Source organism: Mesorhizobium sp. B2-6-2, from assembly GCF_006440615.1.
Taxonomy (GTDB): domain Bacteria; phylum Pseudomonadota; class Alphaproteobacteria; order Rhizobiales; family Rhizobiaceae; genus Mesorhizobium.
On the sequence record NZ_VFUG01000011.1, the window covers coordinates 1 to 110,912 of the forward strand.

A 110,912-nucleotide genomic window follows, 5' to 3' on the forward strand; every position below is an offset into this window, starting at 1 on the left:
GTCCCCAACGAACGGGTTTTAGGAGCCGGCCCCTGTCCCCGGGGCCGGCTCCGCCATTTCGGTCGCCGCCCGCCGGCTGAACCAATCGGCGCTCAGCTGCCGAAGCGCCATGGTCGGCACGCCCTTCCCCGCCGAGGCGGATGGGAGCAGTATGGCTTGTTCGTTGCGGATGAAGGCGATGCTGGAAGTCCCTGAGGATCGCGGCGCCAGACACCGCCTTTTCAAGGCTATCGACGACGCCTTCAAGGCGGGTGACTTCGAAGGCCTTGGAAAGGCGCTCGGCGGCTCAGCGCGCTGGTTCGACGAGCGGATGCCGTTCGAGCTCGGCCTTGGCCATCCGCTGGAATATGCGATCTATTGGAGCCCGGCCGCGTTCATCACCGCCTTGCTCGATGCCGGTACAAACCCGAACTACGAGGACCCGGCCGGGTTTCCATCGATCATTGCCGCGCTGTCGACGGAACGGCCTGACCGGCTGGACGTCATCCATATCCTGCTCGCGCATGGCGCCGACCCGGATATGCGCGGCGTGAACGACTGGACTCCCCTGCACTATGCAGTGTCCCGGCGCGACGCCGAGGCGATCCGTCTGCTGCTCCTGTCAGGCGCGAACCCGTCGCTGCGGACCCGCATCGACGACTACGAAACGGCGCTGGGAGGCGCGGAGGAGGCCGGTTTCGAAGCCGGCGCCCTTCTGTTGCGTGAAGCGATGAACAGCCGCCGCTGATGAAGACAGGCGGAGTTGCTGCCCGCCGCCGTCACACTGTCTTGAGCTTGGCCTTGAAGCGTTTGGCATTGGCCACATAGTGGGCCGCCGAGACGCGCAGCCGCTCGATCGCCGCTTCGTCCAGCGTCCTTATCACCTTGGCGGGCGAGCCGACGATCAGCGAATTGTCCGGAAAAACCTTGTTTTCCGTCACCAGGGCGCCGGCGCCGACCAGCGAGTTGTTGCCGATCCTGGCGCCGTTCAGCACGATGGCGCCCATGCCGATCAGGCTGTTGTCGCCGATCGTGCAGCCATGCAGCAAAGCGCGGTGGCCGATCGTGCAGCCTTCGCCGATGGTCAGCGGAAAGCCCGGATCGGTGTGCATGATCGTGTGTTCCTGCACATTGGTATCGGCGCCGATGATGATCGGTTCGCCGTCACCGCGGATGGCGACGCCGAACCAGAAGCCGGCATTGCGGCCGATCCGGATATTGCCGATCAGCGTGGCGTCGGGCGCGATCCAGTTCGTATCGGCGTCCTCGAACTCGGGCGCTTTCCCATCGATCGCATAGATCGGCATTGTTCGTCTCCGAATCGTCTCAACCAGAGAATTCGAAGGACCCTAAATTCTCGGTCGCCCAGGATGCAATGGCGATGAGCACGACGCCGAGCGCCAGCGCCCAGGCGATGGCCGTGCACCCGCAGGACAACAGCGCCATCGTGCCGATGCGACCCTCGCGCCGGGCGGCCAAGGTCTCGTTGGTGAGCATGAACGGCCCGGCACAGGCCGTTGCCGCGAGCGAACGCAGGATATGGACGGGCGAAACATAGGGTTCAGCAAAGGCCAGGCGCCGGCCGGCCAGCAATTCCATGGCCGATCCGGCCAGCCCGCAAGCCGTTAGACCAACCGCGAAAGCGTAAAGAACAAGCACAACAGGATCCATGTTTACTAACCGTTTACCATGAAAACGCACAGTCGTGCCAACGCGCTGCAAGAGCCATGCCGCGCAGGCTGTGCCGCCGAAAGACAGGTGGGCGGATCGGGGAAGAGCAAATGAGAGAGGCAAATGTTGCCGAGATCGCTGACTTCGAGGTCGTCAACTCGACCTTGATGAAGCGGGTCTTTTATATCTTCGCGGCGCTGGCGCTGCTTTCGATTGCCATCAGCGTCGGCGGCAAATGGCTTGGACGATCGATCGCCATGGCCGGCTATACGGATGACAAGACGGTGCGCCAGATCGTCATGGGCAACAACCTCATCAGCGTGCCGGCAAACTTCATCCGCTTCGACCAGGCCAGGCGCGACGGCATCGCCTCGCGGCTCGACCTCTATCTGCGCTATCCCGAAATGGACGGCTACAGCACGGCCGCGCGCGACGACTTCAACCATGCGACGACCAGGAAGATCATCTTCCTGTCGTTCGAGCCGCGCATGATGTCGCGCGACATGAGCGGCCGTTTCGCGCCCATCTACAGCGCTCTGATCGAAAAGCCGGGGACGCCCGGCCCGGGCGGCACGACGGTTTACGCCTTCAGCGAAAAATCAGGTTATCTCAACGAGGTGTTGGCTGTTGCGGAGCGTCCCGGTAAAGATCCGTTCGTCGCCCGCTGCCTGAGCGGCCCGAGTGCCGGGGAATCGCTGGCGCCCTGCGAGCGCGACATCCAGGTCGGCGACGATCTCAGCCTCACCTATCGCTTTCCGCGCGAGCTGCTCGCGAACTGGCCGGCGCTCGACGCGGCGATTGCAGCCAAAGTGGCGGGTATCTTGAAGACGGGCCACTGACGCGACGCTCGATCATTTAGCCGGCTATCAAACTGGAGCGATGTCGCCGTCGAAACGTTATTGCCGGCCTTGAGCGACCCGGCCTTAGACAGCTCGCAATGCCTACGCCGCTCGTCTGGCTCAACGCCTGGACTTCACAGGCCAAAATACGGTCTGGCATCGCGTCGACAAGGCGCGCTAATGGTCTGGGATGACCGATTTGATATCTGCCTATCTGGAGTTTGATCCAAAAAGCCGCCGCCTGCGTCTCGACCCGCACGAACCAGCCTTCGTGCAGAACCCTTATGAGGCCTACGCCTTTCTGCACGGTGCCGCGAACACCTTCTTCTGGGAAGATTATGGGTTCTGGTGCTTTGGCGGCTTCGATGACGTCAACCGCTTGCTGCGCGACCGCCGTTTCGGCCGGCAGAATCCGGCGGGGATTCCCGACAGCCGGGGCGTCGGCGACGACCGCTCGCACCTCGTCGCCTTCGACGCAATCGAGGCCAATTCCATGCTGGAGCTCGAGCCACCAGTGCATACGCGGCTCAGAACGCTGGTCAATCGCGCCTTCGTCTCACGCCAGGTCGAGCGCCTCAGGCCGCGCATCGAGGTGCTGGCCAACGAGCTGGTCGACCGCTTCGAGCCAAACGGCGTCGACTTTCTGCCCGCCTACGCCTCGCCCTTGCCGATCACCATCATCGCCGAAATGCTCGGCGTTCCGGTCGAGATGGGGCCGCAACTGCTCGACTGGTCGCACCAGATGGTCGCCATGTACATGCATGGCCGCACGCGCGAGACCGAGGAGACGGCGAACCGCGCCGCACGCGATTTTTCCGACTTCCTGCGCGGCTATATTGCGGAGCGGCGCAAGAAACCCGGCGACGATCTGCTGTCGCTCTTGATCTCAGCCCAGGAGAACGGCCAAAAGCTCTCGGAAGACGAGCTGGTTTCCTCGGCGATCCTTCTACTCAATGCCGGCCATGAGGCAACCGTGCACCAGACCGGCAATGCGGTGCGCTCGATCCTGGCGCAAGGCGGGGATCCACGGCGTTTCTTCGAAACGCCGGAGAAAAACGTCGCGACGGTCGAGGAATGCCTGCGCTACGACGCGCCGCTGCACATGTTTTTGCGCTACGCTTATGAAGAGATGGAAGTTTCGCCGGGCATTCTGGTCAAACCCGGAGAGATGGTCGCGCTGCTGCTCGGTATGGCCAACCACGATCCGCTTGCCTTTGCCGAGCCCGACACCTTCAGTCCGGCCCGCATGGATCAGAAGAACGTCTCCTTCGGCGCCGGCATCCATTTCTGCATCGGCGCGCCGCTGGCCAGGCTGGAGCTGCAGGTGTCATTGAAGAGGCTGTTCGATCGGCTTCCGGAGTTGCATTTGGCCGAGGAACCGCGTTTCCGCGACAGCTATCATTTTCATGGGCTGGAGCGGGTGACTGTCAGTTTTTGAGCGAGGCGTAGCCGACTTCGTCATCCTCGGGCGTAGCGACGCAAAGCGGAGCGCAGACCCGGGGATCCATGCCGTTACTTTGACCGAAGGATGCGGCGGTGCAGAAGTCTGCACCGTGATGGCCGTCTTAACGTCGCGGCATGGATTCCATGGTCTGCGCGCGTCGCTTCGCTCCTTGCTTCGCCATGGAATGACGAGGCGATAGGCCTTCGCCAACCGGAAACCCACTCAAAGCCGGATCACATATTCCTTGCGCGTCGTCTCGAGCACTTCCCAGGTGCCCTTGAACCCTGGCCTCAGCACGAAACTATCGCCGGCCCGCACGGTGCGCGCCTCGCCGCCGTCCTCGGCGATCACCGACACGCCGGACAGGATGTGGCAGAACTCCCATTCGTCATAGACGATGCGCCATTTGCCTGGCGTCGCTTCCCAGATGCCGGCATAGAGGCCGCCGTCGCGCTCCTCGACATTCCAGGTGCGGAATTTGGGATCGCCCGAAATCACACGGTCCGGCAGCGGCGCGCCGGCCTCAGGATCGACGGTCTCGGTGTTGAGCGCAAGAAAGGCCGACATATCAGACCTTGCCGAGCGCCTGCTCGAGATCGGCAACGATATCGTTGACGTCCTCGATGCCGACCGAAAGGCGGACGGTGTCAGGTCCGGCGCCGGCCTTGACCTTCTGCTCGTCGGAAAGCTGGCGATGCGTGGTCGAGGCCGGATGGATGACCAGCGATTTGGTGTCGCCGACATTGGCGAGGTGCGAGAACAGTTCGAGCGCCTCGACGAATTTGATGCCGGCCTCGTAGCCGCCCTTGAGGCCGAAGGTGAACACCGCGCCAGCACCCTGCGGCGAATATTTCTTCTGCAGCGCGTTGTTCTTGTCGCTTGGCAGGCCGGGATAGTTCACCCAGGCAACCTTGGGATGGTTCGACAGCCAGCCGGCCACGCTCGCGGCATTGTCGCAATGACGCTGCATGCGCAGCGGCAGCGTCTCCAGGCCGGTCAGGATCAGGAAGGCGTTGAAGGGCGAGATCGCCGGGCCGATGTCGCGCAGGCCGAGCACGCGGGCGGCAATCGCGAAGGCGAAGTTGCCGAAAGTTTCGTGCAGGACGAGGCCGCCATATTCAGGGCGCGGCTCCGACAGCATCGGGTATTTGCCGGACTTCGACCAGTCGAAAGTGCCGCCGTCAACGATGGCGCCGCCGATAGAATTGCCGTGGCCGCCGATGAATTTGGTCAACGAGTGCACGACGATGTCGGCGCCGTGCTCGATCGGCCGCACCAGATAGGGCGAAGCCAACGTGTTGTCGACGATCAACGGCAGGCCGTGCTTGCGGGCGATGTCGCCGATCTTCTCGATGTCGACGAAGATGCCGCCAGGGTTGGCAAGGCTCTCGATGAATATCGCCTTGGTCCTTTCGTCGATCTGGCTCTCGAAAGTCGCCGGATCGTTTGCTTCTGCCCAGCGAACTTCCCAGCCGAAGTTCTTGAAGGCATGGCCGAACTGGTTGATCGAGCCGCCATAAAGCTTGTTGGCGGCGACGAAGTTGTCGCCCGGCTGCATCAGATTGTGGAAGACGATGACCTGCGCGGCGTGGCCCGAGGCGACGGCAAGTGCCGCGGTGCCGCCTTCGAGCGCCGCGACGCGTTCCTCGAGAACCGCCTGGGTCGGATTCATGATGCGCGTGTAGATGTTGCCGAAGGCCTTCAGCCCGAACAGCGAGGCGGCGTGATCGGCATCGTCGAAGACGAAGGAGGTGGTCTGGTAGATCGGCGTGGCGCGAGCGCCGGTCGCCGGATCGGGCTTTGCGCCCGCATGAACGGCCAAAGTGTTGAAACCAGGCGCACGAGTCATCGAAATCCCTCTCCTAACGTTCGAAAATCGCCGGGCATTCTTGGCGAAGCGCGGCCGGGAATGCAAAGAAGAAAATACCGTTCGGGGCGCGATCTACGACGAACGCCTGGGAAAATCCATTTCGTCCCGGAATAATTTTGCGCGAACTACCGCATGCTTATTTCTGTCTTACGCCGAAGCTCTGAAATCCCTGGCGCATCAGGGGTTTTTTCGACGACAGAACGCCGGAGTTGACGCCGGTCCAGCCGATCTCGCCGGACAGCTTGCCGTATTCGATCTTCGGGCAGCGGTTCATCACCACCTTGATGCCGACAGCTTCGGCGCGGGCAGCCGCCTCATCGTTGCGCACGCCAAGCTGCATCCAGACGACCTTGGGCAGCGGTTCGAGCTGCAGCACCTGGTCGACGATACCGGGCACCGCCGAGGAAGCGCGAAAGATGTCGACCATGTCGACCGGCTGCGGCAGGTCGGCGAGGCTCGCATAGACCGTCTGTCCGAGGATCTGCTTGCCGGCATGACCGGGATTGATCGGGAACACCGAAAAGCCCTTGGCTAAAAGATATTTCAGCACGAAGTAGCTTGGCCGCACATCGTTGGGCGAAGCGCCGACCATGGCGATCGTCTTCACTGAATTCAGGATGCCGGCGATGTAGCTGTTGTCGTAGGTATCGTGATTCATGGTTCGTCCTCATACAGCGCTTCGGCGAGAAAGGCAGCCGGATCGCTGCAGAAGTCGCGCATCATGCGAAAATGATCGGTGTCTTGAAAATCGAGCGGGTCGAGGCCGAAGCGGCCGATGCGGAAGAGCCGTGCGTTCGGGCAAGCCATCAGCAGCGGCGAGTGCGTGGCCATGATCACCTGCGCGGTGCCGGAGTGTTCCATGCGTTGAAGCAGTTTCAGCAGTTCGATCTGGCGCGTCGGCGACAGCGCGCTTTCGGGTTCGTCGAGGATGTAGATGCCCTGCCTGCGGCAACGCTCCTCGAAGAAGCGGATAAAGCCCTCGCCATGCGACCATGACAGGAAATCGGGCGGCGGCGGCCTGAACGGATCTTCGAGCGCGGCCCGGTCGAGATAGCGTGCGACGGAGTAGAACGATTCAGCCCGGAAGAACCAGCCGGCGGTGACCTTCGGCAGCCAATGGCCGCGCAGCGTGCCGGCGAGGGACGCACCGCTTTTGTCGACAGCACGCGAATGGTCGACCGGCATGTAACCTTTTCCACCGCCGGCCTCGTCATAGCCGGCCAGCGCGCCGATCGCTTCGAGCAGCGTCGATTTGCCGGTGCCGTTCTCGCCGACGATGACGGTGATGGCGCTCGTGAATTCGAACTCGAATTCGCGGGTGTGGAAGATCGGCAGGTTCCACGGATATTGGTCCCAATCCGCGACGCGCGACGGCTCAAGCAGGATGCGCTTGAGATAGGGGGCCTTCAGCCGCGTCAGTTGCTTGCGGGCAGCCACGTCGAACCTTCAGCGATGGAATGGCGCGGTTCCATTCAAGCCGGCTACTCGTCGGTCCATTCGGGCTTGCGCTTGCCGATAAACGCACCGATGCCTTCCTCGGCGTCGCGCGCCAGCATGTTTTCCACCATCACGCGGCCGGTATGGGCGTAAGCATCGGCCAGCCCCATTTCGGCCTGAGCATAGAAAGCCTCCTTGCCAGTCTTGATCACCAAAGACGATTTGGATGCAATGGTTTGCGCGTATTTGTTGACAACCTGATTCAGATATTCGCGCGGCACGATGCGGTTGATCAGGCCGAACTCCCTGGCGGTCGCCGCATCGATCGTCTCGCCGGTGAGTAGCATTTCCATCGCCTGCTTGCGCGAGACGTTGCGCGACAGCGCCACCATCGGCGTCGAGCAGAACAGGCCGATGTTGACGCCAGGCGTGCAGAAACGCGCCTCGTGCGAAGCGATGGCAAGGTCGCAGCTGGCGACCAGTTGCAGGCCGGCGGCGGTGGCGAGGCCGTCGACCTCTGCGATCACCGGCTTCGGGTGGCGCACGATCGTCTGCATCAGGTTCGCACAAGCCGCGAAGGTCCTTTCGAAGAAGGCCTTGCCCCGATCCGGCTCGGCGCGGTGCGCCGTCATTTCCTTGAGGTCATGGCCGGCACAGAACACTTTTCCCGACGCCGCCAGGATGATGACGCGCACGGATCTGTCAGCCTTCACGCGATCGAGCTCGGCCTGCAACGCCGCCATGGTCGCCAGCGAGAGCGCATTGGCCGGCGGGCTGGCGAGCGTGAAGCGCAGGATGCCCTCGTCCTGGCTGACAAGAACGGGGCCGTCGGCGACGGCGGGCTTGATGGCAACGACTTCGGCCACTTTCAAAAACCTCGTGCTTATGGAGCAACAGAACTAGCACGCTGCCGATTGAAGAACAGCCGCGAGACGTGTTTTCTCCGTCGCACCGTTTGGTCCAGGCGCACCGCCCGGAACTGCTCATTCATATATAGGACGCGCCATGCCAGCCCAAAGCGATCTGAAGCCAATGCTCAACGCGGCGGAAGTCAATGCGCTGATGGCAAGCGTCTATCCGCAGCTCAACGACAATTTTACATCCTATGAAGCGATCGATGTGTTTCCGGGTGGCTGCACGGTGCGGCTGAACGCCGACGAGCGGCATCTGCGCCCCGGCGGCACGGTATCCGGTCCGGCGCTGTTCACGCTGGCCGACATCGGCGGCTATGTCTGCGTGCTTAGCCATGCCGGCCCGGACGCGCTTTCGGTGACGGTCAACCTCGACATCAATTTCATGCGCAAGGCCGAAGCCGGTCCGATCGACGGCCATTGCCGCATCCTGAAGCTCGGCAAGAGCCTGATGGTGTTCGACATCGACATCGTCGCCGGCTCGGACGGACACACCGTCGCGCATGCCACTGGGACCTATTCGATCCCTCGTAAATCCTCTCAAAGTTGATACTGCGGCGAGATGTGTATATATATGCGCATAGGTGATATTTGATCGAGCGTGACAGTCGCCGCATCATAAAGCGGCTGAGGGATGACGGCTTCGAATTGGTCTCAGTTCGGGGCTCACATCACAAATTCCGAAAAGGTGCCATTGTGCTTGTCGTTCCGCACCCGGAAAAAGATCTGCCAGTCGGCACCGCTCGCGCGATCGCCAAGCAGGCAGGCTGGATTCGCTAGACCTGAATTCGTGCGCAACCAGGAGACTACAAATGAAGAACTACTTCGCGCTGGTTGAGAAGGATGTCGACAGCGCGTTTGGTATTCGCTTCCCCGATATTCCTGGCTGTTTTTCGGCGGCCGACGTACCGGAGGATATTATGCCGAATGCGGTGGAGGCCTTGCAACTTTGGGCCGAGGATATGTCCGTGCCTGAGCCCTCCAGCCACGAGGCGATCGTGTCGCTTCCCGAAATCCGTGCTGCGCTGTCGGAAGGAGCTTACTTGGTCTCGGTTCCGCTGATCGACAATGACAGCGCCGTGGTCAGGGCGAACGTGACATTCGAACGTGGCGTCCTGCGCGCGATAGACGCTGCAGCGCGCGAGCGCGGTATTACCAGATCGGCCTTTCTCTCGAGCGCTGCCCGCAAGGAAATCGAAGCCAAACACTGACACAGAGGCGGCCACTGCCGATCAAGTTTGCGGTAAAATAATACCGCTCTACCAAGCTATTGTTTTTGCTTTATTTTATCCGTGCAGCTCATTTTCGATTGGCTTGACGCACCAAATGCCCTCGCCTATAAGCCGACCCGAAGCAGCGGCCGCAAAGGCCGCCGTTTTGTTATTGGCGGAGCGGCTCCGGTCATCCCGTCAATCCAAGCAACAAGAAGCGCCTTCTCTTGTCCGTCCTGGACGGGAAAGGTCAAACCTGAGAGCAAAACATGGCTACCTTTTCGCAGAAGCCTGCGGATGTGGTGAAGAAGTGGGTGCTGATCGACGCCGAAGGTCTCGTCGTCGGTCGTCTGGCCACTGTCATCGCCAACCATCTGCGCGGCAAGCACAAGCCCACCTTCACCCCGCATGTCGATGATGGCGACAATGTCATCGTCATCAATGCCGACAAGGTGGTGTTCACCGGCAAGAAATACACCGACAAGGTCTATTACTGGCACACCGGCCACCCCGGCGGCATCAAGGAGCGCACCGCGCGCCAGCTGATCGAGGGCCGTTTCCCCGAGCGTGTCGTCGAGAAGGCCGTCGAGCGCATGATCCCGCGCGGCCCGCTCGGCCGCCGCCAGATGAAGAATCTCCGCGTCTATTCAGGCGCCGAGCATCCGCACACCGCCCAGCAGCCCGTCACGCTCGACGTGGCCAAGCTGAACTCCAAGAACAAGAGGGCTTCGTAATGGCTGAGCTTTCCTCGCTCGCAGAACTCGGCACCATCGCCGCGCAGCCGGCCGCGCCCGTGCATGTCCAGAAGCTCGACAAGTCGGGCCGCGCCTATGCCACCGGCAAGCGCAAGAACGCCATCGCGCGCGTCTGGGTGAAGCCGGGCTCCGGCAAGATCATCGTCAACGACAAGGAATTCGCGAGCTATTTCGCGCGTCCGGTGCTGCAGATGATCCTCAACCAGCCGATCGTCGCGGCCAACCGCGCCGGCCAGTACGACATCGTCGCCACCGTCATCGGCGGCGGCCTCTCCGGCCAGGCGGGTGCGGTGCGTCACGGCATCTCCAAGGCGCTGACCTACTACGAGCCGGGCCTGCGCCCGGTGCTCAAGAAGGGCGGCTTCCTGACCCGCGACAGCCGCGTCGTCGAGCGCAAGAAGTACGGCAAGGCGAAGGCCCGCCGCAGCTTCCAGTTCTCGAAGCGCTAAGCGATACGATATCCCAAGCTTACGAAAGGGCCGCCTCCGGGCGGCCTTTTTGTTTTTCTTACCAGTGCCCGGCCGGCGTCCTGATGTAGTCGATGAAGGCGCGCAGCGGCGCCGGCACCAAGCGGCGCCCGGGATAGTAGAGAAACGGCCCGGAGAATTCCTGCCACCACGGTTCCAGCACAGGTTCCAGCGCGCCGCTCTCGAAATGCGGGCGTACCCAGTCCTCGAAGAGCCAGAGAATGCCGACGCCGGCGACCGCCGCATCGATGGCGAGATCGACGCCTCCACCAATGCTGACGAGCAATGGTCCCGTGGTATCGACCCGCACCACTTCACCATCCCGTTCGAACTCCCAGGGCGTCATGACCCCGCTCGGGAAGCGGCCGCGCACGCACGCGTGCCCAAGCAGGTCACGCGGGTGTTGCGGCCGGCCGTGCCGATCGAGATAGGCTGGCGCGGCCGAGGTGGTGAAACGCTGCGTGCGTGGCCCGATCGGCACAGCGATCATGTCCTGCTCCAGCCGTTCGTCATAGCGGATGCCCGCATCGCAGCTGGCCGCCAGCAGATCGACAAAGTTCTCCTCCGCGATCACCTCCAGGCGGATGGCCGGATATGCAGCGAGAAATCCCGGAACGATCTTCGGCAGCACCAGCCGCGACGCACTTATCGGCACGTTGAGGCGCAAGGTGCCGGCAGGTCGGTCACGAAAGCCGTTCACGACGTCGAGCGCGGCCTCCACCTCGCCTAGCGCGGGGCCAAGACGCGCCAGCAGGCTGGCGCCTGCCTCGGTCAGGGCAACACTGCGCGTGGTACGATTGAAGAGCCGCACACCAAGTTGGGTTTCCAGACGGCGGACAGCTTCGCTGAGCACTGACGCGCTGCCCGCAGTCACGCGGGCCGCTTCGCGAAAGCCGCCGGCGCGAGCGACGGCCATGAATGCCTGGAGGTCGTTGAGATCAGCCGCCATTGTTCTTATTTCCGCACAGGTCGTGCTGGTTATACCCGGTTATCAGGACAGCAGCTATCCCTTATCTCCCTCGCCGACAGCGAAGGAGAGCAACAATGTCCAGTGTAGACAAATCCGGTACTTATAAACTCGGCGACCGCTCGGTGCATCGCCTCGGCTATGGCGCCATGCAGCTGGCGGGCAAAGGCGTGTACGGTCCGCCGAAGGACCATAACGCGGCGATCTCCGTGCTGCGCGAAGCGATAGCGCAAGGCGTGAACCATATCGACACCAGCGATTATTACGGGCCTTATGTCACCAACAAGCTGATCCGCAAGGCGTTGGCGCCTTACCCCGACGACCTCACCATCGTCACCAAGATCGGCGCCCGTCGTGGGGAAGACGCCTCCTGGCTGCCGGCTTTTACAGCTGATGAGCTCGAACAGGCCGTGCACGATAATCTTCGCAACCTTGGCCTCGAGGTGATGGACGTCGTTAATCTGCGCATCATGTTCGGGGTGCACGGTCCAGCGGAGGGCTCCATCGAGGCGCAGGTCACCAAGCTTGCCGAGCTTCAGCGCAAAGGCCTAGTACGCCATATCGGCCTGAGCAACGTCACCCGCGCGCAGATCGCGGAAGGCCGCCGCATCTGCGAGATCGTCTGCGTGCAGAACCAGTATAATCTCGCGCACAGGGACGACGACGCGCTGATCGATGATCTCGCGCGCGACGGCATCGCCTATGTGCCGTTCTTTCCGCTCGGCGGGTTCAGTCCACTGCAATCGTCGACGCTGTCCGGCGTCGCGGATCGGCTTGGAGCGAGGCCGATGCAGGTTGCGCTGGCCTGGCTGCTGCAGCGTTCGCCCAACATCCTGCTTATCCCGGGCACGTCGTCGGTCGAGCATCTGCGCGAGAATCTGGCGGCGGCGGAGCTCGAGCTGTCGGGGGATGTGCTCGGCGAGTTGGAGGGCGTGGCGAAGGCGGCGTGATGGACGATTAGATGATCTCCCCCCTTGTGGGGGAGATGGCCGGCAGGCCAGAGGGGGCGCGAAGGAACGCCGTCCCTAACGAGCTTGCGATCGATAATGACTTGGGAATACGGGCGCGATTGACCTAGACACTGGATAGGCCGGCGGGACAGCGCCCCCCTCTGCCCTGCCGGGCATCTCCCCCTCAAGGGGGGAGATTATTCGCTCCAGCGCCGCGCTCTAATTGATACTCGCCGTATGCGCCGGCGCAGCCTGCTTGATGTCCGTCGTGTAAGGCACGCGATAACCATTGGCAGCCAGCCATTCGATCGCCGCTTTCGGCTCGTCGGTCTGGATGATGGTGGCGCCGCGGTCGACCCAGAAACCCCAGGCTTCGCGCGGCAGGCTGGCGGCGACGGCAAGCTCGTCGCCGCGACCGCCGGCGAGGAAGCCGCCCGGCTTGTTGACGACGGCGTAGGTGTCGGCCCAGAGGTGCCAGTCGCCCCGCGCCGCTTCCGCCCGCATGCGGGTGCTGAACAGCGGTCCGCCGGTCGACGTCAGCGTCTCGGCGCCGTTGCGCCAAGTGATCAATTCGACGGCGCGCGGCGCGAAGGCCTTGTCGACCTCGCTGGCGAAAACTGCATCATGCACGGCATCGTCGGCAAGGATCGGCATGAACTGGAAGCCGCCGCCGGCCTGGGTAAGTGCCGCGCTCGCGGCATCGATGCGCTGCCGGTTCCAGAGGTTCTCCTTGACGATCACCTGATCGGCCATGCCGAGATCCCGCGCCTCCGCGACCATGCCAGGCAGGTCGGTCACCTCCAGCTTGTTGTCGAGGTTGATCAAGATCCTGTCCTTGGTCGTCAGCAGCATCTCGCGCAGGGTCGACACGGTCTCGTTGGTGACGGTACCCGTGCCCTCGACGACCAGCCGGCATTTCTTCAACTCGGCCAGCGTGTATTTCACCACCTCGCCCTTGCACGTGGTCGTGCGGTCGAGCCAGCTGTCATGCATGATAACGAACTCGCCGTCTTTCGCGCGCCGGACGTCGACCTCGACGATCTCGGCGCCGATCGCGATCGAGCCCTCGACCGCGGCCAGCGAATTCTCGGCGTAAAGCGTCTTGCCGGCCTGCATGCTGCCGGCGCGATGCGCGGCGATCATCACATGGTCACGCCACTGGTTGGCATGCTCGAAACGGTCGAGGATCTGACTGGCCCGGCTTTCACCGGCTAAGCTTTGCCCCGCAACGGTGGCCAGGGCGGCGGAAAAGGCAAGGCTCAGCCAGAATGTTCGCATCGGGGAATCGCTCCGTTCCGGGTTGGGACCCGGTTAGGCGATGCCCATGACAGCGCAGTGAACGAAGCCGGCTAGTTTTTGGATCAAATCCGCTTGGAAAGGCGGCGGAACCAGGCCAATGCCGGCATTTCGACGAAGCGCCATGTGAACCATGACGCGGCAATGACGGCGATCAACATCGCGGCCAAAGCCGCGAAGCCGATCCAGGGCGAGCCGGTGCCGAAGCCGGTCGCATGGTCGCCGCGCAGCATCAGGTCGCCGACCATGCCGAGCCCGAGCTTGCGTTCGATCAGGCCGCCGACATTGATCATGCGGGCCTGGACGAAGATGTGGACCATGTAGATCGAATAGGAGAGTGAGCCGAGCAGCAGCATCGGTCGGCTGCGCAAGGCCAAGCTGACCCACCCGCCCTCATGGGCAAAGAGATAAAGCGCCAGCGCGAAGACGACCGGCGCGGCAATGCCGGCGTCATTCGTTCCCGCCACCGAAACGAACAGCGCGATCACGACGATCATCGCCAGCTCGGCCAGCGTCCAGGCGAGGCGCCCTGCCCCGCCGCTCAGCGCCTGTCGCGCCTCTGCAATGGAATCGTGCTGAAACCACGCAAGCAGCGCGCCGAGCGAGAAGCCGCAAAGACAGCGGATGAAGCCGAAATCGAAGGACACGTCCATATGACGCGTCGAGACCGCGAGCAGGAAAAGCGGCGCCGTCACGGCTGCGGCGACGAGCCATATCCAGGCGCGCTGGCCGGCGGTGAAGACGACGGCGGCGAAAAGCAGGTAGGTGAAGAACTCGGCCGAGATGCTCCAGCTCGGCGCGTTCCAGCTCAGATGACCTTCAACACCCATGCCCTGCAGAAGGAAAAGGTTGGCGACCAGGCTCGTCAGGTCGAAGCCTGCGGTGAAGGGCGCCGGGCCCGTTCCGTGCAGCGCCGGCAGCACGAGCCGCAGCGCCTCGAAGCCGGCGAAGGCGGCGAGCATCAGGAAATGCAACGGATAGATGCGGCCGAAACGCACGAGCGCGAACCGTTCAAGGTCGTCCCGCCCGGCGAGCCGCCCGCCATAGGCGCTGGCGATGACGAAACCGGAGAGCACGAAGAAGAAATCGACGAACAGATAGGAGCCGCCGACAAAGGCGCTCTGCGACACTATCGAGGTGGTCGGGAAGTGGAACAGCGCCACCAGCAGCGCGCAGATGCCGCGCCAGGAATCCAGCACCAGGAAACGCTCTCCGGCCGTCGTGCCGACACGGGTCGCGGCGGGCGCGGATGCAAGATTGAGCAAGGCAGTCTCAGCCATAATGATACAGGTCCTGTGTTGCCGTGGCACTCGCCGAGCGCCGCTTCGTTTCCGCAAGCTGTGACTGGCATGTTGCGTGCCGGTTCTGTAGTTGTGGCTGCCCCGACGAAACCGAGGATTCCTAATGGCGAACAATGAGATCGACCACGCCTTCACCGCCCGCTCCAAGACGGGCGCGTCGTTCGAGCCGACCTATGCCGGCGCGCTGTCGTTCATGCGGCGCAAATATACGAAGGACGTGAAGGGCGCGGACGCGGTCGTGTGGGGCATTCCCTTCGACGCCGCCGTCACCAACCGGCCCGGCGCCCGCTTCGGACCGCAGGCGATCCGCCGCGCCTCGGCGATCCTCGACAACGATCCGCAATATCCATTCTCGCGCGACCTCTTCGAGCATCTTTCAGTGGTGGACTATGGCGATTGCCTGCTCGACAGCGGCAATCACCAGAAAACCCCCGGCACGATCGAGCGCGAGGCGGCCAAGATCCTGAAATCAGGCGCGTTCCTTTTGACGCTGGGCGGCGACCATTTCGTCACCTGGCCGCTGCTCAAGGCCCATGCCGCGATCCACGGGCCGCTGGCGCTGGTGCAGTTCGACGCGCATCAGGACACCTGGCCCGACGACGGCAAGCGCATCGATCACGGCTCCTTCGTCGCTCGCGCGGTGAGGGAGGGCATCATCGACCCCGATCGCTCGATCCAGATCGGCATCCGCACGCATGCGCCCGACTCGTTCGGTATCAAGATCCTCTACGGCCATGAGGTCGAGGAGATGCGGGCGTCGGACATCGCCTATGCGATCGTCGAGCGCACCGGTGGCAAGAAGACCTATCTCACCTTCGACATCGACTGTCTCGACCCGGCCTTCGCGCCGGGCACCGGCACGCCGGTGGCAGGCGGCCCCTCCTCGGCCAAGATGCTGTCGACACTGCGCCAACTCGGCCAGATCGACATCGTCGGCGCCGACATCGTGGAGGTTGCGCCGGCCTATGATCATGCCGATATAACGGCAATCGCCGGATCGATCATCGCCATGCATTATCTCGGTCTGCTGGCGGAGCGAAAGGCGCGGCTCGACGAGCTGAGCAACGGCAATCATGCCGCGGCAAATCACGCCTACGGCATATGACATTGGAATCGCGAGGAATTTGGCAAGCGATGAAACCGAAAATCTTCATTGACGGCGAACATGGCACGACAGGCCTGCAGATCAGGGCGCTGCTGGCCGACCGTGGCGACCTGGAGATCATCTCCATCCCGACGGAGCGCCGCAAGGAGACTGCCGCCCGCGCCGAGTTCCTTAACGCGGCCGACGTCGCGATCCTTTGCCTGCCGGATGCGGCGGCCAAGGAAAGCGTGTCGCTGATCACGAACGATACGACCAAGGTGATCGACGCCTCGACCGCGCATCGCGTGGCCGAGGGGTGGGAGTATGGCTTCGCCGAAATGGACAAGGACCAAGCGAAGAGGATCGGCAGCGCGAAACGCATCGCCAATCCGGGCTGCTGGCCGCAGGGGCCGATCGCGACGCTGCGGCCACTGGTTGCGGCCGGCCTGCTGCCTGCCGACTTCCCGGTCACCGTCAACGGCATTTCCGGCTATTCCGGCGGCGGCCGGCCGATGATCGAGGACTATGTCGGCAAGGGCGAGGACGCGCCCGAGTTCCTGCCCTACGGGCTGACGCTGGAGCACAAGCATGTGCCGGAGCTCCGCACCTATGCAAAGCTGTCGCACGACCCGATCATGCAGCCGGCGGTGGGCAATTTCGCGCAGGGCATGATCACCGTGGTGCCGCTGCAGCTCGGCGGTCTCGACCGGGTGCCGACCGGCGCCGAGCTTCACGCGGCGATTGCCGACCACTATGCGTCGATCGATGGCGGCGTGGTCGAGGTCGCGCCCTACACCCATATGGAGCGCATGCCGGAGATCGATCCGGAGATCTATAACGGCACCAACCGGATGAAGGTCTATGTGTTCGCCAATGACGAGAGGGCGCAGGCGCTGCTGATGGCCGTCTACGACAATCTCGGCAAGGGCGCGTCGGGCGCCGCGGTGCAGAACCTCGACCTGATGCTCGGCATCAAGCACTGAGCGGTCGTAAACCTGGAGCTTGCTGCCGCCGAGGCGATCCGCAAGGTTCGCCTCAGCCTCTGACGCGTATATCGGTCGGCAGCGGATAGGCGCCCTTGGTGCCGCGCCAATGCGCGGCAGCGAAGCCAAGCAACACAAGCGCGATCGTCTGATGCGTCAACGCCATGTGCAGCGGCACCTGCATCAATAGCGTGCCGATGCCAATCGAAGCCTGGACGACCACCAGCGCGAACAGAAGCGTGGCCCGGCGGGCATGGGTGGTGCCAGGCTGGCGCCGCCACGTCGCGATCATATGCCAGAGCGCCACGACAAATATCACATAGGCGCCCAGCCGATGGACGAACTGCACCGTCTTCGGGTTTTCAAAGAAGTTCTGCCAGGCGGGCTTCAGAAGAAGCAGATCGGAGGGGATCACCTTTCCATCCATCAGCGGCCATGTGTTGTAGGAAAGGCCCGCGTGCAAACCGGCGACCAGCCCGCCGAGATAGATCTGGATCAGCGCCAAGAGCACGATGACGCCCGCGAGCCGCTGCGTCGACCGGTCGGCGGCGGGCTCGGAATGCGGCGCCAAGCCTCGCGCCACCACCATTGTCGCCGTGAAGATCAGCGCGGCAAGCGTCAGATGCGTCGCCAGCCGGTATTGGCTGACCGAGACGCGATCGACCAGGCCCGAAGCCACCATCCACCAGCCGATGGCGCCTTGCAGTCCGCCGAGCAGAAGGATGCCGACGAGCTTCGGCCCAAGGCCGCGTTCGATGCGGCGCGTCGCCCAGAAGAACAGCAGCGGCAAGGCAAAGACCACCCCGACGCTGCGCGCCAGGATGCGGTGCGCCCACTCCCACCAGAAGATCGATTTGAAATCCTCGACGCTCATGCCCTTGTTGATCTCGGCATATTGCGGGATCTGCTGGTAGCGCTGGAACTCTTCCTGCCATTCGGCGTCGTTGAGCGGCGGGATGACGCCGTGAATCGGCTGCCACTCGGTGATCGACAGCCCCGAGCCGGTGAGACGAGTGGAACCGCCGACCAGCACCAGCGCGACCAGCACGAGCAGCACGACGTAAAGCCAACCGCGCACCAAAGCGCGGTTGTGCAGGTCGCGGTCGCGTGCGGCATAGGGAGCCGTGGCGGTGATGGCAGCCATTTCGCATTCCCGGCGGTTGAAACGCGCAATTGGTGGACCAAGGCCGCTCAACTGGCAAGACTGGACAGCGCGGCACGCCGTCGCGCCGAGCCGCGACGGTTGCGCGCTCTTGTCATTCGGCCTAAGCGGGGCGGGTCAACGGAACCGCGACATGCCCATTCGCCTGAAAAAGCTGATCGGAACCATATTGCTGGTGGCGCTGGTCGTCTTCTACGCGCTGATCGCCTCCGCCGTCGCGGTTACCAGGCTCGCCGAATACGGTCCCACGGCGCATCTCCTGTTCTTCCTGCTCAGCGGCTTTCTCTGGGTGCTGCCGGCCATGGCCATCATCAAATGGCTGATCATCGAGCCGCGCCCGAAGGGCTGATCCTCGCCGGCGTCGGGCAAGCGCGAGGCAGGCCTAGACCGTAACGACCATCTTGCCCGCATTGGCCAGCGGCGTCGTGATGCCGGACAGCATCGTGCGGATATGCGCTAGGCTCTGATAGCGGCCATTGACGGAAATGCGCGGCAGCGCGTGCAGGAAGCCGGCATGCTCGGCGCGCAGCACGCCATGCCGCGTGGTCACCGCCGAGGCATAGCCTGCGTCGCGGGCAAAGCCCACCTCGCGGCAGCCGACCGCGCTGGCATAGCCATAGGGGTAAGCCAGATGACGCGGCTCCTCGCCGAGCTTTTCCTTGAGGACGCGGCGGACGTCGCCGATCTCATGGCGCGCATCGATCTCGGACAGCCGCTTCAAGTTCCGATGGTTGATGGTGTGCGCACCGATGGTCACCAACGGGTGCGCGACCATGGTGCGAAGCTCATCCCAGTTCATCAAGGTGCCCTGGCGGCCCGAGCCGATTTTGAACCCAATCGAACGGGCGAGCTCGCGCAGCGCAGCGCCCTGCTCTTCCTCGGGGACTTCCAAGGTCAGCCAGGCGTTCAGCCGCGCGACGGCCTGGATCTTTCGGCCCTGTGTCGAGCAATCGATCGTCGTCGACTTGCCGCCCATCGTCAGCGTCAGGCGCGAGCTGGTGTCGACGATGTCCTCGATCACGTCCCACCAGAGATCGACGGCGCCGTCGATCAGGCCGGGGGCGACGTAGATGGCGATCGGCGCGCCGTGTTTTTCCAGGATCGGAAGCGCCTCGGTCATGTTGTCGCGATAGGCGTCGTCGGCGGTGATTGTGGCGAACTGGCCGCCTTTCCCGCCCATCTTGATGCGTTCGATCGCTTCATCAAGGGAAACAAAGGTATAACCCTGCCCCTTCATGTCCAAGATCAGCCTGTCGAGGAAAGTGGGAGCGATGTTCAGATGCCGATTGACGCTGTTCGGCTTCTCCGGTGTCGCGGTGACGCGGTGCAGCATCAAGATAGCGCCGATGCCGCCGACAAACGGCCGCGCCAGAGGCGCAAGGCCGGAGTAGCGGGCAAGGTTCAGCGCCAGTTTCCGGATTGCATCGCCCCCGTCGATCATTCCTTCACCTTTTGCGCCTAGGCTTATTCAAGCACGACATTCGCCTATGCGAACCCCAGGTTGCAACCAATACGTCTTAAGGATTGAGGGATGGTTGACGCCACCGCGTCATTTGACGGCAATCGGGTCGCGGCCAATGAGGCTTCCGCGCGCCCGGTGCGAGCCGACCAGGACCGGTGGACTGCGACCGCAAGCGACGGCACCGGCGTTGCCGACTACGTGCAATTCTGCGCCTCGGCGCTGTTCGCGCCGGCGCAAAGCGCATCCTGGGTGAGCAACTGGGCGGCCGCGACCGGCGCCGACATGGTTGTCGCGACGCTCTCCTGCGATGGCCGCCCGGCGTTGTCTTTGGCGCTGGAAGCTGTGCGACGGGGGCCATTCAAGGTTGCCCGTTTCGCCGGCGGTCGGCATGCAAACGGCAATTTCGCCGCCGCTGACCCGCATTTCCTGCCTGCTATCGACGGCCGGGCAATCCGCTCGATGTTCAAGGCAATCGCGCGGGCGCGGCCGGATATCGACCTGATCTCGCTGGAAAGGCTGCTGCCAGACCTCGACGGCGTCGCCAACCCGCTGGCCGCGCTGCCCGGCTTTCCAAGTCCGAACCTTGCGCTTGCGGTCGATCTCGACGGCGGGTTCGACGCGCTGCTGTCGCGCGCGAGCGGCAAGCGCAAACGCAAGAAGCACCGCTCGCAGACGCGCAAGTTCGAGGCTGTCGGCACCTTCCGCCGCATCGAGGCGCGCACACCCGAGGAGGTCGACAGGCTGCTCGATGCCTTCCTCGAGATGAAGGAGGTGCGTTTCGCCAAGATGGGCATCGCCAATGTCTTCGGCGACAGACAAATACGCGACTTCTTCCGGGCGCTGTTCGCCGTTGCGCTGGCCGAGGAAAAGCCGCCCTTCCTGCTGCACGGCCTGGACGTGGCGGGCAAGCCGCGCGCGGTGACCGGCTCCAGCCGGTCCGGCAAGCGGCTGATCTGCGAGTTCGGCGCCATCGCCGAGGACGATCTCTCCTTCACCAGCCCGGGCGACTTCCTGTTCTTCGACAACATCCAGGAAGCCTGCGAGCTTGGCTTCGATGTGTATGACTTCTCGGTCGGCGACGAGCCTTACAAGCGGCTCTGGTGCGACATCGAGGTCCAGCATTTCGAGGTGCTTGCGCCGCTGACGCTTAAAGGCCGCGCATTGGCGACGACGATGCGGCAAGGCGCGCGCGCGAAGGCCTTCATCAAGAACAACCCGACGGTCTGGAAACTGACCAAGATGCTGCGCCGCAAGGCTGCCGGACAGGCGGCGCCCGCCCCGGTCGAGGACGACAGCTAGAGCAATTCCAGGAAAAGTGTGAGCGGTTTTCCCTCCGGAATTGCGTAAAAACAAAGAGATAGAGCGGTTCGCCGTTTCCGTGAAACGGTGAAACGCTCTAGGCTGGCAAGAGTCGCACAATCGCCGTCGCGTTCCCAGGCGATGCGGGCAAACGGGCTGAGACCCAGAGGACCCGACGGAACCTATCGAGTGCCGAGAGGTTTTCGCACTCGGAAGGAGACATGGCTATGGCTAAGTGCGACCAGTGCGGCAACGACTATGACAAGGCATTCCTGGTGAGCTTGGGCGGGCAAACCTACACGTTTGACAGCTTCGAGTGCGCTGTCCAGAAGCTTGCGCCGACCTGCCCGCATTGCAGGGTACGGATCATGGGGCATGGCGTCGAGCAGGGCGATGTCATCTATTGCTGCGCGCATTGCGCCGGGCAGGAAGGGGCCAACGCGTTGACCGATCGCGCGCCTTGATATGCGCGGTCTCTTTGATCCTTCGCCGAAGGGCCGTGCGGGAAGCCTTTTCCAGAGGGCAACGGAATCGTCGTGCTCAACGGCAAGATTCTTGGCAGCGCACTTAACTGCGACCCTGACTACGCCGCCTGAACGATCTCGACCAGTTCAACGTCGAACACCAGATCCTTTCCGGCCAACGGATGATTGCCGTCGAGCTTGACGCTGGCGTCGTCCACGCCGATGACCGTCACTTGCATGGGACGGCCCTCGCGGCTGCGGGCCTGCAATCGGGCGCCAACATCGACGTTGATGTTTGCCGGCACGCTGGCGCGGTCGATGGTTACCACCGCTTCGGGGCGATGGGGGCCATAGGCAGCGTTGGCGGGAACGGTGACGGTGCTTTTCGTGCCGACTTCCATGCCCTCCACATGCGTTTCGAGACCAGGAATTCCCTGTCCTTCACCCAGTGTAAACTGCAGCGGTTCACCGCCGGAAGAATCGAATTGGGTGCCGTCGACCAGACGCCCGGTGTAGTTGATGCGTACAGTGTCGCCGTTCTTGGCCTGTGTCATAACAGCCATCCTTGGGAGTTTGGGGGACCGGCCTAGGGTTCACGGTCCCGCTGTCGATCATCCACGCATGAAGGTGCGTAGCGCGAAACATCAGAACTAGGTGCTTTGCCGCCGATGTAAAGTGCGGGAGCCGCCGAGAATGCCCGGGCCGGTCCTGTAGCCCGAGGATTGTCATGCCCCGCGTCCACTGAACCGTGCTCGATACGTCGCGGTCCCGGCCTCTGCTCCCAGTATCTCGGGGCGTTCGTAAGCGTGCAGAACAGCCCTGTTGGCCCGCAGCCTTATGCAGCCGATCGGCGTCCGGGCAATGGATCTCCCGGCTCATGGCCGACCGGCGTGACCAGCGTGACGTCCGGGTAGCCGTTCTCGATCAGCTTGACCGCGGCCTGCGTCACCTGGTCGTCGGCTTCCAGCATAGACAGGAAGACTTCGGTGCCGCCGCCGACCAGGCGGCCGATGCCTTGCGCGTCGGCCGGGCCGCATTCGACCACGACGAGATCGTAGGCCGTGGTCAGCGACTGCATGATGATGGGCAGCCGGTCGGCGGCGCGCATGGCGCGGACAGGGTCGGCGGTGCCGACCGGAATGACATGCGCATCCGAATAGAGATCGGGGTGAATGACGTCGCTGAACTGCGCTTCGGACGCAAGCAGATTGGTGATGCCGGGGAAAAGGCTCGAGTCCAGCATCGGCCGCGATGCGGCGCCCGATGTCGTGAGGTCAAGCAGCAGCACGCGCAGGCCGGCGTCGGATACTTCACGCGCTACGAGCACGGCGGAGGCGGCCGCTTCATCGCCTTCCGGCGACACGAAGATCGCGCGCGCGGCACCGGAACCGATCAGCTTCTCGGCAGCCTTGTCGACATCGATCTCGCCGAGCCTGGACGGACCCGGTTTGGGTTCCGGCTCGGGCATTGGTTCCTCTGCTGCAACGGTGGCGGCTTCAAATGTCTCATTCTGCGCGATCGGCTGCCTCTCCGGCCGTCGCTCGCTGGCCATGGCCGCCTCATGGGGCGCGAAAGGACCGTGGTCGTCCTCGATTTCGGCTACAACCGGCTCGGTGCGCGCCACGGGCATCGCCACCTGCTCGATATCGGTAAAGCGGGCGCCGGCGGCAGGACGCATGGCGCGGCCCGAGAACAGCTCGCCAAGCAGCGTGCCGATCGCCATCAGCAGCAGCGACGCGGCGGCGGCAGCTCCGGTGATCGGCCCGATCTTCGGGAAATAAGGTTGCGACGGCACCTGGGCCTGCGCGATCAGGCTCGCCGCCACAGGCGAGTATCTGCGATCCTTGCGCGAGGCTACCGCATTGTAACTTGCCATATAGGATTCAAGCTGTTGGCGCTGAACGTTCGCGTCGCGCTGCAAGGCATCCAGCTGCACCTGCTGCTCGCCGGCGCGCGCGGACGCGGCCTTCAAGGTGTTGACGTCCGCGATCAGCTGATCCTCGCGGGCCTTCGCCGTCTGAGCCTGAGCCGACAGCCCCCGGATGATCTTTTGCGCCTCATTGCGAATCTGGCCGTCGAGGTCGGCAAGCTGCGACTTCAGCGCCCGGATGCGCGGATGATTGTCCAGCAGGGTTGTGGAAAGATCGGCGATATTGGCCCTCAGCTCGACCTGGCGCTCGCGCAGGCGCTGGATCAACTCGGAAGACAGGACCTCCGGCACGCTGTCCAGCGAACCGCCATTCTGCAGCGCCCGGCGCACGCTCTCGGCGCTCGCCTCGGCGGCGGCGCGGCTGGCGCGCACGCGCGACAATTCGCTCGACAGCTCAGAGAGCTGCTGGGTCGGAAGCACCGAATTGTTGCCGCCCATCAGCAGGTCGGACTGGGCGCGGAACGCGGCGACCTTGGCCTCGGCATCCCTCACGCGATTCTGCAGATCGGCGATTTCGGGCGCCAGAAAGTTGGTCGCGGCGGCGTTCGATTCGAGCTTGGCGTCGCCCTTCGAGGCGATATAGGCCTCGGCAATGCCATTCGCGACCGCTGCAGCAAGCTTGGGATCCTTCGAGGCGAACTCGATCGCGATCGCGCGCGTCTTTTCAACGGCGTAGACATTGAGCTTGTCGTGCATGGCGTTCAGCACACGCTCGTCCGGCGGGATATCGAAGGGATCGCTTTTCAAGCCTACGAGCACAAGCACGCGCCCGAGCGACGACATTTTCAGCGTTTCGTCGAACTCCGGCAACTTGTCCAGGTTGAGCTTGGCCGCCACCTGCTTGAGGATGTCGGGCGAGGAAATGATCTGGACCTGGGTGGCCACGCCCTGCTCGTCGAGAATCGGCTTGTCGTCATCGTTGGTGCCCGGCGGCCGGGTGTATTCCGATTCGCGCGAGCCGATCTCCAGCTTGGCTGTCGCCTTATAATAGGGCGTCGCGAGCCAGGCGAAGGCGAAGGCCAGCCCGGTGACCAAAAGCGTCACAAAAACAATGCGCAGCCAGTTCCTCGCTAGGCTGGCGAAAAGCTGTCTCAGATCGACATCGACGTCTGCGGCCGCTGACTGAACGGACATGCATCCTGCTCCGAACTTTGAGTCGAGGCTGGACCGTAAAGAACTATGGTAACTCACCCGTTAAGATCAGAATGAATGCTTATTAGAGGGCACTCAAAGAAGACTGCGCGAAAGCAATAGAACAATTGGGCTTTTTACCGATCTCCGGTCTCCCGGACCGCGCTCCTTTACCGCCCATTAACCCTAACAGGATGATAACGGTCGCACTTTCCTGGGGTTGTGCCGCGGCTTGCGGCAAGAGCGATGAAGGTTCCTGGCCGGTCATGAAAAGCACTGCTTCCCTCTTTCGCGCTTTGCTTGCCCTGTCGCTGCTCACCGGCTGCTCGAGCTACCGCCCGACACCTGCCGCCTTTCATGAAGTACTCGATCAGCCCTATCGACTCGGCGCCGGCGATCGCGTCCGTGTCACGGTGTTCGAGCAGGACGGGTTGACCAACACCTACAGCGTCGACCAGTCCGGCTATCTGTCCTTTCCGCTGGTCGGCGCGGTGCCGGCGCGCGGCCACACCGCGCAGCAGTTGGAAAAGGCGATCGCCGACAAGCTGCGCCAAGGCTATCTGCGCGATCCCGACGTTTCGGTCGAAATCGACCGCTACCGGCCGATCTTCGTCATGGGCGAAGTGGGCGCTGCCGGGCAGTATTCCTACGTGCCGGGACTCACCGTGCAAAAGGCGGTCGCCATTGCCGGCGGCTTCACGCCGCGCGCCAATCAGGGGAGCGTCGACATCACCCGCGACATCAACGGCAAGGTGATGACCGGACGGGTGCTGACATCCGATCCGCTCCTGCCCGGCGACACCGTCTACGTCCGCGAACGGCTGTTCTGAAAAACCCGTCGTGGCGGTGAACCTCAGGATCGTGCACTGCTTTCGCTCACCTGTCGGAGGAATCTTCCGGCACGTGCGCGACCTGACCGAGGCGCAAGTCGCCGCCGGCCATGCGGTGGGAATCGTCTGCGACTCGACCACCGGCGGCGACTATGAGGAGCGCTTGTTCGAGGCGATGAAGGACAGCCTCGCGCTCGGCATCCATCGCACGCCGATGCAGCGTCATGTCGGGCCGGGCGACCTCGCCTCGGCCTGGCGCACCTATCAAATCATCCAGGAATTGCGGCCGGACGTGCTGCACGGGCACGGCGCCAAGGGTGGCGCCTATGCCCGGCTGTTCGGCTCACTGTTGCGGGTATCAAGGTTTCGCGTTGCCCGCCTTTATTCGCCGCATGGCGGCTCCCTCCACTATGACGAAACGACGGCGATGGGAAAGCTGTTCTTCGGCCTGGAGCGCTTCATGGCGCGCTTCACCGATTGCCTGCTGTTCGTTTCCGACTACGAGCGCAACACCTATCGCCGCAAGGTCGGCGAGCCGCCCATACCCAACACGCTTGTCTATAACGGCCTGCGCGCCGCCGAATTCGAACCGGTGACGTCGGCGGCGAATGCCGCCGATTTCCTGTACATCGGCATGATGCGCGACCTGAAGGGCCCGGATATCTTTATCGATGCGCTGGCCCTGGCCGGCGACGAGCTCGGACGCCCCTTACGCGCCGTGATGGTCGGCGATGGCGACGACCTGCCGCGCTACCACGCACAGGTCGAGCGGCTCAGCCTCAAGAACCAGGTCCGCTTCCTGCCGCCGATGCCGGCGAGACAGGCTTTCGCTCTGGCCGAGTTGATTGTGGTGCCGTCCCGCGCGGAGGCGATGCCCTATATCGTGCTCGAGGCTTTGGCCGCCGGCATGCCGATGATCGCGACGGCGGTCGGCGGCATTCCGGAAATCTTCGGCGAAGGCTCCCCTGCCCTGATCCGCCCCGACGTATCCCAACTCGCCGCCAAAATGGGCTCGGCGCTCAGCGACTTCGGCAGTTATCGAAAACTGATGCCGCAAGCCGATAAGCTGAAGGCCCGATTCGGCGCGGACGTCATGGCCGCCGATATCGAGAAGGCCTATTTCGCGGCACTGAACAAATAGGCCGCGAGCCGCAACAACTCCAAAACCACCGGTTGTTTCAAGGCTTTCTTAGCTCTCTTTTGCTATGCAGTCGCGCGAAGCTCGCGGACAGTTCCCATGAATGAGATCGACCCCGCACACCGCTTTTCCATGGATGCGGTGCGCAACTACGATGCTCCCGCCGACGGCGAAAAGCCTGGCGGCATCAACGATGTGGCGCGCCAGGTCGCCTCGCAGTACCGGCGCGATACCATGTCGCCGATCATGGTCAGCGGCGTGCTGCGCATGGTCGAGTTCGCGATGCTGTTCCTGTCTGGGCTCAGCGTCTATTTCTACTATGTCGGCTTCTTCAGCTATCTGGCCTGGCAGTATCCGCTGGCGATCGCGGCGACGTCGTTCCTGGCCGTGGTGCTGCTCGACGTGACCGATTGCTACCAGGTCGCGGCGCTGATGCGCCCCCTCGCGAATTTCGGCCGGGTGCTGCTGGTCTGGGCCGGCAGCTTCGCGCTGATGGCGCTCACCGCCTTCGCCATCAAGGCGTCGGAAGACTATTCGCGCCTGTTGTTCGGCACCTGGTTCGTGGCCGGTTTCGCGCTGATCTTCGGCCTGAGACTGGTGATGTCGAGCCTCATCCGGCGCTGGGCGCGCGACGGCCGCATGGAGCGCCGCGCGCTCATCGTCGGCGGCGGCAAGGCGGCCGAGCAGCTGATCCGCTCGGTCGAGAAGCAGCCCTACAACGACATCCGCATCTGCGGCATCTTCGACGACCGCAACGACAAGCGCTCGCCGCCGATCGTCGCCGGCTACCCCAAGCTCGGCACCATCTCCGAGCTCATCGAATTCGCCCGCATCGCGCGCATCGACATGCTGATCGTGTCGCTGCCGCTGACCGCCGAATCGCGCGTCTTGCAGCTTCTCAAGAAACTCTGGGTGCTGCCGGTCGATATCCGGCTTTCGGCACATTCCAACGCGCTGCAGTTCCGGCCGCGCGCCTATTCCTATATCGGCTCGGTGCCGATGCTCGACATCTTCGACAAGCCGATCAACGACTGGGATTCGGTCGCCAAGCGCGCCTTCGATATCGTCTTTTCCCTCATCGGGATCATCGTCTTCTCGCCGGTGATGCTCGCCACCGCGATCGCCATCAAGCTCGACAGCAAGGGTCCGGTGCTGTTCAAGCAGAAGCGGCACGGCTTCAACAATGAGATCATCGAAGTCTACAAGTTCCGCTCGATGTTCACCGACCGGTCCGATCCGACCGCCAAGCAGACGGTGACTAAGAACGACCCGCGCGTCACGCGCGTCGGCCGCTTCATCCGCAAGACCTCGATCGACGAGCTGCCGCAGTTCTTCAACTCGCTGCTCGGCTCGCTTTCGCTGGTCGGGCCGCGCCCGCATGCCATCGCCGCGCAGTCGCACAACCTTCTCTACAACGAGGTGGTCGACGGCTACTTCGCCCGCCACAAGGTCAAGCCTGGCGTCACCGGCTGGGCGCAGATCAACGGCTGGCGCGGCGAGATGGACACCAACGAAAAGATCCGCATGCGCACCGAATACGACCTCTACTACATCGAGAACTGGTCGATGCTGTTCGACCTGCGCATCCTGTTCCTGACGCCGATCCGCCTGCTCAACACGGAAAACGCCTATTGAGCGCCGTCGCCCATGAGTTGCAGCCGCAGGCGGTCAACCAGTTGCAGCCACAGGCTGTCAACCAGTTGCCGCCGGGGGCGGTCAACGCCAAGCTGATCTCGCTGATCGCATCGGCTGCGATCGGCGTCGGCATCCTGCTTTCCGGCTTCGTCATCAGCGAGCCGGCGCCCTATGAAATCTACATGGCCGGGCTGATCGCTGTCTGGGCGCTGTTCGGGCTTCGGATCTCGCGCGCGATCGTGCCCCTGCTGGTGCTTCTGGTGGCGATGAACATCGGCGGCATGATCGCCATGACGCAGATGGCCGACCTCGCCAACACGCCGCTCTATCTCGCCGTCTCGCTGTTTCTGGCCTTCAGCGCGGTGTTCTTCGCCTCGGTGACCTCGGTCCAGCCGAGCCTCTACCGGCTGATCTTCATCGCCCATGTCGTGTCGGCGGTGGCAACGTCGCTGCTCGGCATCGCCGGTTACTTTCATGCGTTTCCGGGCGCGGAAATGTTCACCAAATATGACCGCGCCGCCGGTGTCTTCCAGGATCCGAACGTGTTCGGGCCCTTCCTGGTGCTGCCCGGCACCTACCTGCTCTACCTGCTCTTGACCGGCCCGGTGTCGCGCATGCCGCTTCTGGCGGTGCCGCTGCTCATCATCACCGCCGGCATCTTCTTCTCGTTCTCGCGCGGCGCCTGGGGCATGTTCGCCGTGTCGGCGGTGCTGCTCACCGCGTGCCTCTTCCTGCAGAGCGCCAGCGGCAAGTTCCGGCTGCGCGTGGTGGTGATGACGATCGCTGCCGCGGCGCTGCTGGTCATCGCCCTCATCGTCATCCTGCAGTTGCCCGGCGTGTCGGACATGTTCACGCAGCGCGCGCAGCTCGAGCAGAGCTACGATTCGGCGCGACTCGGCCGCTTCGCCCGCTATTCGATCGGCTTTCAACTGGCGATGGAGCACCCGGCCGGCATCGGCCCGCTGGTCTTCGGCACGATTTATGGCGAGGACACGCATGACATCTGGCTGAAGGCGCTGATGGATTATGGCTGGCTCGGCTTCGTCTCATTCCTGACGCTGACGCTATGGACGATCGGCGCGGGCTTCCGCATCCTTCTGCGCGACCGGCCGTGGCAGCCCTATCTGCTTTGCGCCTATGTCGCCTATCTCGGCAATATCGGGCTCGGCACCTTCATCGACATCGACCACTGGCGCCATCTCTACCTGCTGCTCGGCCTGGTCTGGGGCGCGATCGCGCTGGAGTACCGGCACCAGCGGGAATTGCGGCTGGCGAGGTCTGCATCCCTGCCTGCAATTTCACCTTCGCGATAGGCACCGAATTCGGTTGACCCGCACCGCCTTATCACGATACATCGCCACCCGGTCCGGAGTGTAGCGCAGCCCGGTAGCGCACTTGACTGGGGGTCAAGGGGTCGTCGGTTCGAATCCGGCCACTCCGACCATTTGAAAGAGAACTTCCCCCAAGTTCTTAGGTTGAGCCGAAGGCTTCCGCTCTTCACGCAGCCGTTTGGTTCAAGAACAGCTTCTCGTTGATTTTAGAGCATGCGGTGCGCTTCTTCATCGGCGATCAGAATCGTCGACGCAGTCAGGTGCATGACGCCGAGCAGCGCCTCGGTTCCCCATGGCTCCGAGCGCTGACACCGGCGTGGAGCGTTAACGGGTTTGTTAATGCGGCTCGGCGTATAGGATTCCAAGCAATATCGACAGTTCTGAGCACCGCTTCGCGCTCACAGCCACGGCATTCTGTATGAAACCGAAGCCTTCTTCAGGCGGATCGAACCTGGCGCAGCTGACCAGCTTGCGATTTTTCGCCGCTCTCTATGTGCTTGCCTATCATTCGGCAAACATCGACGGAGCGCCACACCTCGTCGCTAGTTTCGTGCAGAATGGCTATCTCGGCGTCTCGTTCTTCTTCCTGCTGTCCGGCTTCATCCTCACCCATTCCTACGTCGACAAGATGTCCGATTGGGACGACGTCCGACGGTTTGCCGTAGCGAGATTTGCCAGAATTTATCCGGCTTATGTCCTTGCTCTTGTCGTGGCTTTGCCGCTGTCAAGCCTGCCTTTGGATTACCCGCTTGCATCCCTGGCGACACTTGGCCTTGTTCAGGCCTGGGGCGCACCAACGACAATGCTCGGATTCTTCTGGAACCCTCCGGGTTGGACACTCTCGATCGAGTTCTTTTTCTATCTCATGTTCCCGTTGCTGCTTCCCGTGCTTTCGAGGCTTACAACTGGAGCCCTGTGGATCAGCCTGGTAGCTTTGGTGCTGATTTTCATGGTTATGTGTCTGCCGAGTCTCGGACCGACCGGCTACCTTGCGTTCGACTGGATGAAGCTGGTGCCTCTTCCGCTGCTGAGGCTGCCCGAATTTGTGACCGGCATCATCTGCGCCCTGCTATTCGGCGCCGGTGCTTTCAATCGCTTCCGCAGCGACCTGGCCGCGTTTGTGGCCATGGGGTTCACGGTAACCACGCTTGTCTCGACATACACGGTGACAGGAGGGTTCGCGGTGATCGGCTTTGTTGCCCTGATTGCGACCTGCGCCGTGAATGACGGCAAGACCCGACGCGCACTGTCGTACAAGCCGCTCGTGCTGCTGGGCAATGCAAGCTATGCCCTCTACATCCTGCAAATTCCGGTGCGAAAGTGGATTCCGGTGCTGTTCACTGGAGAATGGGATTGGGTCGGGAGTCTTTTGTACCAGCCTTTGCTGGTCATTATCTCGGTCGTCGTCTTCATTCTGGTGGAGGAACCTGCCCGCAGGCTGCTCCGAGGCTCAATTCCGGAGCGGGCGAGCCCTTCCATCGCATAATTCAAGCGCCATGCGCCGCGAGCATGCGGCGCGCGCTTTCCTCGTCGGTGATCAGGATGGTCGGCGCGATCAGGTTCATGGCGCCGAGCAGCGCCTCGGTCTTTTCCGCGCCGCCGGAGGTGAGAATGCGGATCGGCGCCTTGCGCAGGCGGTCGACATCCACCGACATCACATGGCTGTTGACGGGATGGTCGACCAGATCGCCATTGCGGTCATAGAAATGGAACAGGAGATCGCCGACGGCGCCGCGCGCAAGCAGCGCCTCGCGGTCCGCTTCCTTGAGGAAGCCGCCGCGCGAGAAGGTGGTGGCCGAAGCGATGCCGCCGACGCTGAGCAGCACGGCATCGAGCGCATCGGCCATTTCGAAAATCTCCTGCAGACCGCAGCGCTCGACCAGCGCGATTTTTGTCTCGATGCTGTCGACGACGGCAGGCGTCGGCATCAGATAGCCATCGCCCTGGAAGATCTGGGCGAAGCGCCAGGCGAACTCGGCCGGGTTGGCCCGGCGCGCGACGCCGACGCCGCCAAGCAGCGAAATCACGCTGAAATCCGTTAACGATTTGGCGCTGATGAAGGGCAAGGTGTTGAACAGCGTCACGCCCCAGCCGACGCCGACCCGCATCCCGGATTTCATCGCATCCGACAGGAACATGCCGGTCTTGGCGGCGATCGCCGGGATCGGATCGGCATGAGGATCGGTGAGCGGCGCGACCAGCGCCTGCTGTAGGCCGAACGCCCGTTCGAGCGCGCGCTCCAGCCGCACGATCTCCAAAAGCTCGCTCTCGATGGAGATCTTCACCTCGTTGCGCGCCCTTGCCTCCGCCAGCATGCGCACGATGGTGACGCGGCCGACGCCGAGCACGTCGGCGATCTCGTTTTGCGTCATCTGCTCGACGAAATACATCCAGGCGGCGCGGATTCTGAGGCGGTCGGTCCGGCTTTCGCTGACGACCTGCTCGGATGCCTCGGCCGCCGCCCTGCCGTTTTCTGGTTCGCCCTGCCGTCGCCTGCCCAATTTCCCCTCCAACCCCGGCGGTGACACCGCCCCGCCGATTCTGCATGCTGGTTAAATATCGTCTATTGATCTACCAAGCGAGACGAACAATCTAGAGAGGGCGACTGGCGCCCAAGCCGTGACCGGCTCAGCATTTCGAGGCAATTGGCAATGCTGCGACAAATTTCCGAGGATGTCCGCGCCAACCTGAAGGACCGGCTTCGGGAACTGCGCGACGCTATCCGCCAGAACCGCCACGACAGCACCGGCGACCCCTCGCACGATATCGCCGGCAATTTGCCTCCCTTCCCTGGCCGCAGCCTGCTTGGCCACGCCGCGAGCGCCGTCGACGAGGCGCTGACGATCGCGGAATCCTTCGTGCCGCATTCCCGGCCGCTCATGGTCGACGGCACGACCGTCAAAAGCCTGCGGGCCTATTTCCCGCATGGCGATGAAGACCGGCAGATCGGCGGCGAGCGTCAGTTCAGGCGCGACATGTATTATCTGACCCGCGCGGTCCTTGCCGGCTACGGCATCGATAATCCGCGCGTCCACGAAGCGAGCTTTTCCGCCGTGCATGTCGCGATGCGCAAGCGCTACGCGGATCTCCTGGCTGGCGCGACGGCGGACGCGGCATCGACGGACCAGGTCGCGGCGGCCTGCGCGGCTCTGCTCGTCGAGTGCCTCAACCACCGTCCTGTCCAGCCTGGCGAGATCGGCACAGGCCCGGCGATAGCCGGCGACCGGTCTCTCGACATCAGGTGCCTTGCGCCCGTGGCGCTTGCCTGCGGACTGGCGACCAAGGCGGACGGAACGCCCGAGCCCGACATTCTCGAGATCGCGGTGCTGGCTGCCGAAGTGCGGGAGGACCGCATCCGGCAGGCCTGCGCCCAGCCCAATGCCGTCCAGGAACTGACACCGGTTCTCGCCATCCTGCTCGCGCATCTAGCGTAACCGCCGCGAATTATCCGCTACCGTTCGGCCGCCATGGCCGCGATCGTCTTCTTGGCGCGCTGGATCGAGGCCGGGCTCATGCTGAGCTCGGTCAGGCCCATCCCGATAAAGGTCGGGATCAGGTCCGGACGGCCGGCGGCCTCGCCACACATGCCCACCATGATGCCGGCGGCGACACCCGCCTTCGCCGTCAGCTCGATCGCCGACATCACCGCCGGATTGGTGACGTCGTTGAGCTTGGCGACCGTCGGATTGAGACGGTCGGCGGCCATGATGTACTGGGTCAGGTCGTTGGTGCCGATCGAAAAGAACGCCACTTCCTTTGCCAGTGCCGGCGCGATCAGCACGGCGGCGGGCGTCTCGATCATCACGCCGAGGTCGAAATCGGCATGCGGCACGTCTTCGGCCTTGAGTTCGTCGGCGCATTCCTCCACCAGCGCGCGCGCGCGCGTCACCTCGGCAATCTCCGAGACCATCGGCAACATGACCTTGATGTTGCCGTGGACGGCGGCCCTCAGCAGCGCCCGCAGCTGCTTCTTGAAGATGTCGGGGCGGTCCAGGCACATGCGGATGCCGCGCCAGCCGAGGAAGGGATTTTCCTCGTCGGGGAATTCGATGCCGGCGATCGGCTTGTCGCCGCCGATGTCGAGCGTGCGCACGATGACCGGATGCGGCGCGAACGCCTTGGCCAGGGCGCTGTAGGTTTCGGCCTGCATGTCCTCCGACGGCAGATGCATGTGGCGCATGAAGAGCAGCTCGGTGCGGAACAGGCCGACGCCCATGGCGCCTGCTTCCTGCGCCGCCTCGATCTCCTCCAGCGAGCCGATATTGGCCGCGACCTCGATCACCGTGCCGTCCGCGCGGGTAGGCGTCATGCCCTTGAACGCTGTCAGCCCGGCGCGCTCCTGCGCGGCAGCCTCGACGCGCCGGGTGAAGTCAGCCCGCGCAGCCTCGTCCGGATCGACGACCACATGCCCGGCATTGCCGTCGATCGCCACCTCTTTGGCGGTGCGCAACTCGTTGATCTTGTCGCCGAGACCGAGCACCGCCGGGATGCCGTGCGAGCGGGCGATGATGGCAATGTGCGAGGTGGCGCCGCCATGGCCGCAGACCACGCCGCCGATACGCTTCAGCGGCGCGCGCGCCAGATCCCAGGCGCCGATGTCGTCGGCAATGAGGATCGCGCCCTGCGGGATGGTTTCCAGGCTGACTTCGTCCTGGCCGAGCAGCGCCAGGCAGATCTGCCGGCCGACGGAATGGACGTCGTCGGCCCGGGCGTTGAGATAGTGGTCGTCGACCGCGCCGAAATCGGCGGCGATGGTGGCGGCCGCACCGATGGCGGCGGACACGGCGTCATCGCCTTCCTTGATCAGCTTCTCGGCCTCGCCGGTCAGGCTGTCGTCGGCGGCGATGTCGCGCAACGCGGCGACGATGCCGCGGTCACCGGCGGAGAGATTGTTCTCGGCAAGCGTGCGGTCCATGCGGGACTGGACGCTGGCGACGGCGCCGCGAAAGCGCTCGAGCTCGCCTTCGATCTCGTCGGCCTGCAGGCGCCTGCCCGGTCCCGCTATCTCCGGCGGGAAATGGGCGAAGGCCGGCCCGATCGCCACGCCCTCGCTTGCGGCGACGCCTTGAAGTTTCGGGGTTCCATCCACCGCCGCGGCAGCAGGCTGCGTGGCCTCACGAGCGGGCGCCGCGGCTGCGGCTTGCGAGCCCTCTTCACCTGCCTCGCCCCCGTCGTCGAGGCCGGCGCGCGGGTTCTCCAGATAACCGATCAGCGCCTCGATCGCCTCGATCGCGTCGGCGCCGTTGGCGCGCACGGTGACTTCCTGGTTCTCCTTGACCGCCAGCAGCATCAGCTTGACCGAGCTCTTGGCGCTCACCGCCTTGCCGTTCTTGACCAGCTCTACGTCGGATTCGAAACCTTTCGCGAGCTTCACGAACCGCGTGGCGGGACGGGCGTGCAAACCTTCGTGCACTCTGACGATGGTCGAGCGTTCCATTGCAATTACTCTAGGTTTAGGCGCCGTCGACAGACAGCGCGGATATTATCAGGCGGCGATGGTGATGACAGCGCCCGGTGTCAGGGCGGCCACGAGCGCTCCGGTGTCGACCTCGGATGCGCAAACTTCGCCCGGCCTTTCGGCCTCGGATGCTCCGTTGAAGGAGATCACGACATGGCCCATCTCGCGCACCTTGCTCCAGGCCGTGGAGCCCACCGCCGTTATCGTCGCCGAAACCGGTCCGAGCGTGATCGACGCGCCCTTTTGCGGCGCGTCGTCACTGGGCCCCTGCTCTGCCAAGTGCAGCACCGAGACTTCGGCGAGTTCAGGAGGCGAGCCATCCGCGAACAGGATGACCACGCCGCCCTCGGCGAGGTCCGCCACTTCGGGTCCGATAGCTGTGACCCGTGTCTTGAGAAGAACCGACATATGGCGAACCTCGATATTGTTGCTGACTTAGAACACGATCAGGGAGACGACCCATGCGATCAGCACGGAGACCGGGCCCATGATCTGGCGGCTGATGAGCACCGCCGGGACGCCGATCTCGATCGTCTTCGGCTTGGCCTCACCGAGCGCCAGACCGACGGGAACGAAGTCGCAGCCCACTTGGGTGTTGTAGGCAAACAACGCCGGCAAAGCCATCGCGGGCGAGATGGTGCCGTTGGCGATCTGCGGCCCGATGATGGCAACGCCGATGACCTGGGCGATGACCGCGCCTGGGCCAAGGATGGGCGACAGGAACGGCAGGCCGCAGATGGCCGAGATGACCAGCAGGCCGACGATGTTGTTGGCCAAGGGTCCCATCGGCTGTGCCAGCACGTCGCCTATGCCAGTGTAGAGGATCAGGCCGATCAGCATGGTCACGAAGGCCATGAAGGGCAGCACGTTGCGGATAACCTGATCGATGGTGCGGCGGCCGGAGTTGAAGAAGATGCCGACGACACGGCCCATGACGCGGCCGATCGAGCTGATCAGGCCGATAAGTCCGCCCTCGTTCGGCAGCGGTTCGGCCGCCCTGGCAGTGGTGTTGTTGCTTGTACTCATCGATGCTGCTCCCCCCGCAGTGGTGACCGCTTCGGATCCGTCCGCCATTGTGACGTTGGCCGGCTTCACGCCCGAAACGTAGATGTCTTCCGTGATGAACTGGGCGAGCGGACCCGCCTGGCCGACCGGTGTCAGATTGACGGTCGGGATTCGCTTGCGCGGATAGACGCCGCAGCGCGCCGTGCCACCGCAGTCGACGACGACGACCGCCATCTCGCTTTCGATCGGCGGCGCCTTGAAGCCGTCGACCGCTTCGGCGCCGGTCATGTCGGCGATAAGCTGCGCCACCGGATGAATGCCGCCACCGGTTACCGACACGACCTTGCTGCGCTGCTCGGTCGGTTCGATGACCAGCGGGCCGCCCCAACCGGTGGAGCCCCTCGATATCTTTACTGCCTTGTATGTCTTGGCCATGGTGTCCTCCCGCCCTTAGAGCTCGACGCCTTGGCGGCGTGCCATGATGGCCGTGATGCGCTCGGTCAGCATGCCCTTCAGCAGGATGACGACAAGACCGACGAGGGCGTACCAGATGGCTACCTTGACGTGGTAGCCGTTGGCGATGACGCCCCGCTTCTCGAGATCGAGCAGCGCGACCAGCATGCCGCCCCAGACGAAATATTCACCGGGGTTGATATGCGGGAAGAGGCCGAGCGGCGGATGCACATAGGACACCGCCGCGTCGTAGAAGGCAGGCTTGTGCTTTTCTTCCAGGAAGGAGCCGAAGGTGTAGGCCATCGGGTTGGTGAGGAAGAACACCGACAGGACCGGCAGCACCGTGTAGCGGGTCAGGGCGATGCGGCCGGCGCCGCGCGCGAGGCCGTGGACGCGCTCCTCGCCGACCAGTTCGGTGACGGCGTAGAAGGCGGTCATCAGCACGACCAGGGTCGGAATGATGCCGGTGACGAAGCCGGCGAACACTTCGCCGCCCTTCTGGAAGATGCCGATGAAATACTTGCCGATCGCCGTCAGCCAGCCGAGCTGCTCTTCCTGCTGCACATTCTTCAGCTGTTCCTTGAGCTGATCGGCGGTGACCGGCGCATTGTCGGTCGTCGCCTGCGCCAGGACCACGAGGTGATCGGTGGCATGCTCGACGCCGAGCTTGCCGTGCCAGGCAGCATCCGAGACCATGGTGCCTGCGACATGCAGGTTGTGCACCGCCAGGTCGGCATGCTGCGCCAATAACGAAATTACAGACATTTCTCCTCCTTATGACCCCCGCCGGTCATTCCCAGCCGGCTGCCGGCGTCGCTTAAGCCCTTGCTACGTTCAAACCGGACAGGCCCGGCTTCTTCCCCGGCTCCGACCGCGCGCGGTCGATCTGCTCGATCGCCCGTTTCACGGCCTCGGCCACACCGGGTTCCCCCTCCCCCATGATCGCAGGGTTGGACCGGAGTCGATCGAGGGGGATACCCTCGAATTCTTCATGTCGCTTGAACTTGGTGAGCACCGAACGGCCGCTCATGACCATCATGCGGCGCACGATGAGATCGGGCGTCACGACGACGAGCGCAATGGTACCCTTGGCGAGCCGGCCGCGGAAATTGCCGGCGCCGACGAAGCCGTCCTTGAACTCTCCGGTGACGCCTTTGAAGACGTCCGCATAATGCCGCATCTGCAGCCAGACGCCGAGCGATTGCAGCGCCCAGACGACAAACAGCAGAAGCAGCGCCCACTGCCAGATCGCCATTTCGGTTTCCTCCCGATTCTCTTCCTCCGGCACATATTGGACGGAGGCGAGATGACCCGAAAGTGAGAACATTTGTTTCCTAGAATGTCAACATGTATTATATTAGCCGCCGTAACGCTCCACAGGTGGCTGACCGATTTCGGCAACGGCAGCGCTGTGCTAGCCTGTCGCCAAACGGGATATGAGACATGGATCTGCCTTTCAGGCACGAACTGGCGCTTATGCCGGACCTTCGTCACCGGCTGCGGCAGCTGCGCTGGTTTCGCGCCACCTTCCGCAGCAGCGCGAAGGTGGTGTCGGAAACCTTCGGCGTGCGCTTCGAGATCGACGAGGCCAAGCTGACGCGCGCCTTCCTCGACTGGATCGACGTCATGGAAGCGCAGAAGCGATTCGCAGCTGTCGACCGCGCGGACTTCATCGTGTTCGCCGCCGGGCTGGTGCTGCGCGAGCTGATCCGGCAGGCGCCGGCGCGAGAGGTCTCCGGTCTTACCGAAATGATCGAGACGGAAGCCAATGCCGGCACGGCGGAAATCGTGCGCTTCTGGCCGGAAGGTTTTCTCTATACCAACTACTGCGTGTCGGCGATCCTGGCCGTGCACGAGCAGGAGTTCGGCACGGCGCCCAGCATCGACAAATGCGCCGACGACCTGCGCACTTGGTGGTCCTACCGCGAGAACGCAACGGAAATGCCCGCCTATGCCGTGGCCTTCCTCGACCGCTTCCTCGGCGCCGAGCCCAACTGGATCACACCCGACCGCGCGCAGTCGCGCCAGGCCATGCAGCGCGCGCTTGGATCCACGCCGGTCAGCGAGGCGCTGCGCCAGCTTTGATGCGCAGGAGATGCACCCGCATCACTATTGAACATCTGACTTTTTATCGATAGCGATGTGCGTATGGCACAGAGGCCGGGAGAAGCGCGTGGCGCAACCTAGACTGATTTTCGACTGCGACGGCGTCCTCGTCGACAGCGAACCGCTGGCCGCCAAAGCCTATGAGCGCGTCTACCAGAAGCATGGCATGCCTGGCGTCCATGGCGGCATCATCGCGCAATGCATCGGCATGAAGCAGGCCGACATCATCGTCAAAATCAAGGAACTGACGGGACATCAGTTCCCGCCCACCGCCGACGGCGACATCTGGGCCGAGACCAAGCTGCTCTTTTCGGAGGAGCTGAAGCCGACATCGGGGATCCTGCCGTTCCTGAGCGCGCTTGCCGGTGACCGCTGTGTCGCCTCGTCATCTTCAGTCGAACGCATCAACCACAGCCTCTCGGTAACCGGACTGTCGCGCTTCTTCGGCGAGGCGATCTTTTCCTCCTCGATGGTGAAGAACGGCAAGCCGGCGCCCGACATCTTCCTGTACGCCGCCGAGAAAATGGGCGCGAACCCCGCCGACTGCATCGTGGTCGAGGATTCGCCTTTTGGCGTCCAGGGCGCCGTCGCGGCCGGCATGATCGCGATCGGCTATACCGGCGGCGGGCATACCTATCCCGAGCACGGCGCCCGGCTGAAGGCCGCAGGCGCGGATTTCGTCTGCGCCGACTGGCACGACGTCAGCCGGCAGTTGGCCGGGCTTGGTGTCCCGGCCTGAACTAGCGGAGACTTGGGAAGCGGCGCCGGGTCCACTCCCCAGGCGGGACCAATCCCCCCACGCGGAAATTGAAGGACAGGACCCTCGTTGCATCGGCGTCGACCTCGCAGCGGAAGCTGAGATCATACCATTGGGTTGTCGTGCTGAAGGCTGCCTGCGGAGGGTTAAGAACATTGCCTTGCTTCAGGGGAATGGTCGGCAGCCATTTGGGCGAGTAATCGGCACTCTGCAATTCCTGGTTCAGAACGTTGGCGCACAGGTTGGCTACGCGCTGATCGCGCGGCACATTCTCCATCGAGCTTGTGGCCAACGCGTTGCCGGTCGCACCCGGCGAGTAAAGCTTTCTGACGCCCGGCAGGCCGGAATAGATCGGCGATCCCGCAACCTCGCTGTCGGCGGGGCTTGACCTTCCCGGGTTCCCGCTCGGCGCTCTCAAAGCTCTTGCGGATTTGAACTTCATCGCCTTGGAAGGCTTGGGCTTTGCTTTTTCGGCCGGCCCAGGCTTGTCGCCGGCCTCGGCCGTCAACGGCTTTGGCGTTTCGGCAGCTTGCTTTCCGGCGGTTTGCGGAATTGCCTCCTGCTTGTCCTGCTGCTGTTTGTCAGTGTCCTCGGTTGCCTGCCTCTCCTCGCTTTGCGCGGGTTTTTCGTCCGGCGCGGTGGTTACCGGCTTCTCTTGAGCCTTGTTGGTGTCCGCCTGCTGCTTGGGCGTTGCAGGCGGAGCCGGCTGGTTGGGCGCGGGCTTCGATGAGACGGGCGGCTTCGCGGGTTCATCCTTGGCCTGCGACGGAGCGTTGGCCGGCGCGCTGCCGCCGTTGAGAGATTTCTCCGGGCCGGTATCCTTCTCGCCATACTGAAAAACGCGCTTCAGAACCGGGATGTCCTGGGGTTTCGGCGGCTGCGGCGGCGGTGGCTTTTGCACGGCCTGCTCGGACGGCTTTTCAGCCTGCTTTTCGGGCGTCGGCTCCGGCGGCTTTGGAGTGGGCTTCGGCTTGGGCTGCTCGGGCGGCGGCACGATCGCGACATTGACCGGCTGTTCCTGTTGGTCCGGCTGTTGCTCGGGTCTCGGCAGGCCAAAGAACAAGAATGCTGCGATCAAGGCATGCAGGAATAGCGATGCGGCCAAGGCCCACCGCCAATTCCGAAACCATTCCCGCATCTTGCCGTTCATTGCGCCCGATGTGGAACGAAATGACGGCGGCTTCAAGCAGGGAAACCGGGTCCGCGCGGGCTGGCGGCCTGACAAGTCGGTGATCGGAAGGCCCGCTGCGTGAAAGCAAGCCGGAGTGAGGCCCTGCAGGGATTGGCTTACACCAGCATGCTCATCGGGTTTTCGATCAAGCGCCTGAAGGCGCCGAGCAGTTCGGCGCCAAGCGCGCCATCGACGGCGCGGTGATCGGTCGACAAGGTCACCGACATCACGGTGGCTATTCTGATCTCGCCCTTCTTGACCACCGCCCGCTCCTCGCCGGCGCCGACAGCCAGGATCGTCGCATGCGGCGGGTTGATGACGGCGGCAAAGTCCTTGACGCCGAACATGCCGAGATTGGACACCGCCGTCGTGCCGCCCTGATATTCTTCCGGCTTCAGCTTGCGGCTTCTGGCACGGCCGGCCAGGTCCTTCATCTCGTTGGAAATGACCGACAGCGTCTTTTCGTCGGCATGCCGGATGATCGGCGTGATCAGGCCGCCGGGGATCGACACGGCGACGCCGACATCGGCGTGCTTGTGCTTGACCATGGCGTTCTCGGTCCACGAGGCGTTGGCGTCCGGCACCGCCATCAGCGCCATGGCCATGGCCTTGATGACCATGTCGTTGACCGAGAGCTTGTAGGCCGGCGCTTCGCCCTTGTCGGTCTTCCGCATCGGGGCTGCGGCATTGAGCTGCGTGCGCAGCGCCAAGAGCGCGTCGAGCTCGCAATCGAGCGTCAAATAGAAATGCGGGATGGTGGACTTCGCCTCGACCAGGCGGCGCGCGATGGTCTTGCGCATGTTGTCGTGCGGCACGAGCTCGTAGGAGCCTTCGGCGAACAGCTTCAGCACCTGGTCGTCCGACATCGGCTTGGGCGCCGCCGCCGGAGCGGATGGGCCGCCGGCCGGGATCTCGGCGGCCGGTTGAGCAGGGACGGCGGCGCCTTTTGCGGCGACCGCGGCCTCAACGTCGGCACGCACAACACGGCCGCGCGGACCGCTGCCTTCTATGTCGGCAATCTTAAGACCGGCTTCGCGAGCCAAGCGGCGCGCCAGCGGCGTTGCGCGCTCGCCCTGCGATTGGCCGATCTCCCCCCTTGTGGGGGAGATGCCCGGCAGGGCAGAGGGGGGCGCGACGGAACGAGACGTCAGCGGGACAGCGCCCCCCTCTGCCGGCTTCGCCGACATCTCCCCCACTTGGGGGGAGATTGGCGCCCCGTTCTGCGGCGTCGTTCCTGATTCATAGACCTCGTCATCGGCGTAAATCCATGCCACCGGTTCGCCGACCGGAATGTCGACGCGCTCCTTGCCGGTGACGTCGCGCAGCGTGCCGCTGGCCGGCGCGTCGATCTCCATTGCCGCCTTGTCGGTCTCGATCTCGAAGAGCACGTCGCCTTTCTTGACGTGCGCGCCCTCCTCGGCGAACCAGCGCGAGATCTGGCCGGTCGCCATATCCATGTCGACCTTGGGAAGAATGACTTCGGTCGGCATCGCTCAGCGGACCCCTTTCACCAGGTCGCGGGCGGCGGCGATGACGTCGGGAACCTGCGGCACCGTCGCCTTTTCCAGATCCGGATTGTAGGGGATCGGCGTCTCGGCGCCGCCGAGGCGCACGATCGGCGCATCGAGATAGTCGAACGCCTCGCTTTCGGCGACCATGGCGCTCACTTCCGCGCCGATGCCGAGCGTCTTCACCGCTTCGTAGACGCAGAGCAATCTCGATGTCTTCTTCACGCTGTCGATGACGGTCTGCCTGTCGATCGGGCGGATCGTGCGCAGATCGACCACCTCGATGTCGATGCCCTCGCCTTCAAGCACCGCCGCGGCGTCGAGCGCCTTCTGCACCATGATCGATGTCGCGACGATGGTGAGGTCGCGGCCTTCGCGGCGGATCTCGGCCTTGCCGATCGGAACGGTGTAATGGCCTTCCGGCACATGGCCCTTCATCTTGTAGAGCAGCTTGTGCTCGAAGATCATGACCGGGTCCGGATCGGCGATTGCTGCCAACAGCATGCCCTTGGCATCGTGCGGCGTCGCCGGCTGAATGACCTTGAGGCCGGGCACATGGCCAAGCCAGGCCTCTAAGCTCTGGCTGTGCTGCGCGGCGGCACCCGTGCCCGAGCCCGCCGGGAAACGCATCACCACCGGTACCGAGACCTCGCCGCCGAGCATGAAGCGCATCTTGGCCGCCTGGTTGACGATCTGTTCCATGCCGAGCGTGGCGAAATCCGAGAACTGGAATTCGAAGATCGGCCGCATGCCGGTGACGGCCGCGCCCACCGCGACGCCGGCGCCGCCCAGTTCGGAGATCGGCGTGTCGATAACCCGCTCGGTGCCGTAGCGCTCGACTAGGTCGCCTGTCACCTGGAAGGCGCCGCCATAGACGCCGATATCCTCGCCCATCAGGAAGACGCGTTCGTCCATGTCCATGGCGATCGCCATGGCTTCCTGGATCGCCTGGGCGTAGCTCAGTTCACGCAGCGCGGCGTCCATCACGCAGGCTCCGTGTAAACGTAGTTCTGAAGGGTGGCGATCTCGGGCGCCGGGCTCGCCTTGGCGAACTCGATGCCGTCGGCGATCTCCTTGGCGACCGCATCGCGGATCGCCTGGATGCCCTGGTCGTCGATGAAGCCGAAATCGCGGAGTTCCGTCTCGAAGAGCGTGATCGGATCGCGGTTCGCCATCCAATCCTCGATCTCTTCCTTGGTGCGGTAGCGGTTGCGGTCGCTCTTGGAATGGCCGCGATGGCGGTAGGTCTTGGATTCTATCAGCGTCGGCCCCTCGCCGGCGCGCGCCCGCTCCACGGCCTTGAAGGACGCCTCGGCGACCTCTGAGAAGATGTTGCCGTTGACGATGACGCCGGGCATCGAATAGGCGGCCGCCCGCTCGGCGATGTTCTTTACCGCGGTGGAGCGCGCCGTCGAGGTCGACATACCGTAGCCGTTGTTCTCGCACACGAAGATCACCGGCAGCTTCCAGACCGCCGCCATGTTCAGCGCCTCGTGGAAGGCGCCTTCGTTGTTGGCGCCGTCGCCGAAGAAGGAAACCACGACCTTGCCGGTCTTCATCATCTTGGACGAGAGCGCGGCACCTACCGCGATCGGAATGCCGCCGGCAACGATGCCATTGGCGCCGAGATTGCCCTTGGCGACATCGGCGATATGCATGGAGCCGCCGCGGCCCTTGCAGTAACCGGTGGTCTTGCCGAAGAACTCCGCGAACATCCGGCTGACCTCGGCGCCCTTGGCGATGCAATGGCCGTGGCCGCGATGCGTCGAGGTGATCTGGTCGTCCGCGGCGAGCGGCATGCAGATGCCCATGGCGCTGGCTTCCTGGCCGATCGACAGGTGCATGGTGCCGTGGATGAGGCCGCGCGTGTAGCACTCTTCCGCGCCCTCTTCGAAGCGGCGGATGAGGTACATCTTATGGAGCACCTCCCTGAGCTGCTCCGGGCTGTACTGGCGATAAACGAAAGGCAGGTTGGCCCGGCTGTCCACGACGGCGGCTTTGCTGGCTCCAGCCATGATCACGCCTCCACGGCACCGTAAACGAGCTTGTCCTGGCGGGCACGCAGCTCGGCGATCTTCGAGCCCGGCGCGGGCGCCGCGTTGGCATAGGTGATGAGCTCGCCCTTCTTGATGGGCGCAGTCACGGAGCCGCCCTGCAGCAGGCCGCAGGGAATGGCGCGTGCCGCATGGGCCTCAGGGGCCGTCATGATCCACGCGCGATAGCAATATTCGCCGATGGCGTCGAGCTTGTCGCCGGGCTTCAGATCCTTCTTGGCGACGGCGCAGACTTCGGCCACGGGCTTGGCCAGCGGCACCATGTCCGCCTTGCCGTAAAGCACGACACGGGCGCAGGTGAGCGGCACTTCCAGCGAGGTGAGGTGATAGGGACGATGGAAGGTGAAATACGGGCCCTTCCCCATCTTCAGGTCTTCCATGCGCTCCGAGATGCGCGGATGCGACATGTCGGCGACGACGAAGACGCCGGGCGCCACACCCTTGCCGATCGAATAGTCGACGACGCCGACCTTCGACAGCACGCCGCCATCCTTCTCGGGCACCAGCACCTTCGACAATTCGCCGAGCGTCGTCGCCGGACCGTGCATGCCGGGCTTGTCGGGAACCAGCCCGGTCGCATTGGCGATCGCCGCCATCTCGACCATGGTCTTCGAGCCATCGACGAATTCGACCAGCATGCGCACATTCATATGCCGGCGCTTGGCCTCCTCCTCATAGTCAGGAGGCGTGGCATCGATGTTGAGCGGGTTGTTCTTGCCCTTGCCGGCGGCAACGATCGGGTGGCCCATGGCGGAGACGAACTCGATCAGCTCCATGCAGGACGACGGCTCGTCGCCGGCGCCCAGAGAATAGGTGACGCCGAGGCGGTCGGCTTCGCTCTTGAGATAGGCGCCAATGGTGACGTCTGCCTCGACATTCATCATCACCAGATGCTTGCCATGCTCCATGGCGCGCAGGCCGATCTCGGCGCCGACGGCCGGAACGCCGGTCGCATCGATGACGACGTCGATGAGGTCGTTGCCGATGACAAGGCTGGAATCGTTGGTGACGGCGATCCTGCCGGCCTCCATGGCCGACGTCATCGCCGAGGCGCTCGAAACTTCGCGCGCATGACCGGTTTCCTGGAAGGCGATATCGACGGCCTTGCTGGCCGCCGGCAAGTTGAGTTCGGAAATGGCGCCGATCTCAATGCCAGACATGTGGGCGACGCGGGTAACGATGTCGGTTCCCATTTCGCCCGAGCCGATCAGGCCGATGCGGATGGGCTTGCCGGACTTGGCGCGCTCCTCGAGGTCACGGGCAAGGCCCGTCAACGAAATATTGGAAGCCATGCCGCTTATTCCTCCCACATCGCATGCTGTTTGACTGCTTGACGCGTATTGAACATCTGTATTTCTGTCAAGACTAATGTCCAAATCTTTGGCCGTCCTCGACGCTTTTCGAGTCGGTTGACGCGCAACGGCGAAAAGCGCGGATGCCTATATCAAACCAAATGGAAGCGAGCGGGCCGCGCCGAATGTCGGTCAAAGCCGGACTACGGCCCGCGACGAACCATGACGAGATATCTAGGCGGCAATTGCTACTGGCAAACGTCGACCCAGAGGGCGCCGACCAGATCGGCCATGCGCGCCGGCGTGATGCGCACCGCGGCATTGGTGGCGCCGGCTGCGGGAACGACCTCGTCGAAGGCCTTGAGCGACAGATCGCAATAGACGGGTAGCGGCGACGGCAGGCCGAACGGGCAGACGCCGCCAGGCGGATGGCTGGTGATTGCCAGCACCTCCTCGCCGCCCAGCATGCGCGGCTTGCCGCCCATGCTGTCCTTGAATTTGCGGTTGTCGAGCCTGGCGATGCCGCTGGTCACGACCAGCATGGCCTCGTCGCCCACGCGCAGGCAGATCGTCTTGGCGATCTGCGCCGGCATGACGCCGTGCGCCTCCGCCGCCAGCGCCACTGTTGCGGAACTTGCCTCGGTGACGATGACTTCGATGTCGGGTGCATGCTCGGCAAAAAAGGCGCGAACCGATTCCAAACTCATAGGACCCCTCGTCAGACCTGTCGAACACCGGCTCGCGAATCGCATGGCGGCGCGGTCATTGACAAGAGCCACGGCCGCGCGTTGCGCACCTTGTCTTGATGTATGTCGTTCCCCAAAACCGCAGCGCACTGTTGGGCGACATGCATCAAAAAGCCCGCCAGGCAGGCCTTGGCGGGCTTTTACATGGACGCTTGCTTGCGTCCCTATTGCTGCGTGGGCCGGTTCTCGGCGGTCGGCACTCTGATCAATTCCTCTTCCGGCACCTGCAGGGCGGAAGCGATGCGCCGAAGCTTGGCGGGGTCGGCGTCCTTGCCGTCCTCAATGTCGACGATCTCGCCCACGGCCAGGCCGCAGGTCAAAGAGAGCTCCTCGATCGTGTATCCCCTGGTTTCGCGCGCGGCTTTGAACGGGTTGAGGCCGGACGCGGCAATTATGTCGTTGGAAACAGCGTTTCGTACGGTGTTGGGCATGGCAACTCCTTGAGATGAAACAGGGTCGGATAAAATGTGGTGTTGCCTGAGACGGGCGGGAGAATGCTCGTTAACAAATGATTTGCCAAGAGCACCCCATACGGCGTCACGCCATCGTGAAGCTGCGTTTCGGCTGATGTCTCGGGCTGCGTATATGTAAGACCGCGGAGCGCTCAATCAAGTTCTTTTGAAGGTCCGCGGCCGGATCCTCCGGCATTTTCGGCGTCTCGGTTCGTTAGCTTGCCGTCACCGGTGGTGGCCGACAGACCGGCGCCGGGCGCAATTGTGCTTGGCACAGTCTCAAGCGCCATCGGCGCGACGCAAGCGTGGGCCGCAGATGCCATACGTGTTCGAGGCACTGTCGTCAGCGTTGCCGGATCGACGCTGACGGTGAAGGATCGCGATGGCAAAACCGATGCGATCACGCTCGCCAACGGATGGAAGATTTCTGGCGTCGCCAAGGCGTCGGCAGCCGATATCAAACGGGGCGATTTTCTTGGCATCGCCTCGACATCCAAGGCCGACGGCGGCAGCGGCGCGCTGGAAGTCGTGATCTTTCCAGCCGCGCTGAAGGGTACCGGAGAAGGCGATCGCGACTGGGATCTGCAGCCCAACAGCCGCATGACCAACGGCACCGTCGCCGACGTCGCCGAGATCGAAGGCCGCACCGTCACGCTTACCTATGACAACGGCCAGAAGAAGCAGATCGCTATCCCGCAGACGACACCAATCGTGACATTCGCCACCGCCACGCCGGCAGATCTCACGCCGGGCATCGCAGTGTTCGTCAATGCCGAGCGCGGCGGCGACGGCAAGCTGATCGCGAACCGCGTCGTTGTCGGGAATCACGGCATCGCGCCGCCGATGTGAGGAGGGCAGCGAGCGGCTCGAACAGCTTTGGCGACTTGAAGACTCGGCCTAGCTGGGGCGGCGGCATCGCGAAGTGAGCCACTTCCATGCCGAGGTCCGTGCGCCGGATGCGTGGCGCGCCGAGGAGAGCCGCGCCGGCTTTCCCAATCCGCCGATATCGCCGGCCGCAACGCCGCCGCCGTTTCCATAGCGGTGCCGAAAAGATCAGCGCCGGCTGATAAGGAGGCCGGCAAGCAGTCCGACCACAACCAGCCCGACGGCGGCGGCCGTCGCCGGATGATCGCGCGCAGTGCGCTCGATCGCCCTGCCCCTGCGCCTTATTGTCGGCAGCGCCTCGTGGAAGAGATCGGCAAGTTGCGAATAATAGTCAGACGCCGCCTCGCGGCCATCCTCGTAATAGGCGTCACCGCGCCTGGCCAAAACCTTCTTCAGGTCGTGCAGTTGTCGCGAAAGCGCCGCGACCTGCTTGTCGATATCACCGTCGGAGAGGGTCGAAAACGATGCCATGCTTGTTGTCCTTCTCTTCGAGAAGGCCTAACGCACGGGCGAAGGGCCCGTTCCGGCCGACCGACCGAGCGCGGTTAAAACGAATATGACCGTTCAACGAACCTGGTCGAGCAGACGCTTGCATTCCAGCAAGTCGAACAGCGCCTCCTGCAGCAAGGCGCGATTGTCACGCGACAATTTCGACGAGTCGGGTTGAACCGGACCTTCGTCGTCGCTCTTGCCGAGGCCGAAGAAACGGCGGCTGGGCTTCACCTTCGGCTGGCCAACCAGCGCGTCTTCGTCGCCGCGCGGCTGCGCGGCCGCCGTCAGCGGCACCTGCTCGGCCTGGCGGCGCTGGGCGATGGCCTCTACCGCGGCCATGTCGCCATTGCCGATGGCGACCAGGAAATGGTTGCCGTTCTCGCGCAACAGCTTCTGCACGCCTTTGATCGTATAGCCCTGATCGTAGAGCATATGCCGGATGCCCTTGATGAGCTCGACGTCTTGCGGCCGGTAGTAGCGCCGGCCACCGCCACGCTTCATCGGCTTGATCTGGGTGAAGCGGGTCTCCCAGAAACGCAGCACGTGCTGCGGCAGATCAAGATCTTCCGCGACTTCGCTGATGGTGCGGAAAGCATCGGGGCTCTTGTCCATGGGCCAATCCTCCACACTGGACCACGATCCGGGCATGGTGCCGAATCGCATCTATTTCAGCGATTTATGAAACGATATTCAAGCCCAGCGTCAAAACCGGCGGCGGTTTTCAACCGCATTCGCCAGCAAACTACTTGCCGCCCTTGCCCTTGCTGTTCTGATGCGAACGCAGGATCCGGTTCTTGAGCACGTTCGAGGACTTGAACGTCATCACCCGGCGCGGCAAGATCGGTACTTCCTCGCCGGTCTTGGGATTGCGGCCGATGCGCTCGTTCTTGGAGCGGACATGGAAGGTGGCGAAGGACGACAGCTTGACCGTCTCACCGCGAACGATGGCTTCGCAGATTTCGTCCAGCACAGCCTCGACGAGTTCCGCCGATTCCGTTCGCGACAAACCAACCTTCCGGTAAACGGCTTCAGCAAGGTCGGCACGCGTAAGTGTCTTTCCCCCCATGCGACCGTCCCATCTGCTCGCAAAAACGTAAATCGATACAGGCAAAGGCTGAGCCTAAGTAATTGATCCGGCAAGGTCAAGGACCGAACCGGCGAGTTCGGCACTTACCAGCTGAGCAACACCGCGCCCCAGGTGAAGCCTCCACCCATCGCCTCGAGAAGAACCAGGTCGCCCTTCTTGATGCGACCGTCGGCGACGGCCACCGACAAAGCGAGCGGCACCGAAGCAGCCGAGGTGTTACCGTGTAAATCGACGGTGACCACCACTTTCTCTTCGGCAATCCCGAGCTTCTTGGCGGAAGCGTCAATAATCCGTTTATTGGCCTGATGCGGCACGAACCAGTCGAGGTCCTCGGCCGTTATGCCGGCCTCGCTGAAGGTCGCCTCGATGACGTCGGTGATCATGCCCACGGCATGCTTGAACACTTCACGGCCTTCCATCCTCAAATGGCCGACCGTTCCCGTGGTCGAAGGGCCTCCGTCGACGAAGAGCTTGTCCTTGTGCACGCCGTCGGAGCGCAGGCTTGCGGCCAGCACGCCGCGATCGGTGATCGCGCCGGCTCCGTCTTCCGCTTCGAGAACCAGCGCGCCGGCGCCGTCGCCGAACAGCACGCAGGTCGAGCGGTCGCTCCAGTCGAGGATGCGCGAGAATGTTTCCGAGCCGATCACCAGGACGCGTTTGGCCAGGCCGCCGCGTATATAGAGATCGGCAGTGGCGACGGCGTAAACGAAGCCCGAGCACACGGCCTGCAGGTCGAAGGCAAAGCCGTGATGCATGCCGAGCCGGTTCTGGATTTCGACAGCCGTCGCCGGGAACGTGTTGTTGGGCGTCGAGGTCGCCAGGATGATGAGATCGATATCGGCCGGCGTCATGCCGGCGCTGTCGAGCGCGGCGCGCGCCGCATCCTCGCCAAGTGAGGCAGTCGTCTCGTCATCGGCGGCGACGTGGCGCTGGCGAATGCCGGTGCGCTGGACGATCCACTCGTCGGAGGTCTCGACCATGCCTTCGAAGTCGGCATTCTTCATGATGCGGCGGGGCAGCGCGGCACCGTTGCCGCGCACGACTGATCTGATCAAGGCTCTTTCCTATTCCTCGGCGTCGGCGACGCCGGACTTCCTGTTTGCCTGCGCGGTCGGGTTGCGCGCATGGAACAGATCGAGGTCGGCCTCGATCCGGTCAAGCAGATTGTTGCGTACCATATCGTAGCCGAGCTCGATGGCGGCCGCGAATCCGTCCGAATCGGCGCCGCCATGGCTCTTCACGACGATGCCGTTCAATCCCAGGAAGACGCCACCATTGGAGCGACCGACATCCATCTTCTCGCGCAGCCTGTCGAAGGCGCCCTTGGCGAAGACGTAGCCGATCTTGGCCATGAGCGTGCGGCTCATGGCGGCGCGCAGATAGCCGGCGATCTGCCTTGCGGTGCCCTCGGCGGTCTTGAGCGCGATGTTGCCGGCGAAGCCCTCGGTGACCACCACGTCGACCGTGCCCTTGCCGATATCGTCGCCCTCGACGAAGCCGCGATAATTCATCGAGGCCATGTTAGCCTCGCGCAACATGCGGCCGGCTTCCTTGACCTCTTCCTGGCCCTTGATCTCCTCGACGCCGACATTGAGCAGGCCGACGCTCGGCCGCTCGACGCCAAACACCGAGCGAGCCATGCCGGTACCCAGAATGGCGAAATCGATAAGCTGATGCGCATCCGCACCGATGGTGGCGCCGACATCCAGCACCACGCTTTCGCCGCGCGTTGTCGGCCAGAGCGCCGCGATCGCCGGGCGGTCGATGGTGGCCATCGTGCGCAGGCAGAATTTCGACATCGCCATCAGCGCGCCGGTGTTGCCGGCCGAAACGCAGGCCTGCGCGCCGCCGTTCTTGACCGCTTCGACGGCCTTCCACATCGACGACTTCCAGCGGCCGTGGCGAAGCGCCTGGCTCGGCTTGTCATCCATGCGTACGGCGATCTCGCAATGGACGAACTCGCTTATCTCGGCGAGTTTCGGGAACTTGGCGAGTTCAGGACGCACCACGTCCTCGCGGCCATAGACGACGAAGCGGATGTCAGGGCGGCGGATGGCGACGGTCATCAGCGCCGGGATGACCACGCTCGGTCCGTGATCGCCGCCCATGGCATCGATGGAAATCCTTATCACGTAGTGCTTTTCTCACGGTTTGCCTGGCTTGCGGCGGACGCCTGCCGAGGTAATGGGGCTCGCGAAGGTCCGGCGAAAATAGCGGTTTTGTGCCTGCGCACAACCAACTTTTCCAAAATCCGGACCACCTCAGGATTTTCCAAGCAGCGAACGCAGCTTTTTCTGGAATTCGCTTTCCTCGATCTGATCGTCGCCGGCGACGTCGAGCGAGGCTCCCGACTTGCGCGGATAAGGGTCGATGGCCAGACCGAAAAACTGTTCGGCCAGCCCGCCGACGTCGATGGTGTCGCCGGAAAATGTCTCCGGACTGTCCGGCCCGTCGGCGTCGAGGACGATCTCGCCGCCGCCTTCGAAACCTTCGCGCCCAAGCTTCGACTGCTCGGGCAGAAACAGCGCCTCAACGGGCTCGTCGATATGCGCGGCGACCGGATCCAGGGTGACGATGCAGGCTTGCGTGATGTCGGCCGCGACGCGACCGGTGACCTTGACGCCATTGCGCTTCCAGGGGACCACAAGCAGTTCGGCGCGATAGCTCTCGACCGAAAGCAGATCATATTCGGCGGCAAGCGCCTCGCGCTGGCGCTCATCGGCCTCGACAAGGACAGGCAGGCCCTTTTGCGGCAAGCGCGCGACATTGGCGACGAAGGATACCGGGCTACGCAATGCGTCTTTCATGCCGGCCTCCTTCACGCTGCCCCGGCCGCCGGGAACGCGGCGGTGCCGGCGGCGATCGATTCGGTCGGCTGGGCGGCAAGCTTGTGCGAGGCCTCGCAGACATAGTCCGCCAGCAGCGGCGCCTGCGGCCAGGGGCCGGAGTCTGGCCTGACGTTGCGGGCGAGCGCCGCCGCAAGCGCCACCCGATCGTCTTCCTTGAGCGCTTCGTCATAGGCAGCCGTACGGCCGTAAAACATCTTTGCCAGCTTCTTCATGCGTTTGGGCACGCCGACATCGCCAATGCCAAGTTCGCGCAGCGAATGCTCGACATCGAGGAAGAACTCGTCGATCAGCACTTGCGCGACCTCGGCGGCCACGCCTTGCCCGCCATGCAGCCGGTGCTGGACAAGATACATGTGCAGCGACAGCATCTCGAAGCGGCCGAGCGGCGTATCCGGCACATTCCAGTCGGAATAAAACACCGTTTGCCGCGCCGCCGCCACGATTTGTGCGTAGAGCGCGTCGGTGATAGCGCGGTTGGCATTGCGTTCGCGGCCAAAAAGGCGCTGGAACATTGAGGGCGGTCTCCCGGGGACCTGTTGTTTGATTTGGCCTTGTTGCATCGGCATGCAAGCTGGTTTACCGGTTTTGCGGCCCAGCGCAAGTTGCGGGGATGTGATGGAGATTTGTTGTTGGGTGCGCTGAAATTCAAGTCGTTCTTTGCGCCCGCCCCAGTGGGCGCGGCTTCGCTGCTGGTAATGGTGTCAGCGCTTTCCGCCTGCAATTCGTCCAAGATGTTCGGAGATCTCCATCCGAGCGAGACGCTGACGAAAGGCTACGTCATCGACCAGCAGGCGATCGATTCGGTGCCGGTCGGATCGAGCCGCGAGCAGGTGCTTCTGGCGCTGGGCACGCCGTCGACGACGGCGACGTTCGACAACGAGGCCTTCTACTACATCTCGCAAACGCGCAAGCGCTACGTCGCCTTCGATAACCCGCGCATCGTCGACCAGCACGTGCTGGCGGTCTATTTCGGCGCTGACGGCCGCGTTACCCAGATCGCCAATTACGGTCTCAAGGACGGCAAGGTCTTCGACTTCATCTCGCGGACGACGCCGACCGGCGGCAAGGACCAGAACTTCCTGAGCCAGGTCATCAGCGGCGCCAGCAAGCTGGCGCCCGGCATCCCCGGCGGCGGTAGCGGCGGTACGCCCTGAGTTCGCTCGCCCGGCAACCTGATTGAACGAAAGACTTCGATCGACGGTCTTTCGTCGCCTGCCGGCGACCGTCCGACTGCGCTTGCCTATGCCCGCATAGCCACGTATGACGCTTTGGCGATTTCCGGGGGGCTGGATATGAGCAACAACGATCGTACCGTACCGCAGGGCTGGATGGCGACCGGCACGCCTGACCAACAGACGGTGACGCCGGACTGGCTTGCCGTCGATGCGCCGCCGATCGAGGGCGTCGCATTCAAGGAAATCAGACCCGTCGCGACTTCCAACGGCTACCTGACCGAGATCTTTCGCGAGGAATGGGCTCTCGATCAATCGCCGGTCGGGCAAGTGTTTCAGCGCACCATGTATCCGGGCGCGGTGACGGGCTGGCACGCACATGCGGCGACTCTCGACCGCCTGTTCTGCTGCGCCGGCAGCGTGCGGATATCGCTTTTCGACGGGCGCAAGGCCTCGCCCAGTTTCGGCACGGTCTGGCACAAGATCGTCGGCGCCTCGCGACCGGCAATCGTGACCATTCCGCCCGGCGTCCGGCACGGTGTCGTCGCCCTCGGACCGGAGACAGCGTTGCTGCTAAACCTCGTCGACAAGGCTTACGCCTATGACGCGCCCGACCATTGGCGCCTGCCGCCCGATACGGAACAAATCCCCTACAAGCTGGTGTAGTGTGGAACAGGCCGGTCAAGGCGCGCCAATCGGACCGATCGAACCGCTGGTCTCGATCGTGATAGCGACGCACAATCGTCCGGCGGTGCTGCATCAAGCCCTGAAGAGCCTCGTTGGTCAGACCCTGCAGGACTGGGAGGCCATAGTCATCGGCGACGCGTGCCGCCCTGACACCGCGGCCACGGTCGCTGCATTCGAGGACGCCCGCATCTCCTATATCGATCTTCCGGTGAACTTCGGCGAGCAGTCGGGTCCGAACAATATCGGCTTTGCCCGGGCCCGCGGCCGCTTCATCGCCATCTTGAACCATGACGATCTATGGTTTCCCGACCATCTGGCGTCCACGTGCGGCTGGATCGACGCCACCGGTGCCGATGTGGTGATCGCCCGAGGTGCAGTCATCGAGTCGTCCGCGAGCAAAGGCTCCAGACATATGATCCTCGGGATGGGCCGGGACGGCTTCTATGACCCAGTTACCACTGTCGGATTCGGCTCCGCGCAAATGATCCGGCGGACGTCGCTGCCGAGGCTTGGACCATGGCGCCCGGCCAGCCAGTGCGTTTGCGAGAGTTCCCAGGACTGGCTGTTCCGTGCCTGGCGCAAGGGTGCTGTGATTGCGACAATGCCCCATCTAACCGTGCTCATGCTGCATTCGGGCAAGCGCGAAGGCAGCTATGCGCGAGATACGGCGCGGGAACAGGAAGAGCTGATGGACGCGATGGATGCGCCAGACGCGTTGCGGGTCAGGATTCTCGGCAACGCCGAGGAACCTGCCCCCCTCAAGCGCTCCCGCTATCTCAAACGCAGGCTTCTGGCCATGTTTGGCATACATCCGCGGGCGCGGTCCTTCCGCCGCCAATATCGCCGCGGCGCGTTCATTGCCATGCTGCGCCGGACACGCGGCTTGCCGCCGATGCCCGAGCGAGAACCAGACGCCAACGCGTTGCTGGCCCGCTATCGCCGTGGCGGCGAAAGGCCGGAAGCCAGTTGAGTGCCCGGAATGCATGATGTCATGCCGAAATACAAAGCCCGCGGGATCGCTCCCGCGGGCTTTGTCCTGGAATGGCCGCTGCAATCAGCCGTGCGCGAGCACCGCGAGCAGAAGCAGCGCGACGATGTTGGTGATCTTGATCGCCGGGTTGACGGCCGGGCCGGCGGTGTCCTTGTAGGGATCGCCGACGGTGTCGCCGGTGACCGAGGCCTTGTGCGCTTCTGAACCCTTCAGGTGCTTGACGCCGTCCTTGTCGGTAAAGCCGTCCTCGAACGACTTCTTGGCGTTGTCCCAGGCGCCGCCGCCGGAGGTCATCGAGATGGCGACGAAGAGGCCGTTGACGATGACGCCGAGTAGCGAGGCGCCGAGCGCCGCGAAGGCCGAGGCCTTCGAGCCCGAGATCAGAAGCACGCCGAAATAGACGACGAGCGGCGCGAGCACCGGGAGCAGCGACGGAATGATCATTTCCCGGATCGCCGCCCTGGTCAGGATGTCGACGGCGCGCGCATAGTTCGGCTTCGAGGTGCCGGCCATGATGCCCTTGTCCTCGCGGAACTGCTTGCGCACTTCCTCGACGATCGAGCCGGCGGCGCGACCGACCGCGGTCATCGCGATACCGCCGAACAGATAGGGAATCAGGCCGCCGAAGATGAGGCCGGCGACGACATATGGGTTGGAGAGATCGAACGAGATCTCGCCCATGCCCTGGAAGTAGGGGTACTTGTCGCCATTGGCGGCGAAGAACCTGAGGTCGTTCGAGTAGGCGGCGAACAGCACCAGCGCGCCGAGGCCGGCCGAGCCGATGGCATAGCCCTTGGTCACCGCCTTGGTGGTGTTGCCGACGGCGTCGAGCGCGTCGGTCGAGTGGCGGACTTCCTTGGGCAGGCCGGCCATTTCGGCGATGCCGCCGGCATTGTCGGTGACCGGGCCGAAAGCGTCGAGCGCCACGATCATGCCGGCCAGGCCGAGCATGGTGGTGACGGCGATCGCTGTGCCGAAAAGGCCGGCGAGCTGGTAGGTGGCGATGATACCGCCGACGATGACGATGGCCGGCAGCGCCGTCGATTCCAGCGAGACCGCGAGGCCCTGGATGACGTTGGTGCCGTGGCCGGTCACCGACGCCTGAGCGATCGAGTTCACCGGACGCTTGTTGGTGCCGGTGTAATATTCCGTGATCACGACGATCAAGCCGGTCACAGCCAAGCCGATCAGGCCGCAGATGAACAGGTTCTTGCCGGTGATGACGATGCCGGCGACGGTGCCGACCTCGCCCCAGCCGAGCGTGGCCGAGGTAGCGACGGCGAGGCCGACGATCGACAGCAGGCCGGTGACGATCAGGCCCTTGTAGAGCGCGCCCATGATCGAGCCGTTGGAACCCAGCTTGACGAAGAAAGTGCCGACGATCGAGGTCAGGATGCAGGCGCCGCAGATGGCCAACGGATAGAGCATCGCGGCCCCCAGCACCGCGGTACCGCCGAAGAAGATGGCGGCGAGCACCATGGTGGCGACGACGGTCACCGCATAGGTCTCGAACAGATCGGCGGCCATGCCGGCGCAGTCGCCGACATTGTCGCCGACATTGTCGGCGATGGTGGCCGGGTTGCGCGGGTCGTCTTCCGGGATACCGGCCTCGACCTTGCCGACGAGATCGCCGCCGACGTCGGCGCCCTTGGTGAAGATGCCGCCGCCGAGACGGGCGAAGATCGAGATCAGCGAGGCGCCGAAGCCGAGCGCGACGAGCGAGTCGATGACGACGCGGTCGTTCGGCTGCAGGCCCATCGGGCCGGTCAGGATGAAGTAGTAGATCGAGACGCCAAGCAGCGCCAAGCCCGCGACCAGCATGCCGGTGATGGCGCCCGACTTGAAGGCGATGTCGAGGCCGGCGGCAAGGCTGTTCGAAGCGGCTTGCGCGGTTCGCACATTGGCGCGCACCGAGACATGCATGCCGATGAAACCGGCGGCGCCCGAGAGCACCGCGCCGATCAGGAAGCCGATGGCGGCGGTGATCGAAAGCAGCCACCAGGCAAGCAGGAGAACGACGATGCCGACGATCGCGATGGTCGTGTACTGGCGCGCCAGATAAGCCTGGGCGCCTTCGCGGATGGCGGCGGAGATTTCCTGCATGCGCTGATTGCCCTGATCGGACGCAAGGACCGAACGTGTCGCCCAGATGGCGTACAGAACTGACAGCAGGCCGCAGGCGATGACGGCGGTAATGATGGTCATTGCCGGATTTTCCTCGATTGATGGCCCAAAAGAACCCCTCCCTGGGCCGTTGGAACGGGGACGGATGCCGCACGCGGAATCCACCCCTTGGCTGGGGTGTATGCGAAACAGGGCTTGGAACGTCAAGATATTGTTCGGTTTTTGCCCGGCTTTCGCCCAAAAGACGATGGTGCCGGCGTTCGCCCTGTCGCAGCCATGGAATTAGATCGATTGAAATAGAACGAGCGCGGCAAACCGGACCAGCTCACCGGTGATGGCGGGCGCCGCGATCTAGCGCTCATATGCCTCGAGGGGCTGGAGCGTTCGCTTTGCAAATACTCATTGTGAGCATATCTTCCAGGCAAGACAGGAGTTAATCGATGAAATTCAAGGCTATCGTCCACGAAGCCGACGAGGGTGGATTCTGGGCTGAGGTCCCGGCCATCCCCGGATGCGCGACTCAGGGAGAAACCTTGGACGAGCTTCTGGCAAACCTGCGTGAGGCCATTGAGGGCTGCCTTTCTGTCGACCTGCCATCGTCATTCACTTCTGAGCCAGGCAGGATAGTGGAAATCGCCGTTTGAAGTCCATTTCCGGCAAGGACCTTGCCCGTATTGTCGAGCGGCAAGGTTGGCTGCTTCTGCGCATTGCCGGGAGCCATCACATCTATGGAAAGGAGGGAAGCATCGTACGTCTCTCCATCCCGATACATGGCGACAAGCCTCCTGCGCCATCTTTTGAAGATGGCACAAATCGACGAAAACGACGTTTGAGGGCAGCTACTCCGCCCCCTGCCCCATACGCCGCGCGGCGTAGCGTTCGATCGCCGACAGGCCGTCATAGATCAGCACTGCAAGCGCCGCGACGATCAGGCCGCCCTGCAGCACGAAGGCAAGGTTGTTCGAGATCAGGCCGGCGATTATCACCTCGCCGAGCGTCTTGGCGGCAACCGTCGAGCCGATGGTCGCGGTGGCGAGGCTGATGACCACCGAGAGCCGGATGCCGCCGAGGATCACCGGGGCGCTCAGCGGCAGCTCGACCTTCATCAGCCTTTGCCAGCCGGTCATGCCTGCGCCGCGCGCCGCTTCCGTCACGTTGCCGGGCAGCGTGGTGAGCGCCGTCAGCGCATTCTCGAAGATCGGCAGCAGGCCGTAGAGGAAGAGCGCGATCAGCGTCGGCTTCTCGCCGAAGCCGACGGCCGGCACAGCAAGCGCCAGCACCGCAACCGGCGGGAAGGTCTGGCCGATATTGACCAGGCTGCGCGACAAGGGCAGGAACTCGGCGCCGGCCGGCCTGGTGACCAGGATGGCCAAAGCCACGGCCACGATCGTCGCCGCCACCGTCGCCATCAGCACGATCCGCAGATGCTGCAATGTCAGCGTCAGCAGGCTGCCCTGGTTGTAGATCGCCGGCGCGCCATTCTCGGTCAGCGGTTTCAGCAGCGGCTCGAACCAGTTCGGGCTGGTGATGAAGACCGCCAGCAGCAAGAGGACAGCCAGCCTCAGCAGCGCGGGCAGCCAGGCTTTCATCGCGGCCTCGCCGCGCGTTTGACCAGGCCTTCGACGGTGACGCGGCCAAGCAGCTTGCCGTCGGCGCCTTTCACCGGCAGCGCCGGGCGGCCCGACCACAAGAGCTCGGCCAGGGCGTCGCGCTGCGTGGCTTCGCCGGGGATCGCCTCGCCTTCGGCACCGCCGGGCTCCACCGCATCGCGCACAGGCCCGAGCGACAGCAGCCGGAACGGCCTTTCGCTGGCGCCGACCAGTGTCTCGACAAAGCCGTTCGCAGGCCTGGCCAGAATCTCCGCCGGTCTTGCGTATTGCACCAGCTTGCCGGCATCCATGACGGCTATTTTGTCGCCCAGATGCACGGCTTCTTCCATGTCGTGGGTGACGAGGATGATGGTGGTGCCGAAGCGCTTCTGGATCGCCAGCAGGTCCTCTTGCGCCTTGGTGCGGATGATCGGATCCAGCGCGCCGAAGGGCTCATCCATTAAAAGCACGTTGGGCTCGGCGGCCAAAGCGCGGGCAACGCCGACGCGCTGCTGCTGGCCGCCGGAAAGCTCGTGCGGGTAACGCGGGCCATATGCCTGGGGGTCGAGCTGGTAGAGCGTCATCAACTCGTCGACACGGGCCTTGATGCGATCCCTGTCCCAGCCGAGCAGCAACGGCACGGTGGCGATATTCTGCGCCACCGTGCGATGCGGAAACAGGCCGTGGCCCTGGATGGCGTAGCCGATGCTGCGGCGCAGCTGATAGCCGGGCACCGAGCGGTTGTCGGCGCCGTCGAGCTTGACGACGCCGGCGCTCGGCTCGACCAGCCGGTTGATCATCCTGAGCAGCGTCGTCTTGCCGGATCCCGACGTGCCGACAATGGTGGCGATGGTTCGCGGCTCGATGACCATCGAAACATTGTCGACCACCGTCGTCTCGTCATAGCGCTTGGTGATGCCTTCGATCTCGATCATGCCGTTTCAACCCTGCGCCTGGTGGCGGTCATCTCGATGACGGCGTCGAGGATGATCGCCGCAGCAAAGGCCAGCGCCACGGTCGGCAGCGCGCCGAGCAGCACCAGATCCATCGCCGTCTGGCCGACACCCTGGAAAACGAACACACCGAAGCCGCCGCCGCCGATCAGCGCCGCGATAGTGGCAAGCCCGATGTTCTGCACAAGCACGATGCGGATGCCGGTCAGGATCACCGGAAAGGCGAGCGGGAACTCGACGTCGAAGAGGCGCTGGCGATCGGTCATGCCCATGCCGCGCGCGGCGTCGTTGGCCGCGCGGGGTACACCAGCCAGCCCAACCACCGTATTCGCCACCACCGGCAGCAGCGAATAGAGGAAGAGCGCGACGAAGGCCGGCGCGGTGCCGATGCCCCTGATGCCGACCGCGGCGGCACCCGGCACATGCACGGCGACCCAGCCGAGCGGCGCGATCAGCAAACCGAAGAGCGCGATCGACGGAATGGTCTGGATGATGTTGAGCACATTGAGCACCCCTGCCCGCAACTTCTCGACGCGATGGCACAAGATGCCGAGCGGAATGCCGACGATCACCGCGCCGGCCAGCGAGCCAAGCGCCAGCGTGACGTGCTTGGAAGCTTCGGCCCAGAAACTGTCGGCGCGGCTGGCGTATTCCTTGAGGATGGAAAGACTGTCCCAACGTCCCGAAACGAGCAACGCGGCAATGGCTAAAGCGGCCAGCACGAGCACGCCGACGCGCGCCCCGGGCGACAGGTTCAGCCGGGTCAACACGTCCGCGAGAAGCAAGGTAAAGGCAAAGATCAGCAGCCAGAAACCGGAGGCCGGCGAGACGCGAGCGAAGGTGTTGCCGGCGGGCGTCAGAAAACCGCCGGCAACACCGATAAGGATCGTAAGCGCGACCAGCGCCGCGACACCGGCGATCAGCCTGAGCAAAAGCGGCGTCCTGAGCAGGGCGACGATCGCGGCCGCCATCACTATCGCCAGCAATAGCATGCCAAGCGTGGACGGCAGCGCTTCGAGGATCGAGCGCGCCTGCCCGGGCACGATACGGTTGGCCCGAAACGTCGCGAACGGGGCGAGGAACGCGGCATAGGCCACGATCGCGGCAATGACGACGCCGAGCTTGTCGAGGCGGATGCTCATGACGCGCGTTTGCGCGAGGCGCCCCCCTCTGGCCTACCGGCCATCTCCCCCTCTGCGGGGGAGATCAGATGTCGCGTGGGCCTTCGCCAATCACCAAGGCCGGAGAAGGGAGCGAGGCGCGGCAACTGCCAATCTCCCCCCTTGAGGGGGAGATGTCCGGCAGGACAGAGGGGGGCGCCTTGCACCGACCTCTCGCTTTTCAAGGCAGGTTTATCTATTTCAAAAACCCGTTTTTCTTCAAAAAGTCCTCCGCCACCCCCTTCGCCGGCTCGCCGCCCAGCTGAACGCGGCCGTTGAGCTCCTGCAACGTGACGAGATCGAGCTTGGCGAAGACCGGCTTCAGCAGCGCCTCGATTTCGGGATGTTCCTTCAGCACCTTCTCGCGGATGATCGGTGCCGGCTGATAGATGGGCTGCACAGCCTTGTCGTCCTCGAGCACGACGAGGCCGGAAGGCTGGATGCCGCCATCCGTACCATAGACCATGGCGGCGTTGGCGCCGTTGGTCTGGTTGGCGGCGGCTGCGATGGTCGCGGCGGTATCGCCACCGGAGAGCGTGATCAGCTGGTCCGGCTTCAGCGTGAAGCCGTATGTCGTCTGGAAGGCCGGGAGCGCCGCCGCCGAATTGACGAACTCGGCGGAGGCCGCCAGCACAACCTTGCCGCCGCCCGCGACGTATTTGCCGAAGTCGGTCAAGGTGACGAGCTTGTTCTCGTCGGCCACTTCCTTGCGCAGCGCGATCGCCCAGGTGTTGTTGGCCGGCGACGGCGACAGCCAGACGATCTTGTTGGCGTCATAGTCGAGCTTCTTGGCGGTTTCGTAGGCCTTGGCGGCGTCCTTCCAGACAGGATCGTCGGCCTTCTGAAAGAAGAAGGCCGCATTGCCCGTATATTCGGGATAGATGTCGATCTCGCCGGCGGTGATCGCCTTGCGCACCACGGGCGTCGCGCCGAGCTGGATGCGGTCGGTCGTCTTGATGTTGTTGGCGTTGAGCACGAGCTGGATGATGTTGCCCAGCACCCCGCCTTCGGTATCGATCTTCGAGGAGACGACCACCTGAGCGCTGGCCGAGGCCGTCGCAAGGCCGAGCGCGATGGCCGCTACGGCGAGCTTTCCGATTGAAAACATTGTGAAAAATCCCTTGCTGTGGACCGATTAGTCGGTGGCCGCATGTGAGCACGGCTATAACGGCCAGTCGGGGTACACGGTTTCATAATTGAGGGGATCAGCGCAATATCTTTGTTCCCAGCGCCAGGGAAGCGCGGCAGGCAGTCCCGACAGCGTGATGTCAGCTGGCGGCGCGCAAGCCCGTCAGCTTCAGGGTCCCGAGCGCCAGGAAGCAGAGCGCGACGACCGGGAAGACGATCCAGTTCAGCATGGTCCAGCCCCACGCATTGTAGATCGCGCCCGACATCAGCGAGGCAAAGGCGACGGAGCCGAACAGGACGAAGTCATGGAAACCCTGAACCTTGCTCTTCTCGGAGGGCCGGTAGCTGGCCGCGACCATTGCGGTGGCGCCGATGAAACCGAAATTCCAGCCGAGCCCGAGCAGGATCAGCGCCGTCCAGAACTGCCAGAGCGCCAAGCCGGAAAGCGCCACGGCAGCACAGCCGATCAGCAGGACAAGGCCGGTGGCGACGATGCGTTCGGCGCCGAAGCGATGGATCAGCGAGCCGGTGAAGAAGCTTGGCCCGAACATGGCCATGACGTGCCACGAGATGCCAAGCGTGGCATTGTCTTCCGACAGGCCGCAGCCGACCATGGCGAGCGGCGCGCCGGTCATGACGAAGCTCATCAGCGCGTAGCTGCCGACGGTGCAGAACAATGCGGCGATGAAACGCGGCTGGGCGACGATTTCAATCAGCGGGCGGGCATCGCTTGCAGCGGTTTCAGTGACGGCGCCGGTCCGGGAGGAAACCCGCAGGAACGACAGGATGAGCGCGCCGACCGCCGCCAGGGGCAGGATCGAGACGAAAGACCCGGCAAACATCACCGGAGCCAGCAATTCGCGCGTGTAGATGACGATCTGCGGCCCGAGGACGGCGGTGATGATGCCGCCCGCCAGCACGAAGGAGATGGCGCGCGCCTTGAACTCGGGCGGCGCGTTGTCGGCGGCGGCGAAGCGGAATTGCTGGACGAAAGCGCCGCCGGCACCGATGACGCAGAGGCCGAAGGCGAACAGCCAGAAGCTCGCCTGATAGAGCGCAAGCGTCGCGATCAGGCCGCCGAGCGCGGTAACGATGGTGCCGGTCATGAAGCCGCCGCGATGGCCAAGGCTGCGGATGATGGCGGCGGCCGGCAAGGACCCGAGCGCCACGCCAAGATTGAAGCCGGTGACCGGCGCCGTCGCCAGCGACTTGTCCGGGCCGAGCAGATATTGGCCGGCAAGCGCGCCGAGCGAAATGGCGATCGGAGCTGCCGAACCGACAATCGCCTGCGCAGCGGCAAGCAGCACCGCCGTGCGGCGCCCTTCCCTGCCGGTCTCGGCGATCGCGGCCATTGCGGTCGTCACGAAGCGTCCTTGCCTCGCCCCTCGCCGCGAACCCGGCGCGAGACGCGATCGAGGACGGCGTTGACCAGCTTCGGCTCGTCTTCCTCGTAAAAGGCTTTTGCGATGTCGACATATTCGGAAACGATGACGGCCACCGGCACGTCCTCGCGCTTCATCAATTCGTAGACGCCGGCGCGCAGGATGGCGCGTAGCGTCGAATCCAGCCGCGACAGCGGCCAGTCCTCGGTCAGCGCCTGGCGGATGACGGGATCGATGGTCTTCTGGTTCTCGACGACGCCAGTCAGGATAGCGCGGAACCATTGCGCGTCAGCCTCGCGATAGAGCGCGCCGTCGACTTCCTTGCCGAGGCGGAAGGTCTCGTATTCGGCCGTGATCTCGAAGACGCCGCTGCCGGCCACATCCATCTGATAAAGCGCCTGGACGGCGGCAAGACGGGCAGCCCCACGCTTATTGGCGTGGCGCGCCGCTCCGGTCGAGGCGGGATCGCTCACGATTGGGCTCCGAATTTTTCTTTGAGGGCGATCATGGTCAGCGCCGCGCGTGCGGCGAAGCCGCCCTTGTCGCCTTCCGTCTTGCGCGCGCGCGCCCATGCCTGCGCGTCGTTTTCGGTGGTAAGAATGCCGTTGCCGATCGCGATCGCCTCCTGCACCGAAAGGTCCATCAGCGCGCGGCTCGATTCATTGGCGACGATGTCGAAATGATAGGTGTCGCCACGGACGACGGTGCCGAGCGCAACAAAACCGTCGTAATGCGTGCCGCCTTCGGCCGCTCCATCGAGCGCGAAGGTGATGACAGCAGGTATTTCGAGCGAGCCGGGAACCGTGACGACGTCATAGGTGGCGCCGGCCTCATCGAGCGCGCCGGTCGCGCCTTCGAGCAGGGCATCGGCGAGGTCGTCGTGAAAGCGCGCTTCGACAATGAGCAGATGCGCCTTCGCCTTCGGGCGAATGAACGCTTTGCCATGTTGGGATGTGCCAGCCATAAAAGTCTCCGGGGGGTTGCCGGTGACTTAGGCCGAAGCCGTGTTGACCGCAAGCGGAAGATTGGCGGGGGTGGACGTCAGACGCCAGTAGCCTCGCGATAACGACGCACCGTATCACGCAGACGGTCGTTCACCGGCTGAGGTTTGATAAGAGCTTCAACGAACACCTGGCGATCGTTGACCGACACATTGAGGGCGGGCGCATCCTCGATGTGGAGCTTTTCTTGCAGCGCGGAGCCAATTTCGCCTTTAGTCATCAAAGCCCCTCTTTCGCTGCCTCGGCCAGGCGCGCGGCATAGCGGGCCATGGTGTCGATCTCGATGTTGACGCGATCGCCGGCCTGGCGCTCGCCCCAGGTGGTGACGCTCAGCGAGTGATGGATGAGGAGCACGTCGAAGCGGGTCGCTTCGACCTTGTTGACGGTAAGCGAGGTGCCGTCGAGCGCGACCGACCCTTTGGGCGCGATGAACTTCGCCAGACTGCGCGGCGCTTCCAGCGTGAAGCGCACGGCATCGCCCTCTTCCTTGCGCTCGACGATTTCGGCGGTGCCGTCGACATGGCCGGAGACGATGTGGCCGCCGAGTTCGTCGCCGATCTTTAGCGCGCGTTCGAGATTTATCCTGGTGCCGGGCGTCCAACTCGACGCAGTGGTCAGCCTCAGCGCTTCCTCCCAGGCCTCGACCTCGAACCAGCGCGCATTCGAGCCGTGCTCGGGCAGCGCGGTAACCGTCAGGCAAACGCCGCCGCAGGAGATCGAGGCGCCGATCGCGATAGTCTTGGGATCATAGGCGGTGTCAATGCGCAGGCCGACGCCTTCCGCCAGCGGCTTCACCGAAGCGATAGCGCCCACATCCGTGACAATTCCTGTAAACATCAGAGAGCGTCTTTCGTTTTGACCATGATCTCGCACAAAAACCGGTTCCCACTTTTCGCGATCATGGTCTTACCCATTCGGCATAGCTGTCCTCGCCAAACCGCATGTCGCGCAATTTGCGAAAGCCTGCCGGGATATGGTCGGCGTCGATGGGCGATGCAATGCCATCCTCGCCGATCGCCTCCGGCCCCTGGAACAGGACGATGCGGTCGACCAGGTCTTCCTCCAGGAAGGCCTTGGCCACCCCGGCACCGCCTTCGACCAAAACGCTTGCCATGCCGAGTGCCGCCAGATCCTCCAGCAACTCCGGCAAGGCTATCTCGCTTTCATAGGTTTCCGTGCCGATGAAGTGCACGCCTGCGCGTTCGAGCGACGCCCGCCGGTGCGCATCGGCCTCTGGGCTGGCAGCGATATAGAGCGGAACACGGTCGACGCCCGAGACCAGCTTCGACGTCTCCGGCAACCGGATCTGGCGATCGAGGATGATACGCGCCGGCGAACGGTTCTCCAGTCCGGGCAGGCGCACGGTCAGCGCCGGGTCGTCCTCGAGCGCGGTGCCGATGCCGATAAGGATGGCGTCCGCCTCGGCGCGCATCATATAGACATCGCGCCGGGCGATCTCGCCGGTGATGGCGACCTGTCCGGCGCCTTTGCGGCCGATCTTGCCGTCGCTCGAAAGCGCAAGCTTCAGAGTCACTTCCGGGCGTTTTTTCAGAGAACGAGTCAGATAGCCGGCCATCTGCTCGGCGGCCTCGGTGGCCAGCACCTTCTCCGCCACCTCGACGCCGGCGGCGCGCAGGATGGCATAGCCCTTGCCGGAGACGCGCGGATCGGGATCGCTCGCCGCGCCGACGACGCGCGCGATGCCGGCATTGACCAGCGCGTTGGCGCAAGGCGGCGTGCGGCCGTGATGGGCGCAAGGCTCCAAAGTGACGTAAGCCGTAGCGCCGAGCGCAAGCTCGCCGGCCTCGGCAAGCGCTTCGGTCTCGGCATGGGGGCGGCCGCCCACGGCCGTCACGCCGGTGCCGACAATCATCGGGCCGGCGCCGTCGTCGCGCACGATGATGGTGCCGACGGAAGGGTTGGTGGAGGTGCGGCCGGCATTGCGGCGCGACAGCCTGATGGCCGCAGCCATGAAACGGCGATCAAGGGCCGCCTGCGCGGCCTCGTCCAGTCGCTGTCCCGCCATGATCAGCCGGCGTCCTCTTCGGTCTTCTCCTCGTCGCCCTTTAATTCGCCCAGCAGCTCGTGAAAATCCTTGGCCTCGCGGAAATTGCGATAGACCGAGGCGAAGCGGACATAGGCGACGTCATCGAGCGACTTCAGCGCCTCCATGACCAGCCGGCCGACCTCGCCCGAGGCCACCTCGGTTTCGCCTGAGCTTTCGAGCTGGCGCACGATGCCGGTGACGGCGCGGTCGATGCGCTCGGGGTCGACATTGCGCTTGCGCACCGCGATCTCGACCGAGCGCAGCAGCTTGTCGCGGTCGAACGGCACCTTGCGGCCGGACTTCTTGACAACCACAAGGTCACGCAATTGCACGCGCTCGAAGGTGGTGAAACGACCACCGCAGTCAGGACAGACGCGGCGCCTGCGGATGGCCGCGCCATCCTCGGCGGGACGCGAATCCTTCACCTGCGTATCTTCGGACTGGCAATAGGGACAACGCATGGGAAGCTTTCGGTTTGGCGATTCTGTAGGATGCCGGACGCTATGGCAAAGCGCGGAGCCTTCCTATCAGAGATAGCGAGGCGCAAGCACAATTGCCAGCGCCCTGCCCGGCCCGACGGCAAGTGTCAGGGCGCGACGTCCTTGGTCGAAAACCCGCAGGACGTGCCGAGGTTGCGATAGGCCTTGGTGAAGCCGTCCATTGGGATGCTGGCGACGGCCTGCTTGCCGAAGACCACATCGAGCGAGGTGACCTTGCGCATGGCGCGCAGCAAGGCCAGGCTGGTCTTAGCTTGGTTGTCGACCATCCAGCTTGGGCGGCCGCCGGCGGCGGCGTTGGACGTGACCGTCGCGGCGACCTTCACGCCGGGGTCGCCGAAGGTCGCGGCGATCTTGTCGCCGGTCGGCAGGGTCTTGTTGTCGACGATGAACATGATGGTCGGATACGCATCCGGCGGCAGCGCGTCGCCGGTCGAGATCGACAGCGTCAGGGAGCCCGCATTGCCGTTGCCGTCGAGGAAGGCCGTGGAGGCGGCGCAGGTCTTGTGCGCGTCCTGGCCGGTATCGAGCGTATCGATGATGGTGGTCCACCTGCCGAAGGTATTGGTGGCGGGCAGATCAGCATTCGGCTTGGTCTCGTCCTGGGCCATCGCGGCGCAGGTGGCGAAGGCGGCAAGCGAGCCAAGCAAAGCCGCGGCGAGACGGGAAGCATGCATCATCGGATCTCCAGTAAGCCGCGCCGCCCAGAGGAGCGGCGCAAGCGCAGGATAAAAGATGACGCGGGGCGCCCGGTCAACCGAGATAGGGATAGAGCGGAAAGCGATCGGTCAGAGCCGTGACCTTGGCCTTCACAGCGGCCTCGACCGCTGCATTGCCCTCGTCGGAATTCGCCACCTTCAGACCGTCCAGCACCTCGGCGATCAGCTTGCCGATCTCGCGGAATTCGGCCTGGCCGAAGCCGCGCGTGGTGCCCGCCGGCGTGCCGAGGCGCACGCCAGAAGTGACGAAGGGCTTTTCCGGATCGAACGGGATGCCGTTCTTGTTGCAGGTGATGTTGGCGCGGCCAAGGGCTGCTTCCGCGCGCTTGCCGGTGGCGTTCTTCGGACGCAGGTCGACCAGCATCAGGTGATTGTCGGTGCCGCCCGAGACGATGTCGAGGCCGGTCTCCTGCAGGCTGGAGGCCAGCGCCTTGGCGTTGGCGACGATGCTTTCGGCATAGGCCTTGAAGCTCGGCTTCAGCGCTTCGCCGAGCGCCACCGCCTTGGCGGCGATGACATGCATCAGCGGGCCGCCCTGCAGACCCGGGAACACCGCCGAATTCATCTTCTTGGCGATTTCCTCGTCATTGCACAGGATCATGCCGCCGCGCGGGCCGCGCAGCGACTTGTGGGTCGTCGTGGTCACGACATGGGCATGCGGCAGCGGCGACGGATGCATGCCGCCGGCGACGAGACCGGCGATATGCGCCATGTCGACCATGAGATAGGCGCCGATCGAATCGGCGATCTCGCGGAAACGCTTCCAATCCCAGATACGCGAATAGGCGGTGCCGCCGGCGAGGATCAGCTTCGGCTTCGTCTCATGCGCGGTCTTCTCGATCGCGTCCATGTCGAGCAAATGGTCGTCCTTGTGTACGCCGTAGGAGACGACTTTGAACCACTTGCCGCTCATATTGACCGGCGAGCCGTGAGTGAGGTGGCCGCCCGAATTCAGGTCGAGGCCCATGAAAGTGTCGCCGGGCTGCAGCAGCGCCAGGAACACTGCCTGGTTCATCTGGCTGCCCGAATTCGGCTGGACGTTGGCGAAGTTGCAGCCGAACAGCTTTTTGGCGCGCTCGATGGCCAGTTCCTCGGCCACGTCGACGAACTGGCAACCGCCATAGTAGCGCTTACCCGGGTAGCCCTCGGCATATTTGTTGGTCATGATCGAGCCCTGCGCCTCGAGCACGGCGCGCGACACGATGTTTTCGGAAGCGATCAGCTCGATCTCATGGCGCTGGCGGCCGAGCTCGTTGCGGATGGAGCCGAAGATTTCCGGATCGGCATCGGCAAGCGTGGTCTCGAAGAAGGATTCGAATTTGGTGGAGGCTGCCGCGGCATTAGACATGGCTTGCTTTCCCTTGGGGCCGGAGGTCTGCGAGGTCGCCGCGCATTAACACAGTTGTTTTCGGCCCGCCACGTTTGCGGCGCGAAATTTGCTGGCCGGTTTGCGTCAAGCCAAGCCTGGCGGGTGCTAATCGCGCGGCTCGCGGCTTCGGCAGCGCCTCTGAGAAGGTGATTTCGGTGAACAGCTTGCGCGCCGTATGGTCGTTGATGTCGCCACGGCGAAGCATCGCCCCGCCGTTCGGCGCGCTCGGCCTCGTTGCCGGGATGCCTGAAGCCCAGTTCGATCGCAGATTCAATCCGATGCGCAATCGAAGGCGCGCCGTCCAGCACCGAGGCTGTCGTTCTGCTTACTGGCAGTTGCGGCCGACCCGAACAAAGAGACCGCTACAAGAGCGGTCTTTTTCTTTTAGATCAGATACTTAGAGCGCGGAGCTGATCTGCAGCTCGGCGGCGCCATCGAGGCCGTAAATGTCGTCGCGGAACTGCACGACGCCCGGAGCCGTCGACCATGCCGACAGATAGAGGAAGTGAACCGGCACCGGGTTGACGACCTGGATCGGCGTGTTCTCGCCGGTCTTGATCGCCGCCTCGAAATGCTGGCGATCCCAGCCGGGCGTGTCACGCAGGATCCAGGTGACGAGATCGCGCACGTTCTGGACGCGCACGCAGCCCGAGGAATCGAAGCGCATCAGCTTGCCGAACAGGCTCTGCTGCGGCGTGTCGTGCATGTAGACGCCGTCCGGGCTCGGGAAGTTGATCTTGACCGAGGCCATCGCGTTGTTGTTGCCCGGATCCTGGCGGAAACGGTATTTCGCGGCGTCGTCGGTCGACCAGTCGATGGTCATCGGATCGACCTCGCTGCCGTCCGGCGCGAACAGGCGAATGTGGCTGTCCTTGAGGTAGTTCGGGTCCTTCCGCATCAGCGGAATGATGTCCTTGCGCACGATCGAGACCGGCGCGTTCCAGTATGGATTGACGATGATCTCGTTGATCTTCGAGTTCACGATCGGCGTCTGGCGGTCGATCTTGCCGACGATCGCGGTATGGCGAAGCACGACGCGGTCGTTCTCGACGGCTTCGATCTGGGCGCCCGGAATGTCGACCAGCACGTAGCGGTCGCCCAGCGTGCCGGCCTTTTCCTTCAGGCGCTGCAGATTGGTCTGCAACTGGCCGAGCCGGATCTGCGCCGAGACGTTCATTGCCGTATAAGTGTATTTGCCCATGGCGCCGTCGGCCGGCAGGCCGTGCCGGAGCTGGAAGCGCTTAACCGCCGAGTCGACATAGGAATCGAAGGCCGTCGAAATGCCGGCGCTCTGCGGCAGGTCGCCCGAGACCATCAGGCGCTTGCGCAGCGGGACGACATCCGGATCGTCGACGCCGAGCTGCAATTTCTTGGTCGCCGGAACCTGTTCCCAGCCGCCCTGGGAGACGATGTTCTGATACTGCGCCACCGCCTGCTCGGTGAAGGCCACCGTCTGCTGGCTGAAGATCGGCAGCGTCGAGGCGACCTTGTTGGTGTCGGTGCCGCGCGCGTCGAACTGGTCGTCCCAATTGCCGCGTGTCGAGGATTTCAAGATGTCCCCGATCACGTCCTGCGCGCTCGCGTGACCCGCAACCATGGCGGCGGCGAGCGCGGAGGCTCCGGTGAGGAAGAAACGGCGGCTGGTTCTCATGGCAGACATTCTTGGCTATTCGCTCTCGCTCAATTCGCTTGCCGGGCGGCTTGTCCGCACTCTAGGGTTGGCGAACTTAACAATTCGCCAACCATGACCCGCATCATCGGCCGCAAGAAACGCGCTGCCGCCACGCAGGTTCCAAGGAGCGCAGGGCACAGGCCCGCAGCGTCACTCACAAATCGCATTGACCGCGATTATGGCGGCAACGTGGCCTTGGCCCGCGATTTGCATGCGGCGGCGAGGTGAAAGAAACGGCAGCGATGCTTTTTTGCATCGCGCGACGCCAGCGCGTCCTTACGAAGTAAGCACCCTGCCCTTCAGGCGCGGAGCTTCAATGCGCAGAGCGACGGTCAAACTCCCGCAGATGCCTGCCTTCGCAAAAAGAATGGGACCGGTGCACTTCAGCACCGATCCCGTACTCTTCTCCCGGTCGCGCTTCTTCGGCGCGGCTTTCCTGTCCCCAATTTCGAAGCGCTTACATCCGGTAAGCGATCGTGTCGTTCCAGAAGCGGTCGAGCCGCTGCAGCGCGCGGTTCATCTGCTTGAATTCGTCGGTGTTGATGCCGCCGACCGCCTCGATCGAGCCGACATGGCGTTCGTACAGGCCGGCGACGACGTCGGCCACCTCGTTGCCCTTCGGCGTCAGCGAGACGCGGACCGAACGGCGGTCGATGCGCGAGCGCTGGTGGTTGATGAAGCCGAGGTCGACCAGCTTCTTCAGATTGTAGGAGACGTTGGAGCCGAGATAATAGCCACGCGAGCGCAATTCGCCGGCGGTCAGCTCCGAATTGCCGATGTTGAAGAGCAGCAGCGCCTGGATGGCGTTGATGTCGGAACGGCCGTTGCGGTCGAACTCGTCCTTGATCACGTCAAGCAGGCGGCGGTGCAGACGCTCCACCAGCTGCAGCGATTCCATGTAAAGCGAGCGGATAGCCTCGCGGCGATCGTCGGATACGTTGGCGGTCTTCGCCGCCGGACGCGAATTGATCATTGTCTTTGCCTCTCGTTTGTCGCCTTGGTGATTTTTTGTTTTTCACCTTGATCGCGACACTATCGAATACTCATAAAATTCGACTTAAACGCCAGGGCTAACAAGAGCTTACCGGTAAGAGGTTTCGGAAGACGCTTAACGATCGGTCACCCGAGCAAGAACAATTAACCTAAAGATTTAGCCAATGGATCTTGCGGTGAAACGGGGCCGCGAAACCGGCCCCCGAAGGCCGGCCCTCGGCCGGCTTTATGGGTGGAGCATGATGCCGTCCGAAAACCGCTTCACACTTTTCGGCATCAGGCTCATTGGCGGAGCCGGCGCTTCTGCAGCCAGATGGTGACGCGAAAGACGATGTAGAGCAAGGCCACGCAGGCGTGCGAGACGACGATTAGCAGCCGATTGCCGAAGAGATCGGGGAAACCGGCATACATCACCGTCTCGGTCGCGGCGCAGATGAACCAGATCACCGGACCCCACGATGCCAGCATCCAGAGGCCGGCGGCGGCGAAGGGAAAGAACACCGCGAGCATGGCCGCCGCCACCTGCCAGTGCACCGGCATCAGGTCGAAGCGCCACAGCTCGCCCGGATAGATGCCGATGAGGCGGATCCAATAGAGGATGCCGAACAACAGGCAGTAGCCGGCGATGACGCGCTGGAACCAGGCGAAGATGACCTCGGTGGTCGAGGGCTGCAGCACCACGCGCCTGGAGGTGACCTCGCTCACAGGACAAGCTCCTTGTCGCCGAGCGGCGCGAAATAGGCGTCGATGTCGGCCGTCCGGACCTCATCCAGTCCTGCCGGCCGCCACGCGGGCTTCGAGCCTTTTTCGATGATGGCGGCGCGGATGCCTTCGTAGAAATCATGGCCGGCAAGCATGCGGTTGAGGATGCGGAACTCCATCTTCATGCATTCGTCCATCGACAGTGTCGAGCCGGCGCTGATCTCGCGCCAGGCGACGTGGAGGCTGGTCGGCGAACGGGTCTTGATCGTGGCGAGCGTCCTGGCGGCGAAGGCGTCTCCGGCGGCCGCCTCCTCGAGGCTGGCGATGATATCGGCAAGCGAGCTTTGCGAAAAATAGCGGGCGATCGAATTCAGGTCCTGCCGCTCCGTCTCGCGTTTTGCCGGCACGAAGAAATCGCGCAGCTCGGCATTCGGATCGTTGCTGGTCGCCAGCTCGTCGAGCAACCCCGCCTGGTCTTGCGCTTTGATGGTGTGCGTAGCAAGCCCCGACCAAAGCGCATCGCCGTAGCGGATGCGATTTCCCGTCAATCCGAGATACATGCCGAAGGAGCCGCCGAGATCCGGCAGCAAATGGCTGGCTCCGACATCGGGGAAGAAGCCGATGCCGACCTCCGGCATGGCGAACTGCGCGTTTTCGGTCAGCACCCGATGCGAGCCATGGAAAGAGATGCCGACGCCGCCGCCCATGACGATGCCGTCGATCAAAGCGATATAAGGTTTCTTGAAGCGCGCGATGCGGGCGTTTAGCCGGTACTCGTCGGCGAAGAAATCGACCGGAGGTTCGCCGGCGCGGCCGGCCTCGTAGATGTGCAGGATATCGCCGCCGGCGGAAAACGCCCTGCCCTCGGCCTTGACGACGACGAGACTGATGCCCGTGTCCTGCTCCCAGGCGTCGAGCGCCCTGCCGAGCGCCTTGACCATGTTGTGCGTGACGGCGTTGAGCGCCTTGGGTCGGGTCAAAGTGACCACACCCGCCTTGCCCAGCCGCTCAAAGCGGATCTCGTCGCCTCCGCCAAAATCCATCACCAGGAAATCTCTCTCTCCGTCCGCCGGGGGAGAGAAGTGCTAAAGGCGGCATGGAGACGCGTCAATGGCGGCGGTTACTGGAGCGCTCCTTGCGCTGGCGGGCGGCAGCGCCAGATGTTAGGTAACCGGCAAAGCACTGTGCCCGCGCCCGACAGGTTTCGAGCAGATCGACATGCCTGGAATTTTCCGCTTCGCGGTTGGATTGGTCGGTCTCCTGTGTCTGGGACTGCCGGTCCGCGCCGCGCCAATCGCCGAGCTCTACCAGGCGCAGGCGATCGTCACCGGCACCGGCGAGGCAAATCGCGAGATCGGCTTCAAGGATTGCCTCGACAAGGTGCTGGTCAAGGTCTCGGGCGACCAGCGCCTGACGCAGAAGACGGAGATGCTGGCTCTACGCGACAAGGCGGCCGACTTCGTGCAGTCCTTCCACTATCACGACCGGCTCGAAGGCGTCCCGATCCATGACGAGCAAGGCACGGATGACCGGCCGCATGATCTAACCTGCATCTACAAGCCGGCTGTCATCGACAAGCTCCTGGCGCAGCTCGGCAGCAGGCCCTGGCTCGGCGAGCGGCCGCTGATCGCCGTCTTCATGACCGCCGAGCAGGGCTCGCGGCATTTTATGCTGACGCAAGACGAGCAGCGCGGCGACGCGATGCGCGAATCCTTCGCCAATGCTGCCGGTCCGCTGCTGATGCGCGTCACCTTTCCAAAGGCCGGGCAGCTCGGCGGCCTTGACGAAAAGGCGCTCGCCGCGGCCGATATGGCAAGACTCGACAAGCTCGCCAAGAACGCGGAAGCGGCCCGAGCGCTCGCCGGCAGCATCGTGTGGAGCGATAAGGAGCTTGGCTGGATCGCCGACTGGCGGCTGGCCGATCACGGCAAGACCTATCGCTGGCAGGCGCGCGGCGTCAGCTTCGACGAGGCCTTCCGGGTCGCGGTCAGGGGCGCGGCGCAGATCCTGTCAGGACACGGGCCGCCGTGAGGCGCGTGCCTGGCACAATCGTGTCGCATTGGTCAGCGGCGGAGACGCGTGATAAAAGCCGGCGCAAATAGAGAGTTTCGGCGATGAACAAATTCACTCCCGCAAAGCCCGCCGGCGCGCGCAGCGTCGATGAGATCACCGGCAGCCGGCGGCTGCGGCGCATGCGCAAGGCCGACTGGTCGCGACGGCTTGTGCAGGAGAACCAGCTTTCGGTGAACGACCTGATCTGGCCGATCTTCGTCATCGACGGCAAGAACACGCGCGAGCCTATCGCCGCGATGCCCGACGTCTACCGCCTTTCCATCAACCTCGCGGTGAAGGAAGCTGAGCGCGCGGCCAAGCTGGGCATCCCGGCCATCGCCACCTTCCCCAATGTCGAGCTTGCCCTGCGCGACCAGACCGGCTCGCACATCCTCGATCCCGACAATGTCATCAACCGCGCCACGCGCGCCATCAAGGACGCGGTGCCCGAGATCGGCATCATCACCGATGCCGCGCTCGACCCGTTCACCAGCCACGGCCATGACGGCATCTTGCGCGACGGTATCATCGTCAATGACGAGACGGTGGAACAGGTCGCCGCCGCGGCCGTCATCCAGGCGGCGGCGGGCGCCGACATCATCGCGCCGTCCGACATGATGGACGGCCGCATCGGCGCCATCCGCGACGCGCTCGACGCCAACGGTTTCCAGGACGTGGCGATCATGTCCTACGCGACGAAGTTCGCCTCGGCCTTCTACGGACCGTACCGCGAGGCGGTCGGCACCGCCGGACTGCTCAAGGGCGACAAGAAAACCTACTATATCGACCACGCCAATTCCGACGAGGCCGTGCGCGAGGCCGAGCAGGACCTCGCCGAGGGCGCCGACATGCTGATGGTCAAGCCCGGCCTGCCCTATCTCGACATCATCCGCCGGCTGAAGGACGAGCTGCGGATGCCGACCTTCGCCTATCAGGTATCGGGCGAATATTCGATGATCAAGGCAGCGGCCGCCAATGGCTGGATCGACGGCGAAAAGGCGATGCTGGAATCGCTGCTTGCGCTGAAGCGGGCGGGCTGTGACGGCGTGCTTACCTATTTCGCGCCGGTGGTGGCGGAGATGCTGAGGGGGTAGGGCTCGCCTCGCGATTTTGGAATTCTAACGAGATCCGTTAGAATGGACCCATGAGCCGGAATGACGTGATCGAACGCTTGCAGAAGAACGCAGATGCCATCAGAGGCATGGGCGTGACTTCGCTTTATCTGTTTGGGTCGGCCGCGCGCGGCGACGCACGTTCGGACAGCGATCTTGATCTCTTCATAGACTACGATCCGGCGCGACGCTTTTCCTTGATCGACCTCGTCGGCATCAAACAATTTCTCGAAGAGAAAATGTCGGCCGAAATCGACATTACTACGCGGGATAGTCTTCATCCGATGTTGAAAGCTGATATCGAACGATCGGCCGTGCGTATATTTTGATGGCTCCGCGTCGGATCAAGCCGATCCTCGCCGAGATCGTTGCGGCTCTGGATGGTATCGATGCTGCGACGACCGGCAAGACACTGGAAGATTTCCGTAGTGATTGGCTGCTCCGCCACGGCATCGAGCGCGGTATCGAGATTATTTCCGAGGCCACCCGGCACATTCCTGACGATCTAATCGCTCTTGCCCCAGAAATTTCCTGGAAACAGGTTCGTGGCATAGGCAACATCCTGCGTCATGAATATCACAAGACTTCCGAAGCCATTGTCTGGGCTGTCGTGACAGACAACTTGCCGGCGCTACGCGTTGCCATTGAACGCATCCTTGATGCAGCCGACCGAGAGTTGCCCAGCTAATCGCGTTTCTCGACGAAAATTGCGACGGCATCCCTTACCGCCTTTCGCACCAATATTCCCGGGCAGCTACCATTCCTGCGACGATCCCGACAATGCCCGACTCGATGGTGCCAGAAAATACCGCTTGCATTTCGCAATCAGTCAAGCTACTCCAAAGACTGATTTCAGATTACAACTGGTCTAGGAGGCAGTCATGTCCAAGTTGCGTGTCAACGCTTTCACCTTGTCGCTCGACGGTTACGGCGCCGGTCCCGACCAAAGCCTCGACACACCGCTGGGCGTCGGCGGCGAAAATCTGCACAAATGGATGATCAAGACCCGCTCTTTCCACCAGATGATCGGCAAGGATGGCGGGACCACGGATACCGACAACGATTTTGCGGTCCGCAGCTTCGAGAATGTCGGCGCGTGGATCCTCGGCCGCAACATGTTCGCGCCGAGCCGTGGCGAATGGCCGGACGACAACTGGAAAGGCTGGTGGGGCGACAACCCGCCCTATCATGTTCCGACTTTCGTGCTGACGCACCACAAACGCGCACCGATCGAGATGGAAGGCGGTACGACTTTTTACTTCGTTACTGAAGGCATCCATTCGGCGCTCGAACAGGCGAAGGCAGCGGCCGGCGGCAAGGATGTGCGGGTCGGCGGCGGCGTCTCGACCGTTCGGCAGTATCTGCAGGAGAGCTTGATCGACGAGATGCATCTGGCCATCTCGCCTATCCTGCTCGGCTCGGGGGAGCATCTGTTCGCCGGGCTCGACATGCTGAAGCTGGGATATCAGTGCATGGAACAGGTTGCCACGGCGGATGCCTCGCATGTGATGATCGGGCGGGCGTAGGCCAGGCTTCTCCTTCTCCCCTTGTGGGAGAAGGAGGGCGCTCAATACTTCTCCGGCACGTAGAGTTCGCGCGGCAGGACCTGGCGCTCATATTGTGGGTTGAAGACGCGCTCCGGCAGCGTGATTTCCTCGTGCGGAACCTCCTCGTAGGGCATCTGCTGCAACAGATGGTCGATGCAGTTCAGCCGCGCCCGCTTCTTGTCGTTGCCCTCGACGATGAACCAGGGCGCTTCCGGAATGTTGGTGCGGGCGAAGGTCTCTTCCTTGGCCTTGGTGTACTGCTCCCAGCGCACGCGCGACTGCAGGTCCATGGGCGAGAGCTTCCACTGCTTCATCGGATCGTGGATACGCATCAGGAAACGCATCTGCTGCTCTTCGTCGGTGATCGAGAACCAATATTTCACCAGGGTGATGCCGGAACGAACCAGCATGCGCTCGAATTCGGGCACGTCGCGAAAGAACTCCTCGACCTGGTCCCCATTGGCAAAGCCCATCACCCGCTCGACGCCGGAGCGGTTGTACCAGGAGCGGTCGAACAGCACGATCTCGCCGCCCGCGGGCAGATGCGGCACGTAGCGCTGGAAATACCATTGCGACTTCTCGCGCTCGGTCGGCGCCGGCAACGCCACGACACGGGCGATGCGCGGATTGAGCCGCTGCGTGATGCGCTTGATGACGCCGCCCTTGCCGGCGGAATCGCGGCCTTCGAAGACCACCACCAGCTTCTTCTTGTGGTAGGCGACCCAGGACTGCAGCTTGATCAGCTCCGACTGCAGCCTGAGCAGCTCGCGAAAATAGGTCATGCGCTCGATGGAGGGCGGATGCGACTTCTTGTAGATCTTGGCGATCTCGAGCGAGAGCGCCGGCTCCGACAGCTCCAGCTCATAGTCCTCGTCGAGCGTATCCTCGAGCTCGGCTTCCAGCCAGTCCTTGGCCCCGGAATTCGGTTTCAGTTCATTCATCGCGCTGCTCCGTCTGCCTGTCAGCCATCACCGCTTCGGAAGCCCCGGCCGGACACTCCGTAAGCCGACTGAGATACAGAGGCGCAATGACGGTTTTATTGCAATCGCCCGGCAGCTGCATCGATATGGAAGATATGTGATCGACCCCGTATCGATAGCGGGGCGACAAGCGGCGGGAATTGTCCTACAAATCCCTCGCTCTTTCCGGCGCTCGCCACGGCGCTTCTTCAAAACAAAATTGCGAGGACCGACATGGAATACCGCACGCTCGGCCGATCCGGCTTGAAAGTCTCGACATTGACGCTTGGCACCATGACCTTCGGCGGCACCGGTCCGTTCGCCGCCGTCGGCAATTCGGATCTTTCGGAAGCCAAACGCATCATCGACACCTGCATCGATGCCGGCATCAACCTCATCGACACCGCAAACGTCTATTCCAATGGGCTGTCGGAAGAGATCATCGGCGAGGCGCTTGGCGGCAAGCGCAAGAACGATGTGCTGATCGCCTCGAAGGCGCGCATGCGTATCGGCACCGGCCCCAATGACGAAGGCCTGTCGCGCCATCATCTGATCCGCGAGTGCGAAAAGAGCCTGAAGCGGCTCAGGACCGACGTCATCGACGTCTATTTCGTCCACCAATGGGATGGGCTCACCCCGGTCGAGGAGACGGTCGCGGCGCTCGACACCTTGGTCAATCAGGGCAAGATCCGCTATATCGGCTGCTCCAACTGGTCGGGCTGGCAGGTGATGAAGGCCCTTGCCGTCAGCGACAGCCGCCATCAGGCCCGTTTCATCACTCAGCAGATCCACTACACGCTGGAAGCGCGGGAGGCCGAATACGAATTGCTGCCGATCTCGCTCGACCAGGGCCTCGGCGTGCTGGTCTGGAGCCCGCTGGCCGGCGGGCTGCTCTCCGGCAAATACCATCGCGACAGCCCGACCGCGCGCCAGATCGGCGGCTGGACGGAACCGCCGATCCGCGACGAGGATCGCCTGTGGCGCATTGTCGACGTGCTCAACTTCATCGGCAAGGCACGCGGCGTTTCGGGCGCGCAGGTGGCGCTTGCCTGGCTGCTCGGTCGACCGGCCGTAAGCTCGCTGGTGATTGGCGCGCGCAACGAGGCGCAGCTCAAGGACAACCTCGCCGCGGCAAGCCTGTCGCTCACCGAGGACGAACGGCAGCGTCTCGACATCGTCAGCCGGCCGCCGGTGCTTTATCCCTATTGGCACCAGCAGTTCACCGCCAGGGACCGGTTCGGGCCGGCCGATCGGGTGCTTGACCGCTCCCACGCTTAAAACGCTCAGCCGGCGATGAAGCGCCAGACTTCCGCGTCGGGCTTTATCTGTCCGCTCAGCACGAAATATTTATAGAGGACGAGCAGCGAAATCGCCTGCTCGTCCTGCTCATTGCCGAATTTGCGGCAATGGGCGTTGGCGGCGGCGGTTATGCGTCCCGCCTCGTCGGGATGTTTTTCAAAATAGGCCACTTTGTCGACCAGGTCGGAGAAATCTGGCTGCAGCGGCACGTAATGGACATTGGGCTCGACCTGGGCTTCGGCGAACCAGGTTTCGTAGGTCGGTTCCGGCATGAGGCAGAGTGAATTGGAGCTCATGATCCATTTCAGGTTCGTCGCGACATCATTGCCTTCGAGCGAGACGATGTAGCGATACTGTCGCTGCTGCTCGATGTTCAGGAACGGCTTGCGGTATCCGTCCGGCGCATCGGCCCTGTGGGAACCCGCATCGCAAATCGGCAGGTCGGCGGCTTTTTCGACGAAGCGGGTGCGAATCGGATTGTTGAGATGACCGCGCCACACCACCATCGGACGCTTGGCGGCGAAAGACAGGTTGTCGGGGGGCATGTAGAAGTGACGGAACTTGTTCAGCTTCATCAGCACGCCGTTCGCATTGTCGTCGCCGATGGGCCGGTCCTTGACGATCCTCGGGAACTCCGGAACGCCGACAACGTCGCCGAATTCGAAATCGATCAGCAGGCCAGGATCGAAATAGCGGGCGAATTCCTTGAGGTCGTAATAATACATGCTGGAAGAGGACGGCAGCTTGCCGACCGCTACGGCATCGGGACTGGGCACGAACGGGTGTTCCAGCTTGTTGTAGTAGTTCAGCCGCTCGCGAACCGTCTTGCCCGAAAGCATGGCCTGTTCAAGCCGGCTGGCGAGGCGGTCGCGAAACAGGGACTGCGGTGCGCGGTCGCGCGCGAAATTGCGCGCGTAGTAGAACAGCTTTGCGGCGGTTCGAGAGAGTGTGGCCATGCGTCCGCGAGTTCAGCAAGTCCCCCCTCGTCTCCTACAGCATTCTCCCGGCCATGTTGCAAGCCCGCTAATGCAACCGGCATTGTGTCGACGCTTTCCCTCAAGCCGCGACCACGGCAAATCCGCGTGCGCGCAAACCGCGCCGGTCGTCATGCAATGAGGTGACCAGCCGATCTCGGCTGCCGGCGATGTGAGCGGAAAGCAGCCGTGCCGCTGCCTCGGCATCGGCGCTCCTGACGGCGGCGAGGATGGCATGATGTTCGGCCCAGGCACGGCCGAGCGCCTTCTCATCGCGCACCTCCAGCCAGCGCGCACGCGACAGCCTGGTCATCGCGTCTCGCACGGCCCTGAGCAGAAACTCGTTGCCGGAAAGCCTTGCCAGTTCGATGTGGAAATCCAGGCCGACGCGATGCCACTCCTCGCGCGGCGTCTCAGCATCGCAGGAATCGAGCATCGCCGCGATCACGTCGACCCCGCTACGGTGTTCGAGCGCCGCCGTGAGGCGGACCGCCGCGACTTCGACCGCCTCGCGGTAGACGGCGATCTGCCCAAGTTCGGCAAGGTTGATCGGCGCCACCGCCCAGCCGCGGCCGTCGCGGGCTATCAGCCCTTCCGTCTCCAGGCGCAGCAATGCGGCCCTCACCGGCGTGCGCGACGCGCCGAAGCGGCTCTCGATCCAGCGCTCGGTCAGCCGCTCGCCCGGGCCGATCTCCAAACCGAGGATCATCTCGCGAAGCTGCCTCTCGACATTTTGCATCTGCGACATTTGTCGTCCCGTTTTCCAAGCCGCGTTGACGGCGCCCACATTGACAGCGGCGAGTGTCAGGTCCATGACGGATACCAGCTTGGTATCCCAAACTGGTATCCGTAACAACCCCAGCGTTGGCACGCATGACATGACGCCCCAGGAATCCGAACAGAGCGGCTTCAACATTCATTGGCGACGCAATCTCGCCGTCTGCTTCGCCGGCTCGTTCAGCACGCTTGTCGCCATGACGCTGCTTCTTCCGTTCCTGCCGCTTTACGTCGAGCAGCTCGGCGCCGAAGGCCACGCGGCGATCGTGCAGTGGTCGGGCATCGCCTATGGCGCGACCTTCTTCGCGGCCGCGCTGGTCGCGCCTTTGTGGGGACGGCTGGGCGACCGCTACGGCCGCAAGCTGATGCTGGTGCGCGCTTCGTTCGGCATGGCGATCTGCATGTCGCTGACCGGCATGGTCGAGAGCGTCTGGCAGCTGGTGCTGCTTCGGTTGCTGATCGGTTTTGCCGGCGGCTATTCCTCGGGCTCGACAATCCTGGTGGCGATGCAGACGCCCAAGGAGCGCTCCGGCTGGGCGCTGGGCGTGCTGGCGGCGGGCATCACGGCGGGCTCGCTGGTCGGACCGCTGCTCGGCGGTCTGCTGCCGCCGCTGATCGGCATCCGCGCGACCTTCCTGCTGTCCGGCGGCGTCATCTTCCTGGCATTCCTGGCGACGACTTTCCTGATCAAGGAGAATCCGCCGGCGCCCAAGCCCGCTTCGACGGCGGCGCCGAAAAGCGGCTGGTCGCAGATCCCCGACAAGCGGCCGATCGTCGCCATGCTGGCCACCGGCATGCTGCTAGCCTTCGCCACCATGTCGATCGAGCCGATCATCACCGTCTATGTGCAGCAGCTCGTCGAGGACCAGGGCAAGGTGACCATGGTCGCAGGCGTCGTCATGTCCGCGGCGGCGCTCGGCACGATCCTGTCCTCATCCTGGCTGGGAAAACTCGCCGACCGCGTCGGCCACTGGAACGTCGTGGTCGGCGCGCTGGCGGTCTCGGCATTGCTGCTCATTCCGCAAGCCTTCGTCACCAACGGCTGGCAATTGATCGGCCTGCGCTTCCTGATGGGCTTGGCGCTGGGCGGGCTGTTGCCCTGCATCACCAGCGTGATCCGCCACAACATCCCTGACGGGATCGGCGGCAATGTGCTTGGCCTCGCGATCTCGGCGCAATATGTCGGCCAGGTCGCAGGACCGATATCCGGCGGCTTCGTCGGCGGACATTTCGGCATGCGCTCGGTGTTTCTAGGCACAGCAGTGCTGATGGCGATCGGCGCGGTCTACAACTGGACTGTCCAGTCGCGCCGGGCGCGGCATATGCTGCTCGAAGCCGGCGAATCCTAACCGACGCCTCTACCTGACCGTAGCATGGAGCATCCAAGATGAGCCTTACCGGGCACACATCAGACGGCGGGAGCCGCGTCCTCGTGCTGGCAGCCGGCCTCGTCGGCGCGGCCGGCGTGGCGCTGTCGGCGGCGGCCGCGCATCGCGGCGGCGTCTTCACCGGCACGGCGGCCAATTTCCTGCTGATGCATGCGCCGGCGTTCCTTGCCATCGGCCTTGCCGGCGGCAACCACTGCCTCAAGATCGCCAGCCTCGTCCTGCTCGCGGGCCTGCTTCTGTTCTGCGGCGATCTGCTCGCCCGCGACTTTCTCGGCTCGCGGCTGTTCCCGATGTCGGCGCCGATCGGCGGTACCCTGCTGATTGCCGGCTGGGTAGCGATTGCCGTCTCGGCGCTGTGGCGTCCTCGACCGTAGGTATTCCGGCGAGCGTTTTTAACCGGCGCGCCTCTTGGCCTTGCGTGCAGCCAGGTCGTTGGCGCGGCGCCGCTCGGGCTGCTCGGTTCCGCGCGTGATGCCCCAATAGTTGCGGTAGATGTCCTGAAACAGATGACCAATCGGATGCATGACTGTTTCTCCTCAAAGTTGAATCGATCCAATACATAGATGCGGAAAATTGCCGCGGTTCAGCCGCGCTTGCGCTTCACGAGGAAGCGGAGCTCGCGGCGCCAGGGACCCGCTCTGCCGCGCCGCTTCTGGCTAATGGCGGCCGAGGCGATGCCCCAGTCGTTGGCGTAGATGTCCTCGAACAAGTAACTCACCGGATGCATGACACCCTCCTGTTGGAACCGCTCCATCAAAAAGCGGATGACTTGGATCGATTCAATCATAGGCCTCGATCATGCGACGTCAAGCGAAATTTGAATCGATCCAACAAAAATGTTAGATGACCAGCAGCAATTCAGCGGTCATGTTCTTCCCGTGACCGGATTCGGAGGAACGACATGGCCTCACTCCTCGAAGGCCAGGCAAGACCGATCAGGCTGGCCGACATCGCCAAGGCCGCCGGCGTCTCGCATGGCACGGCCTCGAATGTTTTCAGCCGCCCCGAGATCGTGCGTGCCGAAGTGCGCGAGCGGGTCAAGGCGGTGGCGGAGCAGATGGGTTATGCCGGTCCGGACCCGAAAGGTCGCCTGCTGCGCGCCGGCAAGGTCAACGCCATCGGCGTTGCCACCACCGAGCCGCTCTCCTACTTCTTCGACGATCCGTTCGCCCGCGTGATGATGGCTGGCATTTCCGAAGCCTGCGACGCCACCGGCGCGGGCATCGCGCTGGTCTCGGCCGCCAATCAGGAAAAGCTCGCCTGGAACATTCAGAGCGCGCTTGTCGACGGCTTTGTGCTGTTCTGCATCGAAGGCGGCTCGCGTCTTGTCGATCTGACGCGCGAGCGCAGGTTGCCCTTCGTTGCGCTGGAGCTCGGCTTCCAGGACGAGACCGTATCGGCCATCGGCGTCGACAATGTCGCCGGCGCCAGGCTCGCCGCGCGCCATCTCGCCGAACTCGGCCATCGCCGCTTCGCTGTCCTGTCGCTGGGCTTCGCCGACAACCGAACCGGCTTCGCGACTCCGGAAGTGGTGCGCAGCGCGGTCTATACCGGCACGCGCGATCGTCTTGCCGGCTATTTCGATGAGCTTTCCCGCTTCGGCATCGATACGGCGACTATCCCGGTCTATGAGACCGAGAACGAGGAGAAAAGCACCAGGGCCGGCCTCGAGGCGATCTTCGCCAGCGGCGAACCGCCGACCGCCATCCTGGCGATGTCGGACCGCATGGCCCTGATCGCCATCGACTGGCTGAGGGCACGCGGCCTCAACGTTCCCGGCGATGTATCCATTGTCGGCTTTGACGGCGTGCCGGACGGCGCGCTGAGCACGCCGCCGCTGACCACCATCGCCCAGCCGATCACCGAGATCGGCCGACGCGCCGCGCGCATGATCCTCGATCATGACGGCGCGGTCCGGCGCGAGACGATGGGCGTCGAGTTCGTCGTCAGAGGTTCGACCGGGCCGGCACCGAAAGCCTGAGCGGGCTCAGGCAATTCGGATAGATCACAGGCATTTCCTTGCCCTGCGGTTAATAGCCGCCCGCCCGCGCCGGCAGCGGCTGCACGCCGAATGTCGCACGCGCAGGCTCCTCGCGCACCGGCTTGGCGCGGGATGAGCCGAGGCTCGCAAGCCATTCGAGATAAAGCGCGAGCGCGAGCTGCATGGCGATGCCGGCTGCGATCAGCAGCGTATCGTAGGCCAAGCCTCCCGGATTGATCAGCTTCAGCACCTGCGCCGCCATGGCAAGCAGCGTGCCGGCGATGAACACCGGCAGCGAGCGCTTGCCCAGGATCGCGATCGGATTGTCGGGCCGGACGCGGAAGAGGTTGGAGACCGCCGGCAGCGCGACGATCAGATAGCTGACCGCAAGAATGTGCAAGAGCCGCGGCAGCGACAGGAAGGTCTTGTCGAAGCCGCCGATCACCACCGGCAGGTTGAACCAGGTGATCTGACCCCAGAGCGGCGTGTGCACCCAGATCGCTGCGCCGACCACATAGAGGCCGGCGGCACCCAGCAGCCACGGATTGACCGGGATGCGCCCGCCGCGCTTCACATGTAGCATGGCGGCAAGGCCGATGTTGAACAGGAACTGCCAGGACAGCGGGTTGAGGAACCAGAGGCCGGGCTCCGGATAGTTCGGCGGCGCGATCTGCCAGATGCCGGCGACGAGCCACAGCAGGCCGGACGCGATCAGCGCCGGCACCGGCCGATAGCTGACGAACAGCACGAACGCAGGCGCCGCCAAAAGCAGCGCCGCATAGACCGGCAAGATGTTGTTGTAGCCGAGCTGATGGCCGAGCGTGACGATGCCGAGCAGCGCCTGCGGCGTGTTGCGCATCAAGGGTTCGATGTTGATCATCGCCAGCATTTCCGGCCGGTGCGCGAACAGCGCGGCGGCGCAAAACAGCGCGATCACCGCCATCGTGATGACGATATGAGAGATGTAGAGCACCCCGGCGCGCCGCCACATCTTCAAGGTCGCGAGCAACCGGCCGCCAGGCTTGAACTTCGTGCCGTAAGCCAGCGCCACCGAGATGCCGGAAATCAGCACGAAGGCTTCCGCCGCGTCGGAGAAGCCGAAATTCTTGTAGGTCCAGTTCTCGAAGACGGTGCCAGGCACATGGTCGACGAAAATTGTGAGCAGCGCGAGCGCGCGCAGCACGTCGATACGCGTGTCACGATCATTGATACGTGTGTCACGGTCGTTGATGCGCGTATCGCGCTCTCCGACACGCTTATCGCGGTCGTTGGGAACAGGGGTGGTCATCGACAAAAGGCCTCAAAGCTGGTTGTTCATAGCCAGCAAATGCGACCCCCGGGGCGCACCGCTTCGATTCCTCCCACGGGGGAGTGTATCGGCGGAAAAACGGCCCGAATTGCGCCTGGTTCAATCAACTTTCGCGGAGCGCGAAAATATTCCGTTTTGAAGCCGGCAAATCAACGAATCTCTCATGGAATCAAATGGATATGAGCGCTTCCGAATATAGCGAGAAAAACAGTATCCTGCGCAAGGACCTCACCTTCCCTTACCGTCTGCTGAGGCCGGCAAACGCAAGCGGCCAGTGCCTGTTCGTGCTGCACGGGTCGGGTGTCGATGAGACGACGATGCTGCCGCTGGCAAGGCAGATCGCGCCCCGTTCAGTGATCGTCGCGGCGCGCGGCCGCATTCCACAGGAGGACGGATTTCGCTGGTTCGAGCGAATCACGCCGACCAGTTTCGAGCAAACCTCCATCCGTGCCGAGACGGCCGCCTATGCCGAGTTCGCAACGGAAGTGTCACGCCAACATGGGCTCGATCTGCAACGCGCGACCTTCCTTGGCTATTCGAACGGCGCCAATGTCGTCTCCAGCCTGATGCTGCTCCATCCCGGCATTGTCAGACAGGCAGCGCTGTTGAGGGCGATGCCGGTGCTCGACATGTCGCCAATGGCCAAACTCGGCGGCAGCCGCGTGTTGATCATTGCCGGGGCGGCCGACCAGACCTATGGCCCTTTCGCCCCTGCCCTGGTGACACTGTTCAGCGAACGCCAAGCCGAGGTTGACGCGCGCATCGTCGCCTCGGGCCATGAGTTTGGCGATGCGGACGCCGCGATCCTGCGGCAATGGCTGGCAGCGCCTGCCCCGGCTGCCTGAATCGCGCGCCAGCCTCTCGCAGGTAAGAGCTGAAAATGTGAGGCACGTCACACTCCAAGGCAGCATACCGCCCTACTGTCATATGTCTGTCACACACTGTCTATCGAGATACTGTTCACCGAGGGGGAGGTCTCAATGGCCGACGAGAACAGCATCACTCTGCTCGACGACACTTCGAAGTTGCCCGCCATTGCCGCCAGCCCGGGCGAGGTCGCCAGGATTGAAGGCGGCATCGATATTCGCGACCGCGCGGCGATTTCGGTCTTCGGCGACCGTGCCCAGCAGGCGGTCAGCGACTATGCCGACAAGATCCTGTCGCAGATTCGCAACCGCGATCTCGGCGACACCGGCACGCTGCTGACCGACATCATCATGAAGGCCAAGAACCTCGACCCTGCTTCGCTGAAGGAAGCAGGGTTCTTGAGCAACCTGTTCTCCTCGTTCAAGGCACGGCTCGAGCGCTTCAAGGAAAAATATGAGGACGTCGCCGGGCAGATCGACCGCATCGGCCTCGAGCTCGACCGCCACAAGGACACGCTGCGCCGCGATATCGCCGTGCTCGACGACCTGCATGAGCAGACCAAGGACTCCATCCTCAATCTCGACGCCTATGTGCAGGCCGGCAAGAAATTCGTCGATGAATACCGCGCCAACGAGCTGCCGAAGCTGAAAGCCGCGGCCGACGCCAAGGCCAGCGACTCTGCCGGAGCGCTGGAGGCGCAGACCTATCAGGACGCCGTGCAGGCACTCGACCGGCTGGAAAAGCGCATCTTCTATTTTGTGCAGGCGCGCCAGCTCGGCATCCAGCAATTGCCGCAGATCCGCATCGTGCAGTCGGGTGACGAGACGCTGATCGAGAACCTGCAGGCCACCTCGGCGCTGACCGTGCCGGCCTGGAAACAGAAGATGGTCATCCTGCTCGGGCTGACCAACCAGAAGTCGGCGCTGGAGTTGCAAAAGACAGTGACCGACGCCACCAACGAGATGATCCGCCAGACATCGAAGATGATGAAGGATCAGGCCATCTCCATCGAGGAGCAGGCGCAGCGCGGCATCGTCGATGTCGAGACGCTGGCCCAGGCCAACCGCGACCTGATCGACACGGTGCAGGGCGTGCTCAAGGTGCAGGAGCAAGGCCGGCAGAGGCGGGCCGATGCCGAAAAGCAGATGGACCAGATGACCGCCGACCTCAAGAAAGCGCTCACCGGAGCATGATGCCGAAAAGTGTGAAGCGGTTTTCGGACGACATCATGCTCAATCTCTTTGATTTGGAGCCGGACGATTTCAGGTCGAGTGGACCTGAAATCGTCCGGCTCCAGGGCTGACGGAGCCTCGATGCCAATGAAGCTTTCGTCCGTTCTTGCGCTGGCGGCCGCACTGCTGCTGGCGGCCTGCAATTCGAGCAACGTCAAATTCTCGATCGTCTCCGGTTCCGAAAACACGGTGCTGGAGCCGATCGTGCAGGAATTCTGCGCCAAGCAGGGCGCGACCTGCACCATCTCCTACCAGGGCTCGCTCGACATCGGCCTCGGACTGCAGAAGGCCAGCGGGCTCGATCAGGACGCGGTCTGGCCGGCATCGAGCGTCTGGGTCGATCTGTTCGATTCCGGCCGCAAGGTCCGCAACCTCACTTCGATCGCGCAGATGCCGGTCATCCTCGGCGTGCGCAAATCCAAGGCCGCCGAACTCGGCTGGATTGGCAAGGACGTGTTCATGAAGGACATCCTTGCCGCGGTGAAGGACGGCAAGCTCAAATTCCTGATGACTTCGGCCACGCAGTCCAATTCCGGCGCCAGCGCCTATCTGGCGATGCTCTCCAGCGCGCTTGTCGGCAAGGAAGTGATCCAGCCCGGCGACCTCGACAGCCCCGCCGTCCACGACACCGTCGGCGCGCTGCTGCAAGGCGTCGAGCGCTCTTCGGGTTCTTCGGGCTGGCTGGCCGACCTCTATGTCGATTCCGCGCGCAAGGGCACGCTCTATGACGCGATGTGGAATTACGAGGCGACGCTGAAAGAAACCAACGACAAACTGAAGCAGATGGGCGACGAGCCGCTCTACGCGGTCTATCCGGCCGATGGCGTGGCGGTAGGCGATTCCCCACTCGGCTTCATCGATCACGGGCGCGGCGCCGACGTCGAAAAATTCTTCACCAACCTGCTCGCCTATCTGCAGTCGGAAGCGGTGCGCAAGCGCATCGCCGACACCGGCCGGCGGCTGCCGCTGGGCGGCGCCGCGGCTCAGGCGACGGCCGAACCCGACTGGAATTTCGATCCCGGCAAGCTGGTGACCTCGATCCGCATGCCGGAGCCGCCGGTAATCCGGACGGCGCTAAACCTCTATCAGGAGGCGCTGCGCAAGCCGTCACTGACGGCGCTGTGCTTCGATTTCTCGGGCTCGATGGAGGACCAGGGCGAAAAGCAGCTGCAGGCGGCCGCGCAGTTCCTGTTCACGCCGGAAAAATCGAGCGAAGTGCTGGTGCAATGGACGCGGTCCGACCACATCTTCGTGCTGCCCTTCGACAGCACCGTGCGCGACATTTTCGACGCGACAGGCGATCCGGCGGGCCAGAGCCAGCTGCTCGGTGACGTGGCGCAGCAGCGCGCCGGCGGCGGCACGGACATGTACGCCTGCGCCTCGCAAGCGCTGCAGAAGATCCTGGCCACCCCGGATATGCCGAAATACCTGCCGGCCATCGTCATCATGACCGACGGCCGCACCGACGGCAGCGCCGAGCCGTTTTTGGCTGAGTGGCGCCAGGCGGCGGTACGGGTGCCGGTGTTCGGCATCACTTTCGGCGACGCCGACAAGAGCCAGCTCGACAGTCTGGCCAAAGCGACCTCGGCGCGGGTCTTCGAGGGCGGCGGCGACCTTGCCGGTGCCTTCCGCGCCGCGCGCGGCTACAACTAAGGCCAACGATGCGCGGTTTGTTCGGCAATGACTGGAATTGGATCGTGGCGGGGCTGGTATCGGCCGCGCTGCTGATCGGTCTCAGCACGCTCACCCACTTCCCCTTCCTGGTCTCGGCCGTGATCTCGGTTCTGGTCTTTGCCGGATTGATCTTCGTGCTGGCGCCGCGCCAGCTGTTCGAAGGGCTCGACCTGCGCTCGATCGGCGGCGGCCAGGTGGCGTTCGCGCGCGAATTGCTGGCGCAGGCGCAGCCGGCGGCCGACCGGCTGGCGGCGGCGGCCGGCTCGATCGCTGACAAGGATATGAAGGCCAAGGTGAGAAACCTGTCCGACATCGCCACCGACGTCATATCCAAGGTCGAGGCGAGGCCGGCGAGCGCTGCTTCCGTCCGGCGCTTCCTGACCTATTACGTGCCGCAGGCGGCGGAAGTCGCGGAAGGCTATGCCGCGCTTGCCGATCGCCGCGCGCCAAGCCAGCAACGGCTTGCCACCATCGGCGCGGTGATCACCAAGCTGCAGGACGCCTTCGTCCACTATGCCGACAGCCAGGCAGACTCCGAGCTTGGCACGCTCGACGTTGACCTTCGACTCATCCAGGAGTCGCTGAAAGAGGATATCGGTCGCTGATGGCCCTTTCTCGCCGCGCTTTCGGACTGGGACTGCTTGCCGCCGCCGCGGCCGGAACGGGCGGCTATCTGACGCTCAAGGACCGGCCGGAATTCCGCGGCTATCTCGGCAACCGCGCGCATCTGTTCGGCTTCGTCGGCGGCGAGAAGCAGGCTTTCCTTGCCGACCCCGATGTCGCCAGCGCGCTGGGCGGCTACGGACTGGAGCTCGACGCCCGTGTCGCCGGTTCGGTCGAGATGGTGCGCGAGCCGGCGCTCTTGACGCAGAAGCCGCAATTCCTGTGGCCGTCCTCGTCTATCATGGTCGATCTCGCACGCAAGAGCGGCGTCTCGATCCGCAACGACCAGGTCGTGCTCAATTCGCCTATCGTCGTCTACACCTGGGGACCGGTGGTCGAAGGCCTGAAGAAGAGCGGCCTGGTGACCGTCGCGGCCAAGGGCGGCTACAACCAGCTCGACCTCAAGGCGCTTCTCGATGCCATTCTTGCCGGCAAGAACTGGTCGGATCTGGGCATCTCCGAGCTCTACGGCCGCGCCCGCATCGTGTCCACCGATCCCAACCGCTCCAATTCCGGCTTCATGTTCGCAGGGCTGGTGCTCAGCCTGCTGAGCGGCGACGTGGCGACGCAGGAGCTGTTTGCCCGGCATCGCGAGGAGGCAAAGTCAATCTTCCGCAGCATGGGCCTGAAATCGTCCTCGTCGGGCAAGCTGTTCGACCAGTATATCGCCGGCGGCCTCGGCGCCGAGCCGATGGCGGTGGGCTACGAGAACCAGTTGGTGGAATGGGCGCTCGCCGACCCGGCGCGCTGGCAGCGCGTGCAGGCCGGCGCCGGCGCCAAGCCGGAAATCCTCTACCCGCGTCCTACCGTCTATTCGGCGCATCCGCTGATCGTCATCGATCCGGCGGTCGATCCGCTGCTCGAAGCGCTGACCAGCCCGAAGCTGCAGCAACTCGCTTGGTCGAAGCACGGGTTCCGCGGACCGCTCGGCACCGTGGCGGGCGATGCGGATGCCATCGCCGGCGTGCGGCCGGCCGAGATCGAGGCGGTGCTGCCGATGCCTTCGGCCGACGTGATGCTTTCGCTGCTGTCGCAGATGGAAGGTTAGCCGGCCGGCCTGGCCGGATTCCGCAGCGCCAATCCCCTCACCCCTGCCCCATCCGGTTCCATGCATCCAAACCCGCGATCTTGTAGGCCTCGGCCAGTGTCGGGTAATTGAAGGTGTTGTTGACGAAGAAGTCGACCGTGCCGCCGAGATTGATCACGGCCTGGCCGATATGGATGAGCTCGGTGGCGCCCTCGCCGACGATGTGGGCGCCGAGCAGGCGGCGCGTCTCGACCGAGAACAACAGCTTTAGGAAACCGCTTGAGACGCCCATGATGTGGCCGCGCGAGGTCTCGCGGAAGCGCGCCAAGCCGACCTCATAGGCTGCGCCGCTGTCGCGCACCTGCTCTTCCGACAGGCCGACCGTCGAAATCTCCGGCACGGCGTAGATGCCATAGGGAAAGCTCTCCGGCGGCGGCGGCAGATGAACCCCGAAGGCGTGGCAAGCCGCCACCCGGCCCTGCTCCATCGACGTCGAAGCCAGGCTGGGGAAGCCGATGACATCGCCGGAAGCATAGATGTTTGAAACCGTGGTCTGGAAGGTATGCGGATCGACCTTGATGCGGCCGCGGGCGTCGGCCTCGATGCCGACCGTGTCGAGGCCGAGGCTGGCGACGTTGCCGGTACGACCGGCGGCGTAGAGCACCATCTCGGAGCGGATGGTGCGGCCGTCGGCCAGCGTCACTTCGGCGTGGTCGGGCTTCGAGGCGATCTCCTTCACCGTGCTGCCCAGCCGGATGGTCATGCCGCGGTCGCGCATCTGGTGGATGAAGTCGTCGACGATCTCGCGATCGATGAAGTCGAGGATGGTGTTGCGCGGCTCGACCAGTGTCACCGGCACGTCGAGGGCGGAAAAGATGGTGGCGTATTCGACGCCGATGACGCCGGCGCCGATCACCGTCAGCGTGCGCGGCAGGTGATGGAGCTCCAGCATCTCGTCGCTGTCGAAGACGCGCTTCTTGTCGAAGGGCACGTCGGCCGGGCGGTGCGGCCTGGTGCCGACGGCGATCAGCGCGTTGGCGAATCCGACTTCGCTGTAGTCGCCATTGTCGGCGGTCAGGCTGACCTTGTTCGGCGTGAGGAACTTCACCGCGGCGCGCGCGCTCTTCACCGTGTTGCGCATGAACTGGTGCTGCAGCACCTCGACCTCATGATCGAGGGTCTTGTGCAGCCGGTCGACCAGATCCGAGATCGAAATGTCCTGCTTGACCCGGTAGCCGCGTCCGTAGAAACCGCGTTCGCGCCAGCCCGAGAGGTTGAGCACCGTCTCGCGCAGCGTCTTCGACGGGATGGTGCCGGTATGCACCGAGACGCCGCCCAGGCGCCGGCCCCTGTCGACCACCAGCACCGACTTGCCGAGCTTGGCCGATTGCACCGCGGCGCGGCGCCCCGAAGGGCCGCTGCCGATGACCAGCATGTCGTAGTCCATGTCCCGTCCCCTTTGTGCGCCGCAGCAAGCTAGACCGGGAAGAATGTCATGTTCAACAGGCAACACCATTCCCTCGGCAGGCGAATCCGCCGACGCAACCAAAAGCATGCGAAACCTTAACCGGACGGCAAGGCTTGCGTGCAATTGTCCATGTCGAGGGGACCACCGGGGCAACAGAGTTGGCGATTTCCAAAAGCGATGCGCTGCCTGGCGCAGAGACCGGTTTCTGGTCCGGCCTTCAGAGCAGCGCGGTTCTCACCGACCTGCGCGAAGGCCTGTTCCGTTTCATCGCGCTGGCCGTCGCCGCGGTCTTCGTCTATCGCGGCGCGTACCATCTGGTCATCGATCCGGGCCGGCTGAACATCCTGCTGCTCATGATCTCCGATGTGCTGACTTTTACCTGGCTGCTGCTGGCGCGCCGACCGATTGTCCGCGACTGGAGCCCTTTCACGGTATTCATCTCGCTGACGGCCGGTTTCGGCTCGGGTTTCATATCGCTCCAGGACGGCATCGCCATCATCCCGCTCTATATCGCGGCACCGCTGCAATTCCTGGCGCTATGGCTGGTGATCTGGGGCAAGATGTCGCTTGGCCGCTCCTTCGCCATCCTGCCTGCCAATCGCGGCGTCGTCACCGGCGGCGCCTACCGCTTCGTGCGGCACCCGATCTATGCCGGCTATCTGGCGGGGCACATCCTGTTCCTGCTTTCGAGCTTCTCGCTCTACAATTTCACCGTCTACGCGATCATCACGCTGTTCCAGGTCCATCGCATCCTGCGCGAGGAGCGCATCCTGGCGCTGACTGAGGAGTATCGCGACTATCTCGGGCGGGTTCGCTACAGGCTCTGTCCCGGCATCTTCTGACATCGCGCCCGGCGGTGACGGGCACGTTCCTTGAATTCCAGGCCGACTTCACCATTTGAAAAGGCGGCAGGCATTCCCATGGGGGTGCTGTGATCGAGGAACGGATATGAGCGCACGCGTATTGGACGGCGAGATCATCACGACCAGGTTCGAAGACACCCGCGCCTATCGCGGGGTGCGGACAAAGCGCATTTTCGCCTTCCTGCTCGACTATTTCTTCGTCGCGCTGCTGACCATTCCCTTCGCCATTCTGGTGGCCATTCTCGGCCTGTTGACCTTCGGCCTCGGCTGGGCGCTGTTTTCGGTGCTGGTGCCGATGGTCGCCATCCTCTACATCTGGAACACGCTGGGCAGCCGCGACCAGGCGACGACCGGCATGAAGATCATGGGCATTCGCCTGGAGAAGCTCGACGGCAGCCGCATCGACGGCATGACGGCCGTGGTGCACTCGGTGCTGTTCTGGGCCGGCAACGTCATCCTGACGCCGCTGGTGCTTCTGGTCACGCTGTTCTCCGACCGCAAGCGCACGCTGCACGACCTGCTGCTCGGCACCGTGGTAACCCGCACCGATATCTGACGATTTCACGGCCGCGCGCATCAAGCCGCCGCGTCGCCTGTGCTTAAATATGAACAGGCCAAGGCCATCGCGGCAGCATAATCCTGTTGAATTTTTCGGCGACCGGGCCAAAGGTAGGGCGATTCGCAGGAGCGTTTCCAAGATTAGATGACGCAGCATCCGACCCAGTCGCCGCAGTTCTTCCTGACCGCGCCGTCGCCGTGCCCCTATCTGGAGGGACAGTTCGAGCGCAAGGTGTTCACGCACCTTGTCGGCGACAAGGCGCCGGAGATGAACGACCTGCTCACGCAAGGCGGCTTCCGACGCTCGCAGAACATCGCCTACCGTCCGGCCTGCGAATCGTGCCGCGCCTGTGTGTCGGTCCGCATCCTGGCACAGGAATTCAGCCCCAGCCGCAACATGCGCCGCGTCATCCAGCACAATGCCGACCTCGTCGGCGCCATGCATGACGCGCAGCCCTCGACCGAGCAATACTCGCTCTTCCGCAGCTATCTCGACGCCCGGCATCGCCGCGGCGGCATGTCGGACATGACCGTGCTCGACTATGCGATGATGGTGGAAGACACGCATGTCGACACCAAGATCATCGAATACCGGCGTCGCGGCCCCGACACGTTCATCACCGGCAAGGGCCATGGCGAGCTGATAGCCGTCGCGCTCACCGACAAGATGGCCGATGGCCTGTCGATGGTCTATTCCTACTTCAATCCCGACTTCGAGGACCGCTCGCTCGGCACCTTCATGATCCTCGATCACATCGCCCGCGCCAAGGCGATGGGACTGCCCCACGTCTATCTCGGCTACTGGGTCAACGGCTCGCGCAAGATGAATTATAAGATGCGCTTCATGCCGCAGGAGCATCTCGGCCCGAAAGGCTGGGAACGCTACGACCACGAAGCGGTCAGTCGCTGAACCGCCCCACGCTTCATCCTTAAGCTGTTTCAAGGAGGAGGACGCCGGTCTTTCGCCCTCAGGCTGGGCGGACCGCGGCATGGCCGCTGTGCGCCTCCTCAAGATTGTTTGCGAGATGCCCAAGTGTCCACCCATACCGATCACCAGAAAGGCCTCCTGATCACCGCCATAGGCGGCCTCACACTGACCGTCGACATACCGCTGATCCGGCTCGCCGACGGCACACCCTGGACGATCATGATGTTGCGCACCGCCACCACCTTGCTGGCCGGGCTGGTGGTGTGGACCGTCTGGCGGTCGTTCGACCGGAACGCACCCCGGCTCATCCCGGGCTGGTCGGGACTTGCCGTGGCCTTTTGCTACGGCATGACCGGGATATGCTTCGTCACGGCCGTCTATCACACCTCGACGGCCGACCTCGTCTTCATCCTGGCCTTCAACACCGTGTTCGCGGCGCTGCTGTCATGGCTCTTCCTCAAGGAAAGACCGCGGCCTGCAACCGTCATCGCCATGCTGGCGATGATCTTCGGCGTGCTGATCATCGTCGGCGGCTCCGTCGGCACCGGGCATCTATTCGGCGATTTCATGGCGCTTTGCTCGACCTTCTTCGTCGCCCTCGCCATCACCATTTCGCGCGCCAGCGGCAAGGACATGGGCTTCACCGCGCTGGTCGGCGTCATCCTGCCGCTGGCGCTCGCCGTCTTCATGGTTTCAGGCGAAGGCGTTCACGTGAACGCGCCGTGGTGGATCGTCTTCAACGGCGCCGTGATCATGCCGATCTCGTTCTTCTGCCTTGCCAACGGCCCGAAATACATTTCGGGCCCGGAGGTGGCGATGTTCTATCTGCTGGAAACCGTGCTGGCGCCGGTCTGGGTCTGGCTGATCTTCGCCGAGGCGCCGACGCGCAACAGCCTGATCGGCGGCACGATCCTGACCGTGACGTTGGTCGCGCATTCGCTCTGGCAATTGCATGAGGGTCGCAAGCGCCGCGCCGCGCTTGCCGTGGTTCACCCGGCCTGAACTTTCCTCGGCTCGGCCGCCGCCTCGATCTGCGGCGGCGCGCCGGCCTCGTCGGCGACAGGCGGAAGCTCGTCCATGATCTCGACCTCGCGTAGCCATTCGCGCCAGATGGCGACGAGCAGCGCCATCAACACCGGGCCGATGAACAGGCCAAGAAAACCCATCGTCTTGACGCCGCCGATCAGGCCGAAAAAGGTCGGCAGGAAGGGCAGCTTGATCGGGCCGCCGACGAGCTTGGGCCGCAAGGTCTTGTCGACGATGAAGAGCTCGACCGCGCCCCAGATGAACAGCGCCGTGCCAGCGAAAAGCTTGCCGCTGGCGGCGAGGTAGATCGACACCAGGGTGAAGGAGAGCGGCGCACCGCCCGGGATCAGCGCCATGATGCCGGTGAGCGCGCCGAGCGTCACCGGCGACGGCACGCCGGCCAGCCAATAGGCGATGCCGAGCACCAGGCCCTCGCCGATGGCGATGATGGTCATGCCCGTCACGGTCGAGGAAATGGTTGCCGGCACGACACGCGAGATACGCTCCCAGCGCGTCGGCAGGATGCGTTCGCCGAGGCGATCGATCTGGGCCGCGAAAGCCTCGCCGTCGCGATAGGCGAAGAACAGCGCGATCATCATGAACAGAAGCGTCAGCATCAGGCTGAAGGCGCTGCCGCCGGCGGCCAAGGCGCCTCGGTAGATGCTGCCGATATTGGAGCCGCTGATCAGCTGGATCAACTCGCCAATGCCGCCGGGGTGGCCGAGATAGGCCGTCCACTGCTCGTTCAGCCATTCGCCGACCACCGGCATGGTGGCGATCCAGCCTGGTGTCACCGCGCCGTGGCGATTGGTCTCGATCGCCCAGGTGACCCACTCGCGCAGCTCATTGATGGCATAGGTGCCGGCAAGTGCGATCGGCACCACCAGGAAGGTGAGGATGAAAAGGATCGCCAAGGTCGCGCCGACCGTGCGGTTGCCACCAACGCCAACGAGCAACCGGCGGTAGAGCGGCCAGCTGGCGAAGGCGATGACAAGCGCCGCCAGCACCGGGAACAGGAAGCCGTGAAAGAAATAGACGCCGGCGGCGACGATCAGCACCAGGAGCCAACGCGCCGCCGACAGCGGCGGGATGACGGCCGCCCTGAGCGGCGTCGACAGGCCGAACAGTCGCTGCCCCGGCTTCTGGATCTCGGCGCGCTTCAATCCGGCGTTGCTCCCTGCCTGATGGTTCGATGGATGCTTATGCACCATCATAGTGCAGCAATCGTGACGATAGTCCAAATGATTGGCTAATCTCCCCCCTCGTGGGGGAGATGTCCGGCAGGACAGAGGGGGGCGCGAAGGAACGCTACCTTTCAGAATCTGTCTTGACGAAAACGGCTGAGGCCGCTCGACCCAGAATCGAGAGGCCGGCGGGACAGCGCCCCCCTCTGGCCTGCCGGCCATCTCCCCCACAAGGGGGGAGATCAGCTGCTTCACCCGAATTTCCCCGTCCTGGGGAAACCCTTCGGCACCATGCGGCCGGCGGCGGCGCGGGCTCCGATCCACTCGGCCAGCTCCTCGCGCGACTTGGTGAAAGTGCGATCGGCCGAATCCTGCCAGGAGAGCCCCGTCGCCAGGGTGAAGGTCTTCAGGTCCAGCACGCCGCCGTCCTTGTATTTCTGCAGCCGCACACCCTTGCCGCGCGCCATTTCCGGGATTTCGGCCAGCGGAAAGACCAGCAACTTGCGGTTCTCGCCGACGATGGCGAGATGGTCGCCCGAAACCGGAATGCAGCGCTTGGCCTCGTCCGGCGCCTTGACGTTCATCACCTGCTTGCCCTTGCGGGTGTTGGCGACGACCTCCTCCTCCGAAACGACGAAACCGTTGGCGTCGTATGAGACGAGCAGCAGCTTGCGTTTGGGATCATGGACAAAGGCAGTGACGATGTCCTGGTCGTTCTCCATGTCGACGATGATGCGGATCGGCTCGCCATGGCCGCGCCCGCCCGGCAGCCGATCGGCGCCGATGGTGTAGAACTTGCCGCCGGTGGTGAAGACCAGGATCTTGTCCGTGGTCTGGGCATGGAAGGCGAGCTTCAGGCTGTCGCCTTCCTTGAAGGTGAGCTGCGAATGGTCGGTCAGGTGGCCCTTCATGGCGCGCAGCCAGCCCTTTTCCGACACAACGACGGTGACCGGCTCGCGCTCGATCATTGCATGCGCGATGTCGGTCAAGTCGTGCTCGGGCGCATCGGCAAACTGGGTGCGACGCTTGCCGAGCTCGGTCTGCGGACCGAACGTGTCGCGGACCTTGCTGACTTCCCACTTGATCGTCGACCATTGCTTGGCGTCGGAAGCCAGCAGGGCCTCGATCTGCTTCTTCTCGGCGGTGAGGCCGTCGAATTCCTTGCGGATCTCGATCTCTTCGAGCTTGCGCAAGGCGCGCAGGCGCATGTTGAGGATGGCTTCGGCCTGGTTGTCGGTGAGCGACCAGCGGGCCATCATCACCTCCTTGGGCTCATCCTCCTCGCGGATGATCCTGATGACCTCGTCGATGTTGAGATAGGCGATCAGGTAGCCGGCGAGGATTTCCAGCCGCTTCTCGATCTCGCCGAGTCGATATTTCGAACGGCGGATCAAAACCTCGCGGCGGTGGTCGAGCCACTCCTTCAGCACGCCCTTCAACGACAGCACGTTCGGCACCTTGCCGCGCGACAGCACATTCATGTTGAGCGGGAAGCGGCTTTCGAGCTCGGTGAGCTTGAACAGCGATTCCATCAGGATGCCGGGATCGACGGTGCGGCTCTTCGGCACCAGCACGATGCGAATGTCCTCCGCACTCTCGTCGCGGATGTCTTCGAGCAGCGGCAGCTTGCGTGCCATCAAAAGCTCGGCGATCTTCTCGATCAGCCTGGCCTTCTGCACGCCATAGGGGATCTCGGTGACGACGATGCTCCAGGTGCCCCTGCCCTGGTCCTCCTGGCCCCATTTGGAGCGCACGCGGAAGCCGCCGCGGCCCGTCTCATAGGCTTCGAGGATCGAGGCGCGGCTGTCGACGATGATGCCGCCCGTCGGGAAATCCGGCCCCTGGACGAAATCCATCAACTTCGCCACCGGCGCTTCGGGATGCTCGATCAGATGGAGCGCTGCGTCGCAAAGCTCGGCGGCATTGTGCGGCGGGATCGAGGTCGCCATGCCGACGGCAATGCCCGACGAGCCGTTGGCGAGCAGGTTGGGGAAAGCGCCCGGCAGGACGGACGGCTCCTCGTCCTCTTCATTGTAGGTCGGCCGAAAATCGACCGCGTCCTCGGTGATGCCGGCAAGCAGCTCGCTCGCCACCTCGGTCATGCGCGCTTCGGTGTAGCGCATCGCCGCGGCGTTATCGCCGTCGATGTTGCCGAAATTGCCCTGCCCGTCGACCAGCGGGTAGCGCATCGAGAAATCCTGCGCGAGGCGCACCAGGGCGTCGTAGATCGACTGGTCGCCATGCGGATGGAACTTGCCCATCACGTCGCCGACGATGCGGGCGCATTTGGCGAAGCCCAGATCGGGGTTGAGCCTGAGCAGCCGCATGGCATGCATGATGCGGCGATGGACCGGCTTCAGTCCGTCGCGCACATCCGGCAGCGCCCGGTGCATGATGGTCGATAGCGCGTAAGCGAGGTAGCGCCGCTCAAGCGCTTCCTTCAGATCGACCGGTTCGATTTTATCGCCGCCGCCATTGTCATCAGGCGGCAAAAGCCTTTTTCCCATGGATTTGGACTAGCCGAGCGGGTGATTCGCGGCAAGCGCCGCGTGAACGTCGGCGCATTCGCCGCGGCATAGACATGCAGCCGGCGGTGTGAAGGACTTCACGGAAGCGGCGCCGCGGGGGCTGCAATTTGCCGCCGATCTGCAATAGGCTTAGTCGGCAATACAACGCCGGCCAACATCAATCCGTTACATGCGGCCGCTATCTGGCAATGCAACGCGCTGGCGGAGGAAAGCCGCGGTCTTCATGACAAATTCACCGCATCGGGCAATAGCTGCCGACCGGCGTTTGCTTTTCATCGCCGTTTTCGACAAATGGGGCCGGAAATGCCTTTTTCCCGTCCCGTTCGTCACGGAATGGTGATGGAGCAGATGTCAAAAATAATTTCACAATAGCCAATCAGGACAGGGAACTCGCCATGACAATCCAACGCTCAACACTCAAGAAATTGGCCTTTTCGACCTTTCTGCTGACGCTGCCGCTCAATTCGGCCTTCGCCGCCGATCCGGCGGTGGCCGAGCGCATCAAGGCGGCCCTTGCCGCCCAGGGCGTCGAGATTTCCTGGACAGGCGTCTCCGGCGACGATTCGAACGCCGTCCTGCAAGGTGTTTCCATCAAGCCGGCGGCCGAGAAGGAAGCGCTGCCGATCGGCGACGTGAAGCTGGAAGGAGTCAGCGAAGCCAATGGCGGCTATGAGATCGCAACCCTCTCGACCTCGCCTTTCGAGCACAGCAAGGACGGCGTGACGCTCAATCTCAGCCCGGTGGTCGTCCACGACATGAAGGTCCCGGCCGAAGGCGGCATCGATCCGCTCGGCTCGCTGATGATGTACAAGTCGGCGGAACTCTCCAACATGACAGTCAAGGTCGGCGACAAGACGGCTTTCGCGATGGACGGGCTTGCCGTCCAGATCACCCCGCCGGCCGACGGCAAGGCGATGGACTTTACCGCCAACACCGAAAAATTCACCGCCGACCTGTCGCTGGTCGACGATCCCAAGTCCAAGGAAGCGATCGACGCGCTCGGCTACCAGAACATCTCGGGCAACATCGCGATGGCCGGCACCTGGCAGCCGAGCGACGGCAAGATGGAGCTGTCGAAATATGACATCTCGGTCGAGAATGCCGGCACGCTCGGCATGACCTTTAACCTCGGCGGCTACACGCTCGACTTCATCAAGTCGATGCAGGAAATGCAGAAGAAGCTCGCCGCCCAGCCGGAAGGCGCCGACAATTCCGCGCAAGGCATGGCCATGCTCGGCCTGATGCAGCAGCTTTCCTTCAACGGCGCATCGGTGCGCTTCGAGGACGATTCGCTCACCGGCAAGGTGCTCGACTATGTCGGCAAGCAGCAGGGCATGTCGGCCAAGGACGTCGCCAACCAGGCCAAGGCGATCGTGCCGTTCGGCATGGCGCAGCTCAACAATCCCGAGCTGACGGCGGAAGTCTCGGCGGCGGTCAACACCTTCCTCGACAATCCAAAGAGCCTGGAAATCTCGGCCGAGCCGCCGTCGTCGGTGCCGTTCGCGCTGATCATGGCCGGCGCCATGTCCAACCCGCTCGACCTGCCGAAGACGCTCGGCGTCAAGGTCAAGGCGAACCAGGACTGATCGGACAGTCAGCTCGAAAGAAAAGCCCGGCAGCGATGCCGGGCTTTTCTTGTTGAAGGCGATTCTTGTAGCGAAAAGAATATCCTGGCTACGGCTTTTAGCCTTCCTTCTTCGCCGCGGCGACGCGCAGCGACAGCTCGCGCAGCTGCTGCGGGGTCGCTTCCGAAGGCGCGTTCATCAACAGGTCGTAGGCCTGCTGGTTCATCGGGAACATGGTGATTTCGCGCAGGTTCTTGGCGCCAACCAAAAGCATGACGACGCGGTCGATGCCGAATGCCGCTCCGCCATGCGGCGGCGCACCATACTGGAAGGCACGGTAGAGGCCGCCAAAGCGATCCTCGACCGTCTGCCGATCCAGACCGACCATCTCGAAGGCCTTGACCATGGTTTCCGGCAGATGGTTGCGGATGCCGCCCGAGGCGATCTCGAAGCCGTTGCAGACCGCATCGTACTGGAAGGCCTTGATGCCGAGCGGTTCCTGGTTGGTCAGGGCGTCAATGCCGCCCTGCGGCATCGAGAACGGATTGTGGGCGAAGTCGATCTTCTTCTCGTCCTCGTTCCATTCGAAGAACGGGAAGTCGACGATCCAGCAGAGCTCGAAGCGGTCGCGGTCGACGAGGTTCAATTCCTCGCCGGCTCGGGTGCGCGCCGCACCGGCAAAGGAGACGAACTTCTTCGGGTCGCCGGCGACGAAGAAGGCAGCGTCTCCGTCGGCAAGGCCGAGCTGGAGGCGGATCGCCTCGGTGCGCTCCTCGCCGATGTTCTTGGCGAGCGGACCGGCGCCTTCGAGTTTTTCGCCTTCCTTGCGCCAGAAGATGTAGCCGAGGCCAGGCTGCCCCTCGCCCTGCGCCCAGGAATTCATGCGGTCGCAGAAGGCGCGGCTGCCACCGGTCTTTGCCGGGATGGCCCACACCTCGGCTTTCGGATCGTTGGCCAGGATGTTGGCGAAGACCTTGAAGCCGGAATCGCGGAAATGATCGGAAACCGCCTGCATCACGATCGGGTTGCGCAGGTCCGGCTTGTCGGTGCCGTATTTGCGCATGGCAACATCATAGGGGATGCGCGGCCATTCCTTGGTGACGGGCTTGCCATTGGCGAAAGCCTCGAAGACGGAGGTCATCACCGGCGCCATGGTAGAGAGCACATCGTCCTGCTCGACGAAGCTCATCTCGAGGTCGAGCTGGTAGAATTCGCCAGGCAGGCGGTCGGCGCGCGGATCCTCGTCGCGGAAGCAGGGCGCGATCTGGAAATAGCGGTCGAAGCCGGAGACCATGATCAGCTGCTTGTATTGCTGCGGCGCCTGCGGCAGCGCGTAGAAGGTGCCGGGATGGATGCGCGACGGCACCAGGAAGTCGCGCGCGCCTTCCGGCGAGGAGGCGGTGAGGATCGGCGTCGAAAACTCGGTGAAGCCGACCTCACCCATGCGCTTGCGCATCTCGGCGATGATCTTGGTGCGCGCGACGATGTTCTTGTGCAGCGTCTCGCGGCGCAGATCGAGGAAGCGGTATTTCAGACGGATGTCTTCGGGGTAATCCGGCTCGCCGAACACCGGCAGCGGCAGTTCCTTGGCGGCCGACAGCACTTCGATCTCGCGCGCGAAAATCTCGATCTCGCCGGTCGGCAGGTTCGGATTGACGGTTTCCGGCAGCCGCGCCTTGACCTCGCCGTCGACGCGGATCACCCATTCGCCGCGCAAGGTCTCGGCGACCTTGAAGGCCGGCGAATCCGGATCGGCGACGATCTGGGTCAGGCCGTAATGGTCGCGAAGATCGATGAAGAGCAGCCCGCCATGGTCGCGCACGCGATGCACCCAGCCCGACAGGCGGACGGAATTGCCGACGTCGCTCTTTCTCAACTGGGCACAGGTGTGGCTGCGGTAACGATGCATGGTCATGGGGTAAAGTCCGGAAATTGCGGGCGCCGGCCCGGCTCGAAAATTGGCGCGAAAAGCGCATGAGAGGCCGGCTTTGTCAAGGCAAGCGGTCACACAGGCGCGCCGCTGCGACCGTTCAGGCAAAGTGGACTTGCACACCCCGACTTTGGAAATCGGCGAGCGTGGCAGCAGGTGCGGTCCTTTCCACCACGAGATGGCGGATCGCATCCGCCCCCGCCACGCGATAGGGCGCGGCGGTGGCGAGCTTGTCGTTGGTGACGGCGATGACGATGCCGGCACTGTTTTTCGCCATGGCGCGTTTCACCTCGGCTTCGGCCGAATCGAAGGCGGTGACGCCGCGCGCGACATCCAGCCCGCAGGAGCCCAGAAAAAACAGATCGGCGCCGAGCTGCGCCACGGCGGCGAGCGTATCGGTCCCGACGCAGGTGCCGAGATCGGGTACATAGCGACCGCCGAGCACGATCAGCTCGACCAGGGGAAGGTCCGTCAGAGCCGCGGCGACGCCCAGCGAATTGGTGGCGACGGTCAGCTCCATATCGCGCGGGATCGCCCGGGCGATCGCCTCGTTGGTCGTGCCGCCGTCGATGAACAGCGACTGCCCCGGGCCGAGCAACGCAACAGCCGCCTTGGCGAGCCGGGTTTTTTCCTCGACTGCATGACGGCTGCGCTGGCTGAGCGGCGCGGCTGCAAAGGGCCCCGACGGGACAGCGCCGCCATAAACGCGACGCAGCTGCCCGGCCTTCGCCAGTTCCCTCAGATCGCGGCGCACAGTGTCCTCCGACACGCCGAAACGGCTGGCGAGCTCGCCGGCCAGCACTTTTCCGTCGGCCGCAAGCCGGTCGCGAATGAGTTGGTGGCGTTCTTCGGTGAGCATGCACGATCCTGTTTATTTGTGCACGTTATTGCATGTTTTGCCTGTTCATGCAAGAAACAGAGTCGCCGGCAGCTTGAGAGCCGCCGCCAAAATCTCCTTATCGGATTTGCCTGATGACCTTTGGCCTGAAACTCGCCCCCCAGCACCGCGTCTATGCCGGCTTCGCGATCTATTCCTTTGCCATGGGCAATATCTTTCCGCGGCTGCCCGATATCAAGCGGACCATGCAGATCGAGGACGGCACGCTCGGTCTCGCTCTGATCGGGACGCCGATCGGCACTCTGATCGCGCTGACGCTGGCGACGCCGATCCTGGAGCGCGTCGGCTTCCGCCGCGCGCTGCTGTGGCTGGTGCAGCTGCTTGGCTTCGCCTATGCCGTCGCGGTGCATGCGTCGGGCCCCGCGGCCCTGTTCCTGATGCTGCTCCCGGTCGGATTGATGATCGGCAGCATCGAGATCATTTTGAATGTCGAGGCGGACAGGACCGAGTTCCTGCTCAAGCGCCGCATCATGAACCGGGCGCATTCGTTCTGGAGCATCGGCTTCTTCGGCGCCGGCCTGTTCGGCGGCGCGCTGGCGCATCTCGGCCTGTCGCCGCAACTGCATCTGGCGCTGGTGGTACCGACAGTGGCGGTTGCGATGGCGCTGTTCCTGGGCGGCTTCGAACCCGCGCCTGCCCGTTTCGCCGCGACCGGCGACAAGCCGCCGGTATTCGCCCGTCCGACGCTGCCGATCCTCATCCTCGTCGCGGTGACACTGTCGGCAATGCTGATGGAAGGCGCCAGCATGGACTGGTCCGCCATCTATATGCGCACAGTGTTCGACTCAGGCCCCTTCGTTGCCGGCTTCACCGTGGCGCTGTTCGCCTTCTCGCAGGCGACGACACGCTTCTTCGCCGACAGTTTTGTCGATCGCCACTCGCCGAGCGGCGTAGCGCGCGTGCTGCTGGCAACGATGGCGGTCGGCGTGTCCATCGTCTTCTTCTCGCCCCTGCCCTTCATCTCGATGCTGGGCTTTGCGCTTCTGGGCATCGGCAGCAGCGCCATCTTTCCGCTGGCGATCTCGGCTGCGGCGCAGCGCACAGACCGTCCGGCGGCGATCAATGTCGCGGCTCTGTCGCAGATCTCCTTCGTCGCCTTTCTGCTTGGCCCGCCGCTGCTCGGCTTCGTGTCGGACCACTGGGGCATCCGCTCGGCCTATGGCATCGGTATCCCCTTCATCCTGCTCAGCCTGGCCACAGCCGGCGCGCTTGGCCGACGGCCATCGGACGAAGCCGCGGATACCGCAAGGCCAAGCGTGGAGGCGCAGGCCGGCGAGGCCTGAACCGCCCCGCCGGGCCATCGCATATCGCCATCGCGCGAAACTAGCGGTGCGTGACGACGTCGCGGCGCTTGACGAATGCGCGCGCGGCTGAAATTGAAAGAGGCCTAATATTGTGCCAAAAGCGATTTGATGCAGGTCATCACCACACAAGAAGAACTCGAGAGCGTTGTCGCGGCGTTCGAAAAATCGGAATTCGTTACCGTCGATACCGAATTCATCCGCGAGACGACCTTCTGGCCGATCCTTTGCCTGATCCAGATCGCCGCGCCTGGGATTGAGGCGCTTATCGATCCGTTGTCGCCCGGCATCGACCTGAAACCGTTTTTCCGGCTCATGGCCAACGAAGCGGTGCTGAAGGTTTTTCACGCGGCGCGCCAGGACATCGAAATCATCGTCCATCTCGGCGATCTGGTGCCGCATCCGGTGTTCGACACTCAGGTGGCGGCGATGGTCTGCGGCTTCGGCGACAGCGTTTCCTACGACCAGCTCGTGCAGAAGGTCACCGGAGCCCGGCTGGATAAGTCCTCGCGCTTCACCGACTGGCGGCACCGGCCGCTCTCCGACAAGCAACTCGAATACGCGCTTGCCGACGTCACCCACCTGATCGAGGTCTATCAGTATCTCAGCGCCGAGCTGAAGCGCGAGAATCGCGGCCACTGGCTGAACGAGGAGATGGATGTCCTCACCTCGCGCGACACCTACGATCCGCATCCCGAGGATGCCTGGAAACGGCTGAAGATGCGGCTGCGCAAACCGCAGGAGCTGGCGATCGTGCAGACGGTGGCGGCCTGGCGCGAGCGCGAGGCGCGCGAGCGCGACGTGCCGCGCGGCCGCGTGCTCAAGGACGACGCGATCTACGAGATCGCCCAGCAGGCGCCGCGCGATGCGGCCGCGCTCGGCAAGCTGCGCACCACGCCGAAGGGCTGGGAACGCTCCGCGACGGCAACCGCGCTGCTCGGTGCGGTCAACGCTGCGCTGGCGCTGCCCAAGGACGCGATGCCGAAATTGCCGAAAAGCGTGCAGCCGCCGGAGGGGTCGAGCGCGGCAGCGGAACTGCTCAAGGTGCTGCTCCGGATCGTCGCGGAGAGGGAAGGCGTGGCCACCAAGGTGCTGGCCTCCAGCGACGATATCGACCGCATCGCCGCCGAGGGCGACGAAGCCGACGTGGCGGCGTTGCAGGGCTGGCGGCGCGCCGTTTTCGGCGAGCAGGCGCTAAGGCTGGTACGCGGCGAGATCGGCATCAAATTCGACAAGCGCCGGATCGCGTTGTTCGAGCTGTAGCGCGTCTTCCTTCTCCCCTTGTGGGAGAAGGTGGATCGGCGCGCAGCGCCGGGACGGATGAGGGGTGTTCCAGCGGAGTGAGACGCTGGCGATCTCTTATCGCGGCATCCAATGCTGGCTTAAGTCCGTGTCAAGCTGGAACACCCCTCGTCCGGCCGCTGCGCGGCCACCTTCTCCCACAGGGGGAGAAGGGAAAGCTCACACCACCTCGAGCAGGTGGAGCGCGAACCATATCCAGGCGATGAATAGTATGCCGGCGCCAAGGAAGAAGGCGCGGCTGCGGTGCAGCACATAGTTTCTGTCGAGATGCACCCAGGCGTGGACATAGCGCGTGACTAAGAACAGCCACATCAACGCCAGCGTCAGATAGTTCACGCCGTTGGTGACGAACAGCGCCAGACAGAGCACGTGGAAGAGAACCGGCAGCTCGAACTGGTTGATCAGGTTGTTGGCGACGGTGACGCTCGAGGCCGGCTCGGTTGAGCGGACCTTGTACTGGCCGATCCTGGCCTCGCCCGACTTCACGGCGAGATAGCGCCGCTTGAACATCACCAGATAGACGACATAGACCAGAAGAACATGCGCCAGCATCGGCCAGAAGATGGCTGTCTGGCGCATCTGCGTGTCCTCAGCGTCGCCGCCCGGCCAGCGCGAAGACCGCGATGACGAAGACCGGGATCGCCAGCAGCGCGAATTTGCTGACGGTCAGCGAAGAGGCGAAGGCCAGTGAATCGGGATTGGCAAGCTGGAAATCGGAGAGCAGCCGCGCCATGGCAAAATTCTGGGCGTAGTCTGCGACCGCATAAGGCGCCACCAGCACCAGCGAGAACAAGGCCTGCAACTGCGCCGGCATGGCGCGGAAGGTGCTGAGTCGCCGCCCGAAGGCGAGGATAAGGCTCACCAGCGTCAGCGACAGTAGCGCAGGGAACAAAAGATCGAAGGTCAAATAGTGCCAGACGATGATGATCTCGCCGCCGCGCCGGCCGAGCGCGGTGAGCCACGCCATGCCTTCGTCGGGCGTGAAGCCGGCGATGCGCATGTCGAGCGAGGCCAGGCCGCCGCTCAAGCGCTGGAAATAGAGAAACTCCAGCGCCGTCATGACCAGGAACAGCGCAATCGAGGCGATGGAGAGCGCCGCCGCGTGACGCGACAGCCGCAGCACCGCCACGCTCAAGTCACGCCACAGTCCCCGCTGGCGGTCGGACCGATCGGCCTCCCGATCAAATTCCGCCCGGGTAATTGGGGCTTTCGCGGGTGATCGTGACGTCATGGGCATGGCTTTCACGAAGTCCGGCGTTGGATATGCGCACAAAAGTGGCGCGCTCGCGGAAATCTGCAAGGTCACGTCCACCCACATAACCCATAGCGGCTTTCAGGCCGCCTGCAAGCTGGTGCAGCACGCCAGCCACAGGTCCTTTGTAGGGAACCTGCCCTTCAATGCCCTCCGGAACCAGCTTCAGAGTGTCGCGGACCTCCGCCTGGAAGTAGCGGTCGGCCGAGCCGCGCGCCATCGCGCCGACCGAACCCATGCCGCGATACGCCTTGAAGGAGCGGCCCTGGTGCAGATAGACCTCGCCTGGGCTCTCGTCGGTGCCGGCAAGCAGCGAGCCGATCATGGCGGCGCTTGCGCCCGCGGCGAGCGCCTTGGCGAGATCGCCCGAATATTTGATGCCGCCATCGGCGATGACGCTCACGCCGGCCTTGTTCGCCGTCTCGACCGCCGACATGATCGCCGACAGCTGCGGCACGCCGACACCGGCAACGATTCTGGTTGTGCAGATCGAACCTGGACCGATGCCGACCTTGACGGCATCGGCGCCGGCATCGATCAGCGCCTGCGTGCCTTCGGCCGTGGCGACATTGCCGGCCAGGATGCGCACCGAGTTCGACAGTTTCTTCGCCCGCGTCACCGCATCCAGCACGCGCTGCGAATGACCATGCGCGGTGTCGATGACCAAAAGGTCGACGCCGGCGTCGATCAGGCGCTCGGCGCGCTCGAAGCCATCATCGCCGACGCTGGTGGCGGCGGCGGCACGCAGGCGACCCTGCAAGTCCTTGGTGGCGTGCGGGTTGAGCTGCGACTTCTCGATGTCCTTGACGGTGATCAGGCCGACGCAATTGCCGTTCCTATCGACCACCACCAGCTTCTCGATGCGGTGCTTGTGAAGGAGACGCTTGGCCTCGTCCTGGTCGACATTCTCCTTGACCGTGATCAGGTTCTCACGCGTCATCAGCTCGTAGACCTTCTGCGCCGGGTCGGAGGCGAAGCGCACGTCGCGGTTGGTGAGTATGCCGACGAGACGGCCGACCGTGTGGCCGCCGGTGCCGCCATTCTCGACCACCGGAATGCCGGAAATTGAATAGGTGCGCATTAGCGCCAGCGCGTCGGCCAGCGTTGCGTCGGGACCGATGGTGACCGGGTTCACCACCATGCCGGATTCGAATTTCTTCACCTGCCTGACCTGCTCGGCCTGCTCGGACGGCGAGAAATTGCGGTGGATGACGCCGATGCCGCCGGCCTGCGCCATGGCGATCGCCAGCCGCGCCTCAGTGACGGTGTCCATGGCCGCCGACAGGATCGGCACGTTGAGATCGATGTCGCCGGCAATGCGGGTGCGGATGTCGGTCTCGCCAGGCATGACTTCGGAATGGCCGGGCTGCAAAAGCACGTCGTCGAAGGTCAGCGCCAGCGCGCCGGTGGACGTTTCGATGATTTTTGCCATGGCCAGTCCTTTTGAATGCGGAAAAGGCGCCAGGCCGATTGGCCAGCGCCGACTCTCTTCTTCCCTTTCAGGATTGGCGCTGGCTGGTACCACGTCCTGGGGCGGAAGAAAAGCGGGTCGTTGGGCAATCGCAAAGTCTTGCGCCCGACCGTCTTCCAGCCACCAGTAGTTGCGGTCATATAAAAGTGACAGCAATTTAATGCGACATCCGGGCCGAGGCGTGATAACCGCCCGGTCGCACCGGTTCGCCCCCAAGCCGGGGCCTAGAATCGCGAAGACAAATCAGGGCGTTTCCCTTGAACCGCATCATCCCGCTTATTCTGGCGGTCGCATTGTTCATGGAGAACATGGATTCGACCGTGATCGCGACGTCGCTGCCGGCGATCGCCGTCGACATCCACACCAGCCCGATCGCGCTGAAACTGGCGCTGACGGCTTATCTGGTGTCGTTGGCGATCTTCATTCCGATCAGCGGCTGGATGGCCGACCGGTTCGGCGCCAAAAACGTCTTTCGCGCTGCGATCGGCGTCTTCATCGCCGGCTCGGTTGCCTGCGCGTTTTCCAATTCACTGCCGGCTTTCGTGGTGTCGCGCTTCCTGCAAGGCATGGGCGGGGCGATGATGACGCCGGTCGGCCGCCTAGTGCTGGTGCGCGCCACGCCCAAGAGCGAGCTGGTCGCGGCGATGTCCTGGCTGACCGTGCCGGCGCTGGTCGGCCCGCTCGTCGGCCCACCGATCGGCGGCTTCATCACCACATACTTCACCTGGCACTGGATTTTTCTGATCAACGTGCCGATCGGCTTCATCGGCATCTGGCTCGCCACCCGCTATCTGCCCAGGACGGAGCCCGCCGAGACGCCGCCGCTCGATTTCCCGGGCTTCGTGCTCTCCGGCCTTGCCGCTTCCGGCGTCGTCTTCGGCCTTTCCGTCGTCAGCCTGCCGGCGCTGCCGCCGATGGCCGGCTTCATCACCATTGTCGTCGGCGTGGTCTCGGGCGCGCTCTATCTCCTCCATGCCCGCCGCGCCGGGAACCCGCTGCTGGCGCTGGAGCTGTTCCGCAACCAGGTTTTCCGGTCCTCGGTGCTCGGCGGCTCGCTGTTTCGCATCGGCATCGGCGCGGTGCCGTTCCTTTTGCCGCTGATGTTCCAGATCGGTTTCGGGCTGACGCCCTTCCAGTCCGGCATGATCACCTTCGTCTCGGCGATCGGCGCCATCGGCATGAAGTTCGTGACCGCGCTGATCTTCAGGCTCGCCGGCTTCCGCCGCGTGCTGATCTGGGGTTCGCTTGTCGCGGCCGCATCGATCGCCATCTACGGCCTGTTCACGCCGCAGACGCCTTACGCTCTGATGCTGGCGATCCTTTTGGTCGGCGGCTTCATCCGGTCGATGTTCTTCACCGGCGTCAATGCGCTCTCCTATGCCGAGATCACGCCCGCTGACACCAGCAAGGCGACGCCGATCACGGCGGTTTTCCAGCAATTGTCGATCGCGCTCGGCGTGGCGCTAGCCGGCGGCATCCTCGAAGTGTCGACCTCGATCCATGGCGGACCGCTGACCCTACGGGATTTCCACATCGCCTTCTTCATCGTGGCAGCCGTCTCGGCGGCGGCATCGATCACCTTCATGCGGCTTGCGCCGGAGGCCGGCAATGCGGTCTCGGGCCACGGCCGGCTAACCAAGCCGAAGACGCTGGAAACGGTCGGGACCGCCGGGAAGTGAGCGCTGCTTCTCCTTCTCCCCTTGTGGGAAGGTGTCGCCGAAGGCGACGG

The 110,912-nt window shown here is 63.7% G+C and carries 116 protein-coding genes and 1 tRNA gene; 50 read left to right on the forward strand and 67 right to left on the reverse strand.

The window, feature by feature from the left end; translation table 11 throughout:
* Nucleotides 1-109: 109 nt before the first annotated feature.
* The gene (locus FJ419_RS20420) at nt 110-727 is read left to right on the forward strand and encodes an ankyrin repeat domain-containing protein (protein WP_246679271.1); all 618 of its coding nucleotides are present in this window, start codon (nt 110-112) and stop codon (nt 725-727) included.
* Between the two features lie 31 nt (nt 728-758).
* Here FJ419_RS20420 and FJ419_RS20425 read toward each other — a convergent pair whose 3' ends face one another.
* Together FJ419_RS20425 and FJ419_RS20430 are read right to left on the reverse strand one after the other, a co-directional pair.
* Nucleotides 759-1,286, reverse strand: a complete 528-nt coding sequence (locus FJ419_RS20425) for a gamma carbonic anhydrase family protein (protein ID WP_140697379.1) — start codon at nt 1,284-1,286, stop codon at nt 759-761.
* Nucleotides 1,287-1,305: 19 nt separating this feature from the next.
* On the reverse strand, nt 1,306-1,650 hold the full coding sequence (locus FJ419_RS20430) for a hypothetical protein (protein WP_140697381.1): 345 nt from the start codon (nt 1,648-1,650) through the stop codon (nt 1,306-1,308).
* Between the two features lie 110 nt (nt 1,651-1,760).
* On the opposite strand from FJ419_RS20430, the gene FJ419_RS20435 reads away from it, so the two are divergent.
* Together FJ419_RS20435 and FJ419_RS20440 are read left to right on the forward strand one after the other, a co-directional pair.
* Entirely contained in the window at nt 1,761-2,489 is a 729-nt protein-coding gene (locus FJ419_RS20435; protein WP_140697383.1) for a hypothetical protein, read from the forward strand.
* A gap of 190 nt (nt 2,490-2,679) precedes the next feature.
* Nucleotides 2,680-3,927: a cytochrome P450 gene (locus FJ419_RS20440; protein WP_140697385.1), complete on the forward strand. Its 1,248-nt coding sequence runs from the start codon at nt 2,680-2,682 to the stop codon at nt 3,925-3,927.
* Nucleotides 3,928-4,155: 228 nt separating this feature from the next.
* Here FJ419_RS20440 and FJ419_RS20445 read toward each other — a convergent pair whose 3' ends face one another.
* The 5 genes from FJ419_RS20445 to FJ419_RS20465 form a co-directional block, all read right to left on the reverse strand.
* Complete coding sequence (locus FJ419_RS20445) at nt 4,156-4,500, reverse strand: cupin domain-containing protein (protein ID WP_140697387.1); 345 nt, start codon at nt 4,498-4,500, stop codon at nt 4,156-4,158.
* Nucleotide 4,501: 1 nt separating this feature from the next.
* The gene (locus FJ419_RS20450) at nt 4,502-5,782 is read right to left on the reverse strand and encodes an O-acetylhomoserine aminocarboxypropyltransferase (protein ID WP_140697389.1); all 1,281 of its coding nucleotides are present in this window, start codon (nt 5,780-5,782) and stop codon (nt 4,502-4,504) included.
* A 157-nt stretch (nt 5,783-5,939) separates the two neighbouring features.
* Nucleotides 5,940-6,461: a CoA-binding protein gene (locus FJ419_RS20455; RefSeq protein WP_140697391.1), complete on the reverse strand. Its 522-nt coding sequence runs from the start codon at nt 6,459-6,461 to the stop codon at nt 5,940-5,942.
* Nucleotides 6,458-7,240, reverse strand: a complete 783-nt coding sequence (locus tag FJ419_RS20460) for an AAA family ATPase (protein ID WP_140697394.1) — start codon at nt 7,238-7,240, stop codon at nt 6,458-6,460. Before FJ419_RS20460 ends, FJ419_RS20455 begins: the two co-directional genes overlap by 4 nt.
* Nucleotides 7,241-7,284: 44 nt before the next feature.
* Nucleotides 7,285-8,106: an enoyl-CoA hydratase gene (locus FJ419_RS20465; protein ID WP_140697397.1), complete on the reverse strand. Its 822-nt coding sequence runs from the start codon at nt 8,104-8,106 to the stop codon at nt 7,285-7,287.
* Nucleotides 8,107-8,245: 139 nt separating this feature from the next.
* On the opposite strand from FJ419_RS20465, the gene FJ419_RS20470 reads away from it, so the two are divergent.
* The 5 genes from FJ419_RS20470 to rpsI all read left to right on the forward strand — a co-directional run bounded on the left by FJ419_RS20470 (nt 8,246) and on the right by rpsI (nt 10,566).
* On the forward strand, nt 8,246-8,701 hold the full coding sequence (locus FJ419_RS20470) for a PaaI family thioesterase (protein ID WP_140697401.1): 456 nt from the start codon (nt 8,246-8,248) through the stop codon (nt 8,699-8,701).
* Nucleotides 8,702-8,745: 44 nt separating this feature from the next.
* Nucleotides 8,746-8,931: a type II toxin-antitoxin system HicA family toxin gene (locus tag FJ419_RS20475; protein WP_126083820.1), complete on the forward strand. Its 186-nt coding sequence runs from the start codon at nt 8,746-8,748 to the stop codon at nt 8,929-8,931.
* A 32-nt stretch (nt 8,932-8,963) separates the two neighbouring features.
* Complete coding sequence (locus FJ419_RS20480) at nt 8,964-9,362, forward strand: type II toxin-antitoxin system HicB family antitoxin (protein WP_140697406.1); 399 nt, start codon at nt 8,964-8,966, stop codon at nt 9,360-9,362.
* Between the two features lie 269 nt (nt 9,363-9,631).
* A complete protein-coding gene (rplM, locus tag FJ419_RS20485; RefSeq protein ID WP_140697411.1) occupies nt 9,632-10,096 on the forward strand; it encodes a 50S ribosomal protein L13 in 465 nt (154 codons plus the stop codon).
* A complete protein-coding gene (rpsI, locus tag FJ419_RS20490) occupies nt 10,096-10,566 on the forward strand; it encodes a 30S ribosomal protein S9 (RefSeq protein ID WP_140697417.1) in 471 nt (156 codons plus the stop codon). The genes rplM and rpsI overlap by 1 nt, the downstream gene beginning before the upstream one ends.
* Nucleotides 10,567-10,624: 58 nt before the next feature.
* Here rpsI and FJ419_RS20495 read toward each other — a convergent pair whose 3' ends face one another.
* Nucleotides 10,625-11,533 carry a LysR family transcriptional regulator gene (locus FJ419_RS20495; RefSeq protein ID WP_140697421.1) on the reverse strand — a complete coding sequence of 303 codons (909 nt, stop codon included), beginning with the start codon at nt 11,531-11,533 and terminating at the stop codon, nt 10,625-10,627.
* A gap of 95 nt (nt 11,534-11,628) precedes the next feature.
* On the opposite strand from FJ419_RS20495, the gene FJ419_RS20500 reads away from it, so the two are divergent.
* The gene (locus FJ419_RS20500; protein ID WP_140697424.1) at nt 11,629-12,501 is read left to right on the forward strand and encodes an aldo/keto reductase family oxidoreductase; all 873 of its coding nucleotides are present in this window, start codon (nt 11,629-11,631) and stop codon (nt 12,499-12,501) included.
* A gap of 219 nt (nt 12,502-12,720) precedes the next feature.
* Here FJ419_RS20500 and FJ419_RS20505 read toward each other — a convergent pair whose 3' ends face one another.
* Together FJ419_RS20505 and FJ419_RS20510 are read right to left on the reverse strand one after the other, a co-directional pair.
* Nucleotides 12,721-13,779 carry a glycerophosphodiester phosphodiesterase family protein gene (locus FJ419_RS20505; RefSeq protein WP_140697433.1) on the reverse strand — a complete coding sequence of 353 codons (1,059 nt, stop codon included), beginning with the start codon at nt 13,777-13,779 and terminating at the stop codon, nt 12,721-12,723.
* A gap of 83 nt (nt 13,780-13,862) precedes the next feature.
* Complete coding sequence (locus FJ419_RS20510; protein WP_140697436.1) at nt 13,863-15,077, reverse strand: acyltransferase; 1,215 nt, start codon at nt 15,075-15,077, stop codon at nt 13,863-13,865.
* Between the two features lie 124 nt (nt 15,078-15,201).
* On the opposite strand from FJ419_RS20510, the gene speB reads away from it, so the two are divergent.
* Both speB and argC read left to right on the forward strand, forming a co-directional pair.
* A complete protein-coding gene (gene speB / locus FJ419_RS20515) occupies nt 15,202-16,203 on the forward strand; it encodes an agmatinase (RefSeq protein WP_140697439.1) in 1,002 nt (333 codons plus the stop codon).
* Between the two features lie 29 nt (nt 16,204-16,232).
* A complete protein-coding gene (gene argC, locus FJ419_RS20520; protein ID WP_140697442.1) occupies nt 16,233-17,165 on the forward strand; it encodes an N-acetyl-gamma-glutamyl-phosphate reductase in 933 nt (310 codons plus the stop codon).
* Between the two features lie 52 nt (nt 17,166-17,217).
* Here argC and FJ419_RS20525 read toward each other — a convergent pair whose 3' ends face one another.
* Nucleotides 17,218-18,309 (reverse strand): COX15/CtaA family protein, encoded by a 1,092-nt coding sequence (locus FJ419_RS20525; protein ID WP_140697445.1) that lies wholly within the window; start codon nt 18,307-18,309, stop codon nt 17,218-17,220.
* Between the two features lie 151 nt (nt 18,310-18,460).
* On the opposite strand from FJ419_RS20525, the gene FJ419_RS20530 reads away from it, so the two are divergent.
* Entirely contained in the window at nt 18,461-18,676 is a 216-nt protein-coding gene (locus FJ419_RS20530; protein WP_140697448.1) for a DUF2842 domain-containing protein, read from the forward strand.
* A gap of 33 nt (nt 18,677-18,709) precedes the next feature.
* Here the strand turns inward: FJ419_RS20530 and FJ419_RS20535 are convergent, their stop codons facing one another.
* The gene (locus FJ419_RS20535; protein ID WP_140697451.1) at nt 18,710-19,768 is read right to left on the reverse strand and encodes a polysaccharide deacetylase family protein; all 1,059 of its coding nucleotides are present in this window, start codon (nt 19,766-19,768) and stop codon (nt 18,710-18,712) included.
* 90 nt (nt 19,769-19,858) lie between these two features.
* Here FJ419_RS20535 and FJ419_RS20540 point away from each other — a divergent pair, with 90 nt between their 5' ends.
* Nucleotides 19,859-21,088: a GNAT family N-acetyltransferase gene (locus tag FJ419_RS20540; RefSeq protein ID WP_140697454.1), complete on the forward strand. Its 1,230-nt coding sequence runs from the start codon at nt 19,859-19,861 to the stop codon at nt 21,086-21,088.
* 221 nt (nt 21,089-21,309) lie between these two features.
* Nucleotides 21,310-21,552, forward strand: coding sequence for a hypothetical protein (locus FJ419_RS20545; protein ID WP_246672195.1), 243 nt, complete (start codon nt 21,310-21,312; stop codon nt 21,550-21,552).
* Nucleotides 21,553-21,671: 119 nt separating this feature from the next.
* Here FJ419_RS20545 and FJ419_RS20550 read toward each other — a convergent pair whose 3' ends face one another.
* Both FJ419_RS20550 and FJ419_RS20555 read right to left on the reverse strand, forming a co-directional pair.
* Nucleotides 21,672-22,106 carry a peptidylprolyl isomerase gene (locus FJ419_RS20550; RefSeq protein ID WP_140697457.1) on the reverse strand — a complete coding sequence of 145 codons (435 nt, stop codon included), beginning with the start codon at nt 22,104-22,106 and terminating at the stop codon, nt 21,672-21,674.
* Between the two features lie 281 nt (nt 22,107-22,387).
* Nucleotides 22,388-24,616, reverse strand: a complete 2,229-nt coding sequence (locus FJ419_RS20555; RefSeq protein ID WP_140697460.1) for an exopolysaccharide transport family protein — start codon at nt 24,614-24,616, stop codon at nt 22,388-22,390.
* Nucleotides 24,617-24,879: 263 nt separating this feature from the next.
* On the opposite strand from FJ419_RS20555, the gene FJ419_RS20560 reads away from it, so the two are divergent.
* From FJ419_RS20560 to FJ419_RS20585, 6 genes are all read left to right on the forward strand, one after another.
* Nucleotides 24,880-25,443 carry a polysaccharide biosynthesis/export family protein gene (locus tag FJ419_RS20560; RefSeq protein ID WP_140541319.1) on the forward strand — a complete coding sequence of 188 codons (564 nt, stop codon included), beginning with the start codon at nt 24,880-24,882 and terminating at the stop codon, nt 25,441-25,443.
* Between the two features lie 10 nt (nt 25,444-25,453).
* Nucleotides 25,454-26,584: a glycosyltransferase gene (locus FJ419_RS20565; protein WP_140697463.1), complete on the forward strand. Its 1,131-nt coding sequence runs from the start codon at nt 25,454-25,456 to the stop codon at nt 26,582-26,584.
* Nucleotides 26,585-26,680: 96 nt separating this feature from the next.
* Nucleotides 26,681-28,216: an undecaprenyl-phosphate glucose phosphotransferase gene (locus FJ419_RS20570; protein WP_140697466.1), complete on the forward strand. Its 1,536-nt coding sequence runs from the start codon at nt 26,681-26,683 to the stop codon at nt 28,214-28,216.
* A 65-nt stretch (nt 28,217-28,281) separates the two neighbouring features.
* Entirely contained in the window at nt 28,282-29,529 is a 1,248-nt protein-coding gene (locus FJ419_RS20575; RefSeq protein WP_140697842.1) for an O-antigen ligase family protein, read from the forward strand.
* A gap of 54 nt (nt 29,530-29,583) precedes the next feature.
* A tRNA-Pro gene (locus FJ419_RS20580) sits at nt 29,584-29,660 on the forward strand.
* A 305-nt stretch (nt 29,661-29,965) separates the two neighbouring features.
* The gene (locus FJ419_RS20585) at nt 29,966-31,033 is read left to right on the forward strand and encodes an acyltransferase (protein WP_140697469.1); all 1,068 of its coding nucleotides are present in this window, start codon (nt 29,966-29,968) and stop codon (nt 31,031-31,033) included.
* A 1-nt stretch (nt 31,034) separates the two neighbouring features.
* Here FJ419_RS20585 and FJ419_RS20590 read toward each other — a convergent pair whose 3' ends face one another.
* Nucleotides 31,035-32,048, reverse strand: coding sequence for a sugar-binding transcriptional regulator (locus FJ419_RS20590; RefSeq protein ID WP_140697472.1), 1,014 nt, complete (start codon nt 32,046-32,048; stop codon nt 31,035-31,037).
* Nucleotides 32,049-32,198: 150 nt separating this feature from the next.
* Between FJ419_RS20590 and FJ419_RS20595 the strand changes: the two genes are divergently transcribed.
* Nucleotides 32,199-32,981, forward strand: a complete 783-nt coding sequence (locus FJ419_RS20595) for a hypothetical protein (protein ID WP_140697475.1) — start codon at nt 32,199-32,201, stop codon at nt 32,979-32,981.
* A 17-nt stretch (nt 32,982-32,998) separates the two neighbouring features.
* Here FJ419_RS20595 and ptsP read toward each other — a convergent pair whose 3' ends face one another.
* The 5 genes from ptsP to FJ419_RS20620 are packed head-to-tail and all read right to left on the reverse strand — an operon-like array spanning nt 32,999 to nt 37,718.
* Nucleotides 32,999-34,984, reverse strand: a complete 1,986-nt coding sequence (gene ptsP / locus FJ419_RS20600; protein WP_140697478.1) for a phosphoenolpyruvate--protein phosphotransferase — start codon at nt 34,982-34,984, stop codon at nt 32,999-33,001.
* 48 nt (nt 34,985-35,032) lie between these two features.
* Nucleotides 35,033-35,413 carry a PTS glucitol/sorbitol transporter subunit IIA gene (locus tag FJ419_RS20605; protein WP_095767656.1) on the reverse strand — a complete coding sequence of 127 codons (381 nt, stop codon included), beginning with the start codon at nt 35,411-35,413 and terminating at the stop codon, nt 35,033-35,035.
* A gap of 27 nt (nt 35,414-35,440) precedes the next feature.
* Nucleotides 35,441-36,445 carry a PTS glucitol/sorbitol transporter subunit IIB gene (locus FJ419_RS20610; RefSeq protein WP_140541311.1) on the reverse strand — a complete coding sequence of 335 codons (1,005 nt, stop codon included), beginning with the start codon at nt 36,443-36,445 and terminating at the stop codon, nt 35,441-35,443.
* A 15-nt stretch (nt 36,446-36,460) separates the two neighbouring features.
* On the reverse strand, nt 36,461-37,228 hold the full coding sequence (locus FJ419_RS20615) for a PTS glucitol/sorbitol transporter subunit IIC (protein ID WP_140541310.1): 768 nt from the start codon (nt 37,226-37,228) through the stop codon (nt 36,461-36,463).
* A 52-nt stretch (nt 37,229-37,280) separates the two neighbouring features.
* Entirely contained in the window at nt 37,281-37,718 is a 438-nt protein-coding gene (locus tag FJ419_RS20620) for a transcriptional regulator GutM (RefSeq protein WP_095767894.1), read from the reverse strand.
* A gap of 188 nt (nt 37,719-37,906) precedes the next feature.
* Here FJ419_RS20620 and FJ419_RS20625 point away from each other — a divergent pair, with 188 nt between their 5' ends.
* Both FJ419_RS20625 and FJ419_RS20630 read left to right on the forward strand, forming a co-directional pair.
* On the forward strand, nt 37,907-38,548 hold the full coding sequence (locus tag FJ419_RS20625) for a hypothetical protein (RefSeq protein WP_140541309.1): 642 nt from the start codon (nt 37,907-37,909) through the stop codon (nt 38,546-38,548).
* An 88-nt stretch (nt 38,549-38,636) separates the two neighbouring features.
* Nucleotides 38,637-39,308 (forward strand): HAD family phosphatase, encoded by a 672-nt coding sequence (locus tag FJ419_RS20630; RefSeq protein ID WP_140697481.1) that lies wholly within the window; start codon nt 38,637-38,639, stop codon nt 39,306-39,308.
* 1 nt (nt 39,309) lies between these two features.
* On the opposite strand, the gene FJ419_RS20635 is transcribed toward FJ419_RS20630, so the two are convergent.
* The 7 genes from FJ419_RS20635 to FJ419_RS20665 all read right to left on the reverse strand — a co-directional run bounded on the left by FJ419_RS20635 (nt 39,310) and on the right by FJ419_RS20665 (nt 46,528).
* Nucleotides 39,310-40,476 carry a DUF930 domain-containing protein gene (locus FJ419_RS20635; protein WP_140697484.1) on the reverse strand — a complete coding sequence of 389 codons (1,167 nt, stop codon included), beginning with the start codon at nt 40,474-40,476 and terminating at the stop codon, nt 39,310-39,312.
* Nucleotides 40,477-40,613: 137 nt separating this feature from the next.
* Entirely contained in the window at nt 40,614-41,987 is a 1,374-nt protein-coding gene (locus FJ419_RS20640; protein WP_140697487.1) for a pyruvate dehydrogenase complex dihydrolipoamide acetyltransferase, read from the reverse strand.
* A 3-nt stretch (nt 41,988-41,990) separates the two neighbouring features.
* Nucleotides 41,991-42,989, reverse strand: coding sequence for an alpha-ketoacid dehydrogenase subunit beta (locus FJ419_RS20645; RefSeq protein ID WP_140697490.1), 999 nt, complete (start codon nt 42,987-42,989; stop codon nt 41,991-41,993).
* Complete coding sequence (locus FJ419_RS20650) at nt 42,989-44,020, reverse strand: thiamine pyrophosphate-dependent dehydrogenase E1 component subunit alpha (protein WP_140697493.1); 1,032 nt, start codon at nt 44,018-44,020, stop codon at nt 42,989-42,991. The genes FJ419_RS20645 and FJ419_RS20650 overlap by 1 nt, the downstream gene beginning before the upstream one ends.
* A 2-nt stretch (nt 44,021-44,022) precedes the next feature.
* A complete protein-coding gene (locus tag FJ419_RS20655; RefSeq protein WP_140697496.1) occupies nt 44,023-45,351 on the reverse strand; it encodes an NAD(P)H-dependent oxidoreductase in 1,329 nt (442 codons plus the stop codon).
* A gap of 248 nt (nt 45,352-45,599) precedes the next feature.
* Nucleotides 45,600-46,058 carry a YbaK/EbsC family protein gene (locus FJ419_RS20660; protein ID WP_140541302.1) on the reverse strand — a complete coding sequence of 153 codons (459 nt, stop codon included), beginning with the start codon at nt 46,056-46,058 and terminating at the stop codon, nt 45,600-45,602.
* Nucleotides 46,059-46,261: 203 nt separating this feature from the next.
* Entirely contained in the window at nt 46,262-46,528 is a 267-nt protein-coding gene (locus tag FJ419_RS20665; RefSeq protein ID WP_140697499.1) for a helix-turn-helix transcriptional regulator, read from the reverse strand.
* A gap of 282 nt (nt 46,529-46,810) precedes the next feature.
* Here FJ419_RS20665 and FJ419_RS20670 point away from each other — a divergent pair, with 282 nt between their 5' ends.
* On the forward strand, nt 46,811-47,398 hold the full coding sequence (locus FJ419_RS20670; protein WP_246679283.1) for a hypothetical protein: 588 nt from the start codon (nt 46,811-46,813) through the stop codon (nt 47,396-47,398).
* Nucleotides 47,399-47,602: 204 nt separating this feature from the next.
* On the opposite strand, the gene FJ419_RS20675 is transcribed toward FJ419_RS20670, so the two are convergent.
* The 7 genes from FJ419_RS20675 to FJ419_RS20705 form a co-directional block, all read right to left on the reverse strand.
* Nucleotides 47,603-47,905 carry a DUF883 family protein gene (locus tag FJ419_RS20675; protein ID WP_140541300.1) on the reverse strand — a complete coding sequence of 101 codons (303 nt, stop codon included), beginning with the start codon at nt 47,903-47,905 and terminating at the stop codon, nt 47,603-47,605.
* A gap of 93 nt (nt 47,906-47,998) precedes the next feature.
* Nucleotides 47,999-48,538: a MerR family transcriptional regulator gene (locus tag FJ419_RS20680; protein ID WP_040983239.1), complete on the reverse strand. Its 540-nt coding sequence runs from the start codon at nt 48,536-48,538 to the stop codon at nt 47,999-48,001.
* A gap of 130 nt (nt 48,539-48,668) precedes the next feature.
* A complete protein-coding gene (locus FJ419_RS20685; RefSeq protein ID WP_040983242.1) occupies nt 48,669-48,992 on the reverse strand; it encodes an integration host factor subunit alpha in 324 nt (107 codons plus the stop codon).
* Nucleotides 48,993-49,096: 104 nt separating this feature from the next.
* Nucleotides 49,097-50,068 (reverse strand): beta-ketoacyl-ACP synthase III, encoded by a 972-nt coding sequence (locus FJ419_RS20690; RefSeq protein WP_140697505.1) that lies wholly within the window; start codon nt 50,066-50,068, stop codon nt 49,097-49,099.
* Between the two features lie 9 nt (nt 50,069-50,077).
* A complete protein-coding gene (gene plsX, locus FJ419_RS20695) occupies nt 50,078-51,145 on the reverse strand; it encodes a phosphate acyltransferase PlsX (protein ID WP_140541298.1) in 1,068 nt (355 codons plus the stop codon).
* 129 nt (nt 51,146-51,274) lie between these two features.
* Nucleotides 51,275-51,820: a YceD family protein gene (locus tag FJ419_RS20700; RefSeq protein ID WP_140697507.1), complete on the reverse strand. Its 546-nt coding sequence runs from the start codon at nt 51,818-51,820 to the stop codon at nt 51,275-51,277.
* An 11-nt stretch (nt 51,821-51,831) separates the two neighbouring features.
* Nucleotides 51,832-52,374 (reverse strand): ubiquinol-cytochrome C chaperone family protein, encoded by a 543-nt coding sequence (locus FJ419_RS20705; RefSeq protein ID WP_140541296.1) that lies wholly within the window; start codon nt 52,372-52,374, stop codon nt 51,832-51,834.
* A 117-nt stretch (nt 52,375-52,491) separates the two neighbouring features.
* Here FJ419_RS20705 and FJ419_RS20710 point away from each other — a divergent pair, with 117 nt between their 5' ends.
* From FJ419_RS20710 to FJ419_RS20720, 3 genes are all read left to right on the forward strand, one after another.
* Nucleotides 52,492-53,016 (forward strand): outer membrane protein assembly factor BamE, encoded by a 525-nt coding sequence (locus FJ419_RS20710; RefSeq protein WP_140541295.1) that lies wholly within the window; start codon nt 52,492-52,494, stop codon nt 53,014-53,016.
* A gap of 138 nt (nt 53,017-53,154) precedes the next feature.
* Nucleotides 53,155-53,700, forward strand: a complete 546-nt coding sequence (locus tag FJ419_RS20715) for a dTDP-4-dehydrorhamnose 3,5-epimerase family protein (protein ID WP_246679272.1) — start codon at nt 53,155-53,157, stop codon at nt 53,698-53,700.
* Nucleotide 53,701: 1 nt separating this feature from the next.
* Nucleotides 53,702-54,691 (forward strand): glycosyltransferase family 2 protein, encoded by a 990-nt coding sequence (locus tag FJ419_RS20720; RefSeq protein WP_246679274.1) that lies wholly within the window; start codon nt 53,702-53,704, stop codon nt 54,689-54,691.
* An 84-nt stretch (nt 54,692-54,775) separates the two neighbouring features.
* Here FJ419_RS20720 and FJ419_RS20725 read toward each other — a convergent pair whose 3' ends face one another.
* Nucleotides 54,776-56,917: a sodium-translocating pyrophosphatase gene (locus tag FJ419_RS20725; protein ID WP_140697513.1), complete on the reverse strand. Its 2,142-nt coding sequence runs from the start codon at nt 56,915-56,917 to the stop codon at nt 54,776-54,778.
* A gap of 359 nt (nt 56,918-57,276) precedes the next feature.
* On the opposite strand from FJ419_RS20725, the gene FJ419_RS20730 reads away from it, so the two are divergent.
* Entirely contained in the window at nt 57,277-57,480 is a 204-nt protein-coding gene (locus FJ419_RS20730; RefSeq protein ID WP_140633856.1) for a type II toxin-antitoxin system HicB family antitoxin, read from the forward strand.
* 195 nt (nt 57,481-57,675) lie between these two features.
* Here FJ419_RS20730 and FJ419_RS20740 read toward each other — a convergent pair whose 3' ends face one another.
* From FJ419_RS20740 to FJ419_RS20830, 18 genes are all read right to left on the reverse strand, one after another.
* A complete protein-coding gene (locus tag FJ419_RS20740; protein WP_140697516.1) occupies nt 57,676-58,425 on the reverse strand; it encodes an ABC transporter permease in 750 nt (249 codons plus the stop codon).
* Nucleotides 58,422-59,360 (reverse strand): ABC transporter ATP-binding protein, encoded by a 939-nt coding sequence (locus FJ419_RS20745; protein WP_140697519.1) that lies wholly within the window; start codon nt 59,358-59,360, stop codon nt 58,422-58,424. The genes FJ419_RS20740 and FJ419_RS20745 overlap by 4 nt, the downstream gene beginning before the upstream one ends.
* Nucleotides 59,357-60,520, reverse strand: coding sequence for an ABC transporter permease (locus FJ419_RS20750; protein ID WP_140697522.1), 1,164 nt, complete (start codon nt 60,518-60,520; stop codon nt 59,357-59,359). Before FJ419_RS20750 ends, FJ419_RS20745 begins: the two co-directional genes overlap by 4 nt.
* 214 nt (nt 60,521-60,734) lie before the next feature.
* Nucleotides 60,735-61,646: an ABC transporter substrate-binding protein gene (locus FJ419_RS20760; protein WP_140697525.1), complete on the reverse strand. Its 912-nt coding sequence runs from the start codon at nt 61,644-61,646 to the stop codon at nt 60,735-60,737.
* A 160-nt stretch (nt 61,647-61,806) separates the two neighbouring features.
* Entirely contained in the window at nt 61,807-63,018 is a 1,212-nt protein-coding gene (locus FJ419_RS20765; protein ID WP_140697848.1) for an MFS transporter, read from the reverse strand.
* Between the two features lie 8 nt (nt 63,019-63,026).
* On the reverse strand, nt 63,027-63,521 hold the full coding sequence (gene nusB / locus FJ419_RS20770) for a transcription antitermination factor NusB (protein ID WP_140541285.1): 495 nt from the start codon (nt 63,519-63,521) through the stop codon (nt 63,027-63,029).
* The gene (gene ribH / locus FJ419_RS20775) at nt 63,518-64,012 is read right to left on the reverse strand and encodes a 6,7-dimethyl-8-ribityllumazine synthase (protein ID WP_140641425.1); all 495 of its coding nucleotides are present in this window, start codon (nt 64,010-64,012) and stop codon (nt 63,518-63,520) included. The genes nusB and ribH overlap by 4 nt, the downstream gene beginning before the upstream one ends.
* Before the next feature lie 77 nt (nt 64,013-64,089).
* A complete protein-coding gene (locus tag FJ419_RS20780) occupies nt 64,090-64,269 on the reverse strand; it encodes a DUF1778 domain-containing protein (protein WP_140697528.1) in 180 nt (59 codons plus the stop codon).
* Nucleotides 64,269-64,886, reverse strand: a complete 618-nt coding sequence (locus FJ419_RS20785) for a riboflavin synthase (RefSeq protein WP_140697531.1) — start codon at nt 64,884-64,886, stop codon at nt 64,269-64,271. Before FJ419_RS20785 ends, FJ419_RS20780 begins: the two co-directional genes overlap by 1 nt.
* Nucleotides 64,887-64,947: 61 nt before the next feature.
* Nucleotides 64,948-66,075, reverse strand: coding sequence for a bifunctional diaminohydroxyphosphoribosylaminopyrimidine deaminase/5-amino-6-(5-phosphoribosylamino)uracil reductase RibD (gene ribD / locus FJ419_RS20790; RefSeq protein WP_181170766.1), 1,128 nt, complete (start codon nt 66,073-66,075; stop codon nt 64,948-64,950).
* Between the two features lie 2 nt (nt 66,076-66,077).
* Nucleotides 66,078-66,557: a transcriptional regulator NrdR gene (gene nrdR / locus FJ419_RS20795; RefSeq protein WP_140541281.1), complete on the reverse strand. Its 480-nt coding sequence runs from the start codon at nt 66,555-66,557 to the stop codon at nt 66,078-66,080.
* Between the two features lie 125 nt (nt 66,558-66,682).
* Complete coding sequence (locus tag FJ419_RS20800; RefSeq protein WP_246679275.1) at nt 66,683-67,273, reverse strand: hypothetical protein; 591 nt, start codon at nt 67,271-67,273, stop codon at nt 66,683-66,685.
* Nucleotides 67,274-67,346: 73 nt separating this feature from the next.
* Entirely contained in the window at nt 67,347-68,660 is a 1,314-nt protein-coding gene (gene glyA / locus FJ419_RS20805) for a serine hydroxymethyltransferase (RefSeq protein WP_140697534.1), read from the reverse strand.
* Nucleotides 68,653-68,967: a hypothetical protein gene (locus FJ419_RS20810; protein WP_140697538.1), complete on the reverse strand. Its 315-nt coding sequence runs from the start codon at nt 68,965-68,967 to the stop codon at nt 68,653-68,655. Before FJ419_RS20810 ends, glyA begins: the two co-directional genes overlap by 8 nt.
* A gap of 111 nt (nt 68,968-69,078) precedes the next feature.
* Nucleotides 69,079-70,332, reverse strand: a complete 1,254-nt coding sequence (locus FJ419_RS20815; protein ID WP_140697857.1) for a L,D-transpeptidase family protein — start codon at nt 70,330-70,332, stop codon at nt 69,079-69,081.
* 478 nt (nt 70,333-70,810) lie between these two features.
* On the reverse strand, nt 70,811-71,326 hold the full coding sequence (locus FJ419_RS20820) for a MarR family winged helix-turn-helix transcriptional regulator (protein WP_040983294.1): 516 nt from the start codon (nt 71,324-71,326) through the stop codon (nt 70,811-70,813).
* 302 nt (nt 71,327-71,628) lie between these two features.
* Entirely contained in the window at nt 71,629-72,051 is a 423-nt protein-coding gene (locus FJ419_RS20825) for a DUF6163 family protein (RefSeq protein ID WP_140541278.1), read from the reverse strand.
* On the reverse strand, nt 72,048-73,091 hold the full coding sequence (locus FJ419_RS20830) for an enoyl-CoA hydratase/isomerase family protein (protein ID WP_140697541.1): 1,044 nt from the start codon (nt 73,089-73,091) through the stop codon (nt 72,048-72,050). Before FJ419_RS20830 ends, FJ419_RS20825 begins: the two co-directional genes overlap by 4 nt.
* A gap of 175 nt (nt 73,092-73,266) precedes the next feature.
* Between FJ419_RS20830 and FJ419_RS20835 the strand changes: the two genes are divergently transcribed.
* From FJ419_RS20835 to FJ419_RS20855, 5 genes are all read left to right on the forward strand, one after another.
* Entirely contained in the window at nt 73,267-74,079 is an 813-nt protein-coding gene (locus tag FJ419_RS20835) for a DUF2066 domain-containing protein (RefSeq protein ID WP_140697544.1), read from the forward strand.
* 83 nt (nt 74,080-74,162) lie between these two features.
* Nucleotides 74,163-75,194, forward strand: a complete 1,032-nt coding sequence (gene hemB / locus FJ419_RS20840; RefSeq protein WP_140697550.1) for a porphobilinogen synthase — start codon at nt 74,163-74,165, stop codon at nt 75,192-75,194.
* Between the two features lie 50 nt (nt 75,195-75,244).
* Nucleotides 75,245-75,541, forward strand: coding sequence for a nucleotidyltransferase domain-containing protein (locus FJ419_RS20845; RefSeq protein ID WP_140697560.1), 297 nt, complete (start codon nt 75,245-75,247; stop codon nt 75,539-75,541).
* Entirely contained in the window at nt 75,541-75,900 is a 360-nt protein-coding gene (locus tag FJ419_RS20850) for a HepT-like ribonuclease domain-containing protein (RefSeq protein ID WP_140541273.1), read from the forward strand. The genes FJ419_RS20845 and FJ419_RS20850 overlap by 1 nt, the downstream gene beginning before the upstream one ends.
* Before the next feature lie 193 nt (nt 75,901-76,093).
* The gene (locus FJ419_RS20855; RefSeq protein ID WP_140697568.1) at nt 76,094-76,738 is read left to right on the forward strand and encodes a dihydrofolate reductase family protein; all 645 of its coding nucleotides are present in this window, start codon (nt 76,094-76,096) and stop codon (nt 76,736-76,738) included.
* Nucleotides 76,739-76,779: 41 nt separating this feature from the next.
* Here FJ419_RS20855 and ppk2 read toward each other — a convergent pair whose 3' ends face one another.
* Nucleotides 76,780-77,700, reverse strand: coding sequence for a polyphosphate kinase 2 (gene ppk2 / locus FJ419_RS20860; protein WP_140541271.1), 921 nt, complete (start codon nt 77,698-77,700; stop codon nt 76,780-76,782).
* Between the two features lie 252 nt (nt 77,701-77,952).
* On the opposite strand from ppk2, the gene FJ419_RS20865 reads away from it, so the two are divergent.
* Complete coding sequence (locus FJ419_RS20865; RefSeq protein WP_140697576.1) at nt 77,953-78,996, forward strand: aldo/keto reductase; 1,044 nt, start codon at nt 77,953-77,955, stop codon at nt 78,994-78,996.
* Between the two features lie 5 nt (nt 78,997-79,001).
* Here FJ419_RS20865 and FJ419_RS20870 read toward each other — a convergent pair whose 3' ends face one another.
* Nucleotides 79,002-79,973 (reverse strand): glycosyl transferase family 90, encoded by a 972-nt coding sequence (locus FJ419_RS20870; RefSeq protein WP_140697579.1) that lies wholly within the window; start codon nt 79,971-79,973, stop codon nt 79,002-79,004.
* 100 nt (nt 79,974-80,073) lie between these two features.
* On the reverse strand, nt 80,074-80,739 hold the full coding sequence (locus FJ419_RS20875) for a GntR family transcriptional regulator (RefSeq protein ID WP_140697582.1): 666 nt from the start codon (nt 80,737-80,739) through the stop codon (nt 80,074-80,076).
* 130 nt (nt 80,740-80,869) lie between these two features.
* Between FJ419_RS20875 and FJ419_RS20880 the strand changes: the two genes are divergently transcribed.
* A complete protein-coding gene (locus FJ419_RS20880; RefSeq protein ID WP_140697585.1) occupies nt 80,870-82,117 on the forward strand; it encodes an MFS transporter in 1,248 nt (415 codons plus the stop codon).
* 38 nt (nt 82,118-82,155) lie between these two features.
* On the forward strand, nt 82,156-82,530 hold the full coding sequence (locus FJ419_RS20885; protein ID WP_140697590.1) for a DUF423 domain-containing protein: 375 nt from the start codon (nt 82,156-82,158) through the stop codon (nt 82,528-82,530).
* Nucleotides 82,531-82,548: 18 nt separating this feature from the next.
* On the opposite strand, the gene FJ419_RS31455 is transcribed toward FJ419_RS20885, so the two are convergent.
* Nucleotides 82,549-82,680: a hypothetical protein gene (locus FJ419_RS31455; protein WP_281405830.1), complete on the reverse strand. Its 132-nt coding sequence runs from the start codon at nt 82,678-82,680 to the stop codon at nt 82,549-82,551.
* A 59-nt stretch (nt 82,681-82,739) separates the two neighbouring features.
* Entirely contained in the window at nt 82,740-82,943 is a 204-nt protein-coding gene (locus FJ419_RS20890; protein ID WP_140697593.1) for a hypothetical protein, read from the reverse strand.
* Between the two features lie 114 nt (nt 82,944-83,057).
* Here FJ419_RS20890 and FJ419_RS20895 point away from each other — a divergent pair, with 114 nt between their 5' ends.
* Complete coding sequence (locus tag FJ419_RS20895) at nt 83,058-84,137, forward strand: LacI family DNA-binding transcriptional regulator (RefSeq protein WP_140697596.1); 1,080 nt, start codon at nt 83,058-83,060, stop codon at nt 84,135-84,137.
* 49 nt (nt 84,138-84,186) lie between these two features.
* On the opposite strand, the gene opgC is transcribed toward FJ419_RS20895, so the two are convergent.
* Nucleotides 84,187-85,425 (reverse strand): OpgC domain-containing protein, encoded by a 1,239-nt coding sequence (gene opgC, locus FJ419_RS20900; protein WP_140697599.1) that lies wholly within the window; start codon nt 85,423-85,425, stop codon nt 84,187-84,189.
* Nucleotides 85,426-85,625: 200 nt separating this feature from the next.
* Between opgC and FJ419_RS20905 the strand changes: the two genes are divergently transcribed.
* From FJ419_RS20905 to FJ419_RS20925, 5 genes are all read left to right on the forward strand, one after another.
* Complete coding sequence (locus FJ419_RS20905) at nt 85,626-86,291, forward strand: alpha/beta hydrolase (protein ID WP_140697602.1); 666 nt, start codon at nt 85,626-85,628, stop codon at nt 86,289-86,291.
* Nucleotides 86,292-86,426: 135 nt separating this feature from the next.
* Nucleotides 86,427-87,506, forward strand: coding sequence for a toxic anion resistance protein (locus FJ419_RS20910; RefSeq protein WP_140697605.1), 1,080 nt, complete (start codon nt 86,427-86,429; stop codon nt 87,504-87,506).
* Nucleotides 87,507-87,626: 120 nt separating this feature from the next.
* Nucleotides 87,627-89,198, forward strand: coding sequence for a substrate-binding domain-containing protein (locus tag FJ419_RS20915; RefSeq protein WP_140697608.1), 1,572 nt, complete (start codon nt 87,627-87,629; stop codon nt 89,196-89,198).
* A gap of 8 nt (nt 89,199-89,206) precedes the next feature.
* Entirely contained in the window at nt 89,207-89,824 is a 618-nt protein-coding gene (locus tag FJ419_RS20920; RefSeq protein WP_140697611.1) for a 5-bromo-4-chloroindolyl phosphate hydrolysis family protein, read from the forward strand.
* Nucleotides 89,824-90,930, forward strand: coding sequence for a hypothetical protein (locus tag FJ419_RS20925; protein ID WP_140697614.1), 1,107 nt, complete (start codon nt 89,824-89,826; stop codon nt 90,928-90,930). Before FJ419_RS20920 ends, FJ419_RS20925 begins: the two co-directional genes overlap by 1 nt.
* A gap of 37 nt (nt 90,931-90,967) precedes the next feature.
* Here FJ419_RS20925 and sthA read toward each other — a convergent pair whose 3' ends face one another.
* Entirely contained in the window at nt 90,968-92,356 is a 1,389-nt protein-coding gene (gene sthA, locus FJ419_RS20930; protein WP_140541258.1) for a Si-specific NAD(P)(+) transhydrogenase, read from the reverse strand.
* Nucleotides 92,357-92,535: 179 nt separating this feature from the next.
* Here sthA and FJ419_RS20935 point away from each other — a divergent pair, with 179 nt between their 5' ends.
* The 4 genes from FJ419_RS20935 (at nt 92,536) to FJ419_RS20950 (ending at nt 95,728) form a co-directional block, all read left to right on the forward strand.
* Nucleotides 92,536-93,219, forward strand: a complete 684-nt coding sequence (locus FJ419_RS20935) for an isoprenylcysteine carboxylmethyltransferase family protein (RefSeq protein ID WP_140697617.1) — start codon at nt 92,536-92,538, stop codon at nt 93,217-93,219.
* Nucleotides 93,220-93,325: 106 nt separating this feature from the next.
* Nucleotides 93,326-93,796, forward strand: a complete 471-nt coding sequence (locus FJ419_RS20940; RefSeq protein WP_140697620.1) for an RDD family protein — start codon at nt 93,326-93,328, stop codon at nt 93,794-93,796.
* A 147-nt stretch (nt 93,797-93,943) separates the two neighbouring features.
* Nucleotides 93,944-94,708 carry an arginyltransferase gene (locus tag FJ419_RS20945; protein WP_095767708.1) on the forward strand — a complete coding sequence of 255 codons (765 nt, stop codon included), beginning with the start codon at nt 93,944-93,946 and terminating at the stop codon, nt 94,706-94,708.
* A gap of 123 nt (nt 94,709-94,831) precedes the next feature.
* Nucleotides 94,832-95,728: a DMT family transporter gene (locus tag FJ419_RS20950; RefSeq protein WP_140697623.1), complete on the forward strand. Its 897-nt coding sequence runs from the start codon at nt 94,832-94,834 to the stop codon at nt 95,726-95,728.
* Here FJ419_RS20950 and FJ419_RS20955 read toward each other — a convergent pair.
* Entirely contained in the window at nt 95,716-96,915 is a 1,200-nt protein-coding gene (locus FJ419_RS20955; protein ID WP_140541256.1) for an AI-2E family transporter, read from the reverse strand. The genes FJ419_RS20950 and FJ419_RS20955 overlap by 13 nt on opposite strands.
* A gap of 272 nt (nt 96,916-97,187) precedes the next feature.
* Nucleotides 97,188-99,443, reverse strand: a complete 2,256-nt coding sequence (gene parC, locus FJ419_RS20960; protein WP_140697626.1) for a DNA topoisomerase IV subunit A — start codon at nt 99,441-99,443, stop codon at nt 97,188-97,190.
* Nucleotides 99,444-99,859: 416 nt separating this feature from the next.
* Between parC and FJ419_RS20965 the strand changes: the two genes are divergently transcribed.
* Nucleotides 99,860-101,050 carry a hypothetical protein gene (locus FJ419_RS20965; protein ID WP_140697629.1) on the forward strand — a complete coding sequence of 397 codons (1,191 nt, stop codon included), beginning with the start codon at nt 99,860-99,862 and terminating at the stop codon, nt 101,048-101,050.
* Nucleotides 101,051-101,147: 97 nt separating this feature from the next.
* Here the strand turns inward: FJ419_RS20965 and aspS are convergent, their stop codons facing one another.
* Both aspS and FJ419_RS20975 read right to left on the reverse strand, forming a co-directional pair.
* The gene (gene aspS / locus FJ419_RS20970; protein WP_181170773.1) at nt 101,148-102,938 is read right to left on the reverse strand and encodes an aspartate--tRNA ligase; all 1,791 of its coding nucleotides are present in this window, start codon (nt 102,936-102,938) and stop codon (nt 101,148-101,150) included.
* 121 nt (nt 102,939-103,059) lie between these two features.
* Nucleotides 103,060-103,818: a DeoR/GlpR family DNA-binding transcription regulator gene (locus tag FJ419_RS20975; protein ID WP_140697635.1), complete on the reverse strand. Its 759-nt coding sequence runs from the start codon at nt 103,816-103,818 to the stop codon at nt 103,060-103,062.
* A 113-nt stretch (nt 103,819-103,931) separates the two neighbouring features.
* Between FJ419_RS20975 and FJ419_RS20980 the strand changes: the two genes are divergently transcribed.
* Both FJ419_RS20980 and rnd read left to right on the forward strand, forming a co-directional pair.
* Entirely contained in the window at nt 103,932-105,140 is a 1,209-nt protein-coding gene (locus tag FJ419_RS20980) for an MFS transporter (RefSeq protein WP_140697638.1), read from the forward strand.
* Between the two features lie 129 nt (nt 105,141-105,269).
* Nucleotides 105,270-106,421: a ribonuclease D gene (rnd, locus tag FJ419_RS20985; protein WP_140697641.1), complete on the forward strand. Its 1,152-nt coding sequence runs from the start codon at nt 105,270-105,272 to the stop codon at nt 106,419-106,421.
* A 198-nt stretch (nt 106,422-106,619) separates the two neighbouring features.
* On the opposite strand, the gene FJ419_RS20990 is transcribed toward rnd, so the two are convergent.
* The 3 genes from FJ419_RS20990 to guaB are packed head-to-tail and all read right to left on the reverse strand — an operon-like array spanning nt 106,620 to nt 109,144.
* Nucleotides 106,620-107,039: an MAPEG family protein gene (locus FJ419_RS20990; protein WP_140697644.1), complete on the reverse strand. Its 420-nt coding sequence runs from the start codon at nt 107,037-107,039 to the stop codon at nt 106,620-106,622.
* A gap of 10 nt (nt 107,040-107,049) precedes the next feature.
* Nucleotides 107,050-107,595, reverse strand: a complete 546-nt coding sequence (locus FJ419_RS20995; protein WP_246679278.1) for a hypothetical protein — start codon at nt 107,593-107,595, stop codon at nt 107,050-107,052.
* 46 nt (nt 107,596-107,641) lie between these two features.
* The gene (gene guaB / locus FJ419_RS21000; protein ID WP_140697647.1) at nt 107,642-109,144 is read right to left on the reverse strand and encodes an IMP dehydrogenase; all 1,503 of its coding nucleotides are present in this window, start codon (nt 109,142-109,144) and stop codon (nt 107,642-107,644) included.
* A 296-nt stretch (nt 109,145-109,440) separates the two neighbouring features.
* On the opposite strand from guaB, the gene FJ419_RS21005 reads away from it, so the two are divergent.
* Entirely contained in the window at nt 109,441-110,862 is a 1,422-nt protein-coding gene (locus FJ419_RS21005; RefSeq protein WP_140697650.1) for an MFS transporter, read from the forward strand.
* The last annotated feature ends 50 nt before the right edge of the window (nt 110,863-110,912 follow it).

Bases quoted from the DNA above. Each gene is read 5' to 3' on its own strand.
- FJ419_RS20725 (WP_140697513.1), bottom strand. From the start codon at position 56,917: ATGACCATCATTACCGCCGTCATCGCCTGCGGCCTGCTGTCAGTTCTG.
- FJ419_RS20905 (WP_140697602.1), top strand. From the start codon at position 85,626: ATGAGCGCTTCCGAATATAGCGAGAAAAACAGTATCCTGCGCAAGGAC.
- FJ419_RS20765 (WP_140697848.1), bottom strand. From the start codon at position 63,018: ATGGCCGCGATCGCCGAGACCGGCAGGGAAGGGCGCCGCACGGCGGTG.
- FJ419_RS20620 (WP_095767894.1), bottom strand. From the start codon at position 37,718: ATGGCGATCTGGCAGTGGGCGCTGCTTCTGCTGTTTGTCGTCTGGGCG.
- FJ419_RS20585 (WP_140697469.1), top strand. From the start codon at position 29,966: ATGAAACCGAAGCCTTCTTCAGGCGGATCGAACCTGGCGCAGCTGACC.
- parC (WP_140697626.1), bottom strand. From the start codon at position 99,443: ATGGGAAAAAGGCTTTTGCCGCCTGATGACAATGGCGGCGGCGATAAA.
- FJ419_RS20760 (WP_140697525.1), bottom strand. From the start codon at position 61,646: ATGTTTTCAATCGGAAAGCTCGCCGTAGCGGCCATCGCGCTCGGCCTT.
- glyA (WP_140697534.1), bottom strand. From the start codon at position 68,660: ATGTCTAATGCCGCGGCAGCCTCCACCAAATTCGAATCCTTCTTCGAG.
- FJ419_RS20550 (WP_140697457.1), bottom strand. From the start codon at position 22,106: ATGACACAGGCCAAGAACGGCGACACTGTACGCATCAACTACACCGGG.
- FJ419_RS20660 (WP_140541302.1), bottom strand. From the start codon at position 46,058: ATGAGTTTGGAATCGGTTCGCGCCTTTTTTGCCGAGCATGCACCCGAC.
- FJ419_RS20495 (WP_140697421.1), bottom strand. From the start codon at position 11,533: ATGGCGGCTGATCTCAACGACCTCCAGGCATTCATGGCCGTCGCTCGC.
- FJ419_RS20705 (WP_140541296.1), bottom strand. From the start codon at position 52,374: ATGTTCCAGCGCCTTTTTGGCCGCGAACGCAATGCCAACCGCGCTATC.
- FJ419_RS20680 (WP_040983239.1), bottom strand. From the start codon at position 48,538: ATGGACAAGAGCCCCGATGCTTTCCGCACCATCAGCGAAGTCGCGGAA.
- FJ419_RS20615 (WP_140541310.1), bottom strand. From the start codon at position 37,228: ATGTCTGTAATTTCGTTATTGGCGCAGCATGCCGACCTGGCGGTGCAC.
- FJ419_RS20885 (WP_140697590.1), top strand. From the start codon at position 82,156: ATGAGCCTTACCGGGCACACATCAGACGGCGGGAGCCGCGTCCTCGTG.
- FJ419_RS20835 (WP_140697544.1), top strand. From the start codon at position 73,267: ATGCCTGGAATTTTCCGCTTCGCGGTTGGATTGGTCGGTCTCCTGTGT.
- FJ419_RS20925 (WP_140697614.1), top strand. From the start codon at position 89,824: ATGGCCCTTTCTCGCCGCGCTTTCGGACTGGGACTGCTTGCCGCCGCC.
- FJ419_RS20780 (WP_140697528.1), bottom strand. From the start codon at position 64,269: ATGACTAAAGGCGAAATTGGCTCCGCGCTGCAAGAAAAGCTCCACATC.
- sthA (WP_140541258.1), bottom strand. From the start codon at position 92,356: ATGGACTACGACATGCTGGTCATCGGCAGCGGCCCTTCGGGGCGCCGC.
- guaB (WP_140697647.1), bottom strand. From the start codon at position 109,144: ATGGCAAAAATCATCGAAACGTCCACCGGCGCGCTGGCGCTGACCTTC.
- FJ419_RS20745 (WP_140697519.1), bottom strand. From the start codon at position 59,360: ATGATCGAGATCGAAGGCATCACCAAGCGCTATGACGAGACGACGGTG.
- FJ419_RS20865 (WP_140697576.1), top strand. From the start codon at position 77,953: ATGGAATACCGCACGCTCGGCCGATCCGGCTTGAAAGTCTCGACATTG.
- FJ419_RS20535 (WP_140697451.1), bottom strand. From the start codon at position 19,768: ATGATCGACGGGGGCGATGCAATCCGGAAACTGGCGCTGAACCTTGCC.
- FJ419_RS20510 (WP_140697436.1), bottom strand. From the start codon at position 15,077: ATGGCTGAGACTGCCTTGCTCAATCTTGCATCCGCGCCCGCCGCGACC.
- FJ419_RS20625 (WP_140541309.1), top strand. From the start codon at position 37,907: ATGGATCTGCCTTTCAGGCACGAACTGGCGCTTATGCCGGACCTTCGT.
- FJ419_RS20610 (WP_140541311.1), bottom strand. From the start codon at position 36,445: ATGGCCAAGACATACAAGGCAGTAAAGATATCGAGGGGCTCCACCGGT.
- FJ419_RS20435 (WP_140697383.1), top strand. From the start codon at position 1,761: ATGAGAGAGGCAAATGTTGCCGAGATCGCTGACTTCGAGGTCGTCAAC.
- FJ419_RS20525 (WP_140697445.1), bottom strand. From the start codon at position 18,309: ATGGCTGCCATCACCGCCACGGCTCCCTATGCCGCACGCGACCGCGAC.
- speB (WP_140697439.1), top strand. From the start codon at position 15,202: ATGGCGAACAATGAGATCGACCACGCCTTCACCGCCCGCTCCAAGACG.
- FJ419_RS20740 (WP_140697516.1), bottom strand. From the start codon at position 58,425: ATGAAAGCCTGGCTGCCCGCGCTGCTGAGGCTGGCTGTCCTCTTGCTG.
- FJ419_RS20820 (WP_040983294.1), bottom strand. From the start codon at position 71,326: ATGATCAATTCGCGTCCGGCGGCGAAGACCGCCAACGTATCCGACGAT.
- FJ419_RS20635 (WP_140697484.1), bottom strand. From the start codon at position 40,476: ATGAACGGCAAGATGCGGGAATGGTTTCGGAATTGGCGGTGGGCCTTG.
- FJ419_RS20730 (WP_140633856.1), top strand. From the start codon at position 57,277: ATGAAATTCAAGGCTATCGTCCACGAAGCCGACGAGGGTGGATTCTGG.
- argC (WP_140697442.1), top strand. From the start codon at position 16,233: ATGAAACCGAAAATCTTCATTGACGGCGAACATGGCACGACAGGCCTG.
- FJ419_RS20650 (WP_140697493.1), bottom strand. From the start codon at position 44,020: ATGGCTGGAGCCAGCAAAGCCGCCGTCGTGGACAGCCGGGCCAACCTG.
- FJ419_RS20785 (WP_140697531.1), bottom strand. From the start codon at position 64,886: ATGTTTACAGGAATTGTCACGGATGTGGGCGCTATCGCTTCGGTGAAG.
- FJ419_RS20555 (WP_140697460.1), bottom strand. From the start codon at position 24,616: ATGTCCGTTCAGTCAGCGGCCGCAGACGTCGATGTCGATCTGAGACAG.
- FJ419_RS20945 (WP_095767708.1), top strand. From the start codon at position 93,944: ATGACGCAGCATCCGACCCAGTCGCCGCAGTTCTTCCTGACCGCGCCG.
- FJ419_RS20715 (WP_246679272.1), top strand. From the start codon at position 53,155: ATGAGCAACAACGATCGTACCGTACCGCAGGGCTGGATGGCGACCGGC.
- FJ419_RS20530 (WP_140697448.1), top strand. From the start codon at position 18,461: ATGCCCATTCGCCTGAAAAAGCTGATCGGAACCATATTGCTGGTGGCG.
- rplM (WP_140697411.1), top strand. From the start codon at position 9,632: ATGGCTACCTTTTCGCAGAAGCCTGCGGATGTGGTGAAGAAGTGGGTG.
- FJ419_RS20505 (WP_140697433.1), bottom strand. From the start codon at position 13,779: ATGCGAACATTCTGGCTGAGCCTTGCCTTTTCCGCCGCCCTGGCCACC.
- FJ419_RS20830 (WP_140697541.1), bottom strand. From the start codon at position 73,091: ATGGATTTTGGCGGAGGCGACGAGATCCGCTTTGAGCGGCTGGGCAAG.
- FJ419_RS20605 (WP_095767656.1), bottom strand. From the start codon at position 35,413: ATGTCGGTTCTTCTCAAGACACGGGTCACAGCTATCGGACCCGAAGTG.
- FJ419_RS20560 (WP_140541319.1), top strand. From the start codon at position 24,880: ATGAAAAGCACTGCTTCCCTCTTTCGCGCTTTGCTTGCCCTGTCGCTG.
- FJ419_RS20640 (WP_140697487.1), bottom strand. From the start codon at position 41,987: ATGCCGACCGAAGTCATTCTTCCCAAGGTCGACATGGATATGGCGACC.
- opgC (WP_140697599.1), bottom strand. From the start codon at position 85,425: ATGACCACCCCTGTTCCCAACGACCGCGATAAGCGTGTCGGAGAGCGC.
- FJ419_RS20425 (WP_140697379.1), bottom strand. From the start codon at position 1,286: ATGCCGATCTATGCGATCGATGGGAAAGCGCCCGAGTTCGAGGACGCC.
- rnd (WP_140697641.1), top strand. From the start codon at position 105,270: ATGCAGGTCATCACCACACAAGAAGAACTCGAGAGCGTTGTCGCGGCG.
- ribD (WP_181170766.1), bottom strand. From the start codon at position 66,075: ATGGCGGGACAGCGACTGGACGAGGCCGCGCAGGCGGCCCTTGATCGC.
- FJ419_RS20700 (WP_140697507.1), bottom strand. From the start codon at position 51,820: ATGAAAGACGCATTGCGTAGCCCGGTATCCTTCGTCGCCAATGTCGCG.
- FJ419_RS20800 (WP_246679275.1), bottom strand. From the start codon at position 67,273: ATGATGCATGCTTCCCGTCTCGCCGCGGCTTTGCTTGGCTCGCTTGCC.
- ribH (WP_140641425.1), bottom strand. From the start codon at position 64,012: ATGGCTGGCACATCCCAACATGGCAAAGCGTTCATTCGCCCGAAGGCG.
- FJ419_RS20470 (WP_140697401.1), top strand. From the start codon at position 8,246: ATGCCAGCCCAAAGCGATCTGAAGCCAATGCTCAACGCGGCGGAAGTC.
- FJ419_RS20430 (WP_140697381.1), bottom strand. From the start codon at position 1,650: ATGGATCCTGTTGTGCTTGTTCTTTACGCTTTCGCGGTTGGTCTAACG.
- FJ419_RS20500 (WP_140697424.1), top strand. From the start codon at position 11,629: ATGTCCAGTGTAGACAAATCCGGTACTTATAAACTCGGCGACCGCTCG.
- hemB (WP_140697550.1), top strand. From the start codon at position 74,163: ATGAACAAATTCACTCCCGCAAAGCCCGCCGGCGCGCGCAGCGTCGAT.
- FJ419_RS20540 (WP_140697454.1), top strand. From the start codon at position 19,859: ATGGTTGACGCCACCGCGTCATTTGACGGCAATCGGGTCGCGGCCAAT.
- FJ419_RS20875 (WP_140697582.1), bottom strand. From the start codon at position 80,739: ATGTCGCAGATGCAAAATGTCGAGAGGCAGCTTCGCGAGATGATCCTC.
- FJ419_RS20915 (WP_140697608.1), top strand. From the start codon at position 87,627: ATGCCAATGAAGCTTTCGTCCGTTCTTGCGCTGGCGGCCGCACTGCTG.
- FJ419_RS20965 (WP_140697629.1), top strand. From the start codon at position 99,860: ATGACAATCCAACGCTCAACACTCAAGAAATTGGCCTTTTCGACCTTT.
- FJ419_RS20890 (WP_140697593.1), bottom strand. From the start codon at position 82,943: ATGATTGAATCGATCCAAGTCATCCGCTTTTTGATGGAGCGGTTCCAA.
- ppk2 (WP_140541271.1), bottom strand. From the start codon at position 77,700: ATGAATGAACTGAAACCGAATTCCGGGGCCAAGGACTGGCTGGAAGCC.
- FJ419_RS20665 (WP_140697499.1), bottom strand. From the start codon at position 46,528: ATGCCCAACACCGTACGAAACGCTGTTTCCAACGACATAATTGCCGCG.
- FJ419_RS20455 (WP_140697391.1), bottom strand. From the start codon at position 6,461: ATGAATCACGATACCTACGACAACAGCTACATCGCCGGCATCCTGAAT.
- nrdR (WP_140541281.1), bottom strand. From the start codon at position 66,557: ATGCGTTGTCCCTATTGCCAGTCCGAAGATACGCAGGTGAAGGATTCG.
- FJ419_RS20655 (WP_140697496.1), bottom strand. From the start codon at position 45,351: ATGGCTTCCAATATTTCGTTGACGGGCCTTGCCCGTGACCTCGAGGAG.
- FJ419_RS20845 (WP_140697560.1), top strand. From the start codon at position 75,245: ATGAGCCGGAATGACGTGATCGAACGCTTGCAGAAGAACGCAGATGCC.
- FJ419_RS20850 (WP_140541273.1), top strand. From the start codon at position 75,541: ATGGCTCCGCGTCGGATCAAGCCGATCCTCGCCGAGATCGTTGCGGCT.
- FJ419_RS20940 (WP_140697620.1), top strand. From the start codon at position 93,326: ATGAGCGCACGCGTATTGGACGGCGAGATCATCACGACCAGGTTCGAA.
- FJ419_RS20990 (WP_140697644.1), bottom strand. From the start codon at position 107,039: ATGCGCCAGACAGCCATCTTCTGGCCGATGCTGGCGCATGTTCTTCTG.
- FJ419_RS20595 (WP_140697475.1), top strand. From the start codon at position 32,199: ATGCTGCGACAAATTTCCGAGGATGTCCGCGCCAACCTGAAGGACCGG.
- FJ419_RS20645 (WP_140697490.1), bottom strand. From the start codon at position 42,989: ATGGACGCCGCGCTGCGTGAACTGAGCTACGCCCAGGCGATCCAGGAA.
- FJ419_RS20685 (WP_040983242.1), bottom strand. From the start codon at position 48,992: ATGGGGGGAAAGACACTTACGCGTGCCGACCTTGCTGAAGCCGTTTAC.
- FJ419_RS20815 (WP_140697857.1), bottom strand. From the start codon at position 70,332: ATGAGAACCAGCCGCCGTTTCTTCCTCACCGGAGCCTCCGCGCTCGCC.
- FJ419_RS20675 (WP_140541300.1), bottom strand. From the start codon at position 47,905: ATGGCATCGTTTTCGACCCTCTCCGACGGTGATATCGACAAGCAGGTC.
- rpsI (WP_140697417.1), top strand. From the start codon at position 10,096: ATGGCTGAGCTTTCCTCGCTCGCAGAACTCGGCACCATCGCCGCGCAG.
- FJ419_RS20420 (WP_246679271.1), top strand. From the start codon at position 110: ATGGTCGGCACGCCCTTCCCCGCCGAGGCGGATGGGAGCAGTATGGCT.
- FJ419_RS20450 (WP_140697389.1), bottom strand. From the start codon at position 5,782: ATGACTCGTGCGCCTGGTTTCAACACTTTGGCCGTTCATGCGGGCGCA.
- FJ419_RS20920 (WP_140697611.1), top strand. From the start codon at position 89,207: ATGCGCGGTTTGTTCGGCAATGACTGGAATTGGATCGTGGCGGGGCTG.
- FJ419_RS31455 (WP_281405830.1), bottom strand. From the start codon at position 82,680: ATGCATCCGATTGGTCATCTGTTTCAGGACATCTACCGCAACTATTGG.
- FJ419_RS20750 (WP_140697522.1), bottom strand. From the start codon at position 60,520: ATGAGCATCCGCCTCGACAAGCTCGGCGTCGTCATTGCCGCGATCGTG.
- FJ419_RS20440 (WP_140697385.1), top strand. From the start codon at position 2,680: ATGACCGATTTGATATCTGCCTATCTGGAGTTTGATCCAAAAAGCCGC.
- FJ419_RS20480 (WP_140697406.1), top strand. From the start codon at position 8,964: ATGAAGAACTACTTCGCGCTGGTTGAGAAGGATGTCGACAGCGCGTTT.
- FJ419_RS20910 (WP_140697605.1), top strand. From the start codon at position 86,427: ATGGCCGACGAGAACAGCATCACTCTGCTCGACGACACTTCGAAGTTG.
- aspS (WP_181170773.1), bottom strand. From the start codon at position 102,938: ATGCATCGTTACCGCAGCCACACCTGTGCCCAGTTGAGAAAGAGCGAC.
- ptsP (WP_140697478.1), bottom strand. From the start codon at position 34,984: ATGGAACGCTCGACCATCGTCAGAGTGCACGAAGGTTTGCACGCCCGT.
- FJ419_RS20870 (WP_140697579.1), bottom strand. From the start codon at position 79,973: ATGGCCACACTCTCTCGAACCGCCGCAAAGCTGTTCTACTACGCGCGC.
- FJ419_RS20570 (WP_140697466.1), top strand. From the start codon at position 26,681: ATGAATGAGATCGACCCCGCACACCGCTTTTCCATGGATGCGGTGCGC.
- FJ419_RS20545 (WP_246672195.1), top strand. From the start codon at position 21,310: ATGGCTATGGCTAAGTGCGACCAGTGCGGCAACGACTATGACAAGGCA.
- FJ419_RS20880 (WP_140697585.1), top strand. From the start codon at position 80,870: ATGACGCCCCAGGAATCCGAACAGAGCGGCTTCAACATTCATTGGCGA.
- FJ419_RS20855 (WP_140697568.1), top strand. From the start codon at position 76,094: ATGTCCAAGTTGCGTGTCAACGCTTTCACCTTGTCGCTCGACGGTTAC.
- FJ419_RS20975 (WP_140697635.1), bottom strand. From the start codon at position 103,818: ATGCTCACCGAAGAACGCCACCAACTCATTCGCGACCGGCTTGCGGCC.
- FJ419_RS20445 (WP_140697387.1), bottom strand. From the start codon at position 4,500: ATGTCGGCCTTTCTTGCGCTCAACACCGAGACCGTCGATCCTGAGGCC.
- FJ419_RS20980 (WP_140697638.1), top strand. From the start codon at position 103,932: ATGACCTTTGGCCTGAAACTCGCCCCCCAGCACCGCGTCTATGCCGGC.
- FJ419_RS20895 (WP_140697596.1), top strand. From the start codon at position 83,058: ATGGCCTCACTCCTCGAAGGCCAGGCAAGACCGATCAGGCTGGCCGAC.